Below are 91,277 nucleotides of genomic sequence, written 5' to 3'. Positions count from 1 at the left end.
CGTTTACAGCCGGCACTGGAGAATGCGTGGTTGACCCGATGCGCTAAAAGGTTCCCACACCTTCACGTACCAAAATGTCAAAACATGGTCCGGTCCAAGACCGTTTTGCGCCTAATCTACAGTACGTAGAAATCGACGTATTCCATGTTTTAAAGTCCCACGTTCCCCCAGGAACAAAATGAATCACTCAGCAAAACTAGCCGTGTGTGGTGTACGATTTCAACAGCGTTGATGGTCTTGACAGGGCTGGGGATGAAACGAATCTGATCGACCTTTGAATCTCAAGGAAAAGTCGCTGCTAGCGCTGACATAAATGAGACTGCAAAAACAAAAGGCGGCCCAGTTGGACCGCCTCAAGTTAAAAATTTTAAAGAATCGGTAAAGACCGAAATTAAGCGATTGCTTTGACGCGTGCGCTCAAGCGGGACATCTTACGTGCCGCTGTGTTCTTGTGGAAAACGCCTTTGGAAACGCCGCGCATCAATTCTGGCTGAAGAGCGCGAACAGCTGCTGCTGCTGCGTCTTTGTCGCCAGCCTCAATCGCTTCTTCTGCTTTGCGCAGGAATGTGCGGATACGGGAGCGACGTGCTTTGTTTACTTGAAAACGTGCTTCGTTCTGACGCGCGCGCTTTTTAGCCTGTGGAGTATTTGCCATGTGATCAGTCTCTTTCGGTTCGTGTGTTCAAATTTCTATAACGCACGTCAGCCGCCGGGTTCACTGAACCGGTTGATTCGAGCCAAAGCGGGCTACACGCGCATTTCAGCGCTGCGTATAGGCCGTGTTGTTGTGTATTGCAAACATCCTTTTCCAGTGATCATGCTGGTGAAAACCAGGAGTGTTCAACATGTCATTGCAAAAACGAGACTGGGTACCTGCGGATTGTGAAACACGGGTGCAAGCCATCGCTAAACAGGTCGGAAGTTCAAATAGCGTGTTAGAGCGTTTGGATGCGCTTGTGTTTGAGAATCGCGACATCCACGAAAAGGCCTGTTTCAATCTAAACCCAGCGACCAATGTTATGAACCCCCGCGCCGAGGCGATGTTGGCGTCTGGGATCGGGTCGCGTCCGTCACTTGGGTACCCTGGTGACAAGTATGAGATGGGGTTGGAGGCGATTGAAGAAATCGAAGTCATCACCGCAACGCTTTGCGCCGAGGTGTTTGACGCGCAGTTTGCGGAAATCCGGGTGCCGTCAGGCGCGATTGCTAACCTTTATGGGTTTATGGCGACCTGTAAGGCTGGCGATACGATCATCGCGCCACCCGCGTCGGTTGGCGGACATGTAACACACCATCTGGCAGGATGCGCTGGGTTGTTCGGGCTGCGCACGGTTGAGGCGCCCGTTCTAGTCGATGGGTATACGATTGATGCGGATGCGCTGATGGCATTGGCGCAAAAGGAAAAGCCCAAGCTGATAACGGTGGGTTCGAGTTTGAACCTTGATGAGCATCCGGTGCGCGAAATCCGTGCCGTCGCGGATGCCGTCGGAGCAAAGGTGATGTTTGATGCCGCGCACCAATGTGGGATTATTGCGGGCAAGGCGTGGCGTGATCCGTTGGCTGAGGGCGCGCATTTCATGACGATGTCGACCTATAAGTCCCTCGGTGGGCCTGCAGGCGGTTTGATTGTGACCAATGATCCAGAGATGGCCGAAGCCTTTGACGCGATCGCGTTTCCAGGAATGACGGCGAATTTTGATGCAGCGAAATCTGCTGCGATGGCTGTAACCATGCTCGATTGGCGCGACCACGGGCAAGCCTACGCCGCCAAGATGATTGAAGTTGCACAGGGGCTAGCGGTCGCGTTGAAGACGCGTGGTGTTCCCGTGTTTGAAACGGCGAATGGTGCGACGTCGAGCCACCAGTTTGCAGTTCGTGCGGCGGCGTATGGCGGTGGACAGGCCGTTTCAAAACAGCTGTACAAGGCTGGCTTTCTCGCTTGTGGGATTGGGTTGCCGATTGATGCCGTGGCTGGTGACATGAACGGGCTGCGCATCGGCACGCCCGAATTGGTGCGCTGGGGTGTCGACATAGAACACGTCGACCAAATGGCTGACCTGATCACGGAGGCGCTGGGCAGCAACGACCCTAGCGTGATGGCCCCGCGCGTACGCGAATGGCGCGAGACCTTCGACCGGCTGCACTATATAACGTAGGTTACTTGTCGCGGAATTGCGGCTCTCGCTTTTCAACGTAAGATGCCATGCCTTCGGCCTGATCTTCAGTGGCGAACAAGGCTTGGAACATGCGGCGTTCGTAGTTGATGCCCTCAGCCAAAGTCGTTTCATAGGCGCGGTTGACCGTGTCTTTAACAGCCATCGTCGCGAGCAAGGATTTTTCAGCAATCTTTTGGGCCGCAGCCATTGCTTCATCTTTGAGCTTTTTCGGGGCGACCACGCGGCTCACGAGGCCGGATTCTTCAGCCTCTTCAGCGTTCATGAAGCGGCCTGTTAGGTGCATGTCCATTGATTTGGATTTGCCCACATAGCGCGTGAGGCGCTGTGTGCCGCCGATTCCAGCGATAACGCCGAGGTTGATTTCTGGCTGGCCGAACTTTGCGGTGTCTGCCGCGATAATGAAATCACACATCATTGCCAGCTCACATCCGCCGCCCAGCGCGTAGCCAGAAACGGCGGCGATGATAGGTTTGCGAACACGTAGAAAGCGGTCCGCTTCCACGCCAAAAAAGTTATCGCGGTACATATCGACAAAGGACTTGTCGGCCATTTCCTTAATGTCGGCACCCGCTGCGAAGGCTTTTTCCGAACCCGTTAGAACAATGCAGCGCACTTTGTCGGACGCATCGGCCTCTTCAACTGCGCTCGCGAGCTCACCCAAAAGTTGGGAATTCAACGCATTGAGGGCATCTGGGCGATTAAGAGTGATAAGCGCGACGTCGTCCGCGATTTCGACAATGATGGTTTCATAGGCCATTTGGATGAGCTCCGCTTGTTCATGAACGCTCAGGCTTATCAAAGCCACGCGCGCAATCAAGCTATCTTTGACACTTTGGACAGTAGAAAGTCGAACGTCCCGATTGGGTTATGCGAACGATAGTGCCACCACATTCGGGTGTTTGGCACGGGTCGTTTTCACGGTCATAGGCCTGAAAACCATGTTGAAAATAGCCCAATTCGCCGTCTGCTTGGCGATAGTCCTTAAGGGATGATCCCCCTGCTGCAATTGCTTCGGACAGAACGTCACGGATGATCGGCACGAGGGACGCAACGCGCTTTTTAGACAGGTCTTTTGCTTTGCGAGTCGGATTGATGCGTGCGCGATATAGAACTTCGCAGACATAGATATTGCCAAGGCCTGCCACGACATGCTGATCCAGTAGTGCGGTTTTGATGGGCGTATTGCGCGTTGAAAGGGTGTTGGCGAGGTAGGTTTCGTTGAAATCGTTACCCAAAGGTTCGGGACCGATTGGTTTGATCAGCCAATGATCACCCAATTGGGCGGTGTCCCCAAGGTCCATCGCGCCAAAACGCCGTGCATCGTTAAAGGTTACACGCGCACCGTTGCCCATGTGAAAGACGACATGATCGTGCTTAGCGGGTGCAGGATGGTCATGGTGGAATTGACCGAGCGGATCACCAGACACTGTCATACGGCCGGACATGCCAAGATGGATAATAAGGGTTTCGCCCGTGTCGAGGTCCACAAGGATGTATTTAGACCGCCGCCGCAACGCGGTGACCTTGGCGCCGGTTAACCTTGCGGCCATATTTTCAGGAAAGGGCCAACGTAGATCGGGGCGGTTCACGTCGGCACGGGTAATGACCTGCCCTTCCATTGACGGCGCTAGGCCGCGTCGGACGGTTTCGACTTCTGGTAATTCAGGCATCTGCACACACCGCGATGATTTGGCCATTTGTATCTGAAGGTTGGACGCTATATCTGCATGGTAAGCTGTGCAAGGTGCCTTGATATGACTAACGAACAGACGACTCATTTCGGATTTGAAACAGTAGCTGAAGGCGACAAAGCGGGCCTTGTTCAGGGTGTGTTTTCCAGTGTTGCCAGCAAATATGACGTGATGAACGACGCCATGAGCCTTGGTATCCACCGTATCTGGAAGGATGCAATGATGGATTGGTTGGCGCCGCGCGAGGGACAAAAGCTGCTCGATGTTGCGGGTGGTACTGGCGACGTTTCGTTTCGTTTTCTAAAGCGCGCCAAGGTTGGCCATGCCACTGTTTTGGACCTGACCGAGCCGATGTTGATTGAAGGGCGCAAACGCGCTGAGGCTGCGCAGCTGGACAGTTCGCTTGATTGGGTTGTTGGGGACGCGATGGCGCTGCCGTTCGAGGATAACACGTTTGATGTCTACACGATCAGCTTTGGCATCCGAAACGTCACGCGACCGCAAGAGGCGCTGAACGAAGCGTATCGTGTGCTGAAGCCAGGTGGCCGTTTGATGGTTCTGGAGTTCAACCGAATTCCAAATGACATGCTTCAGAAGATGTATGACGTCTATTCGTTCAACGCGATTCCGGTGATGGGCAAAGTCATTACAGGCGACCGCGATAGTTATCAGTATTTGGTCGAGTCGATCCGCAAGTTCCCAGATCAGGATACGTTCCTTGAGATGGTGAAGGATGCTGGGTTCGACAATTCAAAGTACCGCAATCTAAGCCTTGGGATCGCGTGTCTGCATTCCGGATGGAAGTTGTAAAATGCGTGGCCCACATAACATCTGGCGGCTAATCCGAACTGGCGCGACGCTGGAGCGTACTGGCGCGATGAAGATCATTCTGGATGCTGCGGAAGCGCCACGAATGATGCGCGTTGCTGTTCGGGGCTTGGCATGGCCATTTCAATGGCTGGGTCTGAAGGGCGACGTTGAGCAACCGCCCGTCACGCGAGCATTGCAGGCGCTGGGTCCTGCCTACATTAAATTCGGGCAGGTTTTATCCACGCGACCCGATGTTGTTGGGTCGGAATTGGCTGTGCAGTTACGTGTTCTGCAGGACAAGTTGCCACCGTTCCCTGTTGAGGTTGCCAAAGCGGAAGTTGAAAAGGAACTTGGCGTAACCGTAGATTCAGTCTTTAGCGAGTTTTCCGAACCAGTTGCTGCGGCATCCATCGCACAAGTGCACAAAGCGCGGTTGGTATCAGACGGTGAATATGTTGCCGTAAAAGTTTTACGACCGGGCATTGAAAAGGCGTTCCAGAAAGATCTGGACGCGTTCTATTTGGCGGCTTCGGTGTTTAATACTTTGTCGCCTTCGGCCCGTCGATTGAAGCCATTGGACGTGATCGAACATTTCGAAGGTGTTGTTGTCAGTGAATTGGACCTGCGGATGGAAAGCGCATCCGCGTCCGAATTTGCAGACAACACCGAGAACGACGAGGGCTTTGCGCTGCCGCGTGTCCGTTGGAATTTGTCGGCACGTCGCGTCATGACGTTGGATTGGGCAGAGGGCATTAATGCCGCTGACGTTGACGCGATTGCGGCCGCTGGGCATGATCTGACTGAACTGTCGCAACGTGTTTTGCAGCTGTTCTTGAACCATGCATTGCGGGACGGATTTTTCCACGCGGACATGCACCACGGCAACCTAAAGATCGCGCCGAATGGGGATATCATCGCCTATGATTTTGGGATCATGGGGCATTTGGATGAGTACACGCGCCGTGTTTACGCCGAGATTTTGTTTGGCTTTATCCGGCGCGATTATAACCGCGTTGCCGAAGTGCATTTTGAGGCCGGCTATGTGCCTGCCGATCGTGACGTAAACGAATTTGCACGAGCGTTACGGGCTGTTGGGGAACCTATTTTCGGGATGAATGCCGAACAAATTTCGATGGCGAAACTGCTGTCGTATTTGTTTGAAGTGACCGAGCGTTTCGGAATGGAAACCCGCACCGAGCTGATCTTGCTGCAACGGACGATGGTTGTTGTCGAAGGTGTCGCGCGCACGTTCGATCACCGGATGAACATTTGGGATGCCGCAAAGCCTGTCGTTGAGAGCTATATCAAGGACAGCATCGGCCCGCGCGCAATGACCAAAGACTTGGTGAAAACCGCGCGGGTTCTGGCGCGATTTGGCCCACGGTTGCCCGCCCTCGCCGAGGCCGCGTTGATACGGATGGGCGAAGAACCACCCACCCCACCACGGCGCAGTAATTGGGCCGCGATCGCGTGGGCACTGTTGGGCGCAGGGATTGCGACGGCGGCTGTATTTGCGATTTCGGCGTTTAGCTAATCTAGCTTTCGCGCAGCGCGCTGACGTCTGAAGCCAGTACTGAAATCCCGCCTTCGAGCACGAGCACCGAACTGCCGTTCTCGCTCTGAACTTCTTGGACGCGGGCGTAGATATCCGCTGTTTCTGACAAGACGACTTCGCCGTTTGATGAGCTGACGACTTGGAACTGGTAAACGCCGGACGGGAACGGCGTTCCGTCTGTATCGGTTCCGGCCCATTCAATTGGATCGGTCGACTTTGGAATTTCGCTGCGCTGAACTTCATTTCCGTCGGCGTCAAACACCACAAGTTCCACTGTGTCCGCGATAGCTGCTGGGTTCGGTGCGATTGTAATTGGGCTTCCATCAAACTGACCTGGAACGGCAGCGCGGGCTTCTTTACCAACCCAATCCGCCATTTGGGCCATGCCCGTTGACGTCATTTGAACCATTAAAGATGAGAGCAAATCGTTGGTCAGGACAGCTTGTTCGACGCCGGAAAACGTGGCGAGTTGCTGGGCGTATTCGGACGAATCTGTCGGATTGAGAGGGTCCTGATTTTCCATCTGAACCGTGAGCATCTTTAGAAAGGTCTCAAAGTCAGAACTGAGAACAGCCTCAGATGTTTCCGTTTGAGGTGTGATCGTTGACGCCGTCGTCGTGGTCTGGGTGATTTCCATTGGTGTATCTTTCGTTACAATTTGAGGTCGAGGCCGCCGGTTAGCGTAACGCGCATGCTGGGAACGGGCGGTTTTGATGTATCGTTTGGGTTTTCAGGGGCCGGTTCTTGATGTTCATCATTCCACGTGCCGTTTGATCCCGATGGCTGCTCGCCGAAAGTGAAGCTGGGGTTTTCGTATCCCATTTCCCGCAGCTCCCGCGCGAGATGTTCGATGTTGCGGCGCATCAAATCCGTCGTTTCAGGACGTTCCGAGAGAATGTTCACGGTCATGCCAGCCTCACCGTTCGTGAGGGAAATGCGGACGCGTCCAAGCTCTTCGGGGTTGAGGAGGATCTCAGTTGTAGAATTGGATGACTGGACAATAGTCGCTGCGACTTGCGAGGCGACGTGCGAAGCGATCGATTGCGACGTGGAGGTTGTGGCTGTAGAAACATTTGCCGCGTTGACTTGCGGCGATTGTGGCGATTGTGGCGAGGTTAACTCAGTTTCCAGAATGCCAGTCGAGACAGGAAACAATGGCTCTGTATTGAGTGCGTTTGGTGTTTCCATTGAAGGTATCGACAGATTGGGTTTTGCAACGGATTGCGGCGCGAGGGACCGTTCCTGAGAAGGCGGTGGGACGGGAGTTGGTATAGTTGCATCGGTTTGAAGCGGAGCCTGCTTCGCGTCTGGCGCTGGCAAGCGGTCAGTTGGTGTATGTGTTGACGTCGTCACCTGACCTCTTGGTTTTACGGATGTTTCGGTGGCTTGAACCGCTTGTTTGATCGCACTTTCAATTGGGGTTCGCGCATTGTTGTTTTGGTCATGCTCGATCTTCTGAAACGATGCCTGATCGGTTCCTAGGTTTCGTTTCAACAGCTCAAATTTTGTCCCATTTTCGCGGGCAAATGGCATGTCCGCAGAAACGGTTGCTGATGAATCTGGCGCGATGTTCGACTGTAAGGGTGCAACTGATTTCACTCCCGTTTTTTCGGCGTGCGGGGGCGGTGTGGACGGATAGATCGGGTTCGCCGTTGGCGTCGCCACCCCCGCCGTTTCGCTCCGTACGGGGGGCGCGACAAACTGCTCCCCGACCTCAGGACTTTCAACGGCATCGGGTCCAGCCAGTTCCGATATTAAACCTCCAGATGGCTTTTGCAGCGTTTCGGAATGCTTTGGTGTGCTTGGGTCATTTTGCGTCTTTGCTTGTAACGAAAGTACTCCATCTTCGGGGGGCTGGGTTGTTTGGATTCTCTCCGACTCAGACAATCTAAATTCTACGGGATGCGGTAGAGGTAAAGCCTCAGCATCCTCAACTTCGAGATCGTGTGATTCCTCAGAATATTCCGACCATATTTGAGCAAACTCAGCCGAACCTTCGCTGTTTGAATCTGCACGATTGTCCCGCAAGCCCTGCGGCGCAACCTGCCCTAACTCAGGTGAATTGGTATCAATTTGAATCATCGGTTTCTCCGAAGGCGAGCGATTTAAACCGTTTTAGTCCGCAGAAACTTACTCAATCTTTACCGCTGGCTCATAATGATACGAAAAATTGTCAGCATCGGAGCTTCAGAATGGAACTACAGCAAACAAACGCGCCCTCTGCGTCACAAACATCGTCGCCAGTGACACAGGAAGCCCAGTTGATGACGGTTGCGCAGTCATTAGAGGCCGCATTTCTTTCAGAAATGTTGAAGTCGGCGGGTGTTGGCGAGACCCCATCGGCGTTTGGCGGTGGCGCGGGTGAGGATCAGTTCGCCTCGTTCATGCGAGACGAGCAGGCAAAACAGATGACAGCAGCCGGGGGAATCGGGCTGGCACAGTCCATGTTTGACGCGATGATGGCGCGATCCCAATGACGAAAGCCGTAGATCAATTAGCACGCTTATTAAAAATTGAGCACCTTGCCCTGTTGAAGGGTGACTTCGACACCGTCGGCGCGTTGGTTGCAGAAAAGGAATCGTTGTCGACACAATTTGATGACGCGAACGCCGCCGAACTGAAACTTTTGTCGACTGCCTTGGCGCGCAACAGCACTCTCTTCGCGGCAGCGCATGAAGGAGTGACCGCTGTCGTTACAACGCTACGCCAACAACGGGCAGCACGCACAACACTTTCAAGCTATGACTCTTCAGGCAAAGCCACGCAGATTTCGCAACCTGAACATGGCACGGAACGACGTTATTAAAATTGTCGTCAAAGGCCGTGAATATGGCCCTCACGCGTTAAGGCCTCGTTAGTTGGTTATGCGCATGTTGGCCGTGCACCCCACATGGGTGGCACTGGTCCTTACTGGATCAGGTATCCGTCAGAATGGCGTCCCTTCCAACTTCACAAACATGGGGTTGGTTCTTGAAAACTTGGCGCAAAACGCGCCCTAAATTGTAGGACCCAAAATATGTCCAGTATTCTGACAAACAACAGCGCAATGGTTGCGCTTCAAACTCTCAAATCTATCAACAACGACCTTTCCGATACCCAGTCGATGATCTCAACCGGTAAGGATGTGGCGTCTGCAAAAGACAATGCGGCCGTTTGGTCTATCTCCAAAACAATGGAAAGCGACGTTAAAGGCTTCAAAGCCATTTCCGATAGTTTGAGCCTCGGTGAGTCTACTGTTGCTGTCGCGCGGAATGCATCTGAAACAGTGACCGATCTTCTGACGGACATCAAAGGTAAGATTGTTGCCGCACAAGAAGAAAACGTTGATCGTTCTGTTATTCAAGATGATATCAACGCCCTGACAGACCAAATTAAATCCGTCATTGGCGCTGCGCAATTCAACGGACAAAACCTTGTCGACGGTTCGAACACGGGGACCAACTCAAACGGCAACACTGGGATCAATGTTCTGTCCTCACTTGACCGTGATAGCTCGGGTGGGGTTACCGCAAGCACCATTGGCGTTGACACGCAAAACCTTTCCACTTCTGCCGGCTTGGATATCACGGCTGGCACCGGAACAGGTAGCGCAAGTGTTGCAACGCTAGCCGCAAACGGTGGGGCCGATGAAGTCGACATCACCGGGTTTACGTTCTTAGACACGTCCGGTGCCGCCGGCGGATCCAGCGCACTCAAAACCTCAACAGCTGGTGTTGACGATACTGTTGTGAATGGTCTTGCTGTCGGCGACGTTGTTGAGATGAAAATCGGCGACATTCAGGGGAGCTACCGCGTTAGCGAGGGTGATACCGATGCGTCTGTCGCAAGTGGTCTCAAGGACTCTCTTCAGAATGCAGGCCTATCGACCGACGACTTCGCCTTCGATCTTACAACGGCTGGTACTTTGACGGTTGAGAACCTCACGAGTGAAGCGGGCATCGCTATCGAGTACGGCGTTTCACGCGGGTCCGGCGCATTGGCTGGCCTGGAAAGCATTGATGTTGTTAACAATGCAACAGGTGCCCTTTCTGAAATTGAGGACATGCTTGACGGTGCAATCGATGCGGCAGCTTCATTCGGTTCTGTTGAAGGGCGACTCGAAACACAAGCAGCCTTCATTAGCAGCCTGTCTGACAGCCTGACTTCTGGTATTGGCTCGATGGTAGATGCAGACATGGAAGAAACGTCGGCTCGTTTGCAGGCGCTTCAGGTACAGCAACAACTTGGTGTGCAATCCCTGTCCATTGCTAACTCTTCTCCACAGTCCATCCTATCACTGTTCGGATAAGTTGAGACGTCAGAGGCGCTTAATCAGAGCGCCTCTGACCTTTTTTCACCACACAGCAAAGCTGTGTGATTTCGACTTTCGTCCCGAAAGGACCAGCCGTGAACATCGCAGAACAAGCCCAGCACGCCTACGCGCCCAAAACGTCCGCTTTAAAAACAGGTCGCTCCGCCGAACATCATTTGTTCAGCGAAGTCACATGCCGCCTAAGAAATGCGGCCAAACAACAAGCCTCAAACTTTCCAGCCTTCGCGGAGGCTGTTCATGCCAATCGTGCAGTCTGGACCCACCTCGCGTCGCAAGTTGCTGATGATGAAAATGCGCTTTCTGAAGACCTACGTGCACGGATATTCTACCTTGCTGAATTCACGTCTTTTCATTCTCGCAAGGTTCTAAAGGGCGAAGCTGATGTTGCGCCACTCGTTGAAATCAATACTGCGATGATGCGTGGCCTGGCCGCCAAAGGGGGTCACTAATGTCCGGTCTTGTCCTTAAGCTCGGGCCGAAAGAACGCGTGCTCGTAAATGGTGCCGTCATCGAAAACGGAGACCGGCGCTCTCGGCTCTCCATACTCACACCCAACGCAAATATCTTGCGGTTGCGTGATGCTATTCGACCAGATGAGGTTACCACTCCTGTCCGTCGAGTTTGTTATATCGCGCAGCTTATTCTGTCCGGCGACGCTGACGTTGAAGAAGGCAGAATCCAATTGATGCGTGGAGTTGAACAATTAAGTCAGGCGCTTGCTGACGATGACAGTCGCCAGCAACTAGCTGATGCAACCGAAGCCTTTTTGGAGGGCGAATTTTACCGCGGATTAAAGAGGCTGCGTAGTCTTTTGCCGAGGGAAGAACGCCTGCTTGCGACCTTCCCGAGACCGTCATGACCTTCCAGCCCGTCGTTCCTTTGTCAGGCTATGCAGGTTGGCTGTTTCTAGAGAGGACAGCGGACCAACAACGTGCGACTTTCAATGAGAGCCCTTCGATCACGCGTCTCACAGATACTTTCCGTGAACGCATTGGAGACATCAGGACGGCTGAAGACCTTGTTAAAGACCGTGAGCTTCTTGAAGTCGCCCTCGGCGCGTTTGGTTTAGACGATGACATCAACAATACGTTTTTCATCAAGAAAATTCTTGAGGAAGGATCCATTGGAACTGACGCTCTTGCGAACAAATTGTCTGATAGCCGTTACGCGGATTTTAGCGAAGCATTTGGGTTCGGTGATTTTGATATCCCGCGTACTGCACTTTCGTTTTTCGCTGACGAAATTATTGACCGTTATGAAGCGAAACAGTTTGAACAGGCTGTTGGTGAACAAGATAATGATATGCGCCTTGCGCTAAACCTTGGGCCGGCGCTGAATGACGTTCTGGACGGGACAAGTACCAACAACGGGCAATGGTACAGCATGATGGGTAACGAGCCGTTGCGCAGCATGTTTGAGACAGCGCTCGGGTTTTCATCATCATTTGCAGCCATCGATATTGACCAACAACTCGAGCAATTTCAGGCACGTGCTGAGGCAACGTTTGGCACCGATCAATTGAGTGACTTGGCCAGTCCTGAAAATCAGGAAAAAATGATCAGACTTTTCATGTTGCGGTCTGAGATATCAGATTCCTCTGCGACCTCTGGCGCATCAATTGCGCTTAGCCTGCTTCAACAGATCTAATATAATTATAGTGTTGCAGGCAATTGAACCGCCCGTTGAAGCAATAAGAATGCTCCCGCAGGACCGTGTTTCCCTTCTGTTGATATGAATGCTTCTAAAGCGTCACGCGTTGCAATTGCTGCGTCGATTTTAGCGTCTGTCCCCGAAGTGTAGAGACCCGCCTGAATCATAAGTTCAGCCTGAGCAAATGCGCCCATGTGCTGACGCGCTGTCTGGATTAACTTATTCTCAGCTGCATTCGCGGCATCCGGCAAGGAACGTGAAACAGAACGCGTTACATCGATCGCCGGAAAACGGCCCCGCTCGGCGATTGCGCGATCAAGAACGACGTGTCCGTCCAAAACACCGCGCAGCATATCAGCAACCGGTTCCTCCATATCGGAACCTGCAACAAGGACAGTATAGATCGCCGTGATGTCACCCGCATGCCCAGAACCCGGACCGGCACGTTCGCACAACCCCGCGATTGCATTGGGTGTCGATGCAGGATGGCCACGCAAATTCGCAGGCTCCCCCGCGGCAACGGCGACTTCGCGGTGCGCTTCAGCAAAACGCGTTACGCTGTCGACGAGCAATAGAACTTGTAAGCCTTGGTCGCGGAAAAACTCAGCCACTGCTGTCGCCGCGAGGGGGCATCGCCGTCGAACTTGCGCGGCACGATCCGAGGTGGCGGCGACGATAACGCTTCGTTTCATTCCTTCCGGTCCAAGTGACTTTTCAACAAATTCCCGCAATTCTCGGCCACGTTCGCCGACCAGTCCAATCACAATAACGTCCGCCTCCATCGTCTTTGCCAGTGAAGAAAGTAACGTTGATTTTCCGACGCCTGAACCTGCAAAAAGCCCGACACGTTGACCGCGAACAATTGGGAGAATCGTATCAAAGACCGCAAAGCCCGTTGAAAGACGCGGCCCCAGTTCGCGCCGCGTGCTAGCCGGAGGCGGTGGTGCTGACACTGGTTGAACCGAAAGGCCCGGAAGGAGAGCGCGGCCGTCGAGTGGCATTCCGTCGGGATCGACAACACGGCCTATCCAACCCGCGTGCGGTGCGAAGTCCGGCCGTGGTAGCAAAACGACTTTCGCGCCGAGGCCCAGCCCTTCTGTCGAGCCGTCCATAATCACATCAAGCCCTTCTTGTGCGGTACGTACGACCTCACCCAGAATATCGTCGCCGAGCACTTTGATGCGGTCACCGACGCGGGCGAACTGGGAAATTCCCCCGATCTGCAACCGATTTCCGGCAATCTGTAAAACGACACCTAGGGGGTGCGTCCGTTTCGTTTTTTTGATGGCGGCACCCATTTGGGCGAAAATATCTTCTGTCATTTGGCCTCTCGCATTCTTGCGACAACCAATTCTTAGGGAATCATCCTTAAGGCTTAGTTGAAGTCACTCGAGGGAGAAGCCCCGATGTTTAAAAATCTGGAAATGTTCCAGGCATCATATGCAATGGCGCGCCATTCTGGTGCGCGGCAGGCCGTCACAGCGGCGAATATGGCGAACGCCGATACACCAGGGTATCGCGCACGCACGCTAGGGTCTTTTGCTGAAAGCTATTCAGCGGATATGGATTCAGGCTTGCGAACAACACGTGCCCAACACTTAACGTCCAGCGCGCTAACAGGGACTTCATCTGTTCAGATATCTGACGCCGAAGCAGCGCCTAACGGAAATTCCGTATCCCTTGAACAAGAGATGGTTAACTCCGTTGAGATTCAGCGCGAACACAATCGCGCATTGGCGATCTACAAGCACTCGCTAGATGTTTTACGCCTTTCAATCGGGAGGAAATGAGCATGGCTGACTTTTCAGATGCTATGAGAATCACGTCGAGTGGCATGCGGGCACAAGCCGCGCGTTTGCGTCATGTTTCCGAAAATATCGCGAATGCCGATACACCCGGTTACCACCGCAAAACGATCAGCTTTGCAGCCGAAATGGAGGCGGGCCAAGCCACTGGGGCCGTTCAATCAGGCCGGATGCGCCTGGACCGCTCAGAGCTAGACCAAATCTATGATCCTTCGCACCCGATGGCGGACGCCGATGGGAATTACGATGGATCAAACGTCAATCTCCTCATTGAAATTGCGGACGCTCGCGAAGCGCAGCGCAGTTATGAGGCAAATCTAAAATTGTTCGATCAGGTCCGGCAAATGTCGACGTCCTTGATGGACTTGCTACGTAGATAGAAAGGCAATCACTATGGAAATCAGATCAAATCCGGTCGCACAGGCCTATGCTGCAAATAAGCCAGCTACGGCGCCGGACCCGACGTCAAATGCCGGAAACGCATTCGGGCAGGCTGCCTCAGATTTTATTGAGACGCTCAAGCAAAGTGAGCAGACGGCGATGTCGGCAATGTCAGGCGGCGCTGATCCACATGCATTGGTTCAAGCGCTCGCCCAGACAGAGCTTGCAGTCGAAACGGCAGTGACAGTGCGTGACAAAGTCGTTGAGGCGTATCAGGAAATTCTTCGGATGCCTGTCTGAATGGATGATGCGCTGTTTTATGACACGCTGCGTCAGGGGTTGTGGATTGCGACGCTTGTTTCACTGCCAATCCTCACGGTCGCGTTGATCGTGGGCCTTGTGGTCGGCCTGTTTCAGGCGCTGACATCCGTTCAAGAGATGACGTTAACCTTCGTGCCAAAACTCGCCGCGATTGTGAGTGTGTTTTGGGTCACGATGGGCTTCATGACCGAGACGTTGGTGTCGTATTTCAAGACCACGCTCGTACCGATAATCGCAGGGGGCTGAACAATGGAAAATGCAACTTATACTGCCCTAACACGGCAATCTGGATTGATGAATGAAATGCGCGTTGTTGCAAACAACATTGCAAATTTGTCGACAACCGGTTTTCGCTCTGAAGGGGTGATATTTGCTGAGCATGTTAAGGCATTAGGCCCGAATGATCCGTCATTGTCGATGGCCACTGCGTCGGCCCGTGAAACACTGTTGTCTCAAGGCACATTGACCCAAACTGGTGGTTCATTTGACCTCGCGATTGAGGGTGACGGTTTCTTCTTGGTTGCGACCCCGCAGGGCGAGCGGTTGACACGCGCAGGCGCATTTACACCGAATGAAAACGGCGATCTCGTCACGCCTGAAGGATACAACGTTTTGGATGCAGGCGGCGCGCCTGTCTTTATCCCGCAGGGCGCTGGCCCCATCGGAATTGCGCCGGATGGTACTGTAAGTGCGGGTGGCCAACCGGTTGCTCAGGTTGGGTTGGTGAACCCGATTAACCTGTCCGGAATGGTGCGCGAAGATGGGGTGAGGTTTCGTGCCGATGATGGATACGACCCTGCACTCGAAGGGCGCATGTTGCAGGGCTTTATTGAGGAATCAAACGTTGATCCGGTGCTCGAAATATCGCGGATGATTGAAGTTCAGCGCGCCTATGAACTCGGCCAAAGCTTTCTCGACAAAGAAGACGAACGCATTCGCAGCGCGATCCGTGCGCTCGGCCAGTAACCCTATTTAGGAGTCAAAAAGATGCGAGCCCTTAGAATTGCTGCCGCTGGTATGGCGGCCCAACAAACCCGCGTTGAGGTGATTTCAAACAACCTCGCGAATATGAGCACGACGGGTTACAACACACGCCGTGCCGAGTTCGCCGACCTGCACTATCAACAGATGCAGCGACCCGGAACGATAAATGCGTCCGATGGAACTGTACTGCCAACAGGTGTTCAATTGGGGCTTGGAGTTCGACCAACGTCTGTTTCTGTGATGCTATCGCAAGGCTCGCTTGCGGCCACGGGAGGTGACCTCGACCTTGGGATCGAGGGCAACGGGTACCTTGAGGTTACACTACCAGACGGTCGCGCTGCGTTCACGCGGGACGGTGGATTAAAGCGCACTGGTGACGGGTTGATTGTGACATCGGATGGCTACCCGGTCGTTCCGGACATTACGATTCCAAGCGATGCGCGTTCGATCTCGATCAACTCTGAGGGTGAGGTTTATGCCTATTTCGCCGACCAAGTTGAACCTCAGCTTCTTGGCCAATTCACGTTGTCCGGCTTCACCAATCCGAAAGGGTTGGAGGCCATCGGCTCAAACCTGTTCTTGGAAACTCCGGCATCTGGTCCATCGACCACGACCACGCCTGGTCAAGACGGGCTCGGTGTGTTGCGGCAGGGATATCTTGAAGACAGTTCCGTCGATCCTGTCCGCGAGATCACGGACCTCATCAAGGCCCAACGCGGCTATGAACTGAACTCCAAAGTTATTTCCGCAGCTGACCAAATGCTGGGCGCAATGGTGCAAATCCGATGATCCGTTTTATCGCTTTCTTTGTTGTGTTGGCAGCTCCGGTTACGGCTGACACAATTGTCGCCACCCGAACAATACCAGCCCGCAGCATCATCGGCGTGGATGACGTTCTGTTGCGCGAAGTCGATGTAGCCGGTGCGCTGTCCGCCCCTGATCTTGCGATCGGACAAGAGGCACGTGTGGCTTTATATGCAGGTCGTCCGATCCGCGCTGGCGATATCGGTCCACCCGCTGTCATTGAGCGAAATCAGATCATAACACTCGTTTATCAGCGCAATGGCGTAGTGATTTCAACCGAAGGCCGGGCGCTAGACCGTGCTGGCCCGGGCGACGTCATTCGCGTGATGAATCTAACGTCCCGAACAACGGTGAGCGCGCAAATTGATGCGACGGGCACCGCATTTGTTAACCGATAGGAGCGCAGAATGCGTACCACAACTTTAGTCGTCTTGACCTCACTAGTTTTGGCAACCTCTTGCGGGCGTTTGCGTGATGTCGGCAGCCCACCCGAGTTCACACCACCACAGGCGTCGCCCGAGGCGGCGGCGATGCTGACCTATGGCTTAACAAGTGACCTCGCGGTTTCGGAACCGCGCGATGGCACCCCGTCGCTTTGGACCGGTGATCGTGGATCTCTTCTTGGTGATAGACGCGCTGTCCAACGAGGAGACATTCTTACGGTGGTGATCGAAATTGACGACAGCGCCTCTATTTCAAATTCGACAGATCGTTCGCGAAGCGGCTCCGAAAGCCTATCCATTCCAAACCTGTTTGGCGTTCCGCAGCGGGTCGATGAGTCCCTGCCCGACGGCGCAAGCTTGAGCGCCGCTGTCGATCTGAGCTCAAGTTCATCTTTCGGCGGTGATGGATCTGTTCGGCGCAATGAACAACTTGAATTGAGGATCGCGGCGACGGTTGTTGATGTGATGCCAAATGGTGTGTTGGTCATTCAGGGCACGCAAGAAGTTCGGGTCAATTTCGAAATGCGTGAACTACTGGTTTCGGGTTTCGTCCGCCCGGCAGACATTAGCCGGCAAAATGAGATCACGTACGACAAACTTGCTTCAGCGCGGATTTCATATGGCGGGAGTGGTCAAATTTCCGACGTTCAACAACCACGAATTGGCCAGCAGGTCGCCGACATTGTCTTGCCTTTCTAGGAGCGCGCTATGAAGAAATTAATTCTCCCAATTATCCTGATGCTGGTTGGCGTTGGTGGCGGCGTCGGAGCTGGTCTGGCCCTTATGCCCGAACCCGAAGAAGAGTTGGCTGCCAACGCATGCGTGGACGGTGATGATAGTGAAATCATGCTGGAACACAGTGAGCCGGATCCAGAACCTGTTTCGTTGGAAACGCGCGAATATGCGCGGATGAACAACCAGTTCGTCGTTCCGGTTGTTGTGAACGACCGTGTGACCGCATTGATGGTCATGTCGTTGAGTATTGAGGTCGAAGCAGGCGGTCAGGAGGCTGTGTTTTCTCATGAGCCCAGATTGCGTGACGCGTTTTTGCAGGTAATGTTTGATCACGCAAATATCGGTGGTTTCAATGGCGCGTTTACAGCTTCGTCTAACATGCGGATTCTGCGTGAAGCTTTACAAGCTTCCGCCGATGAAGTGATGCGCGGGCATATTACGGATGTTCTGATCGTGGATATCGTACGTCAGGATGTCACCAACTAGCGCGCCGGATTGCCGTTTGGCGCGCTTGAGAAACTGCATTCGCTTGCATCTTTTTGGCGGCTTCGAGTTTGGAAAGCGCCGCGATCATGTGATCCCGGGCTTGCTCACGATCTCGGAGTTCCAACGCCAACTCTTGGTTAACTACTTTCTTGCGTTCTTGTGCCCATGTATCCCAGCGCAAGTCTGCCCCTGCACGAGTGGCAGCACTGAGTGGTTCAGAACGCATCGGGCGATCAATCTCTTTTAGCTTCTCATTCAGCATATTTATGCGTTGAACGATCTTTGCCATTTTCATCTGTTCGGCTTGAAAAGCCATCTCTAGCAGCGGCAACAATCGCGTTGTCGCGTTCAACGAATCTGACATTAGCGGGCCGCCTTTCTGACCCGATCAGCAAACCGAATGGCAGCCGCCACTGGTTTAAAATGGTCGTTCGGAATTTGCTCACCGATCTCGACCGTCGCAAAGAGAGCGCGCGCAGTTGGTGGATCAGAATGAATCGGAACGCCGTTCTCTTGTGCGATCTCGCGGATTTGCGCCGCAACAAGATCGACGCCTTTCGCCACGCATTCTGGCGCGCCCCCACCCATTCTGTTCCACTTCAAGGCAACGGCGTAGTGGGTCGGGTTTACGATAATGACGTCTGCTTCTGGCACGTCTTTCATCATTTGGTTCATCGCAATCGCGATACCTTTTTGCCGGCGTTGTTGCTTCATTGCCGGATCGCCTTCCGAGTTCTTTGTTTCGTCTGTCATCTCTTTGCGCGACATTCGGTTTTTGCGGAGGTGCTCGGCACGTTGCCACGTAAAGTCAACAATCCCCAACGCGAGTGCGATGATCAAAACGATCGACATCAAAGAAAGGCAAAGGTCCAGTAGCGTCGCGATCACTTGCCGTGGTGACAGTGCCATTGCCCCCATTATGTCCGGTAATCGGCCGACAAGAAAAATGAACAAGACGGTCGAGTAAAAGATTAATTTTGAAAAGCTTTTGCCGAATTCGAACAAGCCACTCCGACCAAATTTATTCTTCGCCTGTGAGATCGGCGATATACGTGAAATTTTAAATGCTAGCTTTGAAGGCGCGATGACAAAGCCGCGTTGTATGATGATGGCAAGGATCACCAGGGCCGCTGGGATTCCAAACCAAGGGCTGATCGCAGCACCTAGGCCAAACATCAAACCGCCCATCATCGGCGCGCCGTTTGATGCGAATACCGCAGTCGAAATGGTGTCGGGGTGCCCCAGTAAACCTGACAGCGTTGCGCCCAGATCGATGAGGGAAAACGCACCAACCGATGCGCCAGCGAGGAGAATTCCAGCGTAGGCGGCAGCCGTGTTCAGGTCAGCAGACCTTGCGAAATCTCCTTTCTTACGCGCTTCGTCCAGCTTGTGTTGGGACGCCTCATATTGCTTGTCGTCGTCACCGTTATCACCACTCATCGCGGACCTCGAAACGGATCGAGTATGAATGCGCCCATCGCCTCAACCCAGATCGAAAGCATGAGTGGTGCCGCAAGCATGAGCAGAACCAGACCGCCAGCGGTGATTGCTGGCGCACCGACAAAAGCCACCATGAGTTGCGGCATCGCTTTGTTAATGACGCCCAGAGTTACATTGTAGATCAACGATGAGATGACGAAGGGTGCCGCCAGCGTGAAGCCCAACGCAAACGCCCGTGATATTTCTGCGACGCCAGCGCGAGACAAAACATCTGAGGGGATTACGTTCCCCATTGGCACAAGATCGTAGCTGTTAATCATGAATTCGGCGATCTGAACATGCAGACCCATTATGGTGGCCAGCGCGAGGCCGCCAATGACCAACACGTGCCCCATCGCTGGAAGTGGGTCGCCGCCAGCGCCACCAAACAGTTGGGAAAGCGATGTCGATTGTGCCGCAATGGACCCTGCGACCTGAAGCGCGAGAACGAACAATCGCAACATTAGTCCTAAGAATAATCCAGTGAGTGTTTCTGCAGAAATCAGGCCGAAGGTTTGCGATGCCTCGGTTACGACCTCAGGGTTCATAACCGCTGGCGAGACGATTGCGGAAAAGGCCAGCGCTAGCCCTAACTTCACGCGCACCGGAACGGATTGTTCGCCGAAAGCGGGGAGCAGAGCCATCATCGCGCCAACCCGCATGAAGACAAGGTAAGCTTTCCAGATCACGTCTTGGCTGATCGACGAAAGCTCTGCCAGACTTTCAATCATACGGGAACAAGCCCAACGAGGGACGGCTTGGCGTCAACGCCGATTTCCTCGAAACTCAGGACCGGATTAGGGATGCCCTTTGCTGTAAGGACTGTTCGCAAGAAGCGGCGGCGCTTCATTGACGTTACGATCGCGGGATACGCGCCAGCCTCACCCGCGGATGCGACCTTTTCAGAAATCGCAGTCGCGAGCCTGTTGAACTCATCTGGGGGCAACGCGACATCGCCTAGCCCTCGTTCAGACGAAATTTGGTAGGTCGCAAACGTGTCTTCCCATTCGGGCGCTAACTGGACGAGCGGGATGGTTCCATCTGAACGCCGCATCTCGGCAACCAGTTGAAAGCCCAGTCGCTGACGCACGTGTTCAGCGACGCCTTCAACACTCGGGTAGAGCTGCCGACCCTCCGCAGTCGCCTCAACTATGAGGGATAGATTTCGGATCGAAACGCGCTCTTCCAAAAGCAGTCGGAGAACAGAAAGCAGCATATCGACAGGGACCTTGTCTGGCACAAGCTCGTCCAACATTTTACGGTTCGCCTCGGATCTAGGGGTGTCACTTAGGTTGCACATTTCATCCATTAACCGGCGTAATGCCTTGAGCGTCATCAGCCGCGAGAAGTTCTTTTTGATAACTTCAAGGAGATGGGTGGCCAGTACTTCAGTTGGGTGAACTGTCGTTAATCCATTCAACGAGGCGTCATCTTGGTCATCAGGACTGATCCAACGCGCAGGCGCACCATAGACTGGTTCCTTTACGTCCTGTCCGTTCGGCACAGGTGTTTCAGGGCCAGACAACAAAGTCAGAACGCGGCCTGGTTGAAGCGTGTCGCGTACTTGCTCAACCCCCTGAACGAGAATTCGATAGTTCCCACTCGGGAGCGATACGTTGTCCGTCAGGCGAATTTCGGGGAGCAGCACACCGAATTCGGTGGCAACATGATTGCGCATATTTCCGATGCGAACATCGAGCCCGACGCCCGGGTCGAGCACCATATCGACGAGGTCAGGCGCGAACTCAACGTGGATATCGTCCAGATCGAGTAGATCACCAAGGCTTTCGCGTGCGGGCGGTGCTTCTGGCATCGCCGCCGCTTGCTCGGCCTCTTCGTCGCGCCGTTCTGCGGCTTTCATCCCATACCATGCCGCAACACCCAGTGCTGCTGCGCCCGCGACAAAAGGCAAGAAAGGCAGCCCAGGCACCAATGCGAATAGAAACATTAAAACGCCAACGGTCGCGAGGGCTGCTGGGTACCCGCCGAGTTGCGCCGCGATGGTGAGGTCGGTGGCACCCTTCGCACCACCACGAGCAAGTAATAGGGCAGCTGCAATAGAGATAATTACAGACGGAATTTGGTTCACAAGACCATCGCCAACCGTGAGAATCGCGTAAGTTTCAAACGCGACGCCAATTGGCATCCCATGAACCGCCGCCCCCATGATCAGCCCCATCACAAGGTTCAGCGCAGTAATCAACAAACCGGCAACTGCGTCCCCCTTAACAAATTTTGACGCCCCATCTAGAGAACCAAAAAACGTCGTTTCGGCCTGTTCGGTTTCACGTCTGCGCTTTGCTTCGGCGTGATCGATCGCGCCCGCGCTCATGTCGCTGTCGATCGCGAGTTGTTTGCCCGGCATACCGTCAAGCGCGAAACGCGCTCCGACTTCCGCCATGCGGGTCGCGCCTTTGTTAATCACAACGAAGTTTACAATCAGCAGAACACCAAAGACGACGAGGCCTAGAAAAACGCTGCCGCCCATAACGAAATCGGCGAACCCCTCGATGACATTTCCCGCTGCATTGGTTCCTGTATGGCCCTGCCCGATGATCAATTTGGTTGAAGACACGTTTAGCGAGAGACGCAACATCAACGACGCAAGCAAAATCGTCGGGAAGGCAGAAAAATCTAACGGACGTTCGATGAATAAGGTGATCGTAAAGATTAGGATTGCCAGCGCAAAGGAAGCAGCCAACCCGACGTCCAAAACCCATGCGGGCATCGGTAAAATCATCATTACGATGATTGCCATGAGAGCCAATGCGAGCAAAATGGTCGGCTGGAAGATGGTGCGAAGTGTCAACTCAGGCATAAGTTACCTGTGTTTCAATCTGCGATTCCGATAGGAACGAACGTTGTTTGCCTTCTGGCATAATTTATTACCCTGCACTTTCTGTAGCTGGTGATGCATGAGTACGCTGTGATCCTTTCGAATTCGTAACGATTTCCCGCTAGTTGCCGCCAGTTTCGGCAGTGAAACGCATCAGCAGGTTTTCAACTGATTGCCGGCTGTCTTGCGATTGTGTCAGTATCTCACGCCGTTCTGCGAGGGTCGCCGCTGGGGCATCACTCGGAGCGACCAGAACGGTATGCGCAAATGCCGATAGCACTTCGTCGTCCTCAACAGTTAGCCGTTCCCAAGCGCCGGCGCGAAATTGCAATGTCGGGGAAGATGCTGATTGATTTATATTGAGCGCGGATAACGCGGCGCGATGCTGACCCATTCCTTCATATGCACGCGCCCTTAACGCACGGGCGCGTTCGTCCGTCATCCCAAGTAAGGCATCCATTGCAAGGGCAAAATCATCCGCCCCAAGGGCTGACTCAGCGCGTAAGTATCGCCGCTCAGCTGCCGCCGCTCGTTCAGCATCTCCAGTGAGAAATGAACGTGCGCGCTCATAGAAACCAAGATCAATCAAACGTTTCGCAATCGCGTTCTCAGTCGCAGATGTTAGGCCCTCTGGTATTTCGTCAAAAACAAACTCCAAGAATGTGCCAGAATCCGCATGGGTCGCAATTTTTTCGTAGATCTTATCTATAATTTCGAGCGCTTGGATGTCCTCACGGTTTTGCATCAGGTCCAAGGCGACTTGATACTGCGCCGCTGCCATTCGCCCAACTGCTTCAATATTCGCAAGGTCTTGCGCAACTGGAGTATCTCGGTGTTCCTGCCGCAACGCCCCTACCAGTAGAAGGTTAGCCTCCGATGGCGTTGTTCCTTGTTCAAGTTGCAGCTCGATGAGTCTGATTAGGGACTGAGGTGTTGTACGTACGCTATCATCCGCTTCATTTGAGAGGACTGCCAGCGCCTCCTCCGCATCATCGAAACCTTCTGCGATTAATGCGCGCGTGGTTTGCGCTTCGTGCGTAGAACCCGCATCCTGATTGTTCGCAGTGTGTAACAATTGGCTCGCTGCAGCTGGATCTCCGATATCTAGAAAACCGCGCGCGAGACGAGGAGAGATTTGATTCCTGAGAGGCTGCGGTAGCGCATAAAAATGTTGGATAAGTTGGTTGCGGTCGCTTTCTTCCTGCACCGTCGGACGCAGAATGAAAGCCCACAATGCGCCGGGTGTATTACAGGATTCCTGCGACAAGATTGCAGGGTAATCTCTGTCATAGTCGTCAACGATTCCGGCAAGTTCAGTCAGTATAGTCCGCGATTGGCTTGATGCAGGACTTACCGCAAGAACAAGTCTCGCCTCTGCGCCAAACCCAAAATGAATATAAAGTCGTGCTAAGTTTTCTTGCGCTTCACGTGGCTCCTCCCCGAACTCCCCCGCTAGGGTCTCCGCCAAAGCAGAGGCCTGTTCATGAAATGCGCGATCGTCTCCCCAGGTTGAAATTTGGAATAGCTCCGCTGAAAGACATTGCTGTTCAAGCGATCTTCCTAGCTCAACTCCAAGCTGTGCAAGGTCCCTGTCCATTGCAGTGGAAATTCCAACGCCAGGCCGGATCGGAGCGATTGAAACATCTGGTTCATGTTCATCCGATTGCTCCGGCACCAAATGAACTTTGTCACCTTCAACTTCTGTTTGCCCGGTCTCAACCGTGGATGGCACAAGGAACCCTTGAGATGCTGCGCGTGCAATACCGATTGCAAGGGCTTCTTCGGCCGCCGACAGATCTATTTCGACCTGGGTTTCTTCAGCGCGAATTTGATCGCTTGCTTCAATTCCCAAAGGGGAAATATTCAACATATTTGGAAGCGTTAACGGTGTGCCCGCAGGCCTTATGATCGGCGGCGTTGACGTGACATGCAACGGGTCTAAAACCACATCTGACGCTGCCGGAACCGGGTCGGGGCTGTCAATGATATCGACGACCAAACGACCAGGTTGCCACAAAAACGAATCTAGTTCGCAGTGGCACTCAACAAAAAGGCTTAGCGCGTTAGGAGCGACCTGCCGAACATCTATTAGGCGGTCGCGGTGAATACGCTCAAACACTTGGGACGTATCGAAACCGTCTGACCTTCCATCTAGCTTCAGAACATACCCGTCGTCGCTTGGGTCAATTGACCAATCGGTATTGTGACCAATCGAAATGACCAGCCTCGAGAATGTCTCGTGCTCACCGCTCCGAATTGTGACGGGATCGGCCGAAGCCAAAATTGGGAGAAAGGCAAGCAAGGCGACAAGACGGATCATGCTGCATCCTGCTTTGCTGCTTTCAATGCTTCCTCAAGATCTGAGAAGCTTGGGCGGCATTGGCCCGGCGTATTCTGTCTTCCAACTTCAATACAAATGTTCGGGGCATGTTGGTGAAGGTTAGCAACCAAAACCTCGCGGATGAGTTGGTAAAAGTGTGCATCTTCTTCGACCACGGTTTTGACCCGCCCTGCAAACGGCCCAACCAACCCATACGCGAGGAACACGCCCAAGAACGTACCAACAAGCGCACCCCCGATCATTTTGCCGAGGACCTCGGGTGGTTGATCAATCGAACCCATCGTTTTGATAACGCCAAGCACCGCAGCCACAATTCCAAGCGCTGGTAGCCCGTCAGCGATTGTCTGCAGCGCGTGCGTACCATGCATGCTGTGATGCATGTTCGCCTCGATGCGCTTTTCCAACACCTCTTCAACTTGGTGCGGATCATCATAGTTCATCGACGCCGAGCGCAAGGTATCACAAATGAGCGCGACGGCTTCTTTATCGGCAAGCACCCTCGGGTATTTTCCAAAAATATTGCTGTCTTGTGGTTCTTCAATATGCGCCTCAAGACCGACTGGGTTAGCGCGTGCGAGTCTGATCAATTCGAACAACAGGCAAAGGAGATCGCGGTAGTCGTCCGGCTTCCACTTCGTTCCTTTGAACACCTTCCCCATGTCTTTGAGCGTGTGCTTGATTCCTGACATATCGTTCGAGATCACGAAGGCACCTACCGCGGCGCCGCCGATCATGATCATCTCAAACGGCAGCGCTTTTAGGATCATTCCCATTTTGCCGCCGGCGAGCGTGTAGCCCCCGAAGACCATTACAAATATGATAACGATACCGATCAGACCGATCATGATTCTTGCCCCGCTTGTTGTTCAACTGGTCATCGCACGGAACTGGTTAAGGATTAGTCTTCATGACTACTCAGTCGGTGCATTTGCATTGCGACCCGCAATAATCACGCTAATCGAATAGGCTGTTTGTGGCTCTAACCCAGCCAAAATTGCCGCTGCTGCCTCTGGACGCATTCTGACAAGAAAGCCTGATGCAAAATCGGGGGCCATTTCTTCAAAGAGGTTGGCGGCGTCCGCCGGTTTCATATTCTCATAAACGGCTGTCAGGCGCGTTATGTCCCCATCATTTGCTGTTTCTGAGACGGTGATCGCTTCCGAAAGAGATTGCTCTGCCGCCTCAAGTTCCGCCAGTCGTTTTGCGATTTCTTCTTCCGCGACACTCAGTGCGAACATTCTATTTTCCAGAGCCACTTCCCGTTCAGAAACCCGGCTTTCGCGCACCTGCAAAGCGGCAAGCACGGGCTCGATCTCTGGGGGTTGAGGAGACTCTTCTAATTGTTCTGCATCACCTGTCTCCAGCTGCTCTTCGGCGAACGCAATTGCGGGGCCCAAACCCACTCCGATTCGGACGCCGCCCGATGCGAGCAACAAAGCTGCAGCAAAGACGAGAACACTTTTAGGTTTTCTAGACGCAGCCATCGACTTTATGAACCCCGCGAAACGAGCGGTTGGCGAACAAAGAATGGATCAGTCGGACGTTCGGGCTGCGCAGGTTCCGGTAAGTCATGAAGCGATGCGATTAATAACTCCAACCGTTTGGCGGCATCTTGAGCGGACTGTGATTGCGTCGCGAGCGACGTTGCCGAAGTCGCAGACGCGGCCTCAGCTTTTATGAGTGCTTTCGACAGCTCATCAACTTGCACTGAAAGTACCGCAATCGCACCACCAACACCTTTTTCAAGGTCAGTGAAACGTCGCAATCTGCGAGACAACACAAAGCAATAGAACCCAACGGCTAATGCCCCTGCTCCAAGAAGAATATCTGCAATAAATGCCATAACTGACCCTTTCTAGTTCAGTACAAATTCCATGATGAGGATATCTTTGACGCGTCCATCCCCAACGACGACCTGAACCCGCCGGAGCATCTGCGCGCGCAACCGAATCAATGCGGTCGGGTCTTCTAGTTCGGCGACGCGCACAGCGCGTAAATAGCCGTTTAGAACATCAACAATACGAGGCATCAGGTCTGTCACCTCCTGTGAGAATGCGGGCTCAACCTCGAGCTGGGCGGTGAAAAGTAAATGCTTTGCCTGAGCATGTTCAGGTAGATTAATGACAAGCGTTTCCATCGGAACAAACGCCAATTCTGGAAGGTCTTCGGCGACAGGTTCAACTTCTTCGTGCGCTTCTTCCGGTGATCCGCCGATTAGGCCGCTCTGAACAGCAAAGAACCCGCCGCCACCACCAAGAATCGCCAGCACGAAACCAAGAATAAGAGGCATCTTCGACGCCCTCTTTGGAGCGTCTTCACTCGTTTCGTCGGTTGTTTGATCGGCTTCTGCCATGAGTTCGGTCCTTATGTGTCCTCCCTTCAATACTGTGAAAGGCACTAACCGATTGTTAATCCTGTGCAGTCTATTGATGGGCATCGGCAGAATGCCATTGGTAGGGAGAAACCCGCTTGGGAAGCGCTAATACAATATGGACGAACTTGGACGCTCGTCGTCGAATCACCGTTATCGGGGCATCGCTTGCGGTGTTCGTTGCGGTCTTACTTATGGCCCGCTCGACAACATCGTCCGACCTCGTGTTGTTATATGCGGGTTTGGACAATGGAACCGCTGGAGAGATCATCACGGCATTGGATCAGCGTGATGTCGAATATGACGTTCAGGGTGGTTCGATTTTTGTACCACGGGCGGAACGTGATCGCCTAAGAATGACATTGGCCAGCGAGGGTCTGCCTGCGAACAGTTCTCAGGGGTATGAACTGTTAGACAACCTTTCCGGATTCGGCACGACATCGCAGATGTTTGATGCTGCCTATTGGCGTGCCAAAGAGGGTGAGCTGGCTCGAACCATGCTTGCAAGCCCGCATATTCGAGCTGCACGCGTCCATATATCAGCGACCTCAGCGCAACCGTTTAGACGGGAACAAGCGCCAACTGCAGCGGTAAATGTGACGACAATGAGTGGGTCTTTGGACACAGGTCAGGCCGACGCGTTACGATTTCTTGTGGCTTCCGCGGTACCGGGTCTCGCGCCGACGGACGTCGCGGTTATCGATGGCGTCGGCGGATTGATTTCCAGTACTGACGGTAATTCAACCGCAGCGGACACGCATGAAAAAGTGTCTGAACTCCGTAGTCGTGTTGAGCGCATATTAGCAGCGCGTGTTGGACCCGGGAATGCGGTTGTCGAGGTGAGTGTCGATACCGTGACGGAGACAGAGTCCATTATCGAGCGAAGCTTTGATCCTGAAACGCGCGTCGCGATCAGCACCGAAGTTCAGGAAAGCAGCGCATCGTCACAAGATACAATGTCTGGCGACGTGACAATTGCGTCCAATTTACCAGACGGTGACGCCGCAGGGAATTCAGGTGCTGCGTCCAATGAAAACACCGAAAGTCGGTCGGTCACAAATTACGAAGTTTCGGAAACACAACGCGAAGTGTTGCGCCGCCCAGGCGCGGTAAAACGAATTAGCGTGGCCGTCTTGGTTAACAGTGTGACGACTGTCGATGACACGGGCGAACCAATCGTTACGGCCCGCCCGCCCGAAGAACTTGAAGACCTACGCCTGTTAGTGGCGTCTGCCGTTGGCCTTGATGAGGCACGTGGTGACGAGATCACAATTCGATCCATGGCATTTGAGGCCTTACCCGCTGTCGGAACAGAGTCTGGTGTCGGCGAGATTCCATCCACACCGCTCAATATTATGCAATTGGTCCAAACCGGCGTGCTGGCATTGGTTGCTTTGATTCTTGGGCTGTTCGTAGTGCGGCCAATTCTAACGTCTAATCGGACTTCTCCTGCGTTGCTCGACAACAGCGGTGCGGGGGTTTCCAGCACCGCGTTGGGAGCCGATTCAAACGTGATCGACGGTACAGTATCTCCTGTGCAATCAATGGCGCCATCGCAAACAGATGCCAATAGCGTTCCGTCGACTGACGATCCCGTCGATCGACTTCGCGATCTCATTGAAGATCGCCGCGATGAGGCAATTCAAGTTCTGCAAAGCTGGATTGACGAACCGGATTCGGAGCCTGCCAAATGAATACTTCACGGATTACGTTAGAACGGTTTGGGAATGAGGGCGTGAACGCGCCAATTGAAAGTCCAGACTATCAACGTGGCAAGGCGGACGGAATCATTCACGCCGAGACTTTGAACAACGCAAAAATTGCGCAATCCATCAACGAAGTGTCCGTCACATTGAGCGATATGACATTTGGATATGAGGAAGCACGCCAGCATATTCTCGAGCAGATGCAGTCGCTTGTCAGGCAGATTTCAGACCAAGTGATTCCCGAAATCGCCAAAGCCACGTTTGGTTCGCACCTGTCAGAAATTGTCGATGTTGAGCTTAATAGATCTGCAAACTTGCCAATTCAAATTGGGATAGCGCCGGATCTTTTACCTGCATTTGATGCCCTGGGAAGCAAAGAGCATTGCGTCTTCGTGCCTGTTCCCAATCTCACTGCTGGGCAGGCAATCATCCTGCAAAACGATGTTGAGATCTTACTGGATCTGCCGTCACTCGTTCTTGCACTTCAATCCACATTAAACGGGCTTGAAAGCCATCAGAGGAGCAGCCGAAATGGAAACTGAAATGCAAGCAACTCCCTCCAATCCGCTTCAAAACGTTCCTATTGAAGTTACCATCTCCGTAGGTCGCGCAAGACCGCTTGTTCGAGACCTTTTGGATCTCGGCGAAAACGCTGTCTTACCGCTCGATAAGCGCATTGATGACCCAGTTGATTTGTTTGTCGGCGGTCGCTTGATTGCGCGAGGGCAACTTGAACAGGTCGAAGGAAGCGAAACAGGACAACTCGCGGTTCGTCTCACAGAAGTAGTCGCCACAGGCCAGCATGAATCCTAAAGGCTACATCCTCGCTATTACTACGATCGGCTCGCTGTTCCTTGTGAACCCAGCGTTTGCGCAAGACCTATCTATAACTTTGGACAACGACGGTTCACTTGCGACGAGATCAATTCAACTATTTGTCTTGATGACGATCCTTAGTATCGTTCCTGGCATCGCTATAATGATCACCTGTTTTCCATTTATGGTGACCGTTTTGTCAATTCTGCGGCAAGGGATTGGACTGCAGCAATCACCACCTAACATGCTTATCATCAGCCTTGCGCTATTCCTTACGTACTTCGTGATGGAGCCCGTATTCATAGCCGCGTGGACATCGGGAATAGATCCACTCCTTAACGAAGGGATGCCTCTTGAAGACGCATTCCTTCGCGTGATGGAGCCTTTTAGATCCTTTATGGCTAATCGCATTGCGCCGGATACATTTGAAGAGCTTGCAAGTTTGCGGCCAAATCCAGTTGCCAATCAACCGATAGAAACGTCTTCTTTGTCAGTGCTCATCCCATCATTCCTGCTGAGTGAGATTGAGCGCGCATTTCAAATCGGGTTCATTGTATTTCTGCCTTTTTTGATTATCGACCTTGTCGTTGCTGCAGTCCTGATGTCGATGGGGATGATGATGGTCCCCCCCGCCATTGTGTCACTTCCATTCAAGCTAGCCTTTTTTGTTGTCGCTGATGGATGGAGTTTGATCGCAGCCAGCCTTGTCCGCAGCTACCTCTGAACCCTACCTATCGGACTATGAATTCTGCGTGCAGTGCACCCGCAGCCTTTATACTCTTTAGGATATCGATCATGTCACGCGGCGAAACACCCAGAGCATTTAAGCCCGCGACGACCTCTGACAAAGAGGTCCCTTCTTGAATCTCAGCCAACCCTATTCCAGGTTCTTCATTGATCTGCGCATTGGTGTTTGGCACCACCACAGTTTGACCCGAAGCGAATGGGTTTGGTTGAACCACCAAAGGCGCCTCTTCGATGCGTAAAGTGAGGTTTCCTTGGCTAACAGCAACGCGAGAAATCCGTACGTCATCGCCCATCACAATCGTGCCCGAACGTTGATCCACAACAACACGTGCTCTGCGTTCGGGCTCTACAAGAATGTTCTCGACGCGAACGAGCGCGTGCGCCGGTGACACCGCTCTCGTTGCGGCAATATCTACACGTACCGTTCCTGAATCCAACATGATCGCGACACTACGACCATAGGCTTGGTTAATCGCTGTCTCTATTCGAGCAGCCGTCGTAAAATCTGGCGATCGCAGCGCTAGTCGGATTACTTCAAGATCTGAAAACTCAAATGCAACCTCACGCTCAACAGTTGCGCCCGATGGAATAACGCCGGCGGTGGGAACCCCTTGCACGACGCCACCGCCATCGCCCTCAGCAGAGACTCCCCCTGCGATAATAGTTCCTTGGGCTACAGCATAGATCTCGCCATCGGCTGCGTTAAGTGGGGTCATAATGAGCGTACCACCAAGCAAACTGTCCGCGTCACCAATCGCCGAAATCGTTACGTCAAGCGGACTACCGGTACGTGCAAATGGTGGTAAACTTGCTGTCACCAAAACCGCGGCAACATTGTTCGGTCGGAACTGTTCGCCTGTAACATTCACACCGAGGCGTTCCAATATATTACTCATGATCTCTTCGGTGAACGGTGAATTCCGCAACCCATCGCCTGTGCCATTCAAGCCCACAACGAGACCGTAACCGACCAAGTCATTTGATCGAACGCCGTCAAATTCAACTAGATCTTTTATTCGAATTGGAGACGCGTGCGCCGTGGAGTGAATGAGGACGAGAACAAGTGCTGCGATCATTCTTTTCAACGTAAATACTCCGTTAAGGATAAGCGCGACAAGCGCGCAGTTAGGGTGTAGTGAGTCTCGAGCTGAAGCTGGACGGATTGTAGCTGAGTCGCTGTTTCAAATGGATCCGCAGCGACAAGTTCATTTCGCGCAATACTGAATGACGATGTTTGCGCTGAAATCTGAACCGTTGATTGTTCGATCTGTTGTTCTGCGTATCCGATACTGGCTTGAAGTCCGATTAGCTCCGAGGCTTGGGTTAGCAAATCGACGCCTGCTTGTTCCTGGAGGCTCTGTCGAACTTCTTTTTCAAGATTAAGAGCAATGTCTCCGGCAAGCGCACCCTTCGCGAGCGCTTTAAGCGTGTCTCGGATCGCTTGATCGTCTGCGCGAACACCGATTTCTACGGTCTGCTCTGCTCCAGCTGGCCTGGATATGTAGCCAATCGTATCACCTTGGTAGCCGTTTGATTCGAAGCCCCCACCCGGGATGTCGAACCAAGCATCAACCGCTGCATCAATATCAGAAGCAGAAGTTAAACCAGCCACAGCACTTTGGAGCGCTGTCATCATGGTTTCAGAATCCGCCAATGGGTTGGACTCCAAATCATTTCCACCAAACATAGCTCGATCCCCTGAACGTTGATTCATGGATTGAACGGCCGCATTAAAGCCGTTGCGTGCAACGTCAGCGGCATTCCCGATTTGCGACGCCGTGCTCGAGAGGTTGATGGAGAGTAGGGCATTGCTTGCCGTTTCACGTTGACTGTCGATCCCTGAAAGCGCCGTTTGCATCATAATAAGAAACTGCCCAGTTTCTGTATTTGACTGTGCAAACTGGCCGAGCATCTGAAGCTGGCGGTCAAGGCCGGAAAGAGTGGTCTGATCACCACCAAGATGTGACGTGAGATCAGCTGTCTCACCAGACGTTAGCTCCTGAACAAGCGTGTTAAGCTGGGTTTTCAGAGATGTATTGTGACGCGTTGTTAAGAGGTGTTGGCGCAGATCGCCAACCATTGAAATTGCCATAGCTCAAATCTCCAACAATCTTTGCATAAGTGTTTCGACAGTTTGAATGACACGTGCGTTCGCAGCGTAGGCCTGCTCAACGCGCAGTAACATCTGCATTTCGTAATCAGTGTCGACGCCATCCGCAGATTCGGCTTCTTTCAAACTCGACCATCTGGCATTCGCGAAGCTAACCTCGGATTCGAACTCAACACGCGTGCTCCCCATTTCACCCTCAAAGTTTGATGCCCGTCCGGCCGCGCTTTGTTGAATAGAATCGGTTGATGTTGATCTTGGATCTGCAAGTGCTCCAGAAATCGCTTGGAGCAAACTGGCATTTCCGCTCGGCCCAACAGTGGTCGCGTTAAGGCCATCACGAAGCTTTGTGGTTGCCCCGCCAACCGTTGGATCCACCGATGCGTTGAGCGAAATTCGAGACGAAAGCCCGGTTGTGTTCGTAACGCTGAAGACCGCGCCTGCGTCCGTTAATATTCCCGCTTGCCCAACGGCAAGTGTCGGATCGACATTCGGGTCCTGAAAACGGCTAATTAGGTCTGCTGCGACTGCGTCCAAACCTTGCTGCGCCGTTACAAGCTCTGAATCGCGGGCTTGAAACGTTGCCCCGAGCGTGCCGCCCGCGAGCTTTCCAATTCCGTCAGTCGCAATCGGTTGACCGTCGAGGGTAATCCCGGAAAGTCCTCCGCTTTGGAGCGTCATGTCGGGTGTAATTACTGCGTTCTGGATGAACCCGAAAACTTTGGCCTCTCCATCAAGCAGGGTTTCACCGCTGGGTGTCATCAAAGCTACTTGACCACCGGTTCGATCTATTTCGCGTACTGGGACAATCTCAGATATCTCGTCAATCACGAGTTGCCTTTGATCCATCAAACCTGACGGATCATACCCTGAATTCTTCGCATTCGTAATATCTTTGTTGAGCTGCTCAACCTGAGAAAGGGCTGTATTCAGCCTACCGACTTGGTCAGAGATTGAAGAATCCGCGCGTACTCGTTCGGATTGAATGTTGTTAGATGCGGTGTTTAAGCTGGTCGCAACATCGCTCAGCTTTTCGGCCAGCGCGGACAAATTGATGTTTGATGAAGGGTCGGATCCTGCGTCGATTAGGGCAGATTCCACTGCGACGATCCGGCTTGAGATTGAATCGGTGCTACCAACTTCGCCAATAACGTCCTGGATACGGTTCATTGTCGAAACCAGTGTCTCATACCCCCCTAAACCGGCGCTCGCCAACCGCCGGTCAGCTATGATTCCGCTATCAACATGGCGGGTCACTGATCCGATTTGCACACCGGCGCCAGCGCCCCCGATCACTGCGGAGGACAAGTTCACGGATCTGCGTCCGTATCCTTCCGTCAATGAATTAGCGACGTTTGAGGACACAACTTCGGCCATGCGCGACGCGGCAGTCATCCCTGTTAGGGCGTTAGAAAGCGAGCTGGAAATACTCATGGCCGTTTACCTCAATTCTATCGTTTGATGTTGGTTGTTTCCTGCAGCATTTCATCCACGGTCTGAATGACCTTGGCGTTGGATGAGTACGCGCGTTGTGTTTGAATGAGCTGTGTTAGTTCGCCAGCCACATCAGTGGCGGATTCTTCGCGGGCATAACTTACGATATCTCCGGTCGGCCCATCACCAGCGTCCCAAAGGTAGAAAGGCCCGCTTTCCGGCGTCACCGTGTAGCTTTGGTGGTCTTGTGTGACCAACCCGTTTTCATTGGGGACATCGACGATTGGAACTTGATAGATTGTACGCGAGACGCCTGTGTCAAAGAATGCGTGTACGAAGCCATTCGCGTCGACCTCAACAGAGGTCATGTTGCCGACTGGCGAGCCATCTTTCGTGACCGACACAGGAGCGAAAGCATCTGACAATTGTGACAGCCCCCCTGCTTCGCCTAGAACACCAATGCCGATGGATACATCACCGCCGTCAACTGCGACGGTAATGGTCCCATCAGCTGCGTCATAAGGGTCCCCGACCGCGTCCGTAACGGACAACAAGCGACCCCCCAACCCAGGGGTATCGTCAAACTGAAGCGTATAGTTCCCAACAACTGCTCCACCGCTGGCACTGTCTTCGATCAACATGGTCCAAGTATTGGACGACCCCGTTGCAGGAACAGTTGGGACGAAGCTGACGGAAAGATTTTCAGCGATCCCAAGGTTGTCAAAGTATTCGACCGACAGTGATTCAGTATCGCCAGTTGCACCGGCCGCCGTTTCTGTCGCGGGAAGGTTAACCGAAAGCTGAATTGCAGTCGTAGGGTCGCTAACGAACTGGTTGGTGTCTACGCGAACAGGTTCCAAACCGCCGGAGCTGTCACGCGGTAACGTTGGGATTGATCCGTCTGGGTTGGCTGGCCATCCTAATAGAACGAGCCCTGACTCCGTTGTGAGAAATCCGTCAGCATCTGCGCGAAAGGAGCCTGTCGTTGATAAACGCATTGGAAAGTCTGTCGTATTGCCAATTCCAACAGCCGAACCTTCCGTAACTGGCAACATACCGCTCCCTCGAACGGCGAGGTCAGTTGGATTTGATGTCGAAACTAGCGGCCCGCGTTCATCAATCAAGCGCTGGGTTGTTACGCGGACGCCACCCGCGGCGTAGGTGCCTTTGCCGCTATCGATGACCATTGAATGGAAGTCAGCTTCTGCACGCTTGTACCCGTAGGTTGATGAATTCGCGATATTGTCTGAGATCGTTGCAAGGCGGCTCGCATTGGATGCAAGCCCCGCTACGCTAGCATTTAGGGAAGATGAAATCGTCATGTGCTTGGCCTTTCTGTCGCAAGGTTGGACGTACTTAGGTCAGACTTACCGCCAAGCTACTTAACGTCGGCCTAATAGATAAAATGCAGTAGAAATTTTCGGCCGCCTCATTCGACAACCCGCAGCAGCGTGATCTCAATCCGGTTGTTTCGCACCGACACAGAACTTTCGCGAGCAAGGTCCCTATCGGCGTGCCCAGTCATGCGTGCAATTCGCAAGGGATCGAGATCGCCTGCCTCTAAGAGGCGACGCACGGTTTCAGCGCGCCCAGAAGAAATGTCCCAAACCGGACGATCCGCAACGACAAGCGGTAGCGTCCGTGAATGGCCCTCCACAGCGACTGGGTTCGTGACCATATCAAACACGCGTGCAAACATCGTCGTAAGCTCTATCAAAACGAGCGTAGGTTCCGTGCCTTCGTCAACGAACAACGGCGCGTTCTCACGGGCAAAGATTTCGATGATAAGACCTTCGTCGGTGAGCCGTGTTATAACGTGGCGCAAGGCTTCTTGCTGAATGAGGCTTTCACCACCGATGCCCAGAAGCATTGATTCAACTTCTTGCAGAGCCGCGATTTCAGCCGCCCGTTCCAGTGCGCCCGCATCCTCGCCGATTGTCGGAACACCGCCGGATTGTCCGGTACCGTCTTGAACCAAGGTGTCATCGGTGAAGATGTTGGTTCCGCCGAACATTCCTTCGCCACCACCTGAAATCCGGTTCACCGGAATCGTTGGAGAGAAGTAGTCGGCAATGCCTTTGCGCTGCTGTTCAGTCGTCGCGTTCAACAGCCACATGAGCAAAAAAAACGCCATCATCGCAGTCACGAAATCCGCATAGGCAACTTTCCACGCGCCGCCGTGGTGCCCGCCACCGGCGACAACCTTTTTGCGTTTAATAATAATCGGTGCATTCGATCGATCTGACATGGCCCACTCCAGTTCTATGTTGGAGTAAGACCTATCAGTTGCTTAAAGCGTGAAGCGTGATCGAAATGTGTTGGCCTTATGACGAACGTTTAAAATAAACTTCATCTGGTCCGCAAAATTCGACTAAATTATAACCGTTCTCGTCCATGAGTTGTTTGATCTCCGACGTACCAGGGTTGTTCTCGATCGCCCAGGCTTTGACGTTATGATCTTTGAAAGGAAACGCTTTGAGGCAAGCGATCTCGCCGCCTTCGATATCCAGTGAGATGAAATCTGGATCGGGGATTTTCGCGTATTCCAAAATGCTGGATAGGGTTTTCGTTTTGACCTTCGTGACGTTTTCGCGGTGCCGTTTGTCATTGCGAACTGTCTGCAGGAGTTTCTTGTCGTAAGTGTCGGCCAAGCCGCTCATCTGGGTGAAACCCTCGCTGATTTCGATGAAATCGGCCTCGCCTTCAGTCGGGGCAATCGCGGCTTCGATGCAGGGACATGTCCGCAAGGCGGCGGCCTTAACGAGCTGTGCTTTCACGGGTTCGACAAGCGCACCAGTCCAGCCGCGATTTGTCTCAAGGAAGAAAGTGTTAGACCCTGTTACACCGTCATACCCACCAACATCGATGAATGTACCCTCTCGTTTGTGCTTCATAAGTTGGTCAACCACAAAATCCTGCCCAGCCTGCGATGTATAAGAATACAGCGGTGACAGCATCTGGCGCACTTCATGAAATCGACGGACCAATGGGCCGCGTTCGCGGGAGCGGTTTTTGTCGAGGGCCTTCTGAAGCTTTGTTGCTTCTTTGCGCAATAGGCGACGTGCTTCGGCTACGTTTTCAGTCATGTTTCAACTCCGTGGTCGCTATAGGATTTCTCTTCGATAAGAGCGGAACCTAGCAGCAGGTTAATCTTCTTTTTCACATCTGCGCGCTTATCGTTGGTGATGTAAACGGCGCGCGCGAGGCGAATGAATTCATCGCCAAAGTCTTTGGCTTTTTCACAATCGCGAATGTCGTCCTCGATCACCCAGAGGTCTGCGTTGATCGCATAGAGGTCTTCCCAAAGAGACGTTAACGCGGCGCTAGAGGGAACGTGGGCATTTGCTGTTTCCATAAGAGCCGCTTTTTCCACACGTACGTTTTCAACCTTTGCCGGATCCGAAATACGTTCTTCTTTCAGTCGAAGAATTGTCAATTTGTCGATCAACTCACCGGGGGCTGTGGGAACAAGAATATGATCAGCCATGTTTAGAAACCTCTTTTACCAACGCTTTGTTTGCCGCATCAAATGCTGATGCCCAGTCTTGTGGTTTTGCTTGTCGGAACAGCCGCATTGACGGATACCACTGCGTCGTATCACCCTTATGTCGATACACCCAGAATGCGTCCCAATGCAGCATGACCCAAACTGGGACACCCAGTGAACCCGCAATGTGCGCGGTGGCTGTGTCTGATGTGATGATCAGATCCATTTCCTTCATCGTCGCAGCACAATCCGCGAAGTCACGATCTGTACTTGCGGTATCGATAATCAGCCCAGCACTTCCGTCTTTTTGGAAGGCCTCAAGGAATGGCCCTTTATAGAGAGAGAACAGCTGGACGTTTAGCGTGTTTACCATTGGCAAAAACTCGCGGTGAGTAAACGAACGGAATGTGTTGCCTTTATAGGTGGCGGACCCAGACCAAACCACGCCGACTTTGAACATGTCGCTATGTTTGGACGTCAGGCGCTTGGCACGTTCAACTGAATCTGCAGGGATTGTTAGCTTTGTGGGCGACGGAACGTCACCGTTTTCACTTGGGCCGATGACAAGTTTAGGCATGTCCATCAGGCTCAGCCACATATCAACGGGATCATCTTTGGAGGCGGCTGGACCGACCCAATCAACGCCGTCCATTCCTTCAAACAACCGCAGCAACGGCTTCTTCACCACGAGTCGAACTTTAGCGCCCATGTCTACGATAAGGGGAATGAAGCGCGCTAGCAGGACCATATCCCCAAACCCTTGCTCGGGTAGGATCAATAGCGTTTTACCTTCAATCGACGCGCCCTCTTTCCACTTTGGAAACGGGAGCTGGGGTTGGTCTAACTCGTCACTATTCCAGCGTGCGTCATATGTTCTGAACGCCGCGCCGTATTGCCCAGCGCCCAGCTGTGCGAACGCGAGCTGGAGTTTGATTTCGTTCTCTTCTGGATGCGCTTTGATCATCGGAGTTAGGTAATCGATCGCGTCTTGGTACAGACCCAAGCCGCGTAAACATCGACCAATCATCGCGTGATGCATCACGTGGCTTGGATCAAGCTTTAGCGACTTTTTACGCAACTCGATTGAGTGCTCGTAGTCGCCCAGGTCTGACAAAATGTTGGAGTAGTTATTGAGCACACCGATGTCGTCTGGCGCCAAGGCGTGTGCCCGTATTTGCGCCGTACGGCCCATCTCATGACGACCAATCGCACGGTAAAGCGCACCAAGGTTTGTCCAAATCCCCGCGTCAGCCGGTCGGTGTTGCAAAAAGCGCGTGTACCCTTCTAGGGCATCCTCATGACGGCCAGCTTTGTGTGCGTCCACCGATTTGGTGCGCAGGTCTGCCAAAGTCTCAGCGGCCATTTCTCAACCCTTGCTTCGTTTGCGCGCGATCGGTTTCAACAGCGTTTCCGGCCGCCGTTCTTCAGCGGCTTCAAACAGCGAGAACGTCTGATTGACGTAGTTTACTGCGCCAGAAATCAGCTCCATGTACTCGTTCAGCTCTGGCGTGACTTCCGTTTCCGTCAGAACCACACTGCGTTCAGGGGATTGCGTCTCGAACCCAGCGTAAAACAGTGGGTCACCGCGTTTGATTTTGATCGGCTTGCCTGGCTCATGCCATTCAAACGCCCACATCAAAGGACGCGGCCAAACATTGATTGGAAAGCGACCACCAAAGATCGTGCCTGGAAGCGGGTCTTTGGAATAGTGCATGAATGGGCTGACCTGACTCATATAAACAGGCTCATCCGCGATGAAGACGTAGGGCAATGACAGCTGGATTGTCGGAATACCTTTGGTGCGCCATTCAACTTCAGACGTGATGTGCAGTTTGTCGCCAAGTTTGCTTGCACGGACGTTGGACTGCGTACCCGCAAGGTTTCGCAAAACGGGCTTACCTTTATCGTCACGCGCGAACCCGATGTGGATATCGAAGGGGCACTTCACCATGAAGTATCGGCTTTCCATATTGATCACAGCAGGGCAGCGGGACGCGGATTTGGCATGTTCGCGGTTCATCTCAACAGATCGAACACGCTCTGGCGCGTCATAGATAACGCCACCCTTCTTTTCGTTTAGGAACCAACCCACCTGAACCGGACCGCGTCCTTCTGGTGTGTCTTTGGTGTTTTCGAATGCCACTGACAGGCGCATCGCCGTCTCCAATACTGCTCTTTTAGGGGATAGAATCGCAAACGCCCCGCCAAGTCAAAACCAATGCTGCAATAATTCGCCCCCGTGACAACATAGCAGCGCGGTAGGATGGCGGCGCCGCAGTGGTTTCATTTCGCCCTCTTGCGCTTTCTGAATTGAGGGGTGAAACCTAAATCTCACCAACGGAGATAGCGCGATGACTTTTAAACCTGCCAAGTGGCCACGCAAATTGCGATCACAAGAATGGTTCGGTGGAACCGGCAAAGACGCGATCTATCACCGTGGTTGGATGAAGAACCAAGGGTATCCGGATGACTTGTTCGATGGCCGCCCTGTCATTGGCATTTGTAACACGTGGTCTGACCTGACGCCCTGCAACGGGCACCTGCGTGAACTTGCCGAGAAGGTGAAGAACGGCATCTGGGAAGCGGGCGGTTTTCCTGTCGAGTTCCCAGTGTTCAGCCCATCTGAATCCGCGCTACGTCCCACAGCGATGATGTTCCGCAACCTGTGTGCGATGGACGTTGAAGAAGCGCTTCGCGGGAAACCGATTGATGGCGTCGTTCTTATGGCGGGGTGTGATAAAACTACGCCTGCACTTTTGATGGGTGCTGCGTCAGTTGATCTACCCGCGATTGTCGTCTCTGGCGGACCAATGCTGAACGGTCATTTCCGTGGTGAGCGCGTTGGTTCCGGCACGCATATTCGTCGGTTTAATGAGGCAGTAAAAGCAGGCGAGATGTCTCCAGAAGAATTCGTTGAAGCCGAAGCGTCGATGTCTCGAAGTGCTGGCGGCTGTAATACGATGGGCACCGCGTCCACGATGGCCAGCATGGCTGAGGCGCTGGGGATGGCGCTGTCTGGTAACGCTGCGATCCCTGCGGTCGATAGCCGTCGCCGTATGATGAGTCAGCTGACCGGACGTCGTATTGTTCAAATGGTTAAAGACGATCTCAAGCCGTCTGACATCATGACGAAACAGGCGTTCGAAAACGCGATCCGGACCAACGGCGCTATTGGTGGATCGACGAATGCTGTTGTTCACTTGCAGGCGTTGGCTGGTCGGTGTGAAGTACCGCTGTCGCTGGAAGATTGGGATCGTTGCGGCAAAGACGTCCCGACGATCGTGAATTTGCTGCCCTCCGGTAAGTGGCTGATGGAAGAGTTCTTTTATGCGGGTGGCCTACCTGTTGTGATTAAGCGACTTGGCGAGATGGGCATGCTCCACAAGGACGCTCTGACCGTCAGCGGGGGGTCTATCTGGGAAGAAGTGAAGGACGTTCAGAATTGGAATGATGATGTAATCGTTCCGACTGAAAAGGCACTTCGAAAGTCCGGAGGAATTGCCGTGCTTCGTGGTAACCTTGCGCCGAACGGCGCGATTATTAAACCGTCCGCCGCATCGCCTGAGTTGATGGAACATCGCGGCCGCGCCGTCGTTTTTGAGGACATTGACGATTACAAAGCGCGCGTTGATCGCGATGATCTAGATATCGACGAGACATGTGTCATGGTCCTGAAGAACTGTGGCCCGAAAGGGTATCCGGGGATGGCAGAGGTTGGCGACATGGCGCTGCCCGCAAAGCTGCTGAAGGCGGGTGTTCGTGACATGGTTCGGATCTCTGATGCGCGTATGTCGGGTACGGCTTACGGCACTGTTGTATTGCATACCGCCCCTGAGGCTGCTGCTGGCGGTCCTTTGGCGGTTGTTCAATCTGGTGACATGATCGAGCTAAACGTCGCTGAGCGTCGCATACACCTCGACATATCTGAGGATGAATTGACGGCGCGTTTGGCGAAATGGGCACCGCCGGTTCAGCGACCAGCGAGTGGGTATGCGCAACTTTATCACGACAAGGTAAACCGTGCTGATGAAGGTGCGGATTTTGATTTCCTGGTTGGACGACGCGGTAACGCAGTGGCGCGGGAGTCCCACTAATGAAGATTGCGCTTGTTGGAATTGGGAAGATCGCCGTTGATCAGCACGTGCCATCTATCGCGGCCTCAGATGACTGGGTGATCGCAGCGACTGTTAGCCGTGCAGGAACGGTTGATGGCGTTCCTGCGTTCGCAGATTTAGATACTATGCTTGCCGAAAACCCGGATGTTGAGGTGGTTAGCCTTTGTCTGCCGCCTGTGCCGCGATTTGAGTACGCTGCCGCCTGCCTGCGCGCGGGTAGACATGTGATGCTGGAAAAACCACCTGGCGCGACGCTTGCAGAAGTGTACGCCCTAGAGGCGATCGCTAAGAAAGCGGGAGTCACTTTGTTTGCGACGTGGCACAGCCGTATGGCGAAAGGCGTTCAGGCCGCAAAGGCCGCCTTAGCGGACAAGACTGTTGCTACAGGCCATGTCGACTGGAAAGAAAACGTACGCCAATGGCACCCAAATCAGGACTGGGTTTTCGAACCCGGTGGGATGGGGGTGCTTGACCCCGGTATTAACGCGCTTTCGATCATGACCGAAGTTTTACCGTCGGCTGTCCACCTAAAGTCGGCGGTTCTTCAAACGCCTGAAAATCGTCAAACGCCTATCCGCGCTGAGATGGAATTCACGAACAATGTTACCGCTTCGTTTGATTGGCTGCAGGAGGGTAGTCAGACTTGGGAACAAAAGTTCACGACAACGGATGGGACGATTGTTCACCTCTCGGAGGGTGGCAATCGTTGCGTCGTTGATGGTCACGAACAGGAAGTGAACGAGCTTGGTGAGTATCCCGCGCTTTATGCACGCATGGCTGAACTGGTTAAGAATGGACAGTCCGACGTTGACCTTTCACCGATGGTTCATGTGTCTGACATTATGACGCTGGCACAAAGACAGATTGCCCCTGCGTTCGATTGGTAACAGCTATTCTGATGCGACAACGATACGTTTCAGCTTAGCCGTTTGGGCAAGGTTTGGCTCTAAATCGGTACAAAACGTGACAATGTCGGCAAGGTCAGCGATACGCGCCGGAGCTTTTCGCCCGAACTTCGCGTTATCTGCGACAAGGGTTGTCGAGTGGCTGCATTCAATTACGGCTTGGCTTACAATGACTTCATCAAGATCGTAGTCATAAAACCCGCCAAATTCGTCCATCGCTGAGCATCCGATGATGGCTGTGTCGAACTTGAATTGCCTAGCGGTTACGGCAGCTTGCGCACCGACTAGGCCGGCATCTGAAGAACGTAGTGTGCCGCCCGTCACTATGACTTTGCACTGAGCGTTAGCCGACAGAATGGGCACGGCATTCAGGTTGTTCGTTACAACCAGCAGGCTTTCGTGATGAACAAGCGAACGAGCAACGGCTTCACATGTCGTGCCGATTCCTAGGAAAATCGACGTGCCATTTTGGATCTCAGCAGCGCAGGCGATCCCAATGCGTTCTTTGGCAGCATCATTTAAACGGCGACGTTCCTCGTATCGAATGTTCGTTAAACCCGAAGGCAATACTGCGCCACCGTGCACCCGTTCGAGGCGTCCCTGCTCTGCGAGTTCACCCAGATCCCTACGGATTGTCTGCAAAGTAACGTCAAACGCCTTTGCGAGACCTTCAACAGTGACTTTGCCGTCTTGGCGTGCCCGATTCAGAATTTGTGAATGTCGAAAGCTCATAACCCGACGCTAGCATACGATGTTCGGTTTGACTAGAAACGAACACAAACGAAGATCGTTCTTTTTCTTTTTGGAAATTCTGATAAGGGTGGTTCGCAAATTATCACCATGGATGGCGGAAATGTCGGACGTACAAGTAGACCACGATCTGTTTATTATTGGCGGCGGCATCAACGGCTGCGGAATCGCGCGGGATGCTGCGGGACGCGGGTTGAATGTCGGCTTAGCAGAGATGAACGACCTCGCGTCGGCCACATCAAGCGCATCGACCAAACTGTTCCATGGTGGGCTACGGTATCTTGAATATTTCGAGGTGAACCTCGTGCGAAAAGCGCTGATCGAGCGAGAGACATTATTGCGCGCTATGCCCCACATCAGTTGGCCGATGCGTTTCGTGTTACCCTATCACAAGGATATGCGATTTGAGGGCTCAACCCCGACGTCCAAAATTTTGAACTTCGTCATGCCTTGGATGAAGGGCCGACGGCCTGCGTGGCTTATTCGTTTCGGGTTGTTTCTGTATGACAATCTGGGCGGGCGGAAAATCTTGCCAAGTACAGCAACCTTAGACTTGCGTACCGCGCCTGAGGGCGACGGTATCGAAGACAGGTTTGAAAAAGCTTTTGAATACTCTGACTGCTGGATCGAAGATTCGCGTCTTGTCGTGCTGAATGCCCGTGACGCTGAGGACCGTGGAGCAACAATAAAGGTGCGCACAAAGGTGGTTTCCACGATCAGGCATGACGATCATTGGGTGGTTCAACTTCGCGACCAAGACACCAACGAGGAAACCACAGTTCGCGCAAAGATGTTGGTGAATGCGGCCGGCCCTTGGGTTGGTGACATCATCCAACAAAAGGTGCGTCTTAATTCTACCGAAAATGTGCGTTTAGTTCGAGGATCGCACATCGTTACGAAACGGCTGTTTACCCATGACAAAAGCTATTTCTTCCAAGGTACGGATGGCCGCATCATTTTCGCGATTCCATACGAGACCGATTTTACCTTGATCGGCACCACAGAAGCCGCGCACGAAGACCCAGATGATAATCCTGAATGTTCGGAGGCTGAGCGCGACTACCTCGTCGCGTTTGCGAACGAGTACTTCAAGCAAGACATAACGACAGATGACGTGGTCTGGACCTATTCGGGTGTTCGCCCACTTTATGACGATGGCGCAAAAAGCGCGACAGCCGCGACACGCGATTACATCTTGAACGTCAACGATGAGGGTGGCGCGCCGATCCTCAATATTTTTGGCGGAAAGATCACAACTTACCGCCGTCTCGCTGAAGGCGCGCTAAAGGAAATCAGCCCGTATTTCGACACGTTGCCAGATGATTGGACAGCTGGGATCGCGTTGCCCGGTGGTGACTTTCCGGTCGATGGCGTTCAGGCGCTTATCGACGCCCTTACGGCGGACTTTCCCTTCCTCGACAATCGGTGGGCGAAACGTTTGGTGCGCGCTTATGGAACCGACGCACGCGTGATTTTAGGGGCCGCTAAAAACGCCTCAGACCTTGGGCAGGATTTTGGGTCTACGCTTTATGAAAGCGAAGTTATCTGGCTTATGGATAAAGAATTCGCGCGCAGAGCGGATGACATTGTTTGGCGTCGCAACAAGCTGGGGCTGCGTATGTCTGCTGAGCAAATTGAAGCGCTAGACGTTTGGATGCTGGCCCGCCCCCCATCCTCTTAATTCTGCGCTAAGTCGAGAGCACAAGATCCAAGTGGTTGGCCAAGTAAATCTTGAGCCACGGAGTAAACTGATCGGGGTAATCGACGACCTGATCGGCGAGCTTATGGATATCTACCCAACGCGTTTCAGCGACTTCATCGGGGTTAAGGTTCAAATTTAAGGTCTCTTTAAGCGAATGCGCGACAAAAAGATCAACGACTTCATGTTCGATCAAACCGCCACCCACGTCGGCGCGGTATTCGATTTGGTCGCGATACTGCGGTGTTAGACCCTTAATTCCAAGTTCATCTTCAAGGCGTCGCACTGCGCAAATGTCAGCGTCTTCATCCCAATGCGGATGCGTACAACAGGTATTCGCCCACAATCCGGGTGTATGGTATTTCGACAAAGCGCGACGCTGGATAAGAACCGACGTTCCATCCATCACAAATACAGAAACGGCTTTGTGCCGGATGCCTTTTTGGTGGGCCTCCAGTTTTTCCACAGGGGTTAGAACCCCATCAACCCAGCCGGGAATCATAGTCATTTTGCGTTGGTCCGTCGTGATTTGGTTCTGAACTGGTTCAATTGAGCCGCCTAATTTGAATTTCATCGCTTATATGCCTCATGCAGGCTGCCATCTGCAAATAAGCCGTCACCGAATTGAGCGCGGCATGTTATCGCATATCAGCCAAGAAACGGTTATTCCGCTGGACGGTGCTGGTGAAAGGGCTATTTTTCACCTTGCGGCGGCAGATGCCGCTTTCAATTGACGCTAGGGAGATTCCTATGTCCAAGTTTATTCTCGCCACAGCTATGGCGCTTCTTACAACACCGGCTTTTGCTGATGGCCATGCGGCTTCGGGTGATGCTGAGGCAGGTGAACAGCAATTCAACCGCCAGTGCATCGCGTGTCACGTTGTGGCCAACGCAGACGGCGAAGTTCTGGCCGGACGCAACGCACGAACAGGCCCTAACCTCTTTGCAATCGCTGGACGCCAGCTAGGTTCTGTGGATGGATTTCGTTATGGCGATTCAATCGTAGAACTGGGTGAAGGTGGCGCCGAATGGACCGAAGAAGCGTTCGTCGCTTACGTCCAAGACCCAACATCATGGTTGCGTGAAGCGCTTGAGAACGACCGCGCACGTGGCAAAATGGCTTTCCGCGTTCGCAATGAACAAGACGCGCTAGACATGTACGCATTCCTCGCGACGCTTGGGGAACCTGAATAAGCGTTAGACGAGAACACTCAGTAAGAAACACAACGATAGGGCTGCGCATTGCGTGGCCCTTTTTATTTGCGCGCCCTTCTCGTGGTCACATTCGTGTCAGAACGATTGTGCGAACAGAGCGCATAGGTCACAACTCCTCTCGAACACTCGAGAGGCCCTATGCTGGACGCGACTGCCCGTAAATTGATCGATCCACCGCTCAACGCGTTGGGTAAGACGCTAGCGGCGCGTGGCGTTACGGCGGATGGCGTTACGTTGGCGGGTCTGGTTCTTGGCCTTATTGCCGCGTTGACGATTGCGGTTGGCCTGCCGTTTCTCGCCCTCATTCCGCTTCTTGCGTCTCGAGTTGCCGATGGGCTGGACGGTGCTGTCGCCCGTGCATCCAAGACCACAGATTTCGGTGGTTACCTCGATATTGCCTGCGACTTTCTGTTTTATGGCGCTATTCCGTTTGCCTTCGTGGTGCTGGATCCATCAGCAAACGCGATTGCTGGAGCGTTCTTGTTGATGAGTTTTTACTTTAACGGAACGAGCTTTTTAGGCTACGCGATCCTAGCGGAAAAACGCGGTCTTGAGACGTCAGCGCAGGGGGTAAAGTCCCTCTACTTCTCCAACGGGTTACTGGAAGGCACGGAAACCATCGTGTTCTTCGTGTTGCTTTGCCTGTTTCCGACGTCTTTTGCGGTTCTCGCTTGGATTTTCGGCTCGCTGTGCTTTGCTACGGCCACACTTCGCCTCTTCGCCGCTCGGCGTGTTTTTACAATGAAGGAAGACTAATGAAATATCTCGCAATGGTAGCTGCACTTGCGGCCCCTACGTTTGCTTTTGCCAATCCTGATCCTGCCGATTGGGATGCCGTAACCTCTGAGGCCAACGGTCAGACAGTTTATTGGAACGCTTGGGGTGGCTCCACCACGACTAACGATTTCATCTCGTGGGTCGGTGATCGTGTGATGGAAGACTACGGTGTGACGCTAGAGCATGTGAAATTGACTGATACCGCGGATGCCGTCACCCGTGTTTTGAGCGAGAAACAAGCCGGTGAAAACGACGATGGTGCGATCGACATGATCTGGATCAACGGGTCCAACTTTGCAGCTATGAAAGACGCCGAGTTGCTGTTTGGGCCGTTCGCGGAACAGCTTCCAAACTGGGACGTGGTCGATAGTGAAGGTAAGACGGTACAAACAGACTTTACGGTCCCGGTTGAAGGATACGAATCTCCGTGGGCGATGGCGCAGGTTGTTTTTGTGCACAACACCGCGACGATGCCAGATACGCTGGGATCGATGGATGCATTGCTGGAATGGGCTCAAGCGAATCCAGGTCGGTTCAGCTACCCACAGCCACCAGATTTCCTTGGCACGACATTTCTGAAACAAGCGCTGGTTGATATCTTGGACGACCCATCCGTTTTGCAAGTTGCCGCGACGGATGAAAACTACGACGAGGTGACCGCGCCTTTGTGGGCGTACCTCGACGCGCTGTCGCCGCAATTGTGGCGTGAAGGCCGCGCGTACCCTGCAACGGGTACAGCGATGTTCCCGCTGATTGCAGATGGTGAATTGGACTTGTCCATTTCGTTCAGCCCGGGTGCAGCATCCACAGCCATTGCGAACTTTGAACTGCCAGACACAGTACGTACTTTCGTTCTGGATGATGGAACAATCGGCAATGCGTCTTTCGTGGCAATTCCTTACAACTCCGGTTCGGCCGCTGGCGCAATGGTTGTTGCGAACTTCCTGATGTCACCTGAGGCACAAGCCCGCGCACAAGACCCTAATGTTTTGGGCTATGGCACAGTTTTGAATATGGCCGCTCTTACGGCTGACGACCGCGCATTGTTTGATGCGCTTGAGCTTGGTATCGCGACGCTTTCCCCCGCTGAACTAGGCTCTGTTCAAGCAGAACCACACCCAAGCTGGATGACACGCATCGCAGATGACTGGGCCGATCGCTACGGCGCTGGGCAATAAGTTCGCGGCAGGGGTCGTTTCACGTGCTTCGATTCCTGCCCGCCCTTACCTTGATTGCAATGTTGGGGCCCGTCATTGCGGGCCTATGGGGAACGGTTCTGCCCGCATTTGGGCAGTTACCATCTGCAGGGCTGCATGGGCCGTCGCTTGACCCATTTCGTGACTTGTTTGGATGGAGCGGTCTTTTCGATGCCGCGCGCCTTTCAGTTGCGACTGGTCTCATTGCGACAGCGCTCTCGCTTGGGATTGTCGCGCTCATTTCTGCTAGTTGGGCCGGTACAGATGCATTTCGGGCGCTCGAACGCCTCCTCTCTCCGCTTCTGTCGGTTCCACACGCTGCGGCCGCATTTGGCCTCGCGTTTCTTATTGCACCTTCTGGCTGGATCGCGCGTCTTCTCTCGCCAGTTCTTACGGGTTGGGAGAGGCCACCGGATATCCTGATTGTCCAAGACCCGCTTGGCCTCGCCATGATCGCGGGACTGGTCGTAAAAGAGGTTCCTTTTCTTCTGCTCATGACCATCGCGGCAATGGGACAAGCGCAACCACGAAGATCGCTCTTGGTCGCACAATCCCTAGGGTATGGGCGTGTTACGGGCTGGCTGAAGACAGTGTTCCCACGCGTCTACAACCAAATACGTTTGCCGGTTTACGTCGTCATCGCATACTCGATGAGCGTCGTAGACGTTGCCGTGATCCTTGGGCCAACCACACCGCCAACGCTATCCGTCCAAATCGTAAAGTGGATGAGCGATCCTGACCTTTCCATGCGCTTAACCGGCGCTGCTGCTGCGCTTTTGCAGCTTGCGTTGGTGATCGGTACACTTTGTTTTTGGTGGCTAGGCGAACGCCTCATCGCGCGGGTTGGAAATTACTGGATTATGTCAGGCCGCCGCGGGCAACTAGATGCTCCTGTTCGCGTGTTTTCCCTATTGTTAGGCTCTATTTCTGCGTTGGCAGTTTTCTTTGGGCTCGCAAGTTTGTTGGTTTGGTCTTTCGCAGCATTCTGGAGTTTTCCAAACGTTCTTCCAGATGGTTTCACAATGCGAACGTGGACCAGACATGGACCGGACGCGTTCACAACTTTAGGTGAAACCTTCCTGATCGCTGGTATCGCAGTGCTTCTCGCGCTGGCTTTGGTGCTTGGTTGCCTTGAGGCAGAGCATCGTAGAGGGAGGCCTCTTTCGCGTCGTGGGCTATGGATGCTCTACCTACCTTTGTTGGTCCCACAGACTGCGTTCCTACCAGGCTTACAAACACTCCTTCTAAGTATTGGCGCTGATGTCGGGCGCATTCCAGTTATTCTCGCGCATTTGGTATTCGTTCTTCCGTATGTCTTTCTCTCTCTCGGTGATCCTTGGCGCTCATGGGACACACGCAATGCGATTGTCGCCGGCGCTCTTGGCGCTCGCCCTTGGGCTATATTTTGGCGTGTTCGCGCGCCAATGCTGTTGCGCCCAATCTTAATCGCGACCGCGGTTGGCGTCGCCGTTTCAGTCGGCCAGTACCTTCCGACATTGCTTATAGGGGGAGGCCGCGTTTCCACGCTTACAACAGAGGCTGTTGCCTTGGCTTCAGGGGGCGATAGACGTGCAATTGGCGTTTATGGCTTAGTTCAAACTCTGGCTGCCTTGGTGCCCTTCACTCTCGCCCTTATCATTCCTGCCATCCTTTGGCGAAACCGGAGAAGTTTGCATGAATAAGAGTCTAATCCTGAAAGATGTGTGCATTCTAAGGGATGGAAAACCGCTTATTGAGGTAGATCACATCATTCAAGCTGGTGATACGCTGACGGTGATGGGGCCATCGGGCGTCGGTAAATCCACGCTGTTGGCTTTCATTACAGGTACGCTTTCTTCTGCTTTTACTGGAATGGGCCAGATTTTGTTAGACGGTGAGAACATTACGCAAAGGCCTTCTCACGCACGTCACATCGGGATCCTCTTTCAAGATGATCTTCTGTTCCCACACATGTCAGTCGGCGCTAACCTTGCATTTGGCATGCCCACCGGCGGGACCAAGTCCGAGAGGCGCGCCAAGATCGAAGCTGGATTGCGCGATGTTGGGCTTGACGATTTCGCTGATCGCGACCCTGCAACCTTGTCCGGTGGCCAAAAAGCACGCGTTGCGCTGATGCGGATGCTGCTTTCAAACCCGCGTGCTTTACTGTTGGATGAAGCATTTTCCCGCCTCGACGCCGAAATGCGCGCCCAAGTAAGGGACTTGGTATTCCGAACCGCGAAAGAACGTGAGTTGCCCGTTCTGATGGTCACCCACGATGCCGAGGACGCAAAAGCAGCGGGCGGCGAGGTTATTGAATTGGAAAACCTGTCCCAGACGTAAAAGGCTTTTAGCCTTTGAAGTGTCGCCCTAGGAACAGCATGATCGTTACGACACGGTAGCGTGAGGGAAATGAGAAGGGAATCTATGGCGCATCTTCTTGGTATCGATACCGGTGGAACATACACCGACGCAGTATTGCTTAACGACGAAACCGACGAAGTCGTCGCGCGTGCTAAATCGCTTACAACGCGGCCGGACCTCGCCTCTGGCATAGGTGCTGCGATTGACGCCGTTCTTAAAGACAGCAACGTTTCGGCATCCGCTATTTCTATGGTGTCTCTTTCTACAACACTCGCCACTAACGCACTGGTTGAAGGGCAAGGCGGGCGTGTCGCACTTGTCTTCATTGGGTTTGACGAAGCAGAACTCAAGAAATCGGATCTCGCTGACGCCCTGAATGGAGACCCTGTCGTCATAGTTAATGGTGGGCACACTCATTCGGGTGCTGTGAACATTTCACTCGATATCGATGCGCTTTACGCCGGTTTAGAGTCTTTATCGGTCCCGGTTACAGGCGTCGCAATTGCCGCGCGGTTTGCGACTCGGAATGCAGCGCACGAAATTGCAGCACGTGAAATCGTGCGAGAGGTTCTTGATGTTCCTGTAACCTGCTCTCATGAGTTGAGCGCGGCCCTTGGGGGGCCAAAGCGAGCGCTCACCGCTGTTTTGAATGCGCGTCTAGTCGGGTTGATCGAAAGATTGATCACCGCGACGGAACACCATGTCACATCCCGAGGGATCGACGCCCGCCTGATGGTCGTTCGTGGCGACGGCGCCTTGATTTCCGCGGAACTTGCACGAGAACGGCCGATTGAAACAATCTTAAGCGGCCCCGCCGCAAGCATTGCCGGCGCGCAGTGGCTAACAGGCGCACAAAACGCGCTGGTCAGCGATATTGGTGGCACAACAACCGATGTCTGCATACTCAGCGATGGCCTACCAAAAATTGATCCGCAGGGTGCCAAGGTCGGTAAGTACCGGACAATGGTCGAGGCCGTGGCGATGCGGACGTTTGGTTTGGGCGGGGATAGTGTGGTTTCTGTCGTCGAAGGGATGGAGCGTAGCCTGCTACTTGGTCCACGACGTGTAATGCCCCTGTCTTTGTTTGCGCTCGAATTCCCAGACATCGTGCACCCAGCTCTGGACGACGCGCTCGCTCTTGAAAACCCGCCCCCAGAGGCATTCCAATTCGTAGTTGTCCAGTTCCATGACACGCCTGTTGGTCTGGACGCTAGAGAATCTGCCGTTGCTACTCGCCTGCTGGATGGACCTATGCGTTGGGCAGATACAGTTAAGAACCGCGTCGATGAACCAGCCCTTTTTAGACTGGTGCAACGTGGTCTTGTGATGATGGTTGGTCTGACGCCCTCTGATGCAAGTCACGCGTTAGGTTTGATGGACGTCTGGGATTCTGACGCTGCCCTCAAAGGTTTGTCGGTCCTGGCAAAACAGAGAATTGGAACAGGTGATCGGTTTGCGGTCGGACCAGAACCCTTGGCGCAGGCGATTATTGATCAACTTACGAAACAGACAAGTTTGGCATTGTTAGAGACTGCTTTTGTTGAAGAAGGCTGGGATCAGGCTTCGGTATTGGCGCAGCATTCGCTTGTGCAGATTGGACTATCCGATCACAGAAATATCGCACGTGTGAATGTCGGGTTGGCGATGCCTGTCATCGGTCTCGGCGCTTCTGCTCAGGCTTATTATGGGGCTGTTGGCGAACGTCTTGGATGTGAAACCATTTTACCTGAAGATGGCGGGGTGGCGAATGCGATTGGCGCTGTTGTCGGGCAGGTTTCGGTCCGCGCTGAGGGAACTGTAACCAGTGGTGGGGAAGGCGCGTTTCGGGTTCATTTGCCGGATGGCCCTGTGCAATTTGGCGACAAGGACACTGCATTCGAAGCGTTGCGCAACGCGCTGACACGTCAGGCTACGGAGAAAGCAAAAGCGAGTGGTGTTGACGAGATCCGCATAACTGAGGACCTCGACTTGCGGGAAGCGCAGATCGAGGCTCAGACGATGTTCATCGAGGCAACGCTACGCATCACGGCGCGAGGACGTCCACGCATAACGAGCTAACTATTCGGCAGCGCGACGTGGGAGGACCCAATCAGGCCGGATGAAGTGACACGTGTAACCGTTAGGTATCCGTTCAAGATAGTCTTGATGTTCAGGCTCAGCCTCCCAAAAGTCAGCGACGGGGGCCAATTCAGTCACGACCTTTGCTGGCCATAAGCCTGACGCATCAACGTCTTTGATTGTATCGGTTGCAACTAATTTCTGACCCTCATCGACATAGTAAATCGCTGATCGGTACGACATGCCACGGTCGTTCCCCTGTCGGTTTTCGGTTGTCGGATCATGAATCTGGAAAAAGAATTCAAGAATGCGGCGGTAGGTAATGATTGCCGGATCGAACAGAATCTCGATTCCCTCAGCGTGTGTTCCGTGATTGCGGTACGTCGCATTTGGAATGTCCCCGCCCGTGTAACCAACGCGTGTCGATTCAACACCGGGTAGCTTTCGGATCAAGTCCTCCATGCCCCAAAAACAACCGCCTGCTATAACTGCGCGTTCCGTCATTACACATCCTCCACTTGATCTACGTATTCGCCATAACCTTCGGCTTTCATGTCTGCCTTGGCAATGAAGCGCAGCGATGCACCGTTAATACAGTAACGAAGACCACCACGATCAGCGGGTCCATCAGGGAAAACATGTCCTAGATGGCTGTCACCGTGGGTTGAGCGCACTTCGGTGCGGACCATCCCTAGCGTGCTGTCCGTTAGTTCATTCATATTTGAGGCTTCGATTGGCTTGGTAAAGCTGGGCCAACCGCAACCGGATTCGTACTTGTCTGAAGATGCAAACAGAGGTTCGCCGGAAACAATATCGACGTAAATCCCGACATCCTTGTTGTCCAGATACGCACCTGTCCAAGGGCGCTCTGTCCCGCTTTCTTGCGTCACATGGAATTGTTCTGGTGTCAGGGTTGCGATGACGTCTGTGTTCTTTTCGTACTTAGCCATGAGATGCCTCCGGTATAAGTGGTTCGTAACATGATATGGGATGCCCGCACGGAATTGCCAGCTTCCTTACAAGGTCATCACCAAAGCGAGAGGAACGGTATTCGCCTCCAATTCGTCAATTATTTTCCAAGCAATGCTTAAATGTCGGCACCGAGGTCAAAGGTCTCGTCCGGGAAGTATTTTGAGAGACGCACATCTGCAGCGCGTGCGTGTCCTTCCATTCCTTCCAGTCGGGAAATGCGTGCCGTTGCTTCGGCGACCCGCTTAGATCCCTCACGTGTGGATCGCTGCCAGGTTACAATTTTCATATACTTGTGCACGGAGAGTCCGCCAGTATATCCCGCCGCGCCAGACGTTGGCAGAACGTGGTTCGTACCCGATGCTTTGTCACCAAAAGACACTGTTGTTTCTTCGCCCAAGAACAATGATCCGTAGCAAGACAAACGGTCTAGCCACCATTCCAAATCAGCCGCCTGAACGGTCAAATGTTCGGGTGCGTATTCATCGGAGCAGGCCGCCATATCTTCACGGTCGGGACAAACGATGACTTCCGCATAGTCACGCCATGCGGCCGTCGCGTTTTCGCGGTTCAATTCTGGAAGGTCTTCAATCAGTGCTGGCACGCGGGCCATGACGTCTTCGGCCAATGCTTGATCGTCAGTGACCAACCAAACGGGTGAGTTGTAGCCGTGCTCAGCTTGGCTCACCAAGTCGGTTGCTACGATGTGTGCATCCGCTGTTTTATCGGCGATGATCAAGCTGTCGGTCGGTCCGGCGATCATATCAATCCCAACGCGCCCGAACAAAATGCTTTTCGCCTCGGCAACATATTGGTTACCGGGCCCGACAAGAATGTTTGCTTCGGGAAGTCCGAACAGCCCGAACGTCATTGCGGCAACAGCTTGGACACCACCCATCGCCATAATGGTATCGGCACCACAAATATGGGCCGCGTAGACGATTGCTGGTGGCAAACCTTCTGCACGCGGTGGCGACGTGGCCATGATGTTTTTACAGCCAGCAACCTTGGCGGTTGTCACTGTCATTATGGCGCTGGCGATGTGACTATATCGACCACCCGGAATATAGCACCCAGCAGCATCCACCGGGATTGCTTTTTGCCCTGCAATCAGCCCAGGAGTAATTTCAAGTTCAATGTCGGTGACTGTTCCCTTTTGCGCTTCGGCAAAGCGGCGAACGTTGTCATGAGCGAACAGGATATCGTCTTTTAGCTTTTGCGGAACCAAAGCACATGCAGCCTCAATTTCGGCATCTGTCAAAATGATATTTCCGTCGTACTTGTCAAACTTTTGCGCATATTCTCGCGCCGTTTCATCACCACCAGCCTCAATGTCGGTCAGTATGCCTTTAACTAGGTCATGAACGTCAGATGCACCTGACGCCGCCGTCAGTGTTGCCTTCTTGAGATAAGTTCTAGCCATCGGGTCGCCTTTCATTGGAGTGCTGGGCGTAGCAAGAAAATCGGGCAAACGCCTGGTGCTTACGTTAAACGATGAGCGCTTTTTCCGGATTTGTAGACACGGGGTAGACCAACCTCCAAGCGCTAAAGGCTGTTTTACCTTGCGATTCGGAAAATCAAAATTGTTACTTCAGAAATTCGAAATGATTAGCGACGTTGCTGGTTGTGGTTTTGATCACAGGCAAACATACGGACATGCCGCGCGGTCGTGGCGCTCAGTATCGGTCGGTGACCACGCTATAGATGTTCTCGGTTCTTGTTATGTGGATGCTCAAGCCCATAGCCATGCGCCACTCTGTAGCCGTCGTAGCGGCGACCTTTGTATTCATAGATGACCCAGATCATTAGCAACGCAAAGAGCAGGCTGGTCAGAATTGGAATATGAAAGAGCATTAGCCCCGACCCAACTGCGCCAAGCGCGAGGAACATTGTAAAGAAACCGCAAGGAATAGCCGTCACCGACGTCAAGGCGATAGCAGCCTTGCGAGGTGCCGGCGGTGCTCGATTATCGTTGCGCTTTATGTCTCTTCTTGCGCGTCAGACGTGTCTTCAAAGATCTCCGCCTCGACGATTTCGTCCTCAGAGTTGGCGACTGGAGCCGAAATTTGTCCAACAATTAGCGGCAGCATTTCAACGCCTGAAGGCATCGCAACTTCGCCTTTTGGTGGCTCACGCCATGACAACGTGTCAAACCCTGAACAATTCGAACAAACGGGGGCCCAAGCTGGATGGATGTGCTGACAGTTGTCACAAATCCATTGCGGGCCACGAGCCGCTGTAAGGGCTTTGGTAAGCCATCCTCGCACCACCGCATCATCTGATCCTTCGCCACGTTCAATCGCAGCCATGATCGTCAGATTACGAGATGTAGGTGTTTCTGCGACAAGCTCCGTGATCGCGCGGCGCGCCTCAGGAAAGTCCTCTGCGGCAATATTCAATTCCGCCAACAGCATTTTTGTTTCCGGGCTGCTCGACTGTAACTTGGTCAGCGCACGGAAACGCTTAAGCCTTGCTGTAGGAGTCTCATCTGGTGCGATCGCCGCGAAGGTAGCTGCGAGATCAGGGTGAGGGGAAACATCCCACGCTTTCTTAAGAACACGGGCTGCGGCGCGTGCGTTGTTCTTTTCGATATATGTTTCCGCCGCCATCACTGCAGCAGGAATCAAATCTGGTGACATTCTGTTGGCTTCAATCGCAGCATCCTGCGCTTCGGCGGTTTGGCCATCTTCAAACACACCCTTTGCTTCGGACAGTGCAAGCACAGCGTCGCGACGCTTATGCACATTGCGCGGCAACTGGCCAGTCTTGAGCTTCGCGGACAACGTTGCACGCGCACCTTTCCAGTCGGAACTTTCCGCCTGCAAGCGCAACAAAGTATCCTGCGTTTCGACATGCTTTGGCTTGATGGCAAACGCCTTTTCCGCAAGCAACAATGCAGTATCGGTATCGCCCTCTTCCAGCTTTTGCTTCATGATTCCACGCACACCGACGAAGCGTGTTTTGTCGTCTTCTAGAAGCTTACGGTATGTTTGTTCGGCAGTCTTACGGTCACCTGCAAGCTCTGCGGCTTGGGCTGTCAGTAGGTTGGTCAGCTCTGGGCGTTCCAAGAATTTTTCTGCGCGGTTCGCCTTGGCCATCGCCAAACGACCTTCACCAGACGCAAGCGCCATCATGCCCTCGGACAGCGCTTCGAAACCCTTGCGTTCGCGGTTACGTGAAAAGTAACGCGAGATCGCAGTTTCATCGCCATTGAGAAACTTGAACGCTGCAACCGCCAAACCGATCAATTTGAATGTAAGCCAAACAAGGGCCACCAGAATGATCAACCCAACCACCATTTCGATAACCGAGAACGAGGCCGCTTTACCACCGATATCAATCGTGGCGCTGCCGTCCATATCCAACAACAAGGTGGCGCCAAACGTGGCAGCCATAATAACGGCAACAAAGGCCAAAATCTTTAATAGGGACAAGATCATCAGGGAATCGCCTCAGTTCTAATTATAGGTTTCGGAAAGGGTCGAAATAGCATCGAGTACGTTCGCACGTTCTGTAGCGAGCGCGGTCCAGTCGGTCATTTCTGCGCGCACCACTTCGGGCAACGCTTCGATTTCAGCCAGGGAGTCTGACACGCGGCCTTCTTTGATCGCAGCTTCGGCACGCGACAAAACCGCATCCGGGCCAGGGCCCTCTTGCGGTGCAGTTGATCGCACATCGAATTGGTTTCTCAGGAACCCACCAATGCCACCAGCATCATCGGAAACACCTTCGGCGCGTGCGGTTGCTAGCGCAGCCCGTGCTGCAGCCGGAAACGCATCCGCCAATTCTGCGATTGTTGCCACACCGGCATCAGCGGCATTGGTTAGGGCAATTGGTAAATCAACGCCCTCAAGTTCCGCCAATGAATCAGCAAATGGAACGCCTGTATCAACGGCTTCCGAAACGCGGTTTAAAACAGCACGAGATGTAGCGGCCTGCGCCGTTGCTAGCGCTTCTTCGCGCGCAGCAGCTAGTTCGGCTTCCGTTTGCGCCGCCGCGGTCATTACCGCTTCTTGTTGCGTGGTCAGTTCTGCACGTAGCTCTTCTAGTTCTTGTTGATAAGCAGCTATGGCTGTTTCGGATAATGTGCCGTCCGAATTCGGTGCTTTCTCAATATCTGAAATGCGAACATCGAGCGCGGACAACTGATCTTCGAGTGAGGCCGCAACGTTTTCAATCTGCCCAGTTGTTTGCGCAGCTGATTCAGAAATCTGTGTCTCGATCGCCGAAACATCCAATTCCGGCGCCTCAGCCAATTGTGCTTCAATTGCTGCAATCTTTTCGGATTGCGCTGCAAACTGTGCTTCAAGCTCAGCCGATCCAGCGTTCAGCGGATAGAAGGTCGCGATGCCATATCCAATCGCGCCTGCAGCGACCCCGCCAAGAAGCAACGGAAAGAAACCTCCCGACTTGGAGCTTTCATTGGGTACAACAGTTTCAGCGACAATCGCTTCGTCTGCTAAGTCAGGTGTGGGTTCATTGATGACTTCATCGTTAACGACTTCCATCTCGAACTCGTCTTTGGAAACTTCCGCCTCAAAACCCAAACCATCCTCATCGTCAGGAATGTCATTAGATTGGGCGGTCTCGTTGTCCGTTGGCTCTAACCCCGTATCAACGACCTCAACAACGTCTTCAACCGACTTGTCGATCTTGGATTTCTTGGATGAACCTTTGGAAGACTTGGCCACGTTTGCCCCTACTCACTTCGACGAGGGCACGATCGCCCCGAGGATTACTCTAGCGTGCGTCCGAATGACCCTCAAGCAATCAAACGCGCTGTTGCTGCGGCCATCCCGCGCATATCTGGCCGTTCTGAAACCACCACTTTCTTTGGCAATAAAGTTTCGGCGGACTTAGCAACAGCACCGCTTATTGCGACGACCGTACAGCCATCTAATTGTAGTGCCCAACTTGCGAGAATCGACACTGTTTCCGCGGAAAACAGGGGAAGGATCAGTTTCGAAGCGCTGCTCAAATCCTTTTTGATACTTTCCGAAGGTGTTTGTGGAACTTTACGATAGGCGATCGCCTCCGTGCAGCGAATTCCCTGTGCAATGAGACGTTCTGTGACGTTACCGGTCGAATTTTCCCCCCGAATATGTTGTAGTGAAACTGTGGGAGACTTCCTCAGAATCAGTTCGACCAAGTCCTCTGCAGATCCATTCGCACTCAATGGCGCATAGCCCGCAACGTTCGCCAGTTGCGCAGTCGCGTCACCAACACAATAGGCCACCCGCCCTTGCCCTTCTGGGGCAAATAAGACACCTGCTTTTGATGTAAAGACGGCGGCATCAAAGTCCGATTGTTTTGTGGGAATCTCTTCGAAACTAAACGCAGGACACTTGATGGCGTCAAATGGTCCAGAATCCGCTCGCAACATCTGTAAAAACCGTTCAGCATCGGCGGCAGGTCTTGTTATCAGGATTGTAGGATCTTCAAAGGTCGGCACAGCTTGGACCCCCGGACCATTGTAGCGATTGCGCGCAAGTGTTACCTGCGAACACACCAGACGCAAGCAGGCGAGCGCGGCATTATGTCAGCATCTTTAACTATTCTCGGGATTGAAAGTAGTTGCGACGACACCGCCGCGGCTGTTGTCCATGGTGTCGCCGGCAAAGCAAGCATCCTGTCTAACGTTGTGTTTGGGCAAACTGAGATTCACGCGAGTTACGGTGGTGTAGTCCCTGAAATTGCAGCACGAGCTCATGCAGAGAAGATTGATCATGTTGTCGAGCAAGCCCTCGCAACTGCCACAAAAAACATAACGGAAATCGATGCAATCGCCGTTACGGCAGGGCCCGGTCTTATTGGTGGCGTCCTTTCCGGTGTCATGTGTGCGAAGGGATTAAGCGCTGCTTCGGGTGTGCCGCTTATCGGTGTAAACCACCTCGCTGGGCATGCGCTAACACCGCAGCTTACAAATGAGATCGAATTTCCCTACCTGATGTTGCTTGTCTCCGGCGGGCATTGCCAATTCCTGCTTGTCGAAGGACACGATACATATACGCGCCTTGGCGGAACCATTGATGACGCGCCCGGCGAAGCTTTCGATAAAACCGCGCGTATTCTAGGGTTACCTCAACCTGGCGGTCCGTCTGTAGAGGCCGCTTCGTTGCAAGGCGATTCTAAGGTGTTTTCGTTGCCGCGTCCGCTTCTCAATCGCGATGACTGCAACATGTCGTTCTCTGGCTTGAAGACCGCAGTGTTGCGTGCTCGTGACGATGTGATCTCAAAGCATGGCGGCCTTCCAACGCAAGCGCGCGCCGACCTTTGTGCTGGTTTTCAAGCCGCTGTAACGGACGTTCTTGTTGCGAAGTCGCGCAGGGCCCTTGCAGCTGCGCGGGCAATCGCGCCTTCAGTAAAAACGCTCGCAGTGGCGGGTGGTGTTGCAGCAAACGGGCCGATTCGCCACGCCCTGAAGCAGCTTTGCGCTGAAACAGAGACCTTTTTTGTGGCACCACCTCTTGCGCTTTGCACGGACAATGCCGCGATGATAGCTTATGCTGGAATGCTCCGGTTTACTGATGGCATGATTGATGACCTCACACTTTCAGCGCGTCCGCGTTGGCCGCTAGATCAGAAAAGCGCTTCCCTAACCGGCAGCGGAAAGAAGGGCGCAAAGTCATGAAACTAGCTGTCGCTGGAGCGGGTGCATTTGGAACGGGCCTTGCCATTTCCTTGGCTGCGAACGGCCCTGTTACGTTGTGGGCACGCGATGCGGATGCCGCCGCAGAGATTTCAAAGGCACGTGAAAACGTCCAGCGGCTCCCGGGTCATCCTCTTCCTGAAAACATCAATGTGACGTCTAATCTTGCCGCCCTCATTGACGCCGACACCATACTTCTTGCAATTCCGGCACAAAAGCTCGGAGAATGGCTGAAAGTGAACGCGGACCATTTTGCGGATAAGCGTCTTGTGGCGTGTTGCAAAGGTATCGACCAATCGACATTGCGCGGGCCAGTCGCCCAAATTGAAGCCCATGTTCCTTCTGCAATCTGTGCAATGCTAACAGGGCCAAGCTTTGCTGCAGATATCGCAAACCATCTGCCAACTGCATTAACCTTGGCCTGCAACGACGTAGATGAAGGTGCGTATCTTCAGGCCTGCCTATCTACACCAACGTTACGCCTGTACCTTAGCCAAGACGTTATTGGCGCTGAGCTTGGCGGAGCCTTGAAAAATGTGATCGCAATTGCCTGTGGCGTTTGCATGGGTGCTGGTTTTGGCGAAAGTGCGCGCGCTGCCGTTATTACGCGTGGCTTTGCTGAAATGCGGCGAATAGGAACGGCACTAGGGGCTGATCCAGAAACGCTTACAGGACTTTCCGGTTTCGGTGATCTTGCGTTAACGTGTACATCTGATGGGTCTCGTAACTATCGTTTCGGCTTATCAATCGGATCCGCGCAGGACTTTGACACCGCCACCACGGTTGAGGGTGCGGCGACGGCCGTTTCGGTTTCTAACCTTGCGCAAAAACATGACTTAGACCTACCAATTTGCCGCGTTGTCGCCGATCTGGCTTCTGGGAAAATTGATCCAGAAACAGCACTCGCGACGCTTCTGGCGCGGCCACTTAGAAAGGAATAACTATGCGCGTTGCTCTCATCACTCGTGACAAACCCGGCGCCCTTCAAATTCGCTTAGACAATCGCGACGCCCACCTCGCATACATCGAAGAAACGGGTGTTGTAGAAATGGCCGGCCCGTTTCTAGATGCTGACGGTACGATGTGCGGTTCGATGATCATCATGAACGTCGACAGCCTCACCGATGCGCATAATTGGGCCAAAAACGATCCCTATGCCAAAGCCGATCTTTTTGAGAAGGTGCGGATCGAAGAGTGGAAAAAGGTCGTCGGTTGATGCGTTATTGGCTGTTCAAATCCGAACCCTCGACGTGGAGCTGGGACAACCAGGTTGCCAAGGGCGATATCGGTGAAGAATGGGATGGCGTGCGCAACTATCAAGCGCGCAATTTCATGCGCGAAATGACTGTAGGCGACCGTGGGTTTTTCTATCACTCCCAAAAAGAGAAATCCGTCGTCGGGATTGTTGAGGTCTGCGCAGCCGCGCATCAGGACAGCACAACAGATGACGATCGTTGGGAATGCGTGGATATCAAAGCCGTTCGTCCGTTCGAAACACCCGTTACACTTGAGCAGATCAAGGCCGATAGTCTACTGCACGACATGATTCTAGTGCGGAATTCCCGCCTGTCGGTTCAGCCTGTTACTGAGGCCGAATGGTTTGCAATTTGCGCACTAGGCCGAACAAAACCTTAACATTGTGGACCCAAGACCCGCAAACTAGAGCGGATCAGTCTAAAGTGAGGAACGTGAAATGGGGTTTCTATCAGTTTTAGCCGCGGCGGCAGCGGGCTACGTATTTGGTGCGCTCTGGTACATGACGTTAGCTAAACCGTGGACCGAAGCGTCCGGTATAAAATGCGATGAAGATGGTCGCCCTGAAGGCAATTCACCGCTTCCGTTCATTTTGTCGGCAATCGCCATGGTTCTTGTCGCGGGTATGATGCGGCATACATTCGCTTTGTCAGGGATCGAAACCTTTGGAAAAGGGTTGCTGTCTGGAATGGGGATCGGGCTTTTCTTCATTAGCCCTTGGATCATGATTAACAATGCTTACGGAATGCGGCCGTTCAAACTAACGGTTATCGATAGCGGATACGCAGTCGTTGGCTGTGCGATCATGGGTGCAGTTACAGGGATGTTTTGAGCGCCAAAAAATGAAAGGGCCCGAGCACCCCGCCCAGACCCTTTCTCTCACCAACGTGCACTCCGAAAAGCCACCACACGTATCACTGAAACTGGTCCGGGCCATCCTGGCCGCAAAGGTTTGATAGCTTGTAAGGACCGAGTCTCGCAAACAAATAGCCCTTAAGATTTTCTACAAATGCAAACGCCCACCGCGATGGGTGGGCGTTGCATAGTCATATTAGCTGCTTTAGCCGTAGACGGATTCTTTACCGAAGTGCTTTGTCAGCATGTAGTAAATCACAGCACGGTACTTGCTGCGCTCGGATTTACCGTAAGTCTCGATGGCGGAGTTAATTCCGTCCATCAACTGCGGGCCATCTGCAAGGCCCAGCTTTTTCATGAGGAAATTTTTCTTCACTGTTTCCAGCTCAGACTCTTGTGAGCCTGCAACTGTTGACGCATCAGCATTATAAATGGACGGACCGCAGCCGATTGTTACCTTTGTCAAAAGGTCCATATCGGGCGTCATGCCACACTTGTTCTTCAGGTCATCTGCGTATTTCGCAATAAGGTCATCACGTTTGCTCATGGTATACTCCCACCAAAATTTCGGCCTGTTCTAACGGCGCTGCGGGAATGTTAGTCCCTGAATCCGTTTGAGCAAAGGAAAATTCTGCTTTGCTTTTCCCCCCAACCTAGCGGCAGGTCCCCCAGCCCCTTGCCTGTAGGTGAAAATGATCCGCGTGGAGGCTGTTGTAATCCGGACTTAGTGTCGTCGCGAACCATGTACAGGCGCTATCACGAACCGCGCGCAGAAACTGGCCTTCTTCCGTTCCGTCGTCCCAATCTGCAATTAGGCGAATACGCCGGCCATCCGAAAAATCAAAACCAGTAATGTCGATCGCATCGCCAGTGGAGTGTGTGCTCCATCGGGTGCTTGCACCCTGCGTTGTGCGAATGGGACGACAATTGTAACTTCCCACTTGGCGGAAAACCGTCGCTGTGGCTCCAAGGTATTCCTGTGCAGCTGGTTGCACGCCGTGGCGCTCCCACATAGCCATCCTAAGCGCTGTCGCGCAGGAGGTCTCTATTCGGTCAATTCGTGCATCCCCGACAGTCGAAATCGAAACTCGGTTGCGGATATGGCAGTGCTCTGTCGCTTCAAACGGATCCATCGAAGTGATTTGCGCGGCCACTGCGAGAACCGAGCGGCATTGGGCAGGGTCGTTTAGCGCCATCCGCAGCTTGGATGAAGTCAGCGGTGTAACAGGGTGCGCGACTGCTAAGGGAACGGTCGGATTCCACTGTGGTGGCAGAGGCGTATCGGGGTGAAGTACAGCCAATAACGAACCAACTACTCCCCCGATGAAAAGCAGCGTGAATAATGCACTTCCGACGGAGCGAAAAATCGCCCAGCGCCATTTTCTGGCCGTTGGTTTTTCGGGTTGATCTTCGTGTTCTGGTTCGTCGACCTGCACTCGTCACCCCATTTGCTGAGTTTAACCTAATGTGAAGTTTCGCTACCTCCAACGCAAAACGCCGACCCAAACGGGCCGGCGTTTTCGATTTTTGTATTCGCTTAGTTAGTAGCGGTAGTGCTCTGGCTTGAATGGACCATCAACGGACACACCGATGTAATCGGCTTGTTCCTTATCAAGCGAAGACAGCTTCACTCCGATACGATCAAGGTGCAGACGCGCAACTTTTTCGTCCAAGTGCTTTGGCAAGATGTAAACGCCAGGCTGATACTCATCCCCCTTTGTGAACAGTTCGATCTGCGCCAGAACTTGGTTTGTGAAGGACGCCGACATCACGAAGGATGGGTGTCCTGTCGCGTTACCAAGGTTCAACAAACGGCCCTCAGACAACAAGATCAAGCGGTTGCCATTCGGCATCTCGATCATGTCGACCTGTTCTTTGATATTCGTCCATTTATGGTTCTTCAACGCAGCGACTTGGATTTCGTTGTCGAAGTGACCGATGTTGCCAACAATCGCCATGTCTTTCATCGCACGCATGTGTTCGATGCGAATGACGTCTTTGTTGCCTGTTGTCGTTACGAAGATGTCAGCCATGCCTACGACTTCATCGAGAGTGGTAACCTGAAAGCCGTCCATTGCAGCCTGAAGCGCGCAGATAGGGTCAACTTCGGTTACGATTACACGTGCGCCAGCACCGGACAATGACGCGGCCGAACCTTTGCCCACGTCGCCGTAACCCATCACGACAGCGACCTTACCAGCCATCATTGTATCGGTCGCGCGGCGAATGCCGTCAACGAGCGATTCCTTACAACCGTATTTGTTGTCGAACTTCGACTTGGTCACGGAGTCGTTCACGTTGATCGCTGGGAATGGCAGTTGGCTGTTCTTGTGCAGATCGTAAAGACGGTGAACGCCTGTAGTTGTTTCTTCAGAAACACCTTGGATCGCTTCACGCGTTTTCGTGAACCAGCCAGGGCTTTCTTTCATGCGCTTGGCGATCTGCTTTTTGATCGCTTCTTCCTCTTCGGATTGCGGCACAGGGATAATCTCTTCACCAGCTTCTGCACGTGCACCCAAGAGGATGTACAATGTCGCGTCGCCACCATCATCGAGGATCATGTTCGCGCCTTCAGGGAACATGAAAGACTTGTCGAGGTAGTCCCAATGCTCTTCCAAAGACTGGCCTTTGATCGCAAACACCGGCGTGCCACCTTCAGCAATCGCTGCGGCAGCGTGATCTTGTGTGGAAAAGATGTTGCATGACGCCCAGCGTACATCGGCGCCCAGCTCAACAAGTGTTTCAATCAACACAGCCGTCTGAATGGTCATGTGCAACGATCCAACGATGCGTGCACCCTTCAGTGGCTTACTTTTACCAAATTCAGCGCGACAAGCCATCAGGCCCGGCATTTCAGTTTCAGCAATGTCCAGCTCTTTGCGGCCAAACGCCGCCAGTGCAATGTCTTTTACGATATAGTCATTGGCCATGGTGGCTCTCCTTACATACTTTGTTGACGCCCCCTTAACACCGCAAAGAGGTCTCGACAATCTAAGCAAGTGCGCCGTAGGGTCACCGTCTAATTCGGAGTGCTTTAGATGAAACAACCCCGTGCATGGCAACGCATGTTATCTGGTCGTCGACTAGACCTACTTGACCCGACCCCGATGGATATCGAAATCGAAGATATCGCCCATGGACTCGCCTTTGTTGCGCGTTGGAATGGTCAGACTGTTGGCGATTTCGCCTACTCGGTTGCTGAGCATTCTTTGTTGGTTGAACAAATTTTTGCGGCGATGAATCCGAACGCACCTGTCAGATGGCAGCTCGCTGCATTGCTGCACGATGCGCCTGAATATGTAATTGGCGACATGATCAGCCCCGTTAAGGCTGCGGTAGGTCCGGGTTACGAGACTCTTGATGAGCGCCTTATGGCAGCAATCCACATTCGGTTCGGACTGCCCGCACAAGTGCCTGCGGACGTGAAAAAGAAGATCAAGAAAGCCGACAAGATAAGTGCGTGGCTCGAGGCTGTTCAGATCGCGGGGTTTACGAAGGCTGAAGCAGACAAGCTTTTCGGAAAAATCGATTCTAACATTGCACAAACCGCGGAAATCCAGCTGCGCGCACCCCTCGCAGTTCGTCAAGATTTTACCCGTCGTCATGCCGAACTAATGGACTTACTATGACCTTCACCGTCCGCGCTATGCAAATGTATGATGTTCCAGACTGCGTCGTTATAATCAATCATACCATCTCTCTTGGTGGCAGTACCGCCCATGAAGAACCTTACAACGCATCCGATTTCGCGGCCCATTATTTTGAAGACGCTGAAGTCGCAAATGTTGTGCTTCACGGCGAACGGATCGTCGGTTTTCAAGGAGCGTTTGAGGTTGAATCCGGAGTCTATTCCATCGGCAGTTTCACCGACCAAATGAATCCCGTGCGCGGAGCTGGAAAAGCCATGTTCGAAAAAACACGGGTCGATTGTAAAAATCGTGGGGGTACGTCCATCATCGCCAAGATCACTGAAGATAATTCAGGCGGCCTCGCGTTTTACTCCAAAATGGGATTCCAGCCCGATCATGTGAAACCCGCTGACCACACGCGCCCGAATGGAACGCAAGTGGACCGGATCGTAAAACGGTTCGTGCTTTAAGTCCCTTGGGCGGCTGCAAGGAAACAGCCACCCTTTAGGTATTCTACCAAAGATCGCGGTACGGGCTGAACCCAAACTGCGCGTTCGAGCTTTGACGTTTGTTTTTGGGAACATATCGATCAGGGTGATCTTTAAGGCGTTCCGGAATGTCGTTTCCGCGATTAACAAGTGTTGCGGTGAACATGGCATCTGCAAGTAGGGTAAACATATCGACCTCCATTGGCATTGTTGATGCTCAATGAATAATGGATGTTATCAATTCACCCTAGTCAGGATGATTTCACATATGTTAGCCTATCTTTCAAATGAATTGGCATGACATTCCTTCCCTCTCTGCGCTTCGTGCATTCGAGGCCGCCGCGCGACATGGTAGCTTTTCCGCCGCAGCGCGAGATCTGAACGTAACGCATGCTGCCATAGGCCAGCATGTCCGCGCGCTCGAAGATCATTTTGGTCAGTCGTTGATGAAACGTGAAGGTCGAGGCATGACCGTGACTGAGATCGGCAGGAGACTCGCCGATCAACTGTCGGAAGCCTTCGGGATTATAGCCAGCGCCTCAAACGTCCTACTCGACAACGCCAAAAACCGAGCTATCCGCATCGCCGTAACGCCTTCATTCGCAGCCAATTGGTTAATGCCTCGCATCGGCGCGTTCTGGGACCAAAACCCAGATATCGAACTTGAGTTGTTGCCCGCTGGAAAACTCGTCGATCTGCGCCAAGACAATGTCGACGTTGCAATCCGTTACGGCAAAGGCGGTTGGACTGGTGCGAAAGTTAGCAAACTGATGTCCGCAGGGCATATGGCCGTTGCCGCTACTTCCTATATGGAAGGTCGCAAAATCGAGTGCTTTGACGATCTAAAAGGCGCGCGATGGCTGATGGCAAAAGCCCAATCCGAAGAACGCTACTGGGTGAAAACCGGCGGAATTGACCTCGATGGTGAAAATGTGACGGTCTTTCCAACCGCTCAACTAACGCGTGAGGCCGCATTGGCGGGACTCGGTGTCGCTATCATACCTGAGCCGATTGCGGATCCGCACGTCAAATCAGGAAAGCTTGTTGTGTTGTGCGTCGAAGAAAACAGCCCAGCCGCTTACCATGTCCTCACACGTCCGGAAATCATCTCGCCGTCACGGGATGTCTTTGTAAAATGGTTGAAAAACGAAGCCAACACCTGACAACGATTACCTCAACATATTGACTGTCGATCTGCCTTGCTAGCGCGGGCTGCGCTTCGCCAAAATCCGTTGCAGTGTTCGGCGATGCATGTTCAGCCGCCGCGCGGTTTCAGATACATTGCGATCACACAATTCATAAACCCGTTGGATATGTTCCCAACGGACCCGATCAGCGCTCATCGGGTTTTCTGGTGGAGGTGGCAATTCCGCACCGTTGGTCAACAGCGCATTCATAACGTCCGTCGCGTCTGCTGGTTTGGAAAGATAATCGGTCGCGCCAATCTTTACCGCTGCAACAGCTGTCGCAATCGCGCCATAACCAGTCAACACAACGATACGTGCTTCGGGTCGACTTTCGCGCAGCGTTTCAACCACATCAAGGCCGGTTCCGTCCTCAAGACGTAAGTCGACGACAGCATAAGCAGGTGGGCGCGCTGTCGCGATTGCCTTACCTGCTGCGACACTTTCTGCGGTTTCAACCGAGAACCCACGTTTCTCCATTGCCTTGGCTAGGCGACGCAAAAAAGGTTCGTCATCGTCCACCAACAACAGGGACGCATCTTCTCCGATAGGTTCCAGATCCATGTACCATCCCTTTTCTCTTCCCACCCAAGACTTATCGTTGGATGGGAGTACGGTCAAATGATCTGGTTAGCTTGCTGCATCAACGAAGCAACTAAGGCTCTCGGCCATTTGCTCTGGTGTGACATCACGACGATAGAATTCCTGAAACCCTTGCTCGGGGAAAACAAGGTAAGACATCGTTGTATGGTCAACGAGGTAAAACTCATCCTCAGCGTCTTGTTTGGCATAATACGTACGATACGCCTGCGATGCAGCCCTGACCTGTTCGAGTGATCCGGTAAGTCCGATCATCCGGTCGTGGAAGTTTTCTGTAAAGTCTCGCACGACGTCGACTGTATCACGTTCAGGGTCAATCGAGATAAACACAGGGGTCACATCCACGCCCTGTTCATCCAATATTTCAATCGCTTGAGCGTTTCTCATGTTGTCTAACGGACAAACATCCGGACAAAACGTATAGCCAAAGTAGATCAATGTCGGACCTGTTATGACGTCCTCATTGGTTACGGTCACGCCATTCTCATCAACCAATTCAAATGGACCCCCGATGGCGCCAGCAGCAGACTGACTGGCTCGGCACTCAGCAAACATATCGTCACTTCGGCCAAATTTAGTAGCGGCAAACGTTCCACCCAAAAGGGCAACAACAACAGCGCCGGCGGCAATTGCATAGGTCTTAGACATAATGAGCATCCACATATTTAGGTCGCGACTGCCACCTAAATATGTGCACCATACAAAAAGCGTAAGTAACAATCGAGATACCGGTCAATATGGCGCAGATAGAAAACGACGTTTTTCAGAATCAGAACCGCAGCAACTGGGTGCGCGTTCGAACACTAGCATCAATCCGGTGGATCGCTGTCTTGGGGCAAATTACCGCTGTATTTGCGGCTATCTTTGTTTTCCGCCTGAACCTAGAAACTGGACTGATCGCGGTCGTTATCGGCTTGTCGGTCCTTCTGAACGTCGTTTCGTACCTCATCTATCCAGAAAACCGCCGACTATCCGAAAATGAAGCGAACCTAATGATCGGATTTGATCTCGCGCAGCTTGGGTTGTTGCTGTTGTTAACGGGCGGGCTGAACAATCCGTTCGCTCTCCTTCTCCTCGCGCCAGTATCTGTCGCCTCGACACTTTTGCCGCTTCGCAGCACACTGATCATTGGCGCAACGACACTCACCATCGTGACGATACTGCGATTCGCTAGCCTTCCCATCATGACGGCATCCGGTTTTCCACTGATCCTTCCAGATCTATTTGTGTTCGGTTTTTGGATCGCGTTGGTAATCGGTGTGGTCTTTGTCGGAATTTATGCGCGCCAAGTTACGCAAGAAACCCTGTCCATGAGCGAAGCCCTTGTCGCCACACAAATGGCCTTGGCACGTGAGCAAAAACTAACTGATCTTGGCGGCGTTATTGCAGCGGCTGCGCATGAGCTTGGGACGCCGCTTGCTACAATCAAACTGGTCAGCAGTGAATTGTTGGACGAGCTGGGTGACAACGAAGAGTTGAAAGAAGATGCACGGCTCATACGTGAGCAAGCAGATAGATGTCGCGACATTTTACGCTCCATGGGTCGGGCCGGAAAAGAAGATCACTTACTGCGCCAAGCGCCAATCGAAACAGTCATTCGGGAAGCGAGTGAACCGCATCTACATCGTGGCAAGTTGGTGCAATTCAAAACGCAAGCACCTGCAGGAGACAATCAACGTCAGCCTGACATTTTTAGACGCCCAGAGATCATCCACGGCATCCGAAATTTCGTTCAGAACGCGGTAGATTTCTCGCAAAGCTCGGTCTTGGTTGCGATAAGCTGGACTGAAGATTTTATCACTGTCGACATCGGTGATGATGGTCCGGGTTTCCCCAGTTCAGTTCTCAATCGGATTGGCGAACCATTCGTGCGGCGACGTAAATCAGAAGAAGGAAGTGAACGCCGGCCCGGGTATGAGGGCATGGGCCTTGGTCTGTTTATCGCCAAGACCCTTTTGGAACGATCCGGTGCGACGTTAAGTTTTGTAAACGGCCCCTCTCAGGCAAAGCCAAAGATGGGTCGCGGCGCAATCGTAACTGTTAATTGGCCTCGGAGCAGCATCGAGCCTTCAACTGAAACGGCACGCGGCGCACTTGGTGACAACACACTGATTAGCTAACATTTAACGCCCGGTTAACTTAATTGGCTCATTTTTGGCTTCGCAGCGTCGGAGGTCTGAAATGAGTCAAATTGGTTTTCTCAGCGTATTTGGTGCCATTCTTACGGGTGCACTTTGTGCCTTTGGATTTCTTGCTTTTTGGATTCGAGCAAACAGAAGTTCTCTCGTGACCGCACGCACGCTTATGCTTGAGGCAGAGGCTGCCATTACCTTTCTCTTTGATGATGAAACCCTCGTTAACGCATCCAGCCCTGCCCGCGACCTCATGGAGCACCGACAAGCCGATCAATCGGACTGGGAAGCATTTCTTTCCATTCTTTCTGCACGTTTTCCAGATCTACGGTCCCAGCTCTCTGAGCTTGCGGTCACCGGGAGAAAGTCAATTAAACCCGTGGATGGCCATAGCAGCTGGATTGAAGCTGAGTATTGGAACGGATTGGCGCGAATTACACTGGTCCAACATAAAGACCACCCTGACGATACCATCGATCCGCTTACAGCAAACGCAATTGAACATGAGCTTGAGACACTGCGCAGCATCGGCGAAGATTCTCCGCAACTGATTTGGAAGCAAGACTCCCAAGGCGTTCTTACTTGGGCAAACAGGTCATACATCGAACTTTCTGAAGTGCTATTTCCTGCTGCGCCAGACGCAGCGCTTCCTTGGCCACCACGTGATGTTTTTAGCAATATCGCTAGGCCAGCAGGAAATGCCCCCATCGTTGAAATGCACCGCATCGACGTTGCGCAAAACGAGAAACCTATCTGGTTTGAAATCACTAGCTTGAAGCGCGGGCTCGACACGATCCATTTTGCAATCGACGCAACTGCTGTTGTATCAGCCAAAGAAGCCCAGCGTGACTTTGTGCAGACTCTTACAAAGACTTTCGCTCAGCTCTCCGTGGGCCTCGCGATTTTTGATGCAGACCGGCGCTTGGTTATATTTAACCCCGCACTTGGTGACCTAAGCCTGTTGCCACCCGATTTCTTAATCGCGCGACCAACGTTGTTTTCGTTTCTTGATCGTCTTCGCGACAACCGGATGATGCCAGAACCTAAAGACTACTCTTCTTGGCGCAATCAAATGGCTGCGCTGGAATCTGCTGCTGCAGAAGGAAGCTATCAAGAAACGTGGGCCATTCCGAACGGGCAAACATTTCGGGTAACCGGTAAGCCACACCCGAATGGCGCAATCGCGTTCCTGTTAGAAGACATAAGCGACGAAGTTTCCCTGACACGTAAGTTCCGCTCACAGATCGATGTTGGCAGCGCCGTTATCGACAACTTGGAGGCAGCAGTATGCGTATTTTCCTCGTCAGGAACGCTGGTCATGGCAAACACCGCCTATCAGTCGCTTTGGGGCACTCAGCTAGACGGGGCAATCAATAGTCGCGACTTTTCAGAGGAGTCCGCGAATTGGCAGGAAGCCACTGCACCGTCACCGATTTGGGTCAAACTTCACGAGGCAGTCAGTCTTGGAAAAACGGAGCCTTCTTGGAGCGGTCGTGTTTGGTTGGATAATCAAATTGAAATTAACTGCCAGTACCACCCTTTGCCGGACGGCAATCATCAGGTCACGTTCACCTTTTCCGAAAAAGAAAATGCGGGCTCTGGCTTTGTTGAATCGTCCGATTTCAAGCCGCAGCGCTCTGTGTCTGTCTGATTAACCTTGCAGGCAATTCGGGGCAGCTTAATGTTGGCATATGGTGCGAACGACAACAACTTTACGGCTTTCCTCTGAAGATGACACAGCCAAGCTCGGTGAAACCCTCGCGAAATATGCGCAGGCGGGTGACTGCTTTCTGTTGCGTGGACAAATAGGTGCGGGAAAGTCCGCGCTGGCGCGGGCGTTCATTCGGTCACTATTAGGTCCCGAAACCGAAGTTCCTTCCCCAACTTTCACGCTCGTTCAAACATATGAATTTGCTGAGCTAGAAATTTGGCACGCAGATCTTTATCGGCTTAGCGATACGCAAGAAGCAGTTGAGCTTGGCTTGGCCGATGCGATGAGTGATCAAATTTGCCTGATTGAATGGCCTGAATTGTTGGAAGACCTAACGCCAGAATCCGCATTGGATATAGAACTTACTGTTGCAGCTGACTGTCATCTCGCGACGCTTACCTATGGCGATAACTGGCGCAACAGACTGGCTGGGATTGACGCGCATGCGTAGCGCATTAGTTCAAGATTGGCTGGCCGCGACCGAATGGTCAAATTGGAAACGGACACCGCTCGCAGGCGATGCGTCGGCGCGTCGATATGAACGCCTATTTGGTCCCGAAAACCAGTCTGTGATCCTAATGGATGCGCCGTTGGAAACCTGTGGAAGTCAGTCTCGCTTCGTTGAAATCGCGGATCACCTCAATCAGCTCTCACTTGCCGCACCTACGGTTCTGGCGTGGAGCGAAGTTGACGGATTGGTCGTGTTGAGCGACCTTGGCGAAGTCGACTTCGCAAGGCATCTGGTCGCCGCGCCGCAAGATGAAAGCGCGCTGTATTCATCAACGGTCGAGGTCTTGAAAACACTTCAGGCCGCCCCGCCTCCTTCAGGCCTTTCTAAGATGACGCCAGATGTCGGCGCCGAAATGATCGGGCTTGCTTTTGAGTGGGCGGCGAAGGACCCAAGCGTTGACCTCGCTGCGGATATAACCGCGAAAATTCATGCGCTTTTGATCGAAGTAGACCCTAACCCATCGGTTCTATCGTTAAGGGACTTCCACGCAGAAAATCTAATCTGGCGACCTACCGAAAGTGGAGCGTCCCGTATCGGCCTTCTTGATTTTCAGGACGCTTTTGTCACGCACCCAACCTACGACCTGGCGTCATTACTTCGCGATGCACGTCGTGATGTGAATCCAAACTTATTGAACCCGCTAATTCGTCAGCTCGCCGGTGATGATCATGATTTCGACGACCTCAAACACGCGTTTCATGTCATGGCGATTCAGCGCAATTTGCGGATCTTGGGCATATTCAATCGCCTCGCAAAACTGGATGGCAAAATGTCATATCTAAAACTCGTCCCGCGTGTTTGGGGTCACCTGCAAACTGACTTGGCTGAATCTGGTTTGTCAGATCTTGCTCGGCTCGTTGAGAGGGCATTTGGCCCGACGGAGAATAACCTTGTCTGAACACCCAAACGCAATTCTCTTGTTCGCCGCGGGCCTTGGCACACGTATGGCACCACTGACGAACAAGCGCCCCAAACCTCTTGTCGAAGTTTCTGGGAAGCCACTGCTGGATCATGCGTTGGCGCAATGCTCAGGGTTGAAAGCGGTCGTGAATACCCACTACTTCGCAGAGCAAATCCATGCACATCTTGCCGGAACAGACGTCCTTGTTTCGGATGAATCTGACCAGTTGTTGGAAACGGGTGGCGGCCTAAAGCGTGCGTTACCGCTACTCGACAGTAATCCCGTTCTTACGATGAATACTGATGCCGTTTGGCGCGGCTCTAATCCTGTGGAGTGTTTGAAGGACGAATGGCGACCTAAAAAAATGGACGCTCTCTTGTTGATGATTCCAACTTCAAACGCTGTTGGACACAATGGCTCTGGCGACTTTGATATTGATAGCGAAGGCCGTTTGTCCCGTGGGAGCGAATACGTTTACTCGGGGGTTCAGGTTATCCGTACAGATGGCCTTGCATCGATATCTCTCGAAGCCTTTTCAATGTGGGCGCTTTGGGAGAGCATGCTTGCGAATGAGACAATGTTCGGTGTGGTCTATGACGGTCAATGGTGTGACGTAGGCCGGCCCGATAGCATACCGGTTGCCGAAGACATGCTTGCTGGTGATCCCAATGTTTGAACCCCACCAAGGCCCGCGCGTATTTGGCGTTCCTTTGGGGCAAGACTTTTCTACGTCACTGCATGATGGTCTTCGCCAGTACTTCAACACCATGTCACCAACTAATGTCGCTCGCGTAGAAATCTATGTGAATACTAGGCGGATGCAGAGGCGGCTTATCGAGCTTTTTCAGAAGGGGAATGCCCTGCTGTTGCCGCGTATTCGCCTTGTCACAGATTTAGCGAACGACAGCATCGAGCACGCACTTCCACCTGCCATTTCACCGCTTCGCAGACGGCTTGAAATGGCACAGTTGGTGAAAGGTTTGCTGGAATCTGACCCGACGCTCGCTTCGCAGGACTCAGCGATTGATCTTGCTGAAAGTCTTGTCGCGCTCATGAATGAAATGCAGGGCGAAGGGGTTCCGCCAGAAACGATCGCAAACCTCGACGTTTCAGATCAGTCAGGGCATTGGGAGCGTGCGTTGGAGTTCATCAAACTGGTTCAGCCATTCTTTGAGGATGGTCAGTTAGATGGTGAAGGTCGCCAGCGTAGTGTTGTTGAATCACTCATCGCTCGTTGGGTCGAAAATCCGCCGTCCCATCCGGTCATTGTAGCTGGATCGACGGGCTCGCGAGGGGCCACTTCGTTGTTCATGCAAGCCGTCGCAAAGTTGCCGCAAGGTGCGGTAATTCTACCCGGTTTTGATTACGACATGCCGTCGAACGTCTGGGATATGATGGAGCAAAAAACCGGTGCGGAAGACCATCCGCAATACCGGTTCAAAGCCTTCTGTGAGGCGCTTGACCTTCACCCGATCGATACTAAGGCTTGGGGTGTTTCTGCTGGTACTAATTCGGCGCGTACGCGATTGGTCTCCCTCTCTTTGCGCCCAGCGCCAGTAACCCATCAATGGATCAACGATGGGCCTGATCTTGGTAACCTCGCCCTCGCCACTGAAGGCATTACGATGATTGAGGCTGCGACTCCTCGCACTGAGGCGGATGCAATTGCCGTCCGATTACGTCAAGCGATTGAAGACAATCAAACCGCTGCGCTTATTTCACCCGACAGAGTGCTAACACGGCAAGTAACTGCCGCATTGGATCGATGGGGCATTACACCCGATGACAGTGCTGGGCTTCCGCTACAGCTAACCGCGCCTGGTCGTTTTTTACGTCACATCGCCGATTTGTTTTGCGAGCAACTTGATGCCGAACAGCTTCTGGTTCTGTTACGCCACCCGTTGAGTCATTCAGACCGACCCGATCGCGGCGATCATGCTTTTCGATCGAACGCGTTGGAACTACAACTTCGACGCTACGGTCCACCCTTTCCAACGTCCCAAAGTCTGACGGATTGGGCGAAAGAGAAACCTGATGAGCGGCAAGGCTGGGTTAATTGGATTAGCTCGGTTCTGATTGATCTGCAGGACGATACTCAAAGGCCGCTCGATGATCACGTTGCACGACATTTTAACGTGGCCGAACGCCTTGCTGGTGGCCCGGATACTGACGAGGCTGGCGGGCTTTGGAAGAAGGCGGCTGGTCGAGAAGCACTGCGTGTGATGTCTGAGTTGCGATCTCACGCAGATGCTGGTGGTGAAATGTCCGCACGGGAATATCGCCGGCTTGTGAACAGCATCCTTGCAGCTGCCGAAGTGCGAGACCGCGACGCGGGGCATCCTCAAGTGCTGATTTGGGGAACGTTGGAAGCCCGCGTTCAATCCGCTGAGTTGGTCATTCTGGCAGGCCTCAATGAAGGAACTTGGCCGGAAGCGCCCACACCGGACCCATGGCTAAACCGGCCCATGAGAAAGCAAGCCGGGTTGCTGTTGCCCGAACGCCGGATCGGGCTGAGTGCACATGACTACCAACAGGCAGTTTGCGCACGCGAAGTTGTTCTCAGCCGTTCGGTTCGGTCTGACGAAGCTGAAACCGTACCGAGCAGATGGGTCAACCGTCTGACCAACCTACTTGGCGGGCTGGGTGATCAGGGTGGGCCCGAGTGCCTCGACGCTATGCGAGAACGCGGACGGCATTGGCTTTCCTTGGCTGCAAACATCGCTGCACCAAAGATGCAGCTAGACCCCGCGCCGCGCCCATCGCCATGCCCACCTACGGACGCTCGTCCACAACAGCTCTCGGTGACGCAGATCAAGACGTTGATCCGCGATCCTTACACAATCTATGCGCGCAAGATCCTCGGCTTGAATGTGCTGGATTCATTATCTCACACGCCGGACGCGCCGCTGCGCGGCACGATCGTTCACAAGATCCTAGAGAGGTTTGTGAAGGAAAAGATCGATCCATCTAGCCCAGACGCTCAAACCTCTTTGCTTTCACTTGCAACCGAAGTTCTCGTTGAGCAATGCCCATGGCCTGCTGTTCGCGCGCTCTGGTATGCGCGCATCGCTTCATTTGCTCCTCACTTCTTGGAAGAGGAAGCAAAACGTCGTGCGTTTTCGACCAACATTGACACGGAAATGTATGGTGAACTTGCGCTCACCAACCTGTCCTTCAAGCTTACAGGGACGGCTGACCGAATTGATCTGTCTGACGATGGCGAAGCGCTTATCTATGACTACAAGACCGGCAAAGCACCAAGTCCCGCCCAGCAGAAACACTTCGACAAACAACTGTTACTTGAGGCCGCGATGGTTGAGCGCGGCGCGTTCAAAGCCGTCGGGCGTGTCCGCACACAAGCGGCCGTCTATATTGGCTTAGGAAGCGATTTACGCGATCAACCCGCCCCGCTGAAAGATGAACCGACCGAAGAAACATGGTCGCGGTTTGAAGGGTTGATCGCCAAATGGATGGACCCTGCGAAGGGCTACACCTCGCGCAGCGCTAACGAAACTTTGGCGTTTGAAGGTAACTACGACCACCTAGCGCGATATGGCGAGTGGGACGAAACAACCGACGCAACGCCGCAGGACTTATCATGAAGCCCAATGACGCAACCGCCCGTCAGATTGAAGCTGCTGATCCGAGCCAATCCACGTGGTTATCTGCCAACGCTGGTTCTGGTAAAACGCGCGTATTAACCGACCGCGTTGCGCGCTTGTTGCTTGCCGGTACGCGACCTGAAAATGTGCTTTGCCTAACCTACACCAAAGCCGCTGCATCAGAGATGCAAAACCGCTTGTTCCAGCGGTTGGGCGAATGGGCGATGATGCCGAAGGCCACACTACGCGATCAGCTGGTTGAGCTTGGGACGGACGCGGTGATTGACGATGACTATCTCAGCAATGCGCGTACCTTGTTTGCCAGCGCCATCGAGGCGCCTGGTGGACTAAAAATTCAGACGATCCACTCATTCTGCGCCGGAGTACTTCGGCGCTTCCCCTTGGAAGCCGAGGTAAGCCCGCAATTCAAGGAAATGGAGGATCGCGCTGCGCAGCTCCTCCGCGAAGAAGTGCTTGATGAGATGGCAACGGGAGAAAACGCTGACGTCGTCGCGGGATTGGCCCAACATTATACTGGATCAGAAATCGGCAGCTTTCTCGGGTCGATTACAGCGCGAAGAACCGCATTCTTGGCGAACCCCAACGCGAACGAACTCGCCAAGACATTCAACCTTTCCACAGATGCGTGCCGACAAGATGCCGTAAAAATCGCGTTTGTCGGAGGCGAAGACGGATTGGTCGATGATCTTGTCGACGCCTGTAAGGATGCCACCAAGAGCTACCAAACAGTGGCAGCAAAACTGAAGGCGATTGACCTGACATCGCCAAACCTCGACACGCTGTTCGCCGTTTCATCACTGCACCTTTATTCAGATAAGTCGAGCAAGTCGCGCAACTGGCCTCAGTCAAATCATAAGTCATCAGTTGAAGCAGTGGCCCATATCGTAGACGACGTTCATGCGTGGATGGACCGAACCGCAGCAGCATTCGACTATCTAAATTGCGTTACCGCATTTGAGAAAACGAAAGCGCTCTTCGCCTTCGCGACCCCGTTTGTTCAACAGTACGAAGCCAAGAAAGCGCAACGCGCAGCCCTCGATTTCGACGACTTGATTGGGAAAGCCAAAGCGCTTCTTGATGATACAAACGTGGCGCAATGGGTTTTGTTTCGCCTCGATGGTGGTGTCGATCATGTCCTTGTGGACGAAGCGCAGGACACATCGCCAGATCAGTGGGACATCGTCCGTCTGTTGACCCAAGAATTTTCGACCGGAATCGGCGCGAACCCTGACCGTGAACGCACTGTGTTTGTTGTCGGCGACAAGAAACAATCTATCTATTCGTTCCAAGGCGCGGACCCCGAAGGGTTTGACCGAATGCGCGACCATTTTGATGGTGAGTTGGCTAATGTTGGAAAGCCGCTGCAAGACCGCGAACTTCTTTATTCATTCCGGTCTTCATCTGCTGTTTTGGAGCTCGTTGATAGAACGTTCCAAGGCGAAATGGCCGAAGGGCTTGGCGATCACATTAAGCACCTTGCATTCAAAGACGACATGCCAGGGCGCGTGGATATCTGGCCCGTTGTCGAGCCATCCGATAAACCTGAAGAGCGGGAATGGGACGATCCAGTAGATCTGAAAGGCCGCACCAACCACAAGGTGGTTTTGGCGACGCAGATCGCAACCGAAATTAAACGGATGATCGCTACCGAGACGCTCCCGGTGAAAGAAAATGACGCGACAGAATGGTCCCGTCGAAAAATCACTCCGGGTGATTTTTTAATCCTCGTGCAGAGACGATCCGATCTGTTCAGTGAAATTATCTCGGCTTGCAAATCGGCTGGCCTCGAAATCGCTGGAGCGGATCGTTTGAAGCTCGGTGGTGAACTCGCCGTAAAAGACGTCTCAGCGTTATTGCAATTCATCTCGCTACAGGATGACGATCTATCGTTAGCGGCTGCGCTAAAGTCCCCATTGTTTGGGTGGACTGAGAAGCAGCTCTATGACCTCGCGCAACCGCGCCCCAAGGGACAAAGCCTTTGGGAAGCCCTGCGTAAAATCAACGAAGCAACTGGCGCGCACTCTAATACAATTGAGGTACTCAACGACCTGCGAAACAACGCTGACTTTTTGCGCCCATACGACCTAATCAATCGGTTACTGATCCGCCACCATGGGCGTCAAAACCTGATCGCGCGACTTGGCCATGAGGCGGAAGACGGGATCGATGCATTGTTGTCGCAGGCCCTTGGCTATGAATCTTCCGCCGTTCCCAGTCTCACTGGATTTCTTACATGGCTGCAAACAGAAGACGTAACCGTCAAGCGGCAGATGGATTCAGCAAGTGATAGAATTCGGGTCATGACGGTCCATGGAGCGAAGGGGCTTGAAGCGCCAATCGTAATTCTTCCCGATACGACTAAGCGTAAACGTGAAGTGCGTGGCGATTTACTCATGTCCGATGGCAGTGTTTTCTGGAAGCCGAAGGCAAATGTAATGCCAGAAGTGTTGCGTCACGTTCAGGATGAAATGTTAGACGCACAAGACCGCGAGCGCCGACGTCTTTTGTACGTTGCGCTAACCCGTGCAGAGAATTGGCTTATTGTTGCTGCGGCAGGGGATATTGGCAAAGAGACGCACGATAGTTGGCACAGCACCGTTTCTGACGCGTTTGAGCACTTGGATACCACTGATCATTTGACTGAACTTGGCGTGGGCAAACGGTTTAGCCGTGGGGTTTGGGATGCCGGACCTTTAATCGCTCCTACTAAATTGATGACTAACACACCTGCGAAAGCAGAGTTCAGCCCTGACTTACCGGGTATTCCTGAACAGGTATCTACGCTTTCACCGTCCAACCTCGGTGGTGCGAAGATCATGCCGGGCGAGACCTATACAGACGCATCTGAGCTGGCCTTGGCATGGGGGAACATTATCCACGTCTTACTTGAGCTTTTGCCACCGATGAAACCAGAGCATCGACGGGCGAGCGCGGAAGGTTTGATAAAAAACCACGCCGAAGTTGGTCTGATCCCGGATACCAAAGCGTTAATTGACGAAGCTCTTCGCACTATCGAAAATTCAGAACTCTCGTGGGTTTTCGATAGTGGCCTATCTGAGGTTCCTATCTCGGCGACGTTGCCCACACTGAACGGTGAGCGTGTGTTCGGGATCATTGATAGATTGATCGAAACGGAAAACGAAATTATCGCCATCGATTACAAGTCAAACAGGATGGTTCCTTCGTCGCCGCGAGAGACACCAGATGGCCTTAGACGCCAAATTGCTGCTTACCGTGATGCCCTGCGGCTCGTTTATCCAACCTACCGAATTCGCACACTTCTTTTGTGGACCAAAACAGGGACCGTCACAGAATTACCAGACGACATGCTTGATGCTGCTCTCGAAGCTGTGACCACGCCTTGACGATGCCCATGTGCGTCCATACGTTCCCGATGCAAATACATACCCCCAAGGAGTAGAGCCAATGGCCACCGTAGCAGTAACAGACGATACATTTGACGCAGAAGTTCGCCAGTCCGACATCCCAGTAGTGGTTGATTTCTGGGCAGAATGGTGCGGTCCTTGTAAGCAAATCGGCCCAGCGCTCGAAGAACTTTCCGCTGAACTGGACGGCAAAGTGAAAATCGTCAAAGTGAACGTTGACGAAAACCCGAATTCCCCTGCTCAAATGGGCGTACGCGGCATTCCGGCACTGTTTCTGTTCAAAGGTGGCGAAGTCGTTTCCAACAAAACCGGCGCGGCCCCAAAAGCGGCGCTTCAGGGTTGGATCGAAGAAAGCATCTAAGCGCTTCTATTTGAATTTAAGGGCGTCCCAATGGGGCGCCCTTTTTGCATGGAACCTTGTGCCGCGCCAATTGCGTTGCCATATAATTCATTAGCAACGTAAGGACACGACATGACAACAATTATCGGTGTACGCAAAGGTGACGAAGTGGTCATCGCGGGTGACGGGCAAGTTTCTGTCGGGCAGACGGTTATGAAAGGCACTGCTACAAAGGTGCGCCGTCTCACAGTCGGTGGCAGCGACGTAATTTGCGGTTTTGCCGGTTCCACCGCGGATGCATTCACGCTCCTTGAACGGCTTGAAAAGAAACTTGAGGCTACGCCAGGCCAATTGGCACGGGCGTCTGTCGAGCTTGCCAAAGATTGGCGCACCGACAAATACCTCCAGAAACTTGAGGCGATGTTGATCGTCACAGACGGCAAAGACCTATTCGTAATCACGGGCGCAGGCGATGTTCTGGAACCCGAACACGATGTGACGGCGATTGGTTCAGGCGGAAACTTCGCCCTCGCCGCTGGTCGAGCATTGATGGACCATGATCTTTCCGCCGAAGAGATTGCGCGCCGTTCCATGGCAATCGCCGCCGACATTTGCGTTTACACAAACGGTAATCTGACCGTGGAGACCATCAAGCATGACTGACCTGACACCCCGCGAAATCGTATCTGAATTAGACCGTCATATCATTGGCCAGAACGACGCCAAACGCGCTGTCGCCGTGGCGCTTCGCAATAGGTGGCGTCGTAAACATCTCGACGACGATCTGCGCGATGAAGTGTACCCAAAGAACATTCTTATGATTGGGCCCACTGGCGTCGGAAAAACTGAAATCTCGCGCCGCTTGGCCAAACTTGCCCGCGCGCCATTTATCAAAGTCGAAGCAACTAAATTCACGGAAGTTGGATATGTTGGTCGGGACGTTGAACAAATCATCCGTGATCTGGTCGAAGCTGCAATCGTTGAGACTCGCGATTACTTGCGCGACGACGTGAAACAAAAAGCGCATGAGGCTGCCGAAGCACGCGTAATTGACGCTATCGCCGGCGAAGACGCCCGCAGCGGCACGCGTGACATGTTCCGCAAAAAACTGAAAAGTGGTGAGCTGGACGATACAATCATCGAGATTGAGGTCACGGATAACTCTAGCCCACTGGGCGGTATGGAAATACCTGGTCAGCCTGGGCAGATGCCTGGCGGAATGGACCTCGGTGCGATGTTCGGCAAAGCCTTTGGTGGGCGCACCACCAAGAAACGCGTCACCGTTTCTGAAAGCTACGAGTTGCTGATCGCTGACGAGGCGGACAAATTGCTGGACGATGAAACCATCACCAAGATTGCGTTAGAGGCAGTTGAGCAAAACGGTATCGTCTTCCTCGATGAGATCGACAAAGTTTGCCGCAATTCTGATGCTCGTGGCGCAGACGTTTCGCGCGAAGGTGTGCAGCGCGATTTGCTACCGCTGATCGAAGGCACCACCGTTTCAACCAAGCACGGCTCGGTTAAAACCGACCACATTCTATTTATCGCATCCGGCGCTTTCCACATCGCCAAGCCGTCCGACCTTTTGCCAGAGCTTCAGGGCCGTCTTCCAATTCGTGTGGAACTGCGCGCACTTACTGAAGACGATTTTGTGCGTATTCTCACGGAAACAGACAACGCGCTGACCCGTCAGTACACCGCGCTCATGGGAACCGAGGACGTTAAAGTAACGTTTAGCGAAGACGGTATCAAAGCCCTCGCAGGTATTGCCGCCGAAGTGAACGAAAGCGTTGAAAACATAGGTGCGCGACGTTTGTACACCGTCATGGAGCGTGTTTTTGAAGACCTTTCTTTCAACGCGCCAGACCGTGGTGGCGACGCCATTGAAGTCAATGCCGCCTTTGTCGAAGAACACCTTGGTGAGCTAAGCCGCTCAACTGACATCAGCCGCTACGTTCTTTAGCGCTTCCCTGTCGCGGGCATCCGGCCAATAAAGCTGCATGACCCGCGATTCCGGCTACATCCATTTTATCCGTGAAAACGCGCCCTTCCTCGCGACGGGCGCGTTGCTGTCGTTTTTGTCCAGCTTTGGGCAGACCTATTTCATCTCAATCTTCGGTGGTGAGATCCGTGAACAATACGGGTTAAGCAACGGCGACTGGGGACTGATCTATATGATCGGCACGGGTGCGTCTGCTGCTATCATGGTCTTTGCTGGTGGGCTGGCCGACCGGTTCCGCGTTCGACAATTGGGAATTACAGTGATCCTACTACTCGGGCTGTCCTGCGTTTTGATGGCGCTGAACCCGATTGCTGCTTTGCTTCCTCTAGTAGTTTTTTTTCTGCGCTTCTTTGGTCAGGGAATGACAACCCAAGTTGCCACCGTTGCAATGGCCCGTTGGTTCGTCGCGACGCGCGGACGCGCCCTCGCTGTTGCCGCGATGGGGTATATGTTGGCCGAAGCGACCTTGCCGTTGTTAATGGTCTGGATGAAATCACGGGTAGATTGGCATTTCATTTGGCTCGGATGCGCATTGTTCTGCCTTGCCATGGCACCAGTGCTTTTTAGATTGCTGCGTTTGGAACGCACACCGCAATCAGTGTCTTCGAGTGAGCAGTCAACAGGATTGTACGGCAAGCACTGGACCAGAATGGACGCCTTGCGTCACCCGATGTTTTGGGCAATGGCCCCAGCCGTCATGTCATTCTCTGGTTTTGGAACCGCCTTCTGGTTTCACCAAGTGCATTTCGCTGAAATCAAGGGTTGGTCGCACCTCGCCCTTGTGGCGGTGTTCCCGTTGGGAACCGCTACGATATTCCTTTCGACAATTATCTACGGTTGGGCAGTAGATCGTGTTGGCGCTGTGCGCCTTCTGCCGTTCTACCTGATCCCCTACATCATCGCTTTCATCTTGCACTGGTATGCACCCAGCTTGGGGTGGACCGCTTTGGCATTGATCCTGATGGGAGCTGCGGGAGGCGGGCAAGCAACCCTTTTGAATGCATGTTGGGCAGAATTTTTTGGAACACAACACCTAGGATCCATCAAAGCCGCGGCAACCGCTCTTATGGTTCTCGGCTCCGCACTCGGTCCGGGGATAAGCGGCTGGCTAATCGATAATGGGGTTGGGTTTGAGGTGCAGATGCTCGGCTATTCCGCGTGCTTTGCGATTGCTGCCCTGCTTTTGCTGTATCCTGTCGCGCTCATGCGAAGATCAGCGCGCGCGACGTAGGTAAACGTAATACGCGCCCTGCCCGCCGTGGCGAATGTGGCTTTCACTAACTTGCATCACCAATCCACCTAATGGCGCCATAGACAACCATTGCGGAACTTGATGGCGCAAGACGCCGAACTTGGTGGGGATCGGGCCTCCATCGTCGCGATCTTTACCTTTGCCGGTGATCACCAAAACCAAACGATGCCCAGCGCTGGCTGACCGTAGAATAAAACCTGTAAGAGCTGGATGCGCTTGCGCCATTGTCATCCCGTGCAAATCGATCCGTGCGTCCGGTTTTAACTTTCCACGCCGCAATTTTCCAAACGCCTTTCGATCCATTTGAACAGGTGCGGCACGCATTTGTTGGCCAAGCGACGGGAGTAAGTCATGGTCTGATCGATGATCGACTGAATCACCGATATTGAACGAAGGTATTGGCCGAGGTTTTGACACGCTTGGCGACGGCTTTGGTGTCTTGGGTGCAGCGCGTATCAACTTTCCAACAGGTTTCTCAAGCGGCTCTGTCCGCTTTGTCACCGTTTCCCACAAAGCCTTTTCTTCAGCTGACAAATGTCGAGGCCGTTTCATTCGATCACATCTGGAAGCAACGCGTAGGCGCTTTGAATTGGCATCAGAACCACCATGCGCCCGCCATCTTTAATTCGTCCTGCCGCTCGTCCTGCTTCATCGCCGGTTCCAAAGAAAATGTCGGCACGTTGCGATCCACGAATTGCCGATCCAGTATCTTGTGCCACCATCAAACGGTTGAGCGGATTGGCACCTTGCATTTCAATCCAAACCGGTGCGCCGTAAGGGATATAGCTTGGGTCAATCGCCACGGTGCGCATCGTCGTAACTGACCTGTTCATCGCACCAAGCGGGCCCATATGGGCAGGCACTTCGTTGACCTCACGGAAGAAGACAAAACTGTCGTTCGCCCACAAAAGTTGTAGACCTTCTTGGCCGTTATTACGCACCCAGTTCCGGATGACATCGGCGGAAACCTGATGGGACTCGTAAATTCCTCGACGCACCAACTCTAGCCCGATTGATGAATACTCGTGACCGTTTGCACCACCGTAGCCGACACGAATGCCGCCTCCCGTATCCAACTTCACACGACCCGAACCTTGGACCTGCAAAAAGAACACATCAACGGGATCATCGATCCACGCTATTTCAAGTCCTTTACCGGAAAGCGCGCCGGTTTCTTCAATCTCTTGGCGCGTTAACCAAGGAGAGGAAACATCATCTGGCTGGCGATAAAGAGGGTACTGATAAGGACCACCACGGTTTAGTGAGCCGCGCAATTCGGGTTCAAAATACCCAGTGAACAACGCGTCTTTGCCGTCCTCAATAAGGACAGGGGTAAAGAAACGTTCGAAAAACCCGCGTGCTTCGTGGCCCTGACCAGCAACAGCGCAGATCGCTTCCCAAGCGGGGTCACGCATGTCGCCACACGTGGACAGGAACACATCGAAAGCGGCCTGATGGTCGTCTTCCGCCCAGCCTTCCAGCTCTTCAAATTGCAAAAGTTGGTACGTCGGATTGGCCATTGCCGCCTCTGTCGCAAAATATGATTGCAGGATCAGCGACAGCCCAACGGCAGCCGCCCGAACCTTCATTCGCCTGTGGCGACGAGGAACCAATTGGGATCGCCAGTGCCCATCTTGCGGCCAAACGTCCAGACGTCGCGTTGCTTCTTGATGTCGGTAGTAGATCCTTCCTTTAGATCGCCACCCTTATCATAAACTGCCGATGTGCTTTCACTCACGAACTTCACCGAAACTTCGCCTTCATTCGTCGCCTCGTCAAAATCAGCGCCAACAAGTGTGGTTTCCGAAATTCCAACAAACGTGAAATCGACGCTCAGCCCGTCTTTTTCGCGGGCTTCGACAACACCAGCAAAGGCTTCGTAAACATCATCCGACAAGAACGGTTTGATTTCGGCAAGGTCGCCCTTTTCAAAACCCGTCAGGATCATTTCATATGCGCCGCGCGCACCGCGAACGAATTCACGAACATTGAAAGACCGATCGGCTGCTTTCATCGCAGACAATGCCTTGCCTGTATCACTGTCGGCTTCAACATAGTCGGTAACATCTGGATCAGGCCCACCGTCAATTACTTCAAGTGTGGGACCAGTTCGCCGTTTAGGCGCTTGCTTTTGTGTCTTTGGTTTTTCAAACCCTTCCCGCGTTCCCAACACACTGCGCAGGCGAAGGATCAGGAATATCGCAATTGCTGCGAGAACCAGAAGCTGAAGAGCGGGCGAATTCATGTGCGTTTCTTTCAAGATAATTTCAAGACAAGTGGTAACATCGCGGTACCGACATTATGTAGGGCTGGTATAGGGCCAAGTCCACCTTAGCCCACATAATTCATTGGCTCATCGGAGGTCCCATGCTTTTGCTTTTGCTATTTATCGGCATCCCATTGCTTGAAATCACTCTCTTTATCCAAGTCGGTGGCGCAATCGGGCTCGGTTGGACGCTTGCGATTGTGATCGCAACGGCGATCTTGGGTGCATGGATGGTGCGCAGTCAGGGAAATCGCGCAATGTTAGACTTGCGCACGTCCTTTTCCAGCTTGCAGGACCCAACAGAACCACTCGCACATGGTGCGATGATCCTATTTTCAGGCGCTTTGCTACTTACACCGGGGTTTTTTACCGATTTTGTCGGGTTTGCTCTCTTGATTCCCGGCGTGCGTACTGGCCTTTACAAATACATGCGCAGTCGCGTGAACGTTCAGTCTTTTCAAATGGGGCCTGATAGCTCTCAATCAAATCGATCACACCCGAATGATCGCGTAATTGATGGTGAATTCGAAGAGATTGACCCTGACAATCGTCCCAATGACGGCCCATCAGGATGGACTAAACATTGAGGCTCGCACCTGCGCCTGATACACGGGCGTGAATTAATTGAAATCCGGAGGGCCAAATGGCCGAAGAAGAAACAACACCAACAAACGGCGCAGCAGATGCAGCAGCCGCAGCACCACAGATCAAACAACGTATTCTCGCCCAGTTTGTTCGCGACCTTTCGTTCGAAAACGTCATGGCGCAAAAAGGCGTCGACGGTGAAGTTAAGCCTGAGATCAAGGTCGAAGTGAACCTTGATGCACGCAAGCGCGGCGTTGAAAACCAGTATGAAGTAATCACCAAGTTGAAGGTATCTTCAACCAACGCTGGTTCGGATAAGAACTTGTTCATGCTTGAGCTTGAGTATTCCGGCGTGTTCGAAATCGAAGGCGTGCCAGAACAGCAAATGCACCCGTACCTGATGATCGAATGCCCTCGCATGACGTTCCCGTTCATCCGCCGCATCGTCAGTGACGTTACACGTGATGGTGGCTTCCCACCGCTGAACCTTGAGCAAATTGATTTTGTCGCAATCTACCGCCAGCAACTTGCACTACGTGCAGCGCAGCAGAAAACGGCAGACGCTTAGGTCTTTTTCCAAAGGGCATCATCGCCCAGCGTATCAATGAAAGCGGCGTGGGCATCGGCCTCCGCCGCTTTTATTTTTGACGCGAGCGGTGTTGGCCGTGGTTGTGGCCGCCAGTCCGATCCTGCCGACGTGGTCTTTGCTTCTGTCTGACCGCCCATCACAAGGTCCGGCTGACGTCCTCCAATCAGTTCAAGGTAAACTTCAGCAAGAATTTCACTATCGAGTAGCGCGCCGTGCAATGTCCGGTTTGAGTTATCGATTCCGAAACGACGACACAGCGCATCCAAAGACGCAGGCGAACCAGGGAACTTTTTGCGCGCGATCGCAAGCGTATCGAGCGACTGGTCCATGGGTAACAAAGCTCGGTTCAACCAACCAAGTTCGGCATTCAGAAACTTCATGTCAAAAGCGGCGTTGTGAATAACAAGTCTTGCGTCGCCGATGAAATCTACAAAGGCCTGCGCGATATCCGCAAAAACAGGTTTGTCGCGTAGAATTACTTGACCAGGGGTCGGGTCTTTTGGCGGTTCCAAAAGGTCTGGTCCAATTCCGTGAATTTCAAACGCGCCCGCGGGCATTGACCGCTTTGGGTTGATGTACTGATGATACGTCCGGCCCGTGGGCATATGGTTGAGCAATTCAATCGCACCAATTTCAACGATACGATCGCCTTCGCTTGGTTCAAAACCTGTTGTCTCAGTATCAAGAACGATCTCACGCATCGGGAAGTTCCTTGGCAATTTCCACTAAGATATCTTTCACAGATCTTCGCGCACCGTCCAGCGTTTGCGTCAAGATGACCCACCGCGCGCGCGCCCGTTTCTCTGCATCTGGCATTTGCCGCGATAGGATTAATTCAAAGTCGGCTTCTGACATTTCACCGCGCCCGAGAACCCGTTCGCGTTGCTCGACGGCGGTGGTAGAAACCACTGCTATTGCATCGCAAAAACTGTCCGTACCCGTTTCAAACAGCAGTGGAATATCAAGAACGACAATCGGAGCTACCGCGATTTCCAAGAACTCGGCACGATCTGCAGCGACCAGCGGATGAACGATTTTCTGAATGTGGTCTAAGATTGCAGGGTTCGCGGCAATCAAAGCGCGCAATTTCTCACGGGAAACTGCACCGTTTTCAATCGCTTCCGGATAGTGCTTTACCACGGCGTCGGCGGCTGATCCCCCTGCACCGTACAGCTTACGAACCACCGCATCGGCATCCCAAACCGGAACACCCGCATCCGCAAACATCTGTGCGGTCGTAGATTTGCCCATGCCGATAGACCCCGTAAGGCCGAGAACAAAACTCATGCGAGAACAGCTGCGCGTGTGTCGACGTCAACTTCAGGGCGCACGCCGAACCAGCGTTCAAACCCAGGGACAGCTTGATGAAGCAACATGCCCAAGCCATCCACGACGACACAGCCCGCCGCTTCTGCTTCCACCAACAGCCGCGTCTTAAGCGGGTTATATACTAAGTCAGTAACAACCGTGCCGCGCCGCAACCCATCAAGCGGAACGCGAAACTCTGGTTTGCCCGCCATGCCAAGCGATGTTGTGTTCACGACTGTCGCCGCATCCTCCAACATGTTTCCGGCCTGTACCCAATCTACAACTGTAACTTTGGTCCCAAACGCCGCCTTCAGCGCTTCAGCTTTGGGTCGGGTTCTGTTGCTCAGAAAAATTTCCTGAACACCAACGTCGATCAAAGACGCAATCACCGCACGCGCCGCGCCGCCCGCACCAAGAACGGCCGCCGGACCAATGGACGGAGCCCAGCCCGGTGCGCCTTGTTTCAGGTTCGCGATGAAACCATACCCATCCGTATTATCCGCGTGGATCTTTCCGTCTTTGCGGAAGATCAGAGTATTCGCGGCACCAATTAGCGTCGCACGATCTGTTGCGAGGTCCGCGATCTCAAGTACGTCAACTTTATGGGGCGCGGTTACATTACAGCCAACGAAACCCATTTTTGGCATTGTACGAATGACTTGCTCCAAATCGCCTTCAGTCACGTGAACAGGCACATAAAAACCCGGACGGTCATATGCCTTTAACCAGTGACGGAAAAGCTGTGGCGATCTGGATTGGGAAATCGGGTTTCCAAGAACGCCGGCGAGAGGGATTGTTCGATCAGTCATGTTGGCAGTGTTCCGCGCAGAGTGAGATAAGACAAGAGTTCCAGTAAAGGTATACCCTGAATGGTGAATGTATCGCCTTGTACCATACGGAATAAGCGAATGCCCTCTTCTTCTATTTTGTACCCACCGACGGACCAGCGAATGCTGTCCCAGTTTCGTTCTAAGTAGTCGTCTAAATACGCATCTGAAAAATCACGCATCGCAAGCCGTGCTACACCGACATGCCGCCAAACGGGTTTAAGGTCTTCGTAGATGACCGCCGCAGACAGTAATTGGTGCGGCTGTCCGCGCAACGCAACGAGTTGATCGTGTGCTTCTTGACGAGTTTTGGGCTTTGAAAGGATTGCTCCTTTAAACGACAACACTTGATCACAGCCTAGCACCAAGCCCCCGATCCCCTTTTCAGCCACTTTGCGGGCTTTCATTTCTGCAAGGGTATCTGCAATGTCACGCGGCGTGGCCTCTTCAGCTTCTAAAGCGCGCTTAATCGAATCTTCATCGATTCGTGCGGGAGTGATGGTATGATCTAACCCTGCGTTTCGCAGTAATTTGCTGCGAATTTCAGAAGTGGACGCCAAAATAATTGGTTCAGTCATGTGGATATCCCAGTGGGTTACTGCGTGTACACGTGATGGGGTGAATTAGGGCTAAGGGCAACAGGATCCCACGAACGTCAAAGTTATACGAGATGTCCCATTCTTAACGCCAGTTATCCACTTAGGATAAGGAAGAATCATTGCTGTGGATAAAACCGATCCTGAATCGCTAATTTTCTGGGATCAAGTCTTGGTTATCCTATTTAAACGTTATTTATCAATTATTTAAAATATCTTCGCCTACATTCACACAGTTTCTGCTCCGTGATAGTCGTGGATAACTGTGTGGAGATACCAACTTTTCCAATCCGTCCACATCATCACTACTACAACCACATTTTTATTCTTTTTTATTGGATAGAAAGAAAACACTCGAACTACTTGCCTAGTTTGCAACCGTCCTGAGTTAATTGACACATGGTCTTAGAACGCTTAGGCAAAGACACCTTTCGTCCGAAAGGCTTTTTCCTGATTAGATGACCAATGCTGTGAAAACAGCCGGAGACCTATCGATGTCCGATGACGTAGTGCTTGACGAAAACATGCCGACAGACCGTTTGAACCTTGCTGACCTTAAGGCGCAAAGTCCAAAAAACCTTCTCTCTCTTGCTGAAGAGCTTGAGATTGAGAACGCGTCGACGATGCGCAAGGGCGACATGATGTTTTCGATCCTTAAGGAACGTGCTGAGGATGATTGGGTAATTGGTGGTGACGGCGTTTTAGAAGTCGTTCAGGATGGTTTCGGATTTCTACGCTCTCCTGGTGCGAACTACCTGCCAGGTCCAGATGACATTTACGTTTCGCCGGAAATGATCCGCCTCCATGCGCTTCGTACAGGTGATACTGTTGAGGGCGTCATCAAAGCGCCTTTGGAAACCGAACGTTATTTTGCGCTGACTAAAGTTGAAAAAATCAACTTTGAAGAACCAGAACGCGCGCGCCACAAAGTCGCTTTCGAAAACTTGACGCCACTTTACCCAGAAGAACGTCTTCAGATGGAAACAGATGATCCCACGACCAAAGACCGGTCCGCGCGGATTATCGATTTGGTCGCGCCAATTGGTAAAGGTCAACGTTCCTTGATCGTTGCGCCACCTCGTAC

99 protein-coding genes (1 of these 99 only partly in view) are annotated in these 91,277 nt (G+C 53.0%); 53 read left to right on the top strand and 46 right to left on the bottom strand.

Annotation, left to right across the window (positions count from 1 at the left end):
- Positions 1 to 391: 391 nt before the first annotated feature.
- Positions 392 to 655, bottom strand: a complete 264-nt coding sequence (rpsT, locus tag OSB_RS16250; RefSeq protein ID WP_049835973.1) for a 30S ribosomal protein S20 — start codon at positions 653 to 655, stop codon at positions 392 to 394.
- A gap of 190 nt (positions 656 to 845) precedes the next feature.
- Here rpsT and OSB_RS16245 point away from each other — a divergent pair, with 190 nt between their 5' ends.
- Positions 846 to 2,156 (top strand): serine hydroxymethyltransferase, encoded by a 1,311-nt coding sequence (locus OSB_RS16245; RefSeq protein WP_049835972.1) that lies wholly within the window; start codon positions 846 to 848, stop codon positions 2,154 to 2,156.
- Position 2,157: 1 nt separating this feature from the next.
- On the opposite strand, the gene OSB_RS16240 is transcribed toward OSB_RS16245, so the two are convergent.
- Positions 2,158 to 2,934, bottom strand: coding sequence for an enoyl-CoA hydratase (locus tag OSB_RS16240; protein ID WP_049836224.1), 777 nt, complete (start codon positions 2,932 to 2,934; stop codon positions 2,158 to 2,160).
- Between the two features lie 61 nt (positions 2,935 to 2,995).
- The gene (mutM, locus tag OSB_RS16235; RefSeq protein WP_049835971.1) at positions 2,996 to 3,847 is read right to left on the bottom strand and encodes a bifunctional DNA-formamidopyrimidine glycosylase/DNA-(apurinic or apyrimidinic site) lyase; all 852 of its coding nucleotides are present in this window, start codon (positions 3,845 to 3,847) and stop codon (positions 2,996 to 2,998) included.
- An 84-nt stretch (positions 3,848 to 3,931) separates the two neighbouring features.
- Between mutM and ubiE the strand changes: the two genes are divergently transcribed.
- Both ubiE and ubiB read left to right on the top strand, forming a co-directional pair.
- Positions 3,932 to 4,678: a bifunctional demethylmenaquinone methyltransferase/2-methoxy-6-polyprenyl-1,4-benzoquinol methylase UbiE gene (ubiE, locus tag OSB_RS16230; RefSeq protein ID WP_049835970.1), complete on the top strand. Its 747-nt coding sequence runs from the start codon at positions 3,932 to 3,934 to the stop codon at positions 4,676 to 4,678.
- Between the two features lies 1 nt (position 4,679).
- Entirely contained in the window at positions 4,680 to 6,212 is a 1,533-nt protein-coding gene (gene ubiB / locus OSB_RS16225; protein WP_049835969.1) for a 2-polyprenylphenol 6-hydroxylase, read from the top strand.
- 1 nt (position 6,213) lies between these two features.
- On the opposite strand, the gene OSB_RS16220 is transcribed toward ubiB, so the two are convergent.
- Together OSB_RS16220 and OSB_RS16215 are read right to left on the bottom strand one after the other, a co-directional pair.
- Positions 6,214 to 6,870 (bottom strand): flagellar hook capping FlgD N-terminal domain-containing protein, encoded by a 657-nt coding sequence (locus OSB_RS16220; protein WP_049835968.1) that lies wholly within the window; start codon positions 6,868 to 6,870, stop codon positions 6,214 to 6,216.
- Between the two features lie 14 nt (positions 6,871 to 6,884).
- Positions 6,885 to 8,315: a flagellar hook-length control protein FliK gene (locus OSB_RS16215; RefSeq protein WP_049835967.1), complete on the bottom strand. Its 1,431-nt coding sequence runs from the start codon at positions 8,313 to 8,315 to the stop codon at positions 6,885 to 6,887.
- 110 nt (positions 8,316 to 8,425) lie between these two features.
- On the opposite strand from OSB_RS16215, the gene OSB_RS16210 reads away from it, so the two are divergent.
- The 6 genes from OSB_RS16210 (at position 8,426) to OSB_RS16185 (ending at position 12,192) form a co-directional block, all read left to right on the top strand.
- A complete protein-coding gene (locus OSB_RS16210; RefSeq protein ID WP_049835966.1) occupies positions 8,426 to 8,710 on the top strand; it encodes a rod-binding protein in 285 nt (94 codons plus the stop codon).
- On the top strand, positions 8,707 to 9,039 hold the full coding sequence (locus tag OSB_RS16205) for a hypothetical protein (protein ID WP_049835965.1): 333 nt from the start codon (positions 8,707 to 8,709) through the stop codon (positions 9,037 to 9,039). Before OSB_RS16210 ends, OSB_RS16205 begins: the two co-directional genes overlap by 4 nt.
- A 210-nt stretch (positions 9,040 to 9,249) precedes the next feature.
- On the top strand, positions 9,250 to 10,521 hold the full coding sequence (locus OSB_RS16200) for a flagellin (protein ID WP_049835964.1): 1,272 nt from the start codon (positions 9,250 to 9,252) through the stop codon (positions 10,519 to 10,521).
- A gap of 98 nt (positions 10,522 to 10,619) precedes the next feature.
- The gene (flaF, locus tag OSB_RS16195; RefSeq protein WP_049835963.1) at positions 10,620 to 10,994 is read left to right on the top strand and encodes a flagellar biosynthesis regulator FlaF; all 375 of its coding nucleotides are present in this window, start codon (positions 10,620 to 10,622) and stop codon (positions 10,992 to 10,994) included.
- On the top strand, positions 10,994 to 11,404 hold the full coding sequence (flbT, locus tag OSB_RS16190) for a flagellar biosynthesis repressor FlbT (RefSeq protein WP_049835962.1): 411 nt from the start codon (positions 10,994 to 10,996) through the stop codon (positions 11,402 to 11,404). Before flaF ends, flbT begins: the two co-directional genes overlap by 1 nt.
- Complete coding sequence (locus OSB_RS16185; RefSeq protein WP_049835961.1) at positions 11,401 to 12,192, top strand: DUF1217 domain-containing protein; 792 nt, start codon at positions 11,401 to 11,403, stop codon at positions 12,190 to 12,192. The genes flbT and OSB_RS16185 overlap by 4 nt, the downstream gene beginning before the upstream one ends.
- Before the next feature lie 5 nt (positions 12,193 to 12,197).
- On the opposite strand, the gene OSB_RS16180 is transcribed toward OSB_RS16185, so the two are convergent.
- A complete protein-coding gene (locus OSB_RS16180; protein WP_049835960.1) occupies positions 12,198 to 13,517 on the bottom strand; it encodes a FliI/YscN family ATPase in 1,320 nt (439 codons plus the stop codon).
- Between the two features lie 84 nt (positions 13,518 to 13,601).
- Between OSB_RS16180 and OSB_RS16175 the strand changes: the two genes are divergently transcribed.
- From OSB_RS16175 to OSB_RS16135, 9 genes are read left to right on the top strand one after another with little or no spacing between them, the layout of a single operon-like run.
- Positions 13,602 to 13,985 (top strand): FlgB family protein, encoded by a 384-nt coding sequence (locus OSB_RS16175; protein WP_049835959.1) that lies wholly within the window; start codon positions 13,602 to 13,604, stop codon positions 13,983 to 13,985.
- Between the two features lie 2 nt (positions 13,986 to 13,987).
- A complete protein-coding gene (gene flgC, locus OSB_RS16170) occupies positions 13,988 to 14,380 on the top strand; it encodes a flagellar basal body rod protein FlgC (RefSeq protein ID WP_049835958.1) in 393 nt (130 codons plus the stop codon).
- A gap of 13 nt (positions 14,381 to 14,393) precedes the next feature.
- Positions 14,394 to 14,681 carry a flagellar hook-basal body complex protein FliE gene (gene fliE, locus OSB_RS16165; protein ID WP_049835957.1) on the top strand — a complete coding sequence of 96 codons (288 nt, stop codon included), beginning with the start codon at positions 14,394 to 14,396 and terminating at the stop codon, positions 14,679 to 14,681.
- Positions 14,682 to 14,948, top strand: a complete 267-nt coding sequence (locus OSB_RS16160) for a flagellar biosynthetic protein FliQ (protein WP_049835956.1) — start codon at positions 14,682 to 14,684, stop codon at positions 14,946 to 14,948.
- Positions 14,949 to 14,951: 3 nt separating this feature from the next.
- Positions 14,952 to 15,668 carry a flagellar hook-basal body complex protein gene (locus tag OSB_RS16155; protein WP_049835955.1) on the top strand — a complete coding sequence of 239 codons (717 nt, stop codon included), beginning with the start codon at positions 14,952 to 14,954 and terminating at the stop codon, positions 15,666 to 15,668.
- Between the two features lie 21 nt (positions 15,669 to 15,689).
- Positions 15,690 to 16,475: a flagellar basal-body rod protein FlgG gene (gene flgG / locus OSB_RS16150; protein WP_049835954.1), complete on the top strand. Its 786-nt coding sequence runs from the start codon at positions 15,690 to 15,692 to the stop codon at positions 16,473 to 16,475.
- Positions 16,472 to 16,888, top strand: coding sequence for a flagellar basal body P-ring formation chaperone FlgA (flgA, locus tag OSB_RS16145; protein WP_049835953.1), 417 nt, complete (start codon positions 16,472 to 16,474; stop codon positions 16,886 to 16,888). The genes flgG and flgA overlap by 4 nt, the downstream gene beginning before the upstream one ends.
- Positions 16,889 to 16,897: 9 nt before the next feature.
- Positions 16,898 to 17,632 carry a flagellar basal body L-ring protein FlgH gene (flgH, locus tag OSB_RS16140; protein WP_049835952.1) on the top strand — a complete coding sequence of 245 codons (735 nt, stop codon included), beginning with the start codon at positions 16,898 to 16,900 and terminating at the stop codon, positions 17,630 to 17,632.
- A 9-nt stretch (positions 17,633 to 17,641) separates the two neighbouring features.
- Positions 17,642 to 18,154: a flagellar basal body-associated FliL family protein gene (locus tag OSB_RS16135; protein WP_049835951.1), complete on the top strand. Its 513-nt coding sequence runs from the start codon at positions 17,642 to 17,644 to the stop codon at positions 18,152 to 18,154.
- Here the strand turns inward: OSB_RS16135 and OSB_RS16130 are convergent.
- The 9 genes from OSB_RS16130 to OSB_RS16090 form a co-directional block, all read right to left on the bottom strand.
- Positions 18,144 to 18,518 (bottom strand): hypothetical protein, encoded by a 375-nt coding sequence (locus tag OSB_RS16130; protein ID WP_049835950.1) that lies wholly within the window; start codon positions 18,516 to 18,518, stop codon positions 18,144 to 18,146. The genes OSB_RS16135 and OSB_RS16130 overlap by 11 nt on opposite strands.
- Positions 18,518 to 19,594 carry an EscU/YscU/HrcU family type III secretion system export apparatus switch protein gene (locus tag OSB_RS16125; protein ID WP_049835949.1) on the bottom strand — a complete coding sequence of 359 codons (1,077 nt, stop codon included), beginning with the start codon at positions 19,592 to 19,594 and terminating at the stop codon, positions 18,518 to 18,520. Before OSB_RS16125 ends, OSB_RS16130 begins: the two co-directional genes overlap by 1 nt.
- Positions 19,591 to 20,364: a flagellar biosynthetic protein FliR gene (locus OSB_RS16120; protein WP_049835948.1), complete on the bottom strand. Its 774-nt coding sequence runs from the start codon at positions 20,362 to 20,364 to the stop codon at positions 19,591 to 19,593. Before OSB_RS16120 ends, OSB_RS16125 begins: the two co-directional genes overlap by 4 nt.
- Positions 20,361 to 22,451 carry a flagellar biosynthesis protein FlhA gene (flhA, locus tag OSB_RS16115; RefSeq protein ID WP_049835947.1) on the bottom strand — a complete coding sequence of 697 codons (2,091 nt, stop codon included), beginning with the start codon at positions 22,449 to 22,451 and terminating at the stop codon, positions 20,361 to 20,363. Before flhA ends, OSB_RS16120 begins: the two co-directional genes overlap by 4 nt.
- Positions 22,452 to 22,590: 139 nt before the next feature.
- The gene (locus OSB_RS16110; protein ID WP_049835946.1) at positions 22,591 to 24,789 is read right to left on the bottom strand and encodes a hypothetical protein; all 2,199 of its coding nucleotides are present in this window, start codon (positions 24,787 to 24,789) and stop codon (positions 22,591 to 22,593) included.
- Positions 24,786 to 25,655 (bottom strand): flagellar motor stator protein MotA, encoded by an 870-nt coding sequence (gene motA / locus OSB_RS16105; protein WP_049835945.1) that lies wholly within the window; start codon positions 25,653 to 25,655, stop codon positions 24,786 to 24,788. Before motA ends, OSB_RS16110 begins: the two co-directional genes overlap by 4 nt.
- 66 nt (positions 25,656 to 25,721) lie before the next feature.
- The gene (locus OSB_RS16100; protein WP_234967436.1) at positions 25,722 to 26,213 is read right to left on the bottom strand and encodes a MotE family protein; all 492 of its coding nucleotides are present in this window, start codon (positions 26,211 to 26,213) and stop codon (positions 25,722 to 25,724) included.
- Positions 26,214 to 26,299: 86 nt separating this feature from the next.
- Positions 26,300 to 26,653: a hypothetical protein gene (locus OSB_RS16095; RefSeq protein ID WP_049835943.1), complete on the bottom strand. Its 354-nt coding sequence runs from the start codon at positions 26,651 to 26,653 to the stop codon at positions 26,300 to 26,302.
- A gap of 12 nt (positions 26,654 to 26,665) precedes the next feature.
- Positions 26,666 to 27,163, bottom strand: coding sequence for a flagellar basal body-associated FliL family protein (locus OSB_RS16090; RefSeq protein ID WP_049835942.1), 498 nt, complete (start codon positions 27,161 to 27,163; stop codon positions 26,666 to 26,668).
- Positions 27,164 to 27,279: 116 nt separating this feature from the next.
- On the opposite strand from OSB_RS16090, the gene fliF reads away from it, so the two are divergent.
- Genes fliF through fliP form a run of 4 tightly spaced genes read left to right on the top strand, consistent with a single transcriptional unit; the run spans position 27,280 to position 30,427 of the window.
- Entirely contained in the window at positions 27,280 to 28,875 is a 1,596-nt protein-coding gene (gene fliF / locus OSB_RS16085) for a flagellar basal-body MS-ring/collar protein FliF (protein WP_049835941.1), read from the top strand.
- 41 nt (positions 28,876 to 28,916) lie between these two features.
- Positions 28,917 to 29,429: a FliH/SctL family protein gene (locus OSB_RS16080; RefSeq protein WP_143831328.1), complete on the top strand. Its 513-nt coding sequence runs from the start codon at positions 28,917 to 28,919 to the stop codon at positions 29,427 to 29,429.
- Positions 29,419 to 29,700 carry a FliM/FliN family flagellar motor switch protein gene (locus OSB_RS16075; RefSeq protein ID WP_049835939.1) on the top strand — a complete coding sequence of 94 codons (282 nt, stop codon included), beginning with the start codon at positions 29,419 to 29,421 and terminating at the stop codon, positions 29,698 to 29,700. Before OSB_RS16080 ends, OSB_RS16075 begins: the two co-directional genes overlap by 11 nt.
- A complete protein-coding gene (fliP, locus tag OSB_RS16070) occupies positions 29,690 to 30,427 on the top strand; it encodes a flagellar type III secretion system pore protein FliP (RefSeq protein ID WP_049835938.1) in 738 nt (245 codons plus the stop codon). The genes OSB_RS16075 and fliP overlap by 11 nt, the downstream gene beginning before the upstream one ends.
- A 7-nt stretch (positions 30,428 to 30,434) precedes the next feature.
- On the opposite strand, the gene OSB_RS16065 is transcribed toward fliP, so the two are convergent.
- From OSB_RS16065 to OSB_RS16025, 9 genes are all read right to left on the bottom strand, one after another.
- Positions 30,435 to 31,526 carry a flagellar basal body P-ring protein FlgI gene (locus OSB_RS16065; RefSeq protein ID WP_049835937.1) on the bottom strand — a complete coding sequence of 364 codons (1,092 nt, stop codon included), beginning with the start codon at positions 31,524 to 31,526 and terminating at the stop codon, positions 30,435 to 30,437.
- A 5-nt stretch (positions 31,527 to 31,531) separates the two neighbouring features.
- Positions 31,532 to 32,542 (bottom strand): flagellin, encoded by a 1,011-nt coding sequence (locus OSB_RS16060; RefSeq protein WP_082166491.1) that lies wholly within the window; start codon positions 32,540 to 32,542, stop codon positions 31,532 to 31,534.
- Positions 32,543 to 32,545: 3 nt separating this feature from the next.
- On the bottom strand, positions 32,546 to 33,991 hold the full coding sequence (gene flgK / locus OSB_RS16055) for a flagellar hook-associated protein FlgK (protein WP_049835935.1): 1,446 nt from the start codon (positions 33,989 to 33,991) through the stop codon (positions 32,546 to 32,548).
- A 17-nt stretch (positions 33,992 to 34,008) separates the two neighbouring features.
- The gene (locus OSB_RS16050; RefSeq protein ID WP_049835934.1) at positions 34,009 to 35,313 is read right to left on the bottom strand and encodes a flagellar hook protein FlgE; all 1,305 of its coding nucleotides are present in this window, start codon (positions 35,311 to 35,313) and stop codon (positions 34,009 to 34,011) included.
- 107 nt (positions 35,314 to 35,420) lie between these two features.
- Positions 35,421 to 36,239, bottom strand: a complete 819-nt coding sequence (locus OSB_RS16045) for a flagellar motor protein MotB (protein WP_049835933.1) — start codon at positions 36,237 to 36,239, stop codon at positions 35,421 to 35,423.
- Between the two features lie 76 nt (positions 36,240 to 36,315).
- Entirely contained in the window at positions 36,316 to 37,077 is a 762-nt protein-coding gene (locus tag OSB_RS16040; RefSeq protein WP_049835932.1) for an FkbM family methyltransferase, read from the bottom strand.
- A complete protein-coding gene (locus tag OSB_RS16035) occupies positions 37,074 to 37,478 on the bottom strand; it encodes a hypothetical protein (RefSeq protein ID WP_049835931.1) in 405 nt (134 codons plus the stop codon). The genes OSB_RS16040 and OSB_RS16035 overlap by 4 nt, the downstream gene beginning before the upstream one ends.
- Positions 37,471 to 38,841, bottom strand: a complete 1,371-nt coding sequence (locus OSB_RS16030) for a tetratricopeptide repeat protein (protein WP_049835930.1) — start codon at positions 38,839 to 38,841, stop codon at positions 37,471 to 37,473. Before OSB_RS16030 ends, OSB_RS16035 begins: the two co-directional genes overlap by 8 nt.
- Before the next feature lie 3 nt (positions 38,842 to 38,844).
- On the bottom strand, positions 38,845 to 39,633 hold the full coding sequence (locus OSB_RS16025; protein WP_049835929.1) for a hypothetical protein: 789 nt from the start codon (positions 39,631 to 39,633) through the stop codon (positions 38,845 to 38,847).
- A gap of 196 nt (positions 39,634 to 39,829) precedes the next feature.
- Here OSB_RS16025 and araD point away from each other — a divergent pair, with 196 nt between their 5' ends.
- Both araD and OSB_RS16015 read left to right on the top strand, forming a co-directional pair.
- The gene (gene araD / locus OSB_RS16020) at positions 39,830 to 41,572 is read left to right on the top strand and encodes an L-arabinonate dehydratase (RefSeq protein ID WP_049835928.1); all 1,743 of its coding nucleotides are present in this window, start codon (positions 39,830 to 39,832) and stop codon (positions 41,570 to 41,572) included.
- On the top strand, positions 41,572 to 42,480 hold the full coding sequence (locus OSB_RS16015) for a Gfo/Idh/MocA family protein (protein ID WP_049835927.1): 909 nt from the start codon (positions 41,572 to 41,574) through the stop codon (positions 42,478 to 42,480). Before araD ends, OSB_RS16015 begins: the two co-directional genes overlap by 1 nt.
- Positions 42,481 to 42,483: 3 nt before the next feature.
- On the opposite strand, the gene OSB_RS16010 is transcribed toward OSB_RS16015, so the two are convergent.
- Positions 42,484 to 43,230 carry a DeoR/GlpR family DNA-binding transcription regulator gene (locus OSB_RS16010; RefSeq protein WP_049835926.1) on the bottom strand — a complete coding sequence of 249 codons (747 nt, stop codon included), beginning with the start codon at positions 43,228 to 43,230 and terminating at the stop codon, positions 42,484 to 42,486.
- Positions 43,231 to 43,351: 121 nt separating this feature from the next.
- Here OSB_RS16010 and glpD point away from each other — a divergent pair, with 121 nt between their 5' ends.
- Positions 43,352 to 44,929, top strand: a complete 1,578-nt coding sequence (gene glpD, locus OSB_RS16005; RefSeq protein WP_082166537.1) for a glycerol-3-phosphate dehydrogenase — start codon at positions 43,352 to 43,354, stop codon at positions 44,927 to 44,929.
- Positions 44,930 to 44,936: 7 nt separating this feature from the next.
- On the opposite strand, the gene idi is transcribed toward glpD, so the two are convergent.
- A complete protein-coding gene (idi, locus tag OSB_RS16000) occupies positions 44,937 to 45,455 on the bottom strand; it encodes an isopentenyl-diphosphate Delta-isomerase (RefSeq protein ID WP_049836223.1) in 519 nt (172 codons plus the stop codon).
- A gap of 242 nt (positions 45,456 to 45,697) precedes the next feature.
- On the opposite strand from idi, the gene OSB_RS15995 reads away from it, so the two are divergent.
- The 6 genes from OSB_RS15995 to OSB_RS15970 all read left to right on the top strand — a co-directional run bounded on the left by OSB_RS15995 (position 45,698) and on the right by OSB_RS15970 (position 52,536).
- Entirely contained in the window at positions 45,698 to 46,141 is a 444-nt protein-coding gene (locus OSB_RS15995; RefSeq protein WP_049835924.1) for a c-type cytochrome, read from the top strand.
- A 159-nt stretch (positions 46,142 to 46,300) separates the two neighbouring features.
- Entirely contained in the window at positions 46,301 to 46,918 is a 618-nt protein-coding gene (locus OSB_RS15990) for a CDP-alcohol phosphatidyltransferase family protein (RefSeq protein ID WP_049835923.1), read from the top strand.
- The gene (locus tag OSB_RS15985) at positions 46,918 to 48,117 is read left to right on the top strand and encodes an ABC transporter substrate-binding protein (RefSeq protein ID WP_049835922.1); all 1,200 of its coding nucleotides are present in this window, start codon (positions 46,918 to 46,920) and stop codon (positions 48,115 to 48,117) included. The genes OSB_RS15990 and OSB_RS15985 overlap by 1 nt, the downstream gene beginning before the upstream one ends.
- 59 nt (positions 48,118 to 48,176) lie before the next feature.
- Positions 48,177 to 49,817, top strand: a complete 1,641-nt coding sequence (locus OSB_RS15980; protein WP_049836222.1) for an ABC transporter permease — start codon at positions 48,177 to 48,179, stop codon at positions 49,815 to 49,817.
- A complete protein-coding gene (locus OSB_RS15975) occupies positions 49,810 to 50,457 on the top strand; it encodes an ATP-binding cassette domain-containing protein (protein WP_049835921.1) in 648 nt (215 codons plus the stop codon). Before OSB_RS15980 ends, OSB_RS15975 begins: the two co-directional genes overlap by 8 nt.
- Before the next feature lie 84 nt (positions 50,458 to 50,541).
- Complete coding sequence (locus OSB_RS15970) at positions 50,542 to 52,536, top strand: hydantoinase/oxoprolinase N-terminal domain-containing protein (protein WP_049835920.1); 1,995 nt, start codon at positions 50,542 to 50,544, stop codon at positions 52,534 to 52,536.
- Here the strand turns inward: OSB_RS15970 and msrA are convergent, their stop codons facing one another.
- The 7 genes from msrA to OSB_RS15935 form a co-directional block, all read right to left on the bottom strand.
- Positions 52,537 to 53,040 carry a peptide-methionine (S)-S-oxide reductase MsrA gene (gene msrA / locus OSB_RS15965; protein ID WP_049835919.1) on the bottom strand — a complete coding sequence of 168 codons (504 nt, stop codon included), beginning with the start codon at positions 53,038 to 53,040 and terminating at the stop codon, positions 52,537 to 52,539.
- Entirely contained in the window at positions 53,040 to 53,486 is a 447-nt protein-coding gene (gene msrB, locus OSB_RS15960) for a peptide-methionine (R)-S-oxide reductase MsrB (protein ID WP_049835918.1), read from the bottom strand. The genes msrA and msrB overlap by 1 nt, the downstream gene beginning before the upstream one ends.
- 137 nt (positions 53,487 to 53,623) lie before the next feature.
- Complete coding sequence (gene hisD / locus OSB_RS15955) at positions 53,624 to 54,928, bottom strand: histidinol dehydrogenase (protein WP_049835917.1); 1,305 nt, start codon at positions 54,926 to 54,928, stop codon at positions 53,624 to 53,626.
- Between the two features lie 275 nt (positions 54,929 to 55,203).
- Positions 55,204 to 55,359, bottom strand: coding sequence for a hypothetical protein (locus tag OSB_RS16745; protein WP_158454128.1), 156 nt, complete (start codon positions 55,357 to 55,359; stop codon positions 55,204 to 55,206).
- A gap of 125 nt (positions 55,360 to 55,484) precedes the next feature.
- The gene (locus OSB_RS15945; RefSeq protein WP_049835915.1) at positions 55,485 to 56,945 is read right to left on the bottom strand and encodes a heme biosynthesis protein HemY; all 1,461 of its coding nucleotides are present in this window, start codon (positions 56,943 to 56,945) and stop codon (positions 55,485 to 55,487) included.
- 18 nt (positions 56,946 to 56,963) lie between these two features.
- Positions 56,964 to 58,196: a COG4223 family protein gene (locus OSB_RS15940; RefSeq protein WP_049835914.1), complete on the bottom strand. Its 1,233-nt coding sequence runs from the start codon at positions 58,194 to 58,196 to the stop codon at positions 56,964 to 56,966.
- Between the two features lie 71 nt (positions 58,197 to 58,267).
- On the bottom strand, positions 58,268 to 58,957 hold the full coding sequence (locus tag OSB_RS15935) for a uroporphyrinogen-III synthase (protein ID WP_049835913.1): 690 nt from the start codon (positions 58,955 to 58,957) through the stop codon (positions 58,268 to 58,270).
- 84 nt (positions 58,958 to 59,041) lie between these two features.
- Here OSB_RS15935 and tsaD point away from each other — a divergent pair, with 84 nt between their 5' ends.
- From tsaD to OSB_RS15910, 5 genes are read left to right on the top strand one after another with little or no spacing between them, the layout of a single operon-like run.
- Complete coding sequence (tsaD, locus tag OSB_RS15930; protein ID WP_049836221.1) at positions 59,042 to 60,136, top strand: tRNA (adenosine(37)-N6)-threonylcarbamoyltransferase complex transferase subunit TsaD; 1,095 nt, start codon at positions 59,042 to 59,044, stop codon at positions 60,134 to 60,136.
- Complete coding sequence (locus OSB_RS15925; protein WP_049835912.1) at positions 60,133 to 61,095, top strand: NAD(P)H-dependent glycerol-3-phosphate dehydrogenase; 963 nt, start codon at positions 60,133 to 60,135, stop codon at positions 61,093 to 61,095. The genes tsaD and OSB_RS15925 overlap by 4 nt, the downstream gene beginning before the upstream one ends.
- A gap of 2 nt (positions 61,096 to 61,097) precedes the next feature.
- Entirely contained in the window at positions 61,098 to 61,370 is a 273-nt protein-coding gene (locus OSB_RS15920; RefSeq protein WP_049835911.1) for a YciI family protein, read from the top strand.
- Complete coding sequence (locus tag OSB_RS15915; RefSeq protein ID WP_049835910.1) at positions 61,370 to 61,789, top strand: EVE domain-containing protein; 420 nt, start codon at positions 61,370 to 61,372, stop codon at positions 61,787 to 61,789. Before OSB_RS15920 ends, OSB_RS15915 begins: the two co-directional genes overlap by 1 nt.
- 58 nt (positions 61,790 to 61,847) lie before the next feature.
- Positions 61,848 to 62,240 carry a DUF1761 domain-containing protein gene (locus OSB_RS15910; RefSeq protein ID WP_049835909.1) on the top strand — a complete coding sequence of 131 codons (393 nt, stop codon included), beginning with the start codon at positions 61,848 to 61,850 and terminating at the stop codon, positions 62,238 to 62,240.
- Between the two features lie 228 nt (positions 62,241 to 62,468).
- Here the strand turns inward: OSB_RS15910 and OSB_RS15905 are convergent, their stop codons facing one another.
- From OSB_RS15905 to ahcY, 3 genes are all read right to left on the bottom strand, one after another.
- Complete coding sequence (locus OSB_RS15905) at positions 62,469 to 62,810, bottom strand: DUF2853 family protein (RefSeq protein WP_049835908.1); 342 nt, start codon at positions 62,808 to 62,810, stop codon at positions 62,469 to 62,471.
- Between the two features lie 106 nt (positions 62,811 to 62,916).
- The gene (locus tag OSB_RS15900) at positions 62,917 to 63,699 is read right to left on the bottom strand and encodes an extensin-like domain-containing protein (protein ID WP_049835907.1); all 783 of its coding nucleotides are present in this window, start codon (positions 63,697 to 63,699) and stop codon (positions 62,917 to 62,919) included.
- A 105-nt stretch (positions 63,700 to 63,804) separates the two neighbouring features.
- On the bottom strand, positions 63,805 to 65,193 hold the full coding sequence (ahcY, locus tag OSB_RS15895) for an adenosylhomocysteinase (RefSeq protein ID WP_049835906.1): 1,389 nt from the start codon (positions 65,191 to 65,193) through the stop codon (positions 63,805 to 63,807).
- A gap of 108 nt (positions 65,194 to 65,301) precedes the next feature.
- On the opposite strand from ahcY, the gene OSB_RS15890 reads away from it, so the two are divergent.
- Together OSB_RS15890 and OSB_RS15885 are read left to right on the top strand one after the other, a co-directional pair.
- Positions 65,302 to 65,892: an HD domain-containing protein gene (locus OSB_RS15890; protein WP_049835905.1), complete on the top strand. Its 591-nt coding sequence runs from the start codon at positions 65,302 to 65,304 to the stop codon at positions 65,890 to 65,892.
- Positions 65,889 to 66,362: a GNAT family N-acetyltransferase gene (locus OSB_RS15885; protein WP_049835904.1), complete on the top strand. Its 474-nt coding sequence runs from the start codon at positions 65,889 to 65,891 to the stop codon at positions 66,360 to 66,362. The genes OSB_RS15890 and OSB_RS15885 overlap by 4 nt, the downstream gene beginning before the upstream one ends.
- Positions 66,363 to 66,405: 43 nt before the next feature.
- On the opposite strand, the gene OSB_RS16740 is transcribed toward OSB_RS15885, so the two are convergent.
- Positions 66,406 to 66,570: a hypothetical protein gene (locus OSB_RS16740; protein ID WP_158454127.1), complete on the bottom strand. Its 165-nt coding sequence runs from the start codon at positions 66,568 to 66,570 to the stop codon at positions 66,406 to 66,408.
- 97 nt (positions 66,571 to 66,667) lie between these two features.
- Between OSB_RS16740 and OSB_RS15880 the strand changes: the two genes are divergently transcribed.
- Entirely contained in the window at positions 66,668 to 67,543 is an 876-nt protein-coding gene (locus tag OSB_RS15880; protein ID WP_049835903.1) for a LysR family transcriptional regulator, read from the top strand.
- 39 nt (positions 67,544 to 67,582) lie between these two features.
- Here OSB_RS15880 and OSB_RS15875 read toward each other — a convergent pair whose 3' ends face one another.
- On the bottom strand, positions 67,583 to 68,128 hold the full coding sequence (locus tag OSB_RS15875; RefSeq protein WP_049835902.1) for an ActR/PrrA/RegA family redox response regulator transcription factor: 546 nt from the start codon (positions 68,126 to 68,128) through the stop codon (positions 67,583 to 67,585).
- A gap of 66 nt (positions 68,129 to 68,194) precedes the next feature.
- Complete coding sequence (locus OSB_RS15870; protein ID WP_049835901.1) at positions 68,195 to 68,812, bottom strand: SCO family protein; 618 nt, start codon at positions 68,810 to 68,812, stop codon at positions 68,195 to 68,197.
- A gap of 89 nt (positions 68,813 to 68,901) precedes the next feature.
- Here OSB_RS15870 and regB point away from each other — a divergent pair, with 89 nt between their 5' ends.
- From regB to OSB_RS15815, 11 genes are all read left to right on the top strand, one after another.
- On the top strand, positions 68,902 to 70,284 hold the full coding sequence (gene regB, locus OSB_RS15865; protein WP_049835900.1) for a sensor histidine kinase RegB: 1,383 nt from the start codon (positions 68,902 to 68,904) through the stop codon (positions 70,282 to 70,284).
- Between the two features lie 166 nt (positions 70,285 to 70,450).
- Positions 70,451 to 71,947: a PAS-domain containing protein gene (locus tag OSB_RS15860; protein ID WP_049835899.1), complete on the top strand. Its 1,497-nt coding sequence runs from the start codon at positions 70,451 to 70,453 to the stop codon at positions 71,945 to 71,947.
- 40 nt (positions 71,948 to 71,987) lie between these two features.
- On the top strand, positions 71,988 to 72,458 hold the full coding sequence (tsaE, locus tag OSB_RS15855) for a tRNA (adenosine(37)-N6)-threonylcarbamoyltransferase complex ATPase subunit type 1 TsaE (protein ID WP_049835898.1): 471 nt from the start codon (positions 71,988 to 71,990) through the stop codon (positions 72,456 to 72,458).
- Complete coding sequence (locus tag OSB_RS15850; RefSeq protein WP_049835897.1) at positions 72,451 to 73,416, top strand: aminoglycoside phosphotransferase family protein; 966 nt, start codon at positions 72,451 to 72,453, stop codon at positions 73,414 to 73,416. The genes tsaE and OSB_RS15850 overlap by 8 nt, the downstream gene beginning before the upstream one ends.
- Positions 73,409 to 74,095: a nucleotidyltransferase family protein gene (locus OSB_RS15845; protein WP_074202281.1), complete on the top strand. Its 687-nt coding sequence runs from the start codon at positions 73,409 to 73,411 to the stop codon at positions 74,093 to 74,095. The genes OSB_RS15850 and OSB_RS15845 overlap by 8 nt, the downstream gene beginning before the upstream one ends.
- A complete protein-coding gene (addB, locus tag OSB_RS15840; protein ID WP_049835896.1) occupies positions 74,088 to 77,021 on the top strand; it encodes a double-strand break repair protein AddB in 2,934 nt (977 codons plus the stop codon). The genes OSB_RS15845 and addB overlap by 8 nt, the downstream gene beginning before the upstream one ends.
- On the top strand, positions 77,018 to 80,407 hold the full coding sequence (addA, locus tag OSB_RS15835) for a double-strand break repair helicase AddA (RefSeq protein ID WP_049835895.1): 3,390 nt from the start codon (positions 77,018 to 77,020) through the stop codon (positions 80,405 to 80,407). The genes addB and addA overlap by 4 nt, the downstream gene beginning before the upstream one ends.
- A 61-nt stretch (positions 80,408 to 80,468) precedes the next feature.
- Positions 80,469 to 80,789, top strand: a complete 321-nt coding sequence (gene trxA / locus OSB_RS15830; protein WP_049835894.1) for a thioredoxin — start codon at positions 80,469 to 80,471, stop codon at positions 80,787 to 80,789.
- 111 nt (positions 80,790 to 80,900) lie between these two features.
- Positions 80,901 to 81,431, top strand: a complete 531-nt coding sequence (gene hslV / locus OSB_RS15825) for an ATP-dependent protease subunit HslV (protein WP_049835893.1) — start codon at positions 80,901 to 80,903, stop codon at positions 81,429 to 81,431.
- Positions 81,424 to 82,731: an ATP-dependent protease ATPase subunit HslU gene (hslU, locus tag OSB_RS15820; RefSeq protein WP_049835892.1), complete on the top strand. Its 1,308-nt coding sequence runs from the start codon at positions 81,424 to 81,426 to the stop codon at positions 82,729 to 82,731. The genes hslV and hslU overlap by 8 nt, the downstream gene beginning before the upstream one ends.
- A 37-nt stretch (positions 82,732 to 82,768) precedes the next feature.
- Complete coding sequence (locus OSB_RS15815) at positions 82,769 to 84,001, top strand: MFS transporter (protein ID WP_049835891.1); 1,233 nt, start codon at positions 82,769 to 82,771, stop codon at positions 83,999 to 84,001.
- Here OSB_RS15815 and OSB_RS15810 read toward each other — a convergent pair.
- From OSB_RS15810 to OSB_RS15800, 3 genes are all read right to left on the bottom strand, one after another.
- Positions 83,984 to 84,574, bottom strand: coding sequence for a Smr/MutS family protein (locus OSB_RS15810; RefSeq protein ID WP_049835890.1), 591 nt, complete (start codon positions 84,572 to 84,574; stop codon positions 83,984 to 83,986). The genes OSB_RS15815 and OSB_RS15810 overlap by 18 nt on opposite strands.
- On the bottom strand, positions 84,571 to 85,542 hold the full coding sequence (gene mltA / locus OSB_RS15805; RefSeq protein ID WP_049836219.1) for a murein transglycosylase A: 972 nt from the start codon (positions 85,540 to 85,542) through the stop codon (positions 84,571 to 84,573). Before mltA ends, OSB_RS15810 begins: the two co-directional genes overlap by 4 nt.
- Before the next feature lie 65 nt (positions 85,543 to 85,607).
- Positions 85,608 to 86,267, bottom strand: a complete 660-nt coding sequence (locus tag OSB_RS15800; RefSeq protein WP_049835889.1) for a Tim44/TimA family putative adaptor protein — start codon at positions 86,265 to 86,267, stop codon at positions 85,608 to 85,610.
- 122 nt (positions 86,268 to 86,389) lie between these two features.
- On the opposite strand from OSB_RS15800, the gene OSB_RS15795 reads away from it, so the two are divergent.
- Entirely contained in the window at positions 86,390 to 86,875 is a 486-nt protein-coding gene (locus OSB_RS15795) for an FxsA family protein (protein ID WP_049835888.1), read from the top strand.
- 56 nt (positions 86,876 to 86,931) lie between these two features.
- Complete coding sequence (gene secB / locus OSB_RS15790) at positions 86,932 to 87,441, top strand: protein-export chaperone SecB (RefSeq protein WP_049835887.1); 510 nt, start codon at positions 86,932 to 86,934, stop codon at positions 87,439 to 87,441.
- Here secB and dnaQ read toward each other — a convergent pair.
- Genes dnaQ through OSB_RS15770 form a run of 4 tightly spaced genes read right to left on the bottom strand, consistent with a single transcriptional unit; the run spans position 87,438 to position 90,175 of the window.
- Entirely contained in the window at positions 87,438 to 88,163 is a 726-nt protein-coding gene (gene dnaQ / locus OSB_RS15785) for a DNA polymerase III subunit epsilon (RefSeq protein WP_049835886.1), read from the bottom strand. The two genes, secB and dnaQ, sit on opposite strands and share 4 nt — an antisense overlap.
- Entirely contained in the window at positions 88,156 to 88,749 is a 594-nt protein-coding gene (gene coaE / locus OSB_RS15780; protein ID WP_049835885.1) for a dephospho-CoA kinase, read from the bottom strand. The genes dnaQ and coaE overlap by 8 nt, the downstream gene beginning before the upstream one ends.
- Positions 88,746 to 89,579, bottom strand: a complete 834-nt coding sequence (locus tag OSB_RS15775; RefSeq protein ID WP_049835884.1) for a shikimate dehydrogenase — start codon at positions 89,577 to 89,579, stop codon at positions 88,746 to 88,748. The genes coaE and OSB_RS15775 overlap by 4 nt, the downstream gene beginning before the upstream one ends.
- A complete protein-coding gene (locus tag OSB_RS15770; RefSeq protein WP_049835883.1) occupies positions 89,576 to 90,175 on the bottom strand; it encodes a Maf family protein in 600 nt (199 codons plus the stop codon). Before OSB_RS15770 ends, OSB_RS15775 begins: the two co-directional genes overlap by 4 nt.
- A gap of 542 nt (positions 90,176 to 90,717) precedes the next feature.
- Here OSB_RS15770 and rho point away from each other — a divergent pair.
- Positions 90,718 to 91,277, top strand: partial view of a transcription termination factor Rho gene (gene rho, locus OSB_RS15765; protein ID WP_049836218.1) — the 5' portion only. 712 nt of this gene lie beyond the right edge of the window; only the first 560 of its 1,272 coding nucleotides appear in the window; it begins with the start codon at positions 90,718 to 90,720; the stop codon falls past the right edge of the window.

This window comes from Octadecabacter temperatus (assembly GCF_001187845.1).
GTDB lineage: Bacteria > Pseudomonadota > Alphaproteobacteria > Rhodobacterales > Rhodobacteraceae > Octadecabacter > Octadecabacter temperatus.
Note: the sequence above shows the minus strand (reverse complement) of the source record. Positions and strands in the feature narration are given on the sequence as shown.

Excerpts from the sequence above, each read along its gene's own strand:
- OSB_RS16035 (WP_049835931.1), bottom strand. The coding sequence starts at position 37,478 with ATGGCTGATCATATTCTTGTTCCCACAGCCCCCGGTGAGTTGATCGAC.
- rpsT (WP_049835973.1), bottom strand. The coding sequence starts at position 655 with ATGGCAAATACTCCACAGGCTAAAAAGCGCGCGCGTCAGAACGAAGCA.
- OSB_RS16185 (WP_049835961.1), top strand. The coding sequence starts at position 11,401 with ATGACCTTCCAGCCCGTCGTTCCTTTGTCAGGCTATGCAGGTTGGCTG.
- OSB_RS15795 (WP_049835888.1), top strand. The coding sequence starts at position 86,390 with ATGCTTTTGCTTTTGCTATTTATCGGCATCCCATTGCTTGAAATCACT.
- hslV (WP_049835893.1), top strand. The coding sequence starts at position 80,901 with ATGACAACAATTATCGGTGTACGCAAAGGTGACGAAGTGGTCATCGCG.
- OSB_RS16010 (WP_049835926.1), bottom strand. The coding sequence starts at position 43,230 with ATGAGCTTTCGACATTCACAAATTCTGAATCGGGCACGCCAAGACGGC.
- OSB_RS16210 (WP_049835966.1), top strand. The coding sequence starts at position 8,426 with ATGGAACTACAGCAAACAAACGCGCCCTCTGCGTCACAAACATCGTCG.
- flbT (WP_049835962.1), top strand. The coding sequence starts at position 10,994 with ATGTCCGGTCTTGTCCTTAAGCTCGGGCCGAAAGAACGCGTGCTCGTA.
- OSB_RS15925 (WP_049835912.1), top strand. The coding sequence starts at position 60,133 with ATGAAACTAGCTGTCGCTGGAGCGGGTGCATTTGGAACGGGCCTTGCC.
- mutM (WP_049835971.1), bottom strand. The coding sequence starts at position 3,847 with ATGCCTGAATTACCAGAAGTCGAAACCGTCCGACGCGGCCTAGCGCCG.
- OSB_RS15975 (WP_049835921.1), top strand. The coding sequence starts at position 49,810 with ATGAATAAGAGTCTAATCCTGAAAGATGTGTGCATTCTAAGGGATGGA.
- flgC (WP_049835958.1), top strand. The coding sequence starts at position 13,988 with ATGGCTGACTTTTCAGATGCTATGAGAATCACGTCGAGTGGCATGCGG.
- OSB_RS15915 (WP_049835910.1), top strand. The coding sequence starts at position 61,370 with ATGCGTTATTGGCTGTTCAAATCCGAACCCTCGACGTGGAGCTGGGAC.
- hisD (WP_049835917.1), bottom strand. The coding sequence starts at position 54,928 with ATGGCTAGAACTTATCTCAAGAAGGCAACACTGACGGCGGCGTCAGGT.
- OSB_RS15815 (WP_049835891.1), top strand. The coding sequence starts at position 82,769 with ATGACCCGCGATTCCGGCTACATCCATTTTATCCGTGAAAACGCGCCC.
- OSB_RS16205 (WP_049835965.1), top strand. The coding sequence starts at position 8,707 with ATGACGAAAGCCGTAGATCAATTAGCACGCTTATTAAAAATTGAGCAC.
- OSB_RS16030 (WP_049835930.1), bottom strand. The coding sequence starts at position 38,841 with ATGGCCGCTGAGACTTTGGCAGACCTGCGCACCAAATCGGTGGACGCA.
- mltA (WP_049836219.1), bottom strand. The coding sequence starts at position 85,542 with ATGGCCAATCCGACGTACCAACTTTTGCAATTTGAAGAGCTGGAAGGC.
- OSB_RS15800 (WP_049835889.1), bottom strand. The coding sequence starts at position 86,267 with ATGAATTCGCCCGCTCTTCAGCTTCTGGTTCTCGCAGCAATTGCGATA.
- OSB_RS15980 (WP_049836222.1), top strand. The coding sequence starts at position 48,177 with ATGTTGGGGCCCGTCATTGCGGGCCTATGGGGAACGGTTCTGCCCGCA.
- OSB_RS16125 (WP_049835949.1), bottom strand. The coding sequence starts at position 19,594 with ATGAGTGGTGATAACGGTGACGACGACAAGCAATATGAGGCGTCCCAA.
- flhA (WP_049835947.1), bottom strand. The coding sequence starts at position 22,451 with ATGCCTGAGTTGACACTTCGCACCATCTTCCAGCCGACCATTTTGCTC.
- flgG (WP_049835954.1), top strand. The coding sequence starts at position 15,690 with ATGCGAGCCCTTAGAATTGCTGCCGCTGGTATGGCGGCCCAACAAACC.
- OSB_RS16130 (WP_049835950.1), bottom strand. The coding sequence starts at position 18,518 with ATGTCAGATTCGTTGAACGCGACAACGCGATTGTTGCCGCTGCTAGAG.
- addB (WP_049835896.1), top strand. The coding sequence starts at position 74,088 with ATGTTTGAACCCCACCAAGGCCCGCGCGTATTTGGCGTTCCTTTGGGG.
- coaE (WP_049835885.1), bottom strand. The coding sequence starts at position 88,749 with ATGAGTTTTGTTCTCGGCCTTACGGGGTCTATCGGCATGGGCAAATCT.
- OSB_RS15945 (WP_049835915.1), bottom strand. The coding sequence starts at position 56,945 with ATGATCTTGTCCCTATTAAAGATTTTGGCCTTTGTTGCCGTTATTATG.
- trxA (WP_049835894.1), top strand. The coding sequence starts at position 80,469 with ATGGCCACCGTAGCAGTAACAGACGATACATTTGACGCAGAAGTTCGC.
- OSB_RS16745 (WP_158454128.1), bottom strand. The coding sequence starts at position 55,359 with ATGCTCTTTCATATTCCAATTCTGACCAGCCTGCTCTTTGCGTTGCTA.
- msrB (WP_049835918.1), bottom strand. The coding sequence starts at position 53,486 with ATGGCTAAGTACGAAAAGAACACAGACGTCATCGCAACCCTGACACCA.
- OSB_RS16110 (WP_049835946.1), bottom strand. The coding sequence starts at position 24,789 with ATGATCCGTCTTGTCGCCTTGCTTGCCTTTCTCCCAATTTTGGCTTCG.
- ubiB (WP_049835969.1), top strand. The coding sequence starts at position 4,680 with ATGCGTGGCCCACATAACATCTGGCGGCTAATCCGAACTGGCGCGACG.
- motA (WP_049835945.1), bottom strand. The coding sequence starts at position 25,655 with ATGATCGGTCTGATCGGTATCGTTATCATATTTGTAATGGTCTTCGGG.
- OSB_RS15910 (WP_049835909.1), top strand. The coding sequence starts at position 61,848 with ATGGGGTTTCTATCAGTTTTAGCCGCGGCGGCAGCGGGCTACGTATTT.
- OSB_RS15770 (WP_049835883.1), bottom strand. The coding sequence starts at position 90,175 with ATGACTGAACCAATTATTTTGGCGTCCACTTCTGAAATTCGCAGCAAA.
- fliP (WP_049835938.1), top strand. The coding sequence starts at position 29,690 with ATGAATCCTAAAGGCTACATCCTCGCTATTACTACGATCGGCTCGCTG.
- OSB_RS16240 (WP_049836224.1), bottom strand. The coding sequence starts at position 2,934 with ATGGCCTATGAAACCATCATTGTCGAAATCGCGGACGACGTCGCGCTT.
- regB (WP_049835900.1), top strand. The coding sequence starts at position 68,902 with ATGGCGCAGATAGAAAACGACGTTTTTCAGAATCAGAACCGCAGCAAC.
- ahcY (WP_049835906.1), bottom strand. The coding sequence starts at position 65,193 with ATGGCCAATGACTATATCGTAAAAGACATTGCACTGGCGGCGTTTGGC.
- flgK (WP_049835935.1), bottom strand. The coding sequence starts at position 33,991 with ATGAGTATTTCCAGCTCGCTTTCTAACGCCCTAACAGGGATGACTGCC.
- idi (WP_049836223.1), bottom strand. The coding sequence starts at position 45,455 with ATGACTATGATTCCCGGCTGGGTTGATGGGGTTCTAACCCCTGTGGAA.
- OSB_RS15985 (WP_049835922.1), top strand. The coding sequence starts at position 46,918 with ATGAAATATCTCGCAATGGTAGCTGCACTTGCGGCCCCTACGTTTGCT.
- OSB_RS16075 (WP_049835939.1), top strand. The coding sequence starts at position 29,419 with ATGGAAACTGAAATGCAAGCAACTCCCTCCAATCCGCTTCAAAACGTT.
- hslU (WP_049835892.1), top strand. The coding sequence starts at position 81,424 with ATGACTGACCTGACACCCCGCGAAATCGTATCTGAATTAGACCGTCAT.
- OSB_RS16215 (WP_049835967.1), bottom strand. The coding sequence starts at position 8,315 with ATGATTCAAATTGATACCAATTCACCTGAGTTAGGGCAGGTTGCGCCG.
- OSB_RS15920 (WP_049835911.1), top strand. The coding sequence starts at position 61,098 with ATGCGCGTTGCTCTCATCACTCGTGACAAACCCGGCGCCCTTCAAATT.
- OSB_RS15875 (WP_049835902.1), bottom strand. The coding sequence starts at position 68,128 with ATGGATCTGGAACCTATCGGAGAAGATGCGTCCCTGTTGTTGGTGGAC.
- araD (WP_049835928.1), top strand. The coding sequence starts at position 39,830 with ATGACTTTTAAACCTGCCAAGTGGCCACGCAAATTGCGATCACAAGAA.
- OSB_RS15995 (WP_049835924.1), top strand. The coding sequence starts at position 45,698 with ATGTCCAAGTTTATTCTCGCCACAGCTATGGCGCTTCTTACAACACCG.
- OSB_RS16155 (WP_049835955.1), top strand. The coding sequence starts at position 14,952 with ATGGAAAATGCAACTTATACTGCCCTAACACGGCAATCTGGATTGATG.
- OSB_RS16120 (WP_049835948.1), bottom strand. The coding sequence starts at position 20,364 with ATGATTGAAAGTCTGGCAGAGCTTTCGTCGATCAGCCAAGACGTGATC.
- OSB_RS15810 (WP_049835890.1), bottom strand. The coding sequence starts at position 84,574 with ATGAAACGGCCTCGACATTTGTCAGCTGAAGAAAAGGCTTTGTGGGAA.
- OSB_RS15775 (WP_049835884.1), bottom strand. The coding sequence starts at position 89,579 with ATGACTGATCGAACAATCCCTCTCGCCGGCGTTCTTGGAAACCCGATT.
- OSB_RS16220 (WP_049835968.1), bottom strand. The coding sequence starts at position 6,870 with ATGGAAATCACCCAGACCACGACGACGGCGTCAACGATCACACCTCAA.
- OSB_RS16090 (WP_049835942.1), bottom strand. The coding sequence starts at position 27,163 with ATGGCAGAAGCCGATCAAACAACCGACGAAACGAGTGAAGACGCTCCA.
- OSB_RS16015 (WP_049835927.1), top strand. The coding sequence starts at position 41,572 with ATGAAGATTGCGCTTGTTGGAATTGGGAAGATCGCCGTTGATCAGCAC.
- dnaQ (WP_049835886.1), bottom strand. The coding sequence starts at position 88,163 with ATGCGTGAGATCGTTCTTGATACTGAGACAACAGGTTTTGAACCAAGC.
- OSB_RS15870 (WP_049835901.1), bottom strand. The coding sequence starts at position 68,812 with ATGTCTAAGACCTATGCAATTGCCGCCGGCGCTGTTGTTGTTGCCCTT.
- OSB_RS15970 (WP_049835920.1), top strand. The coding sequence starts at position 50,542 with ATGGCGCATCTTCTTGGTATCGATACCGGTGGAACATACACCGACGCA.
- OSB_RS16160 (WP_049835956.1), top strand. The coding sequence starts at position 14,682 with ATGGATGATGCGCTGTTTTATGACACGCTGCGTCAGGGGTTGTGGATT.
- OSB_RS16175 (WP_049835959.1), top strand. The coding sequence starts at position 13,602 with ATGTTTAAAAATCTGGAAATGTTCCAGGCATCATATGCAATGGCGCGC.
- OSB_RS16740 (WP_158454127.1), bottom strand. The coding sequence starts at position 66,570 with ATGTTTACCCTACTTGCAGATGCCATGTTCACCGCAACACTTGTTAAT.
- OSB_RS16045 (WP_049835933.1), bottom strand. The coding sequence starts at position 36,239 with ATGTCAGATCGATCGAATGCACCGATTATTATTAAACGCAAAAAGGTT.
- OSB_RS16025 (WP_049835929.1), bottom strand. The coding sequence starts at position 39,633 with ATGCGCCTGTCAGTGGCATTCGAAAACACCAAAGACACACCAGAAGGA.
- OSB_RS16050 (WP_049835934.1), bottom strand. The coding sequence starts at position 35,313 with ATGACGATTTCATCTTCCCTAAATGCTAGCGTAGCGGGGCTTGCATCC.
- OSB_RS16060 (WP_082166491.1), bottom strand. The coding sequence starts at position 32,542 with ATGGCAATTTCAATGGTTGGCGATCTGCGCCAACACCTCTTAACAACG.
- OSB_RS16040 (WP_049835932.1), bottom strand. The coding sequence starts at position 37,077 with ATGACTGAAAACGTAGCCGAAGCACGTCGCCTATTGCGCAAAGAAGCA.
- secB (WP_049835887.1), top strand. The coding sequence starts at position 86,932 with ATGGCCGAAGAAGAAACAACACCAACAAACGGCGCAGCAGATGCAGCA.
- addA (WP_049835895.1), top strand. The coding sequence starts at position 77,018 with ATGAAGCCCAATGACGCAACCGCCCGTCAGATTGAAGCTGCTGATCCG.
- OSB_RS16180 (WP_049835960.1), bottom strand. The coding sequence starts at position 13,517 with ATGACAGAAGATATTTTCGCCCAAATGGGTGCCGCCATCAAAAAAACG.
- glpD (WP_082166537.1), top strand. The coding sequence starts at position 43,352 with ATGTCGGACGTACAAGTAGACCACGATCTGTTTATTATTGGCGGCGGC.
- tsaD (WP_049836221.1), top strand. The coding sequence starts at position 59,042 with ATGTCAGCATCTTTAACTATTCTCGGGATTGAAAGTAGTTGCGACGAC.
- OSB_RS15850 (WP_049835897.1), top strand. The coding sequence starts at position 72,451 with ATGCGTAGCGCATTAGTTCAAGATTGGCTGGCCGCGACCGAATGGTCA.
- flgH (WP_049835952.1), top strand. The coding sequence starts at position 16,898 with ATGCGTACCACAACTTTAGTCGTCTTGACCTCACTAGTTTTGGCAACC.
- fliE (WP_049835957.1), top strand. The coding sequence starts at position 14,394 with ATGGAAATCAGATCAAATCCGGTCGCACAGGCCTATGCTGCAAATAAG.
- OSB_RS16095 (WP_049835943.1), bottom strand. The coding sequence starts at position 26,653 with ATGGCATTTATTGCAGATATTCTTCTTGGAGCAGGGGCATTAGCCGTT.
- OSB_RS16245 (WP_049835972.1), top strand. The coding sequence starts at position 846 with ATGTCATTGCAAAAACGAGACTGGGTACCTGCGGATTGTGAAACACGG.
- OSB_RS15905 (WP_049835908.1), bottom strand. The coding sequence starts at position 62,810 with ATGAGCAAACGTGATGACCTTATTGCGAAATACGCAGATGACCTGAAG.
- OSB_RS15990 (WP_049835923.1), top strand. The coding sequence starts at position 46,301 with ATGCTGGACGCGACTGCCCGTAAATTGATCGATCCACCGCTCAACGCG.
- OSB_RS15890 (WP_049835905.1), top strand. The coding sequence starts at position 65,302 with ATGAAACAACCCCGTGCATGGCAACGCATGTTATCTGGTCGTCGACTA.
- tsaE (WP_049835898.1), top strand. The coding sequence starts at position 71,988 with ATGGTGCGAACGACAACAACTTTACGGCTTTCCTCTGAAGATGACACA.
- OSB_RS16200 (WP_049835964.1), top strand. The coding sequence starts at position 9,250 with ATGTCCAGTATTCTGACAAACAACAGCGCAATGGTTGCGCTTCAAACT.
- OSB_RS16065 (WP_049835937.1), bottom strand. The coding sequence starts at position 31,526 with ATGATCGCAGCACTTGTTCTCGTCCTCATTCACTCCACGGCGCACGCG.
- msrA (WP_049835919.1), bottom strand. The coding sequence starts at position 53,040 with ATGACGGAACGCGCAGTTATAGCAGGCGGTTGTTTTTGGGGCATGGAG.
- ubiE (WP_049835970.1), top strand. The coding sequence starts at position 3,932 with ATGACTAACGAACAGACGACTCATTTCGGATTTGAAACAGTAGCTGAA.
- OSB_RS15885 (WP_049835904.1), top strand. The coding sequence starts at position 65,889 with ATGACCTTCACCGTCCGCGCTATGCAAATGTATGATGTTCCAGACTGC.
- OSB_RS15880 (WP_049835903.1), top strand. The coding sequence starts at position 66,668 with ATGAATTGGCATGACATTCCTTCCCTCTCTGCGCTTCGTGCATTCGAG.
- OSB_RS16135 (WP_049835951.1), top strand. The coding sequence starts at position 17,642 with ATGAAGAAATTAATTCTCCCAATTATCCTGATGCTGGTTGGCGTTGGT.
- flgA (WP_049835953.1), top strand. The coding sequence starts at position 16,472 with ATGATCCGTTTTATCGCTTTCTTTGTTGTGTTGGCAGCTCCGGTTACG.